This window comes from Klebsiella sp. RCJ4 (assembly GCF_009025755.1).
Classification (GTDB): domain Bacteria; phylum Pseudomonadota; class Gammaproteobacteria; order Enterobacterales; family Enterobacteriaceae; genus Klebsiella; species Klebsiella michiganensis.
On record NZ_WCIN01000033.1, the window covers coordinates 112417 to 226426 of the forward strand.

General features: G+C 56.3%; 108 protein-coding genes (1 of these 108 cut by a window edge). 53 read left to right on the forward strand and 55 right to left on the reverse strand.

The genetic code is table 11. From position 1 onward, the window contains the following. On the reverse strand, window positions 1–967 hold the 5' portion of the coding sequence (gene rstB, locus F8562_RS11700) for a two-component system sensor histidine kinase RstB (protein ID WP_014229576.1). Its footprint begins 335 nt before the window's first position; only the first 967 of its 1302 coding nucleotides appear in the window; the start codon lies at window positions 965–967; its stop codon lies off the left edge, out of view. A 318-nt stretch (window positions 968–1285) separates the two neighbouring features. Between rstB and F8562_RS11710 the strand changes: the two genes are divergently transcribed. Further along, entirely contained in the window at window positions 1286–1975 is a 690-nt protein-coding gene (locus tag F8562_RS11710) for a VIT family protein (protein WP_014229575.1), read from the forward strand. A 176-nt stretch (window positions 1976–2151) separates the two neighbouring features. On the opposite strand, the gene F8562_RS11715 is transcribed toward F8562_RS11710, so the two are convergent. The 4 genes from F8562_RS11715 to iraM all read right to left on the reverse strand — a co-directional run bounded on the left by F8562_RS11715 (window position 2152) and on the right by iraM (window position 6217). Beyond that, on the reverse strand, window positions 2152–2634 hold the full coding sequence (locus F8562_RS11715) for a glutathione peroxidase (RefSeq protein ID WP_014838651.1): 483 nt from the start codon (window positions 2632–2634) through the stop codon (window positions 2152–2154). 88 nt (window positions 2635–2722) lie between these two features. Next, window positions 2723–4495: an EAL domain-containing protein gene (locus tag F8562_RS11720; RefSeq protein WP_014838650.1), complete on the reverse strand. Its 1773-nt coding sequence runs from the start codon at window positions 4493–4495 to the stop codon at window positions 2723–2725. Between the two features lie 309 nt (window positions 4496–4804). Then, a complete protein-coding gene (gene rstA / locus F8562_RS11725) occupies window positions 4805–5521 on the reverse strand; it encodes a two-component system response regulator RstA (protein WP_004851385.1) in 717 nt (238 codons plus the stop codon). Between the two features lie 348 nt (window positions 5522–5869). Next, window positions 5870–6217 (reverse strand): anti-adapter protein IraM, encoded by a 348-nt coding sequence (gene iraM / locus F8562_RS11735; protein WP_014229571.1) that lies wholly within the window; start codon window positions 6215–6217, stop codon window positions 5870–5872. A gap of 1029 nt (window positions 6218–7246) precedes the next feature. Between iraM and F8562_RS11740 the strand changes: the two genes are divergently transcribed. Then, window positions 7247–7582, forward strand: coding sequence for a GlpM family protein (locus F8562_RS11740; protein WP_014229570.1), 336 nt, complete (start codon window positions 7247–7249; stop codon window positions 7580–7582). Here the strand turns inward: F8562_RS11740 and folM are convergent. From folM to ydgH, 3 genes are all read right to left on the reverse strand, one after another. Next, window positions 7579–8304, reverse strand: a complete 726-nt coding sequence (gene folM, locus F8562_RS11745) for a dihydromonapterin reductase (protein WP_014838648.1) — start codon at window positions 8302–8304, stop codon at window positions 7579–7581. The two genes, F8562_RS11740 and folM, sit on opposite strands and share 4 nt — an antisense overlap. A gap of 36 nt (window positions 8305–8340) precedes the next feature. Beyond that, window positions 8341–9723, reverse strand: coding sequence for an amino acid permease (locus F8562_RS11750; protein ID WP_014229568.1), 1383 nt, complete (start codon window positions 9721–9723; stop codon window positions 8341–8343). A 179-nt stretch (window positions 9724–9902) separates the two neighbouring features. Beyond that, the gene (gene ydgH / locus F8562_RS11755) at window positions 9903–10853 is read right to left on the reverse strand and encodes a DUF1471 family protein YdgH (RefSeq protein WP_014229567.1); all 951 of its coding nucleotides are present in this window, start codon (window positions 10851–10853) and stop codon (window positions 9903–9905) included. Between the two features lie 522 nt (window positions 10854–11375). Between ydgH and pntA the strand changes: the two genes are divergently transcribed. The 3 genes from pntA to F8562_RS11775 all read left to right on the forward strand — a co-directional run bounded on the left by pntA (window position 11376) and on the right by F8562_RS11775 (window position 14637). Next, window positions 11376–12905 (forward strand): Re/Si-specific NAD(P)(+) transhydrogenase subunit alpha, encoded by a 1530-nt coding sequence (gene pntA, locus F8562_RS11765; protein ID WP_014229566.1) that lies wholly within the window; start codon window positions 11376–11378, stop codon window positions 12903–12905. Window positions 12906–12915: 10 nt separating this feature from the next. Beyond that, window positions 12916–14304 (forward strand): Re/Si-specific NAD(P)(+) transhydrogenase subunit beta, encoded by a 1389-nt coding sequence (gene pntB / locus F8562_RS11770; protein ID WP_004851370.1) that lies wholly within the window; start codon window positions 12916–12918, stop codon window positions 14302–14304. 144 nt (window positions 14305–14448) lie between these two features. Further along, the gene (locus F8562_RS11775) at window positions 14449–14637 is read left to right on the forward strand and encodes a YdiH family protein (protein WP_004102581.1); all 189 of its coding nucleotides are present in this window, start codon (window positions 14449–14451) and stop codon (window positions 14635–14637) included. Between the two features lie 128 nt (window positions 14638–14765). On the opposite strand, the gene uspE is transcribed toward F8562_RS11775, so the two are convergent. The 6 genes from uspE to F8562_RS11805 all read right to left on the reverse strand — a co-directional run bounded on the left by uspE (window position 14766) and on the right by F8562_RS11805 (window position 22165). Then, complete coding sequence (gene uspE, locus F8562_RS11780; protein WP_004851366.1) at window positions 14766–15716, reverse strand: universal stress protein UspE; 951 nt, start codon at window positions 15714–15716, stop codon at window positions 14766–14768. Window positions 15717–15853: 137 nt separating this feature from the next. After that, the gene (gene fnr, locus F8562_RS11785) at window positions 15854–16606 is read right to left on the reverse strand and encodes a fumarate/nitrate reduction transcriptional regulator Fnr (protein ID WP_004851364.1); all 753 of its coding nucleotides are present in this window, start codon (window positions 16604–16606) and stop codon (window positions 15854–15856) included. Between the two features lie 194 nt (window positions 16607–16800). Next, window positions 16801–17316 carry a methylated-DNA--[protein]-cysteine S-methyltransferase gene (ogt, locus tag F8562_RS11790; protein ID WP_014229564.1) on the reverse strand — a complete coding sequence of 172 codons (516 nt, stop codon included), beginning with the start codon at window positions 17314–17316 and terminating at the stop codon, window positions 16801–16803. 454 nt (window positions 17317–17770) lie between these two features. Continuing rightward, window positions 17771–19297 carry a p-aminobenzoyl-glutamate transporter gene (gene abgT / locus F8562_RS11795; protein WP_014838645.1) on the reverse strand — a complete coding sequence of 509 codons (1527 nt, stop codon included), beginning with the start codon at window positions 19295–19297 and terminating at the stop codon, window positions 17771–17773. A gap of 112 nt (window positions 19298–19409) precedes the next feature. After that, complete coding sequence (locus F8562_RS11800; RefSeq protein ID WP_014838644.1) at window positions 19410–20855, reverse strand: M20 family metallopeptidase; 1446 nt, start codon at window positions 20853–20855, stop codon at window positions 19410–19412. Then, window positions 20855–22165 carry a M20 family metallo-hydrolase gene (locus F8562_RS11805; protein ID WP_014229561.1) on the reverse strand — a complete coding sequence of 437 codons (1311 nt, stop codon included), beginning with the start codon at window positions 22163–22165 and terminating at the stop codon, window positions 20855–20857. Before F8562_RS11805 ends, F8562_RS11800 begins: the two co-directional genes overlap by 1 nt. Before the next feature lie 166 nt (window positions 22166–22331). Between F8562_RS11805 and F8562_RS11810 the strand changes: the two genes are divergently transcribed. After that, a complete protein-coding gene (locus F8562_RS11810; protein ID WP_014229560.1) occupies window positions 22332–23240 on the forward strand; it encodes a LysR family transcriptional regulator in 909 nt (302 codons plus the stop codon). Window positions 23241–23322: 82 nt separating this feature from the next. Next, window positions 23323–23886, forward strand: a complete 564-nt coding sequence (gene smrA / locus F8562_RS11815) for a DNA endonuclease SmrA (RefSeq protein ID WP_014229559.1) — start codon at window positions 23323–23325, stop codon at window positions 23884–23886. On the opposite strand, the gene F8562_RS11820 is transcribed toward smrA, so the two are convergent. Next, complete coding sequence (locus F8562_RS11820) at window positions 23883–24689, reverse strand: IclR family transcriptional regulator C-terminal domain-containing protein (protein WP_004851343.1); 807 nt, start codon at window positions 24687–24689, stop codon at window positions 23883–23885. The two genes, smrA and F8562_RS11820, sit on opposite strands and share 4 nt — an antisense overlap. A gap of 167 nt (window positions 24690–24856) precedes the next feature. Between F8562_RS11820 and F8562_RS11825 the strand changes: the two genes are divergently transcribed. Genes F8562_RS11825 through pcaC form a run of 6 tightly spaced genes read left to right on the forward strand, consistent with a single transcriptional unit; the run spans window position 24857 to window position 29915 of the window. Continuing rightward, the gene (locus tag F8562_RS11825; RefSeq protein WP_014229558.1) at window positions 24857–25543 is read left to right on the forward strand and encodes a 3-oxoacid CoA-transferase subunit A; all 687 of its coding nucleotides are present in this window, start codon (window positions 24857–24859) and stop codon (window positions 25541–25543) included. A gap of 10 nt (window positions 25544–25553) precedes the next feature. Then, on the forward strand, window positions 25554–26210 hold the full coding sequence (locus F8562_RS11830; RefSeq protein ID WP_014838643.1) for a 3-oxoacid CoA-transferase subunit B: 657 nt from the start codon (window positions 25554–25556) through the stop codon (window positions 26208–26210). 10 nt (window positions 26211–26220) lie between these two features. Next, on the forward strand, window positions 26221–27423 hold the full coding sequence (gene pcaF / locus F8562_RS11835) for a 3-oxoadipyl-CoA thiolase (protein WP_014838642.1): 1203 nt from the start codon (window positions 26221–26223) through the stop codon (window positions 27421–27423). A gap of 9 nt (window positions 27424–27432) precedes the next feature. Further along, window positions 27433–28785, forward strand: a complete 1353-nt coding sequence (locus tag F8562_RS11840) for a 3-carboxy-cis,cis-muconate cycloisomerase (RefSeq protein WP_094909305.1) — start codon at window positions 27433–27435, stop codon at window positions 28783–28785. Next, the gene (gene pcaD / locus F8562_RS11845) at window positions 28775–29542 is read left to right on the forward strand and encodes a 3-oxoadipate enol-lactonase (RefSeq protein ID WP_014229554.1); all 768 of its coding nucleotides are present in this window, start codon (window positions 28775–28777) and stop codon (window positions 29540–29542) included. The genes F8562_RS11840 and pcaD overlap by 11 nt, the downstream gene beginning before the upstream one ends. Continuing rightward, window positions 29532–29915 carry a 4-carboxymuconolactone decarboxylase gene (gene pcaC / locus F8562_RS11850; protein ID WP_014838640.1) on the forward strand — a complete coding sequence of 128 codons (384 nt, stop codon included), beginning with the start codon at window positions 29532–29534 and terminating at the stop codon, window positions 29913–29915. The genes pcaD and pcaC overlap by 11 nt, the downstream gene beginning before the upstream one ends. A gap of 83 nt (window positions 29916–29998) precedes the next feature. Here pcaC and fumA read toward each other — a convergent pair whose 3' ends face one another. After that, window positions 29999–31654 (reverse strand): class I fumarate hydratase FumA, encoded by a 1656-nt coding sequence (fumA, locus tag F8562_RS11855; RefSeq protein WP_089046367.1) that lies wholly within the window; start codon window positions 31652–31654, stop codon window positions 29999–30001. 52 nt (window positions 31655–31706) lie between these two features. Further along, on the reverse strand, window positions 31707–33212 hold the full coding sequence (locus F8562_RS11860) for an anion permease (RefSeq protein WP_004851326.1): 1506 nt from the start codon (window positions 33210–33212) through the stop codon (window positions 31707–31709). A 627-nt stretch (window positions 33213–33839) separates the two neighbouring features. Here F8562_RS11860 and F8562_RS11865 point away from each other — a divergent pair. Beyond that, window positions 33840–36617 carry a flavocytochrome c gene (locus F8562_RS11865; RefSeq protein WP_014838639.1) on the forward strand — a complete coding sequence of 926 codons (2778 nt, stop codon included), beginning with the start codon at window positions 33840–33842 and terminating at the stop codon, window positions 36615–36617. Between the two features lie 67 nt (window positions 36618–36684). Then, window positions 36685–37635 carry an FAD:protein FMN transferase gene (locus F8562_RS11870; protein ID WP_014838638.1) on the forward strand — a complete coding sequence of 317 codons (951 nt, stop codon included), beginning with the start codon at window positions 36685–36687 and terminating at the stop codon, window positions 37633–37635. Here F8562_RS11870 and dcuR read toward each other — a convergent pair. The 3 genes from dcuR to F8562_RS11885 form a co-directional block, all read right to left on the reverse strand. Continuing rightward, complete coding sequence (gene dcuR, locus F8562_RS11875; protein WP_004851320.1) at window positions 37616–38335, reverse strand: two-component system response regulator DcuR; 720 nt, start codon at window positions 38333–38335, stop codon at window positions 37616–37618. The two genes, F8562_RS11870 and dcuR, sit on opposite strands and share 20 nt — an antisense overlap. Beyond that, window positions 38332–39945: a sensor histidine kinase gene (locus F8562_RS11880; protein WP_004851318.1), complete on the reverse strand. Its 1614-nt coding sequence runs from the start codon at window positions 39943–39945 to the stop codon at window positions 38332–38334. Before F8562_RS11880 ends, dcuR begins: the two co-directional genes overlap by 4 nt. Window positions 39946–40025: 80 nt before the next feature. Then, window positions 40026–40949, reverse strand: a complete 924-nt coding sequence (locus F8562_RS11885) for a LysR family transcriptional regulator (RefSeq protein ID WP_014229549.1) — start codon at window positions 40947–40949, stop codon at window positions 40026–40028. 106 nt (window positions 40950–41055) lie between these two features. Between F8562_RS11885 and F8562_RS11890 the strand changes: the two genes are divergently transcribed. The 4 genes from F8562_RS11890 (at window position 41056) to F8562_RS11905 (ending at window position 46031) form a co-directional block, all read left to right on the forward strand. Then, window positions 41056–41796 (forward strand): SDR family oxidoreductase, encoded by a 741-nt coding sequence (locus F8562_RS11890; RefSeq protein WP_014838637.1) that lies wholly within the window; start codon window positions 41056–41058, stop codon window positions 41794–41796. Window positions 41797–42027: 231 nt separating this feature from the next. Further along, window positions 42028–42933: an N-acetylmuramic acid 6-phosphate etherase gene (locus F8562_RS11895; RefSeq protein ID WP_014838636.1), complete on the forward strand. Its 906-nt coding sequence runs from the start codon at window positions 42028–42030 to the stop codon at window positions 42931–42933. A gap of 300 nt (window positions 42934–43233) precedes the next feature. After that, window positions 43234–44889: a malate dehydrogenase (quinone) gene (mqo, locus tag F8562_RS11900; RefSeq protein WP_014229546.1), complete on the forward strand. Its 1656-nt coding sequence runs from the start codon at window positions 43234–43236 to the stop codon at window positions 44887–44889. 215 nt (window positions 44890–45104) lie between these two features. Further along, window positions 45105–46031 (forward strand): LysR substrate-binding domain-containing protein, encoded by a 927-nt coding sequence (locus F8562_RS11905; RefSeq protein WP_014838635.1) that lies wholly within the window; start codon window positions 45105–45107, stop codon window positions 46029–46031. On the opposite strand, the gene mdcH is transcribed toward F8562_RS11905, so the two are convergent. From mdcH to F8562_RS11950, 9 genes are all read right to left on the reverse strand, one after another. Continuing rightward, a complete protein-coding gene (gene mdcH / locus F8562_RS11910) occupies window positions 46021–46923 on the reverse strand; it encodes a malonate decarboxylase subunit epsilon (RefSeq protein WP_014838634.1) in 903 nt (300 codons plus the stop codon). The genes F8562_RS11905 and mdcH overlap by 11 nt on opposite strands. After that, window positions 46920–47540: a malonate decarboxylase holo-ACP synthase gene (locus F8562_RS11915; protein WP_014838633.1), complete on the reverse strand. Its 621-nt coding sequence runs from the start codon at window positions 47538–47540 to the stop codon at window positions 46920–46922. Before F8562_RS11915 ends, mdcH begins: the two co-directional genes overlap by 4 nt. Before the next feature lie 2 nt (window positions 47541–47542). Then, complete coding sequence (locus F8562_RS11920) at window positions 47543–48502, reverse strand: AEC family transporter (RefSeq protein WP_004851304.1); 960 nt, start codon at window positions 48500–48502, stop codon at window positions 47543–47545. Window positions 48503–48631: 129 nt separating this feature from the next. Beyond that, on the reverse strand, window positions 48632–49432 hold the full coding sequence (gene mdcE, locus F8562_RS11925) for a biotin-independent malonate decarboxylase subunit gamma (protein WP_014838632.1): 801 nt from the start codon (window positions 49430–49432) through the stop codon (window positions 48632–48634). Continuing rightward, window positions 49432–50265 carry a biotin-independent malonate decarboxylase subunit beta gene (locus F8562_RS11930; protein ID WP_004851300.1) on the reverse strand — a complete coding sequence of 278 codons (834 nt, stop codon included), beginning with the start codon at window positions 50263–50265 and terminating at the stop codon, window positions 49432–49434. The genes mdcE and F8562_RS11930 overlap by 1 nt, the downstream gene beginning before the upstream one ends. After that, window positions 50258–50557, reverse strand: coding sequence for a malonate decarboxylase acyl carrier protein (gene mdcC, locus F8562_RS11935; protein ID WP_014838631.1), 300 nt, complete (start codon window positions 50555–50557; stop codon window positions 50258–50260). The genes F8562_RS11930 and mdcC overlap by 8 nt, the downstream gene beginning before the upstream one ends. A 17-nt stretch (window positions 50558–50574) precedes the next feature. Further along, a complete protein-coding gene (locus F8562_RS11940) occupies window positions 50575–51417 on the reverse strand; it encodes a triphosphoribosyl-dephospho-CoA synthase (protein ID WP_014838630.1) in 843 nt (280 codons plus the stop codon). Continuing rightward, the gene (mdcA, locus tag F8562_RS11945) at window positions 51417–53072 is read right to left on the reverse strand and encodes a malonate decarboxylase subunit alpha (protein WP_004851289.1); all 1656 of its coding nucleotides are present in this window, start codon (window positions 53070–53072) and stop codon (window positions 51417–51419) included. The genes F8562_RS11940 and mdcA overlap by 1 nt, the downstream gene beginning before the upstream one ends. Before the next feature lie 436 nt (window positions 53073–53508). Beyond that, window positions 53509–54543, reverse strand: coding sequence for an AI-2E family transporter (locus F8562_RS11950; protein WP_004119683.1), 1035 nt, complete (start codon window positions 54541–54543; stop codon window positions 53509–53511). Window positions 54544–55068: 525 nt separating this feature from the next. Here F8562_RS11950 and mdtJ point away from each other — a divergent pair. The 3 genes from mdtJ (at window position 55069) to F8562_RS11970 (ending at window position 58009) form a co-directional block, all read left to right on the forward strand. Next, the gene (gene mdtJ / locus F8562_RS11960) at window positions 55069–55431 is read left to right on the forward strand and encodes a multidrug/spermidine efflux SMR transporter subunit MdtJ (RefSeq protein ID WP_004851286.1); all 363 of its coding nucleotides are present in this window, start codon (window positions 55069–55071) and stop codon (window positions 55429–55431) included. Beyond that, window positions 55418–55747 carry a multidrug/spermidine efflux SMR transporter subunit MdtI gene (gene mdtI, locus F8562_RS11965; RefSeq protein WP_004851284.1) on the forward strand — a complete coding sequence of 110 codons (330 nt, stop codon included), beginning with the start codon at window positions 55418–55420 and terminating at the stop codon, window positions 55745–55747. Before mdtJ ends, mdtI begins: the two co-directional genes overlap by 14 nt. Before the next feature lie 105 nt (window positions 55748–55852). Further along, window positions 55853–58009 carry a putative bifunctional diguanylate cyclase/phosphodiesterase gene (locus F8562_RS11970; protein ID WP_014838629.1) on the forward strand — a complete coding sequence of 719 codons (2157 nt, stop codon included), beginning with the start codon at window positions 55853–55855 and terminating at the stop codon, window positions 58007–58009. Between the two features lie 4 nt (window positions 58010–58013). On the opposite strand, the gene F8562_RS11975 is transcribed toward F8562_RS11970, so the two are convergent. Beyond that, window positions 58014–58826, reverse strand: a complete 813-nt coding sequence (locus F8562_RS11975; protein ID WP_014229539.1) for a trypsin-like serine peptidase — start codon at window positions 58824–58826, stop codon at window positions 58014–58016. An 802-nt stretch (window positions 58827–59628) separates the two neighbouring features. Between F8562_RS11975 and F8562_RS11980 the strand changes: the two genes are divergently transcribed. Further along, on the forward strand, window positions 59629–59925 hold the full coding sequence (locus tag F8562_RS11980; protein ID WP_177951964.1) for a hypothetical protein: 297 nt from the start codon (window positions 59629–59631) through the stop codon (window positions 59923–59925). A gap of 112 nt (window positions 59926–60037) precedes the next feature. Here the strand turns inward: F8562_RS11980 and asr are convergent, their stop codons facing one another. Together asr and F8562_RS11995 are read right to left on the reverse strand one after the other, a co-directional pair. Beyond that, entirely contained in the window at window positions 60038–60463 is a 426-nt protein-coding gene (gene asr / locus F8562_RS11990) for an acid resistance repetitive basic protein Asr (protein WP_009654716.1), read from the reverse strand. Window positions 60464–60637: 174 nt separating this feature from the next. Then, entirely contained in the window at window positions 60638–62125 is a 1488-nt protein-coding gene (locus F8562_RS11995) for a carboxypeptidase M32 (protein WP_014838623.1), read from the reverse strand. 300 nt (window positions 62126–62425) lie between these two features. On the opposite strand from F8562_RS11995, the gene F8562_RS29455 reads away from it, so the two are divergent. Then, on the forward strand, window positions 62426–62518 hold the full coding sequence (locus tag F8562_RS29455; RefSeq protein WP_004851273.1) for a KPN_01571 family protein: 93 nt from the start codon (window positions 62426–62428) through the stop codon (window positions 62516–62518). 35 nt (window positions 62519–62553) lie between these two features. Here F8562_RS29455 and F8562_RS12000 read toward each other — a convergent pair whose 3' ends face one another. Further along, window positions 62554–63804, reverse strand: a complete 1251-nt coding sequence (locus tag F8562_RS12000) for an MFS transporter (RefSeq protein WP_014229535.1) — start codon at window positions 63802–63804, stop codon at window positions 62554–62556. A gap of 118 nt (window positions 63805–63922) precedes the next feature. Here F8562_RS12000 and F8562_RS12005 point away from each other — a divergent pair, with 118 nt between their 5' ends. The 3 genes from F8562_RS12005 (at window position 63923) to bioD (ending at window position 66993) form a co-directional block, all read left to right on the forward strand. Then, complete coding sequence (locus F8562_RS12005; RefSeq protein ID WP_014229534.1) at window positions 63923–64816, forward strand: LysR family transcriptional regulator; 894 nt, start codon at window positions 63923–63925, stop codon at window positions 64814–64816. Between the two features lie 133 nt (window positions 64817–64949). Further along, complete coding sequence (gene mlc / locus F8562_RS12010) at window positions 64950–66170, forward strand: sugar metabolism global transcriptional regulator Mlc (RefSeq protein ID WP_014229533.1); 1221 nt, start codon at window positions 64950–64952, stop codon at window positions 66168–66170. Between the two features lie 127 nt (window positions 66171–66297). Further along, window positions 66298–66993: a dethiobiotin synthase gene (bioD, locus tag F8562_RS12015; RefSeq protein ID WP_004851267.1), complete on the forward strand. Its 696-nt coding sequence runs from the start codon at window positions 66298–66300 to the stop codon at window positions 66991–66993. On the opposite strand, the gene clcB is transcribed toward bioD, so the two are convergent. The 6 genes from clcB to F8562_RS12045 all read right to left on the reverse strand — a co-directional run bounded on the left by clcB (window position 66946) and on the right by F8562_RS12045 (window position 73354). Beyond that, entirely contained in the window at window positions 66946–68241 is a 1296-nt protein-coding gene (clcB, locus tag F8562_RS12020; RefSeq protein WP_014838621.1) for a voltage-gated ClC-type chloride channel ClcB, read from the reverse strand. The two genes, bioD and clcB, sit on opposite strands and share 48 nt — an antisense overlap. A gap of 141 nt (window positions 68242–68382) precedes the next feature. Next, window positions 68383–68991: a Tat proofreading chaperone DmsD gene (gene dmsD / locus F8562_RS12025; RefSeq protein ID WP_014838620.1), complete on the reverse strand. Its 609-nt coding sequence runs from the start codon at window positions 68989–68991 to the stop codon at window positions 68383–68385. 40 nt (window positions 68992–69031) lie between these two features. After that, complete coding sequence (locus F8562_RS12030) at window positions 69032–69889, reverse strand: DmsC/YnfH family molybdoenzyme membrane anchor subunit (protein WP_014229530.1); 858 nt, start codon at window positions 69887–69889, stop codon at window positions 69032–69034. A 1-nt stretch (window position 69890) separates the two neighbouring features. Then, complete coding sequence (locus F8562_RS12035) at window positions 69891–70484, reverse strand: DMSO/selenate family reductase complex B subunit (protein WP_224376372.1); 594 nt, start codon at window positions 70482–70484, stop codon at window positions 69891–69893. 34 nt (window positions 70485–70518) lie between these two features. Then, window positions 70519–72954 (reverse strand): selenate/tellurate reductase subunit YnfE, encoded by a 2436-nt coding sequence (gene ynfE, locus F8562_RS12040; protein ID WP_032719194.1) that lies wholly within the window; start codon window positions 72952–72954, stop codon window positions 70519–70521. 148 nt (window positions 72955–73102) lie between these two features. After that, complete coding sequence (locus F8562_RS12045) at window positions 73103–73354, reverse strand: DUF1161 domain-containing protein (RefSeq protein WP_014838619.1); 252 nt, start codon at window positions 73352–73354, stop codon at window positions 73103–73105. 102 nt (window positions 73355–73456) lie between these two features. Here F8562_RS12045 and F8562_RS12050 point away from each other — a divergent pair, with 102 nt between their 5' ends. Then, window positions 73457–74167, forward strand: a complete 711-nt coding sequence (locus tag F8562_RS12050; RefSeq protein ID WP_014229527.1) for a YnfC family lipoprotein — start codon at window positions 73457–73459, stop codon at window positions 74165–74167. On the opposite strand, the gene speG is transcribed toward F8562_RS12050, so the two are convergent. Further along, window positions 74161–74721 (reverse strand): spermidine N1-acetyltransferase, encoded by a 561-nt coding sequence (speG, locus tag F8562_RS12055; protein WP_004102449.1) that lies wholly within the window; start codon window positions 74719–74721, stop codon window positions 74161–74163. The two genes, F8562_RS12050 and speG, sit on opposite strands and share 7 nt — an antisense overlap. A 62-nt stretch (window positions 74722–74783) precedes the next feature. Beyond that, on the reverse strand, window positions 74784–75125 hold the full coding sequence (locus F8562_RS12060) for a DUF1283 family protein (RefSeq protein WP_004851259.1): 342 nt from the start codon (window positions 75123–75125) through the stop codon (window positions 74784–74786). Between the two features lie 136 nt (window positions 75126–75261). On the opposite strand from F8562_RS12060, the gene F8562_RS12065 reads away from it, so the two are divergent. From F8562_RS12065 to F8562_RS12090, 6 genes are all read left to right on the forward strand, one after another. Continuing rightward, window positions 75262–75588 carry a YnfA family protein gene (locus F8562_RS12065; RefSeq protein ID WP_014229526.1) on the forward strand — a complete coding sequence of 109 codons (327 nt, stop codon included), beginning with the start codon at window positions 75262–75264 and terminating at the stop codon, window positions 75586–75588. A 205-nt stretch (window positions 75589–75793) separates the two neighbouring features. Beyond that, window positions 75794–77008, forward strand: a complete 1215-nt coding sequence (gene rspA, locus F8562_RS12070; protein WP_004851257.1) for a starvation-sensing protein RspA — start codon at window positions 75794–75796, stop codon at window positions 77006–77008. Between the two features lie 14 nt (window positions 77009–77022). After that, entirely contained in the window at window positions 77023–78042 is a 1020-nt protein-coding gene (locus F8562_RS12075) for a Zn-dependent oxidoreductase (protein ID WP_014838618.1), read from the forward strand. 43 nt (window positions 78043–78085) lie between these two features. Then, window positions 78086–79462, forward strand: a complete 1377-nt coding sequence (locus F8562_RS12080; RefSeq protein WP_029946863.1) for an MFS transporter — start codon at window positions 78086–78088, stop codon at window positions 79460–79462. Window positions 79463–79696: 234 nt separating this feature from the next. Then, a complete protein-coding gene (locus tag F8562_RS12085; protein WP_094909324.1) occupies window positions 79697–81160 on the forward strand; it encodes a mannitol dehydrogenase family protein in 1464 nt (487 codons plus the stop codon). A 277-nt stretch (window positions 81161–81437) separates the two neighbouring features. After that, a complete protein-coding gene (locus F8562_RS12090; RefSeq protein ID WP_014838615.1) occupies window positions 81438–81869 on the forward strand; it encodes a universal stress protein in 432 nt (143 codons plus the stop codon). 51 nt (window positions 81870–81920) lie between these two features. On the opposite strand, the gene F8562_RS12095 is transcribed toward F8562_RS12090, so the two are convergent. Together F8562_RS12095 and ydfG are read right to left on the reverse strand one after the other, a co-directional pair. Further along, window positions 81921–82607, reverse strand: a complete 687-nt coding sequence (locus tag F8562_RS12095; RefSeq protein WP_014229523.1) for a GntR family transcriptional regulator — start codon at window positions 82605–82607, stop codon at window positions 81921–81923. A gap of 90 nt (window positions 82608–82697) precedes the next feature. Further along, a complete protein-coding gene (gene ydfG, locus F8562_RS12100; protein WP_004851244.1) occupies window positions 82698–83447 on the reverse strand; it encodes a bifunctional NADP-dependent 3-hydroxy acid dehydrogenase/3-hydroxypropionate dehydrogenase YdfG in 750 nt (249 codons plus the stop codon). A 171-nt stretch (window positions 83448–83618) separates the two neighbouring features. Here ydfG and dcp point away from each other — a divergent pair, with 171 nt between their 5' ends. Further along, window positions 83619–85661: a peptidyl-dipeptidase Dcp gene (gene dcp / locus F8562_RS12105; RefSeq protein WP_014838613.1), complete on the forward strand. Its 2043-nt coding sequence runs from the start codon at window positions 83619–83621 to the stop codon at window positions 85659–85661. Window positions 85662–86026: 365 nt separating this feature from the next. Beyond that, complete coding sequence (locus F8562_RS29770) at window positions 86027–86158, forward strand: small membrane protein (RefSeq protein ID WP_014229520.1); 132 nt, start codon at window positions 86027–86029, stop codon at window positions 86156–86158. Here the strand turns inward: F8562_RS29770 and F8562_RS12115 are convergent. Further along, window positions 86151–86780: a helix-turn-helix transcriptional regulator gene (locus F8562_RS12115; protein ID WP_032719188.1), complete on the reverse strand. Its 630-nt coding sequence runs from the start codon at window positions 86778–86780 to the stop codon at window positions 86151–86153. The genes F8562_RS29770 and F8562_RS12115 overlap by 8 nt on opposite strands. Before the next feature lie 269 nt (window positions 86781–87049). Here F8562_RS12115 and F8562_RS29275 point away from each other — a divergent pair, with 269 nt between their 5' ends. Further along, on the forward strand, window positions 87050–87466 hold the full coding sequence (locus tag F8562_RS29275) for a hypothetical protein (protein WP_157698321.1): 417 nt from the start codon (window positions 87050–87052) through the stop codon (window positions 87464–87466). Window positions 87467–88084: 618 nt separating this feature from the next. Here F8562_RS29275 and F8562_RS12125 read toward each other — a convergent pair. The 3 genes from F8562_RS12125 to F8562_RS12135 all read right to left on the reverse strand — a co-directional run bounded on the left by F8562_RS12125 (window position 88085) and on the right by F8562_RS12135 (window position 90409). Next, a complete protein-coding gene (locus F8562_RS12125) occupies window positions 88085–88705 on the reverse strand; it encodes a hypothetical protein (protein WP_014838609.1) in 621 nt (206 codons plus the stop codon). A 573-nt stretch (window positions 88706–89278) separates the two neighbouring features. After that, window positions 89279–89755, reverse strand: a complete 477-nt coding sequence (locus F8562_RS12130) for a cold-shock protein (protein WP_004851238.1) — start codon at window positions 89753–89755, stop codon at window positions 89279–89281. Window positions 89756–89869: 114 nt separating this feature from the next. Then, a complete protein-coding gene (locus F8562_RS12135) occupies window positions 89870–90409 on the reverse strand; it encodes a DUF2058 domain-containing protein (RefSeq protein ID WP_014229516.1) in 540 nt (179 codons plus the stop codon). Between the two features lie 163 nt (window positions 90410–90572). On the opposite strand from F8562_RS12135, the gene F8562_RS12140 reads away from it, so the two are divergent. Continuing rightward, window positions 90573–90884, forward strand: a complete 312-nt coding sequence (locus tag F8562_RS12140; RefSeq protein WP_014229515.1) for a hypothetical protein — start codon at window positions 90573–90575, stop codon at window positions 90882–90884. Between the two features lie 63 nt (window positions 90885–90947). Here F8562_RS12140 and F8562_RS12145 read toward each other — a convergent pair whose 3' ends face one another. After that, window positions 90948–91220, reverse strand: a complete 273-nt coding sequence (locus F8562_RS12145) for a DUF883 family protein (protein WP_004851233.1) — start codon at window positions 91218–91220, stop codon at window positions 90948–90950. A 382-nt stretch (window positions 91221–91602) separates the two neighbouring features. On the opposite strand from F8562_RS12145, the gene F8562_RS12150 reads away from it, so the two are divergent. The 3 genes from F8562_RS12150 to F8562_RS12160 all read left to right on the forward strand — a co-directional run bounded on the left by F8562_RS12150 (window position 91603) and on the right by F8562_RS12160 (window position 93337). Further along, on the forward strand, window positions 91603–91857 hold the full coding sequence (locus F8562_RS12150) for a hypothetical protein (protein ID WP_014229514.1): 255 nt from the start codon (window positions 91603–91605) through the stop codon (window positions 91855–91857). A gap of 28 nt (window positions 91858–91885) precedes the next feature. Further along, on the forward strand, window positions 91886–92146 hold the full coding sequence (locus F8562_RS12155) for a hypothetical protein (protein ID WP_014229513.1): 261 nt from the start codon (window positions 91886–91888) through the stop codon (window positions 92144–92146). 102 nt (window positions 92147–92248) lie between these two features. Beyond that, window positions 92249–93337: an AAA family ATPase gene (locus tag F8562_RS12160; protein ID WP_014838607.1), complete on the forward strand. Its 1089-nt coding sequence runs from the start codon at window positions 92249–92251 to the stop codon at window positions 93335–93337. Window positions 93338–93410: 73 nt separating this feature from the next. Here the strand turns inward: F8562_RS12160 and F8562_RS12165 are convergent, their stop codons facing one another. Then, the gene (locus F8562_RS12165; protein WP_014229511.1) at window positions 93411–94661 is read right to left on the reverse strand and encodes an MFS transporter; all 1251 of its coding nucleotides are present in this window, start codon (window positions 94659–94661) and stop codon (window positions 93411–93413) included. A 55-nt stretch (window positions 94662–94716) separates the two neighbouring features. Further along, window positions 94717–97824, reverse strand: a complete 3108-nt coding sequence (locus F8562_RS12170) for a beta-galactosidase (RefSeq protein WP_014838606.1) — start codon at window positions 97822–97824, stop codon at window positions 94717–94719. A gap of 207 nt (window positions 97825–98031) precedes the next feature. On the opposite strand from F8562_RS12170, the gene F8562_RS12175 reads away from it, so the two are divergent. From F8562_RS12175 to F8562_RS12185, 3 genes are all read left to right on the forward strand, one after another. Further along, window positions 98032–99102: a LacI family DNA-binding transcriptional regulator gene (locus F8562_RS12175; protein ID WP_014838605.1), complete on the forward strand. Its 1071-nt coding sequence runs from the start codon at window positions 98032–98034 to the stop codon at window positions 99100–99102. Window positions 99103–99487: 385 nt separating this feature from the next. Further along, window positions 99488–99922, forward strand: a complete 435-nt coding sequence (locus tag F8562_RS12180) for a GNAT family N-acetyltransferase (RefSeq protein ID WP_025105765.1) — start codon at window positions 99488–99490, stop codon at window positions 99920–99922. Between the two features lie 237 nt (window positions 99923–100159). Beyond that, a complete protein-coding gene (locus tag F8562_RS12185; RefSeq protein WP_042934102.1) occupies window positions 100160–101368 on the forward strand; it encodes a diguanylate phosphodiesterase in 1209 nt (402 codons plus the stop codon). 188 nt (window positions 101369–101556) lie between these two features. On the opposite strand, the gene iraP is transcribed toward F8562_RS12185, so the two are convergent. Together iraP and F8562_RS12195 are read right to left on the reverse strand one after the other, a co-directional pair. Then, window positions 101557–101868 carry an anti-adapter protein IraP gene (gene iraP, locus F8562_RS12190; RefSeq protein WP_004851215.1) on the reverse strand — a complete coding sequence of 104 codons (312 nt, stop codon included), beginning with the start codon at window positions 101866–101868 and terminating at the stop codon, window positions 101557–101559. 127 nt (window positions 101869–101995) lie between these two features. Beyond that, a complete protein-coding gene (locus tag F8562_RS12195) occupies window positions 101996–102277 on the reverse strand; it encodes a hypothetical protein (RefSeq protein ID WP_042934101.1) in 282 nt (93 codons plus the stop codon). Window positions 102278–102458: 181 nt separating this feature from the next. Between F8562_RS12195 and F8562_RS12200 the strand changes: the two genes are divergently transcribed. Both F8562_RS12200 and F8562_RS12205 read left to right on the forward strand, forming a co-directional pair. Continuing rightward, complete coding sequence (locus F8562_RS12200; RefSeq protein ID WP_014838601.1) at window positions 102459–103436, forward strand: DUF1852 domain-containing protein; 978 nt, start codon at window positions 102459–102461, stop codon at window positions 103434–103436. Window positions 103437–103463: 27 nt separating this feature from the next. Then, complete coding sequence (locus F8562_RS12205; RefSeq protein ID WP_014838600.1) at window positions 103464–104495, forward strand: methionine synthase; 1032 nt, start codon at window positions 103464–103466, stop codon at window positions 104493–104495. 142 nt (window positions 104496–104637) lie between these two features. On the opposite strand, the gene F8562_RS12210 is transcribed toward F8562_RS12205, so the two are convergent. The 3 genes from F8562_RS12210 to ftrA form a co-directional block, all read right to left on the reverse strand. Beyond that, the gene (locus F8562_RS12210) at window positions 104638–104916 is read right to left on the reverse strand and encodes a hypothetical protein (RefSeq protein ID WP_014838599.1); all 279 of its coding nucleotides are present in this window, start codon (window positions 104914–104916) and stop codon (window positions 104638–104640) included. 218 nt (window positions 104917–105134) lie between these two features. Next, window positions 105135–105230: a protein MgtS gene (gene mgtS, locus F8562_RS12215; protein ID WP_004102377.1), complete on the reverse strand. Its 96-nt coding sequence runs from the start codon at window positions 105228–105230 to the stop codon at window positions 105135–105137. 135 nt (window positions 105231–105365) lie between these two features. Further along, complete coding sequence (gene ftrA / locus F8562_RS12220) at window positions 105366–106376, reverse strand: transcriptional regulator FtrA (RefSeq protein ID WP_042945251.1); 1011 nt, start codon at window positions 106374–106376, stop codon at window positions 105366–105368. A 66-nt stretch (window positions 106377–106442) separates the two neighbouring features. On the opposite strand from ftrA, the gene F8562_RS12225 reads away from it, so the two are divergent. The 7 genes from F8562_RS12225 to urtE all read left to right on the forward strand — a co-directional run bounded on the left by F8562_RS12225 (window position 106443) and on the right by urtE (window position 113774). After that, the gene (locus F8562_RS12225) at window positions 106443–106835 is read left to right on the forward strand and encodes a rhodanese-like domain-containing protein (protein ID WP_004851202.1); all 393 of its coding nucleotides are present in this window, start codon (window positions 106443–106445) and stop codon (window positions 106833–106835) included. A gap of 149 nt (window positions 106836–106984) precedes the next feature. Then, the gene (locus tag F8562_RS12230) at window positions 106985–108088 is read left to right on the forward strand and encodes a cobalamin-independent methionine synthase II family protein (protein ID WP_014838597.1); all 1104 of its coding nucleotides are present in this window, start codon (window positions 106985–106987) and stop codon (window positions 108086–108088) included. Between the two features lie 177 nt (window positions 108089–108265). Beyond that, complete coding sequence (gene urtA, locus F8562_RS12235) at window positions 108266–109537, forward strand: urea ABC transporter substrate-binding protein (RefSeq protein ID WP_014229499.1); 1272 nt, start codon at window positions 108266–108268, stop codon at window positions 109535–109537. An 84-nt stretch (window positions 109538–109621) separates the two neighbouring features. Further along, window positions 109622–111196: an urea ABC transporter permease subunit UrtB gene (gene urtB / locus F8562_RS12240; protein ID WP_014229498.1), complete on the forward strand. Its 1575-nt coding sequence runs from the start codon at window positions 109622–109624 to the stop codon at window positions 111194–111196. Then, window positions 111196–112269 carry an urea ABC transporter permease subunit UrtC gene (gene urtC / locus F8562_RS12245; protein WP_014229497.1) on the forward strand — a complete coding sequence of 358 codons (1074 nt, stop codon included), beginning with the start codon at window positions 111196–111198 and terminating at the stop codon, window positions 112267–112269. The genes urtB and urtC overlap by 1 nt, the downstream gene beginning before the upstream one ends. Then, on the forward strand, window positions 112269–113066 hold the full coding sequence (gene urtD, locus F8562_RS12250; RefSeq protein ID WP_014229496.1) for an urea ABC transporter ATP-binding protein UrtD: 798 nt from the start codon (window positions 112269–112271) through the stop codon (window positions 113064–113066). Before urtC ends, urtD begins: the two co-directional genes overlap by 1 nt. Before the next feature lie 9 nt (window positions 113067–113075). Continuing rightward, window positions 113076–113774: an urea ABC transporter ATP-binding subunit UrtE gene (gene urtE, locus F8562_RS12255; protein WP_014838596.1), complete on the forward strand. Its 699-nt coding sequence runs from the start codon at window positions 113076–113078 to the stop codon at window positions 113772–113774. The last annotated feature ends 236 nt before the right edge of the window (window positions 113775–114010 follow it).

Genomic DNA, 114010 nt, shown 5'->3' on the forward strand with positions numbered 1-114010 from the left:
CCCGTTCCATTAAGCGCATATCCAGCGCGCCGTAACTCCCGGCCACGACGTCGGTTAGCGCAATCTCGCGCTGGGGATTAACCGTCTGAATATCTTCAACGTGATCGCGGATCCACGCCGGGAAATTGGGGGTCGTTAGCTTCAGTTCGTTCTGCGGGCGGTCAAGCCGGGCGTAGGTCAGAAGTTCTTCAATCAGCGCCTCCAACTGCCCGATATCGCGGTTCAACGCCTGCGATTCGGCTTCGGTGAGGTTCTCACTCATTTCCAGGCGATAGCGCAGGCGCACCAGCGGGGTCCGCAGTTCATGGGCGATGCCATCGATCAGCTGTTTTTTGCTGGCGATAAGCGCGTTGATGTTATCGGCCATCTGATTAAACGCCACCCCCAGCCGCGCGAAGCTGGACATGCTGTCGAAATGAATGCGTTCAGTAAGATGTCCGTCGCCGAAGCGCTGGGCGGCGGTCTCAATACGCAGCATCTCCTGCCAGTGAGGACGCATCCAGATAAAGACCGGAAAGGCCAGCGAGATGGCGATAAAAGCCATCAGGGCCAGATCGAGCAGGCGCATCTCATGCAAAAAATAGAGATACGGCACCGGACCGACGGAGAGCACGTAGTGGCTGCGCGGGATCCGCTGGATAAAAGTGTACTGATCGTCGAGGGCGACGATATCCCCGGCGCGCAGATGCTGCATCGAGTTTTCCGAGAGCTTGAATTTGCTGATGGGCTCGATATGCAGATCGAAAGAGAGATTGAGGTCCAGCTCTTTGAGCGTTTTGCTCCAGTCGCGCGGCGGGATCTCCCGCAGCTCGCTGCGCATCAGATACAGCGAACTTTTCATCAGGTCGTCCAGCGACTGACGCCCTGCGCGTTCGGCGGTGAATTTGTACACCAGGCCCACCATCATGGTCATGACCAGGAAGCAGACGAACAGCAGGAGGTAAAACTGCACAAACAGCTTTTTCATTAAATATCACTCAAAATCAAAAGGTTAAATTCCTGCTTTTACCTGCAGGGGCACTGCGGGGGCATTTATCCAGGCGCAATCTACGTGAAAAACCCTTGTTGCGTTTTATGCCCATTTGATTTGCTATGAAAGCAGGGTTCGCTGCGGCTGACAACATCCGGCACGCATAAGTATGATGGTGTGGGTTGAAGCCAAATCAGAGAAGAATGTAATGTACCTCGGTCGGCGCCGATGTGCGAAGCGTTCTCTGTTTTAATCCGTTTTATTCCACCCTCATTCCGCCAGGCTGAACAGGCGTACTTAAAGGAGAATAAAAGCATGCATCTTGAACGACACAGCATTGAACGCGTCGGATGGTTAAGGGCTGCTGTACTCGGGGCTAACGATGGTATTGTTTCGACAGCGAGCCTTGTTCTTGGCGTTGCGTCTGCTAATACGGGCTCTTCCGGGGTTTTACTGGCGGGCATTGCCGGGCTGGTCGCGGGGGCGATGTCGATGGCCGCGGGGGAATATGTTTCCGTCTCATCTCAGGCCGACACGGAAAACGCGGTTCTCGCTCAGGAAAAGAGGGAACTGGAAACAGATTATCAGGGAGAAGTACGCGAGCTGACTTTACTTTATGTGCAACGCGGACTCGAGCCAGAGCTTGCCCAAAAGGTTGCCGAACAACTCATGGTGAAAGATGCTCTGGACACGCATGCCCGCGAGGAGCTGGGACTGACGGATACCAATTCTGCGCGCCCCCTGCAGGCTGCCGTTTTCTCGGCGCTGAGTTTTTCCGCTGGCGCAACGTTGCCTTTAGTCGTTGCATGGCTTTCTCCAGCAACGCTGGTTTTTCTCTTTGTTATTCTCTCCTCCCTTTTTTCACTGGCTGCTCTTGGCTATATATCTTCAATTGTCAGCAGAGCCTCTCCTGTCAGGGCGATCGGCAGAATTACTTTCTGGAGCACCCTGGCGATGTTTTCGTCGATGGGAATAGGTCATCTTGCCGGGCAGGTATTGTTTTAATAGATGGCTTAACTCGCAGAAAAGAGAAATATCTGGCGTGTGGTGGGCTGAAAAATGAGTGATTTGTATCGCGTGCGCGGGACTTATTCATAACCCATTGTCATTTTTTCAGGCGCACTTCCGGCGCGGAGCGAACGTTCACTCGCGCACAGGCAGTGGTCAGGGAGGCAAAAGATTTAAATCTTTAGTGCGGCAAGGATGGCGGCCTCCATTTTCTCCGGGGTGGTGAACGGCGCGAAACGCGTGAGAGGGGTGCCGTCGCGACCGATCAAGAACTTCGTGAAGTTCCATTTGATCCGCCCGCCCAGCACGCCGGGTAACTCATCTTTCAGGTAACGAAACAGCGGGTGCGCGCCGGCGCCGTTGACCTCTACTTTCTCGAACATCGGGAAGCTCACACCGTAATTGACCCTACAGGTCTGCTCGATGTCATCGACGCCGCCGGGCTCCTGCTTACCAAACTGGTTGCAGGGGAAACCAAGCACTATCAGCCCATGGGCAGCGTATTTCGCGTAGAGCGCTTCCAGCCCTGCATATTGTGGCGTGAAGCCACAGTGGCTGGCGGTATTGACTACCAGAACGAGCTTGCCAGCATAGTCAGCCATTGAGATGGGCTGGCCGTACAGGCTGGTGGCAGTCAATTGGTAAAAGGTAGTCATATCGTGTTCCTCAGTGCAGCGCCCGTTGCGCGTCTTTATCGCTGGATTGGTTCATATACTGAAAGAACATTGAAAAGAGTCGTTCGTCTCAGGATTGCTTTACCAGGTCTGCCTTTCTGGCGCGATACCATGCGGCAAAATCAACGGAGACCATCGGCCGGGCATAAAAATATCCCTGAACCTCATCGCAGCCCAGGCTGCGTAAAATCTCAACCGTTTCGAGATCCTCGACGCCTTCGGCAAGGACGACGTAATCGAGCTGCTTGAGGAGCCTGATAACGTTGTGCACAATAATGCGGCTGGCTTTCTCATGGACTATATGCCTCACAATAGACCGGTCGAGTTTGATGATGTCCAGCGGGATTTGCCGCAGGTAATTAATGTTGCTGTATCCCGATCCAAAGTCATCCAGAGAAATTTTAAACCCGCGTTTTTTGAGCATGTCCAGTCCGTTCAGCGCGGCCGGACTTTCAAGCATCTTCTCAGTCTCCAGACACTCCACCCCCAGCAGGGCTGGGTCAAGACACGCCGCCCGCAGTTTCTGCTCAAGCTCCTCAGCGAAATCGGGTCGAGAAAAATCGCTGGCGGCGAGATTAATTGAGACGGGAAGAGAAAGCCCCCGATCCCGCCAGTCACTCAGCTGCGCGATAGTATGATCGATAACCCAGGCCGAGAGTTCGCGCATCAGGCTAGTCTTTTCGACCAGCGGAATAAATTCACCCGGCAGCACTTCACCATTGATAGGATGCTTCCATCTTATCAAGGCTTCAGCGCCCGTCACGTCACCCGTCGTCAGCGAAATTTTTGGCTGAAAGACCAGATATAACCCCTGGTTTCCCTGCAGCGTTTGCCTGAGTTCGGTCAGCAGGCTGAAATCTCGCTTCTTGCGGATGTCCAGTGCGTCATTATAGATCGTAAAACGGTGCCCCTGGCTTATCGCTTCATGCAGTGCGCTCACCGCGCGCCGCAGAATTTCATTTGGCGTCAGGGAGCTATCGCAAATACCGGAGTCACCCATGTGAATATTCAAATCCAGGGGAACGTCCGGGCCGATCCTGGCCTGGGTTCCCTGAAGCCGTAGTGCGATACCCTCCAATGACAGCGCCATGGGTTCCGGGGTGAAAAAGGCAAAGCGTCCCACCGCTACGGCGTAAAGTTTGCTCGCCATGGGCAGGCGCGCCTGCAGCGCGACGGTCATGTCACGAAGCAAATTCTCTACCGCCAGCATCCCCAATGAGCGGGCCATCTCGTAGGCAAATGGCATATCAATGCAGTCAATAATGACCAGCCTGAAAGTACCCTCCGCCGACACCTCAATGTCCTTGAGCAGGCGCTGCCGATTGGGTAAAAGCGTGACGACGTCGATATACCCCACTGAGTGCCAGGAGGCTAAGAAATCCGATATCAGCTCGGCCAGAGTCTTAAAAATAGCGATCTGCTCATCTGAAAGTGTCCTGGGTTGCGTATCTAAGATACTCAAGGTACCCACGGTCACTCCGTCGCGGGTTTTCAGCGGGCATCCTGCATAAAAGCGAATGAATGGCGCTTCTCTGACCGCCCGATCGCGATGAAAGATCGGGTGCTGATGCGTATCAGGACAAAGGAAAGTCTCACCCTGTTTCAGGGTCTGTTCGCAAAATGCTCCGCCCAGGCTGGTGTCCGTGGGGGCGATATTCTGAGCAGATTTGATGTACTGCTTTTCATCGTCAAGGATTGACACAAAACTCATTGGCATTTTTAGCAACTGGCAGACCAGATGAGTGTATTTTTTTAACGCTTCGTCTCGCCCTTCGTCCGCGTTTTTTAACAGGTCAATCGCCGCGCGTCTTTTGCTTTCATCGCTGCTGAGATCGTTCAACATATAGGTGCTCCCGTGCAGTAGATATTCCGGTCATCCCAGCCCACTGAAGGTGTGAATCTCTATACTCACGACGGGTGTCGATACTGGCCAGGCGCCAGCGCTATCACTCCACAGTAGAATGTTTTCCGTTGATTGTCTGCAAAGAGTATCACCCGCCCGGCAAGTCGTGAGGCGCGCCGCGCGGTGAAGCGCGGGTTTTGCGTGGGAAAAGCAATTTCACCCCCTGTTTTAAAAATAATTAACAGGAGGTTGAATTGGCTCTGACGGCTAACTCCGCACAAACAGCTATTCCATCGCCACATGCCTGAATTAGTTGTCCCAGGCGTGCGGGGCGAACAGGTAACCTTTATTGCGTACCGTTTTGATACGATATGGCTCAGTCGCATTATCGAGAAGCTTTTTACGCAGCCGCGAGATGGCGACATCGACGCTGCGGTCCATACCATCGTAGCTGACGCCGCGCAGATTTTTTAATAACGCGTCCCGATCCATAATTTGTCCAGCATGGGTCGCTAACTCCCACAGGAGATCGAAATCCGCAGTGGATAAGGCGACGCTTTCGCCGCCGAGCATCACCTGTCTATTCACCGGGTCGATACTCAGGGAGCCAAAAGCGATCGCTTTATGCGGGGTGAGCGAGGAGGGGACGCTGCCGTCCGGCACGGCGATATGCTGGCGCAAATGCAGGCGCAGGCGAGCTAACAGCACCGCGGGCGGCGTGGTTTTCAGGATATAATCGCTGGCGCCCATTTCGAGTGAGAGAATATGGTTCATATCGCTGTCCAGTGAAGTGAGCAATACGATTGGCCCCTGCCACTGGCCGCGTAAATCGCGGCACAGCGTCATACCGTCTTTACCCGGCAGCATGATATCCAGCAGCACCAGGTCCGGCTTTTCGCGCGCGATAACCTCTTCCGCCCGATCGCCGCGCGGTTCTACCACCACGTCCATATCGTGTTTGCCAAGGTAGGCCGCAATCAGTGCGCCGACCTCGGCATCATCCTCAACGAAAACAATTTTATTCATATTGTGTATGCTTGCACTCATCTTTTAATCGCTTGAATCTCTGTACCTGAATCGCGGCTTAGGTGGCGCATTCAGTATCTGAAGTCAGGTGCCTATTCATTCGCTACCGCCATTGTAAACCATCCGGACATTAATATGAGCTATATATTAGCCATGAAATTCGCTATGATTCCCGGAGCTGCGGTTCAGGACTATTTTTTGCGGAGCCAGACAATGATTCAGATACGAGCAGAAGCATTGCGCATTAAGGGAACAGGATGCGGCACAATGTGGGCACGGGCTGTCAGGACAGCACGTGCCCACATAGAAAATAAGTACCGGTACGCTAGCGCGAATGAGGGGGAAGCCTTATTGCGGCCTCTTTTGCCTGGCGCCGTAGGGGCACAAGGCGAACTTGCAGAGGCTTCTTCGATTGCAGATGAGCAGCATAGGGTTCTGATTACCGGGGCATTCAATATTCTTTGAAAATGTTGACCACAAATTTTCCGTATAGGGGAATGCATGAATAACCTGTAAATCGCCGGGCACACCATTAATGAAAACTTCATTTTGTGTGATGTTAATAACCGAACCAATGCTCAAAAAATAATCTCCACTATACCAAATAATTAATTTCAGATTTTTGGCACTTGCCGCAACTGAAAAACCTGTTCCTGTTACAGGACATACAAGGCTATTTTCAATATTCCACTGCATGCTTGACGCTCTCCGGTAATTTACGAGCATTTTCGCGTTGATGAATATATTTTGATGAAGTTCATGGCCATTTTTACTTTGCGTGAAGCAGGTCCGAACATGGAGATTCCTTTAACTGGTTCTGATGCTGATTAATATAAAATAATAACAATCAGATGAGTGTCTAATACTAGTAATGATAATAGCAACAAGTAAAAGATTCGAAAAACTGGCATGAGCTGAACTAAATGGCTGCGTTGAGGATTGTGAACAGAATAAAATTCTGTTGCGGATATCAGGAACAGATCGAAAGATTGTAAAATCATATAATTACGATCATATCTACTACCGTGCCTGTTATTAACGGCAAAGTATGCTTCCTTGTGAAATCGGTTTTATATTGATGTAAATCAAAATAATTGGTTTTATTTAGCCATTTTGCTAAAAAATGGCTATGTGCGCTTATTCAGGATTTGCGCAAAAAGAATAATTTCAAAATAACCCCTTATGATAAAAATCAACCATATCAATTAACAACTTTTAAGCTATTTCGCCAGTATTGATTTGAATCATTTAGTGCAGATCACTAGCTGCACTGAAGCGGTGCAGTTATTGAGTTGGATATTTTGTAAATGCCCGTCAGTAAAGCGCTTCAGGTTTTAAAATCTGTGTAAATACGTGAGGGGGAGATGAGCCGAAAATAGGCTAATTTGATTTGTATCTAAAAATACGAAAAATAATATGTTATACGTATAACTCAACAATCAGAAAAAATATTCTCTTTTCGGTTTAATGTGTGTATTTAGCCGAAGGGTTTTTAAGGCAGCGAAAACGGTCTTCGAATAACGTGCTCGCTTGCCAGGGATATCATCCTTGCGTACGTTTAATACCAGCTGCGGATATTCGGCATAGGGGCTGGCGTCAGTGATGAGACCGCTAAAAAATAGGTCTTTTGCTTCTACACGGTATCGGCCGCTCTTGCGCGTTTATAATTGTCGGCGCTTCCGTTATGCTGCGGGGTCTTGTTGTTTAAATGTTAAGGCAAAAGGTATGGGGTTGTTGATAAAAGCGCTGCTCGGCGCGCTGGTCGTTGTCCTGATTGGCGTGCTGTCTAAAACGAAGAACTACTATATCGCCGGGTTGATTCCGCTCTTTCCGACTTTCGCCCTGATCGCGAATTATATCGTTGCCAGCGAGCGGGGGATCGAAGCGCTGCGAACCACCATCGTATTCGGGATGTGGTCGATCATTCCGTACTTTATCTATTTGCTCTCGCTATGGTATTTCACCGGCGTTATGCGCCTGCCGTTCGCTCTGGCAGGCGCAGTGGGGTGCTGGAGCCTCTGCGCGTGGCTGTTAATTATCGGCTGGAGCCGCTTCCACTAGCGCAGATGGCGGCCGCCGTCGACGGCAAATGAGCGACCGGTCACGTAGCGGCTGCTGAACAGGTATTCGATCAGGTCGCTGATCTCTTTTTCACCTGGCGCGATTTTCATCAGCGATTTATCAAGCGCCTGCTTGCGGTATTCCGCGTCATCGCCTTCGTTAAATAAAATCAGCGAAGGGGCGATAGCATTGACCTTAATTTCCGGCGCCAGCTTGCGGGCGAACGAGCGGCTCATATTATCCAGCGCCGCTTTGCTGGCGGCGTAGGCAATGTGTTTGTCGCTGCCGCGCTCCACAACGTAGTCGGTGATATGGATAATGTCGCTGGCCGCATGGCCGTGGCCGCGCAGCAGGCTCTCCAGAGCATGGTTGAGCAAGTAGGGGGCGTTGACGTGAATTTGCATCATGCTGGCGAGCACCGTGGTTAACGGCACCCCGGGCTTTTCCGCCATCCAGCCGCTGGCGTTATGGATGATGGCGCGCAGACCGCTGCCGGCGTGCGCCTTCACCTCTTCGGCGAACGCCAGAATGCTATCGTCAGTGCTGAAATCCGCGTGCAGACAAACGGCGCCCGCTTCACGCAGCGCGTCGATGGCGGGATACCAGGTGCGGTAGCTGATAATAACGGGCTGCTGCCGGGCCAGAAAATGGCGGGCCAGGGCGAGGCCGATACGACGGCCCCCGCCGGTAATCAGGATTGGACGAGGCTGGATATCAGCCATGGGTATCTCCTTTGAGTTCAGCGGCAGGGTAACCGCTTACCCTACCAACATCCACGTTGCCGGTACGGCGGCAACCAGCAAAAAACCAATTAATGCCAGGTCACGGCGTTTGAGCGGGCGATCGTGCTGGTGTGTACGACGGGCATACAGGAAAACCAGAAGACCCGGAGCGTAAAGTATCACTGACAACAATAAATGCACAGGGCCGGACGCATATAATAACCATAAGCCATAAATACAGGCACCGACACCGACGGCCTTGTGCAGCGGGCGCTCAGCAATCTTCAGCAAAAATGCGCCGACGAGAAAGTAGGGCACCAGGATCATCTCAGAGGCGATGGTCAGCAGCGTGTTGTAATCTGAGCCGGTAAGCCAAATCAATACCAGCGAAGCCTGTACGCTGACGTTGGTGAGCCACAGCGAAGCCGACGGGGCATTGTTTTTATTGGTCCGGGCAAACAGGCGCGGAAAGGCTTTATGCGTTGCTGCCAGATAGGGCACCTCCGCCGCCATAATGGTCCAGCTCAGATACGCGCCGCAGACGGAAATAATCAGCCCGGCGGCAATAACAATCTCCCCCCATGAGCCCATCATGTTGACCATCAGCCCGGCCATTGAGGGGTTGCGTATTTCCGCCAGCTCGCTACGCGGCACGACGCCTAACGAGAGAAGCGTCACCAGCAGATAGACCGCCAGCGCGGAGAGTACTGCCAGCAGCGTCGCGCGGCCAACATCCTGTTTATTACGCGCGCGTGCGGAAACCACGACCGCGCCTTCGACGCCGATAAAAACCCACAGGGTGATCAGCATGGTGTTTTTCACCTGCTCCCATACCGGTACGCCCAGCGCCAGGCCGCTGAAATCCAGGCGGAATGTCTCCATACGAAACGCGATGGCGGCCAGCGCGATAAACGCGCCGAGGGGCAGCAGTTTGGCCAGCGTCGCGGCCAGGTTGATACCCGCGGCCGTTTGTACACCGCGCAGCACGAGGAAATGGACAATCCACAGCAGGACGGAGGCGCCGACGATGGATTGCCAGGTGTTGCCGTCGCCAAACAGGCGCAGCTCGGGGGTATCGGTAAAGAAGCTTAGCGCAGAGAAGACGATAACCAGATAGGAGACATTGGCAACAACCGCGCACAGCCAGTAGCCCCAGGCGGAGCAGAAGCCTATCAACTCGCCAAAGCCTTCCCGGGCGTAGGTAAAAATACCGCCGTCGAGTTCGGGGCGAATGCGGGTGAGCAGCAGCATGGCAAAGGCGAGGAACAGGATCCCCACGCCGGTGATACCCCAGCCGATAAGCAGTGCGGAAGGGCTGGCGACGGCTGCCATATTTTGCGGCAGGCTGAATACGCCTGCACCCAGCATTGAGCTGAGAACCAGCGCGGTCAGGGCGCTAAGGCCCAGTTTCTTTTCCATTGCATTCCCGAGGTGACAATCATCAAACTAAGAATATTTATTTGGCGAAATCGCATAAAAATGGAGGATTGCGCTAAGGCGCGGGATTTTACGGAGTGTTTTGTATGCATGCAATGGCGAGAAATGAAAAAAAGAAAAAAGGCGGCAGATCGCCGCCTTTTTGTTCAGCTCAGACGCCGTTACTTATACAGGTCGGCGCTGATGGTGATGTTGCCACCGCGCTCCTGCCACTGGCGGGTAATGTGGTAGTACTTCGCGCCTTTCTTCGCCGCGCGCTTAGCCGTCTGGTAGGAGATTTCCGTCATGTTACCGTAGTTACCGGTGAACTTGATGCTGTCGTATGGCACCATCTGCGCGGCGGTGATTTTGTTCACTTCCTCGACTTTGGTACCGTCCGGCAGAGTGACGGTGTAACGCCCGCCTTTAGATGATTGCGTTTCAAAGAAGCGGCCTACGCCGGTGCCGGAACCGACCGCTGCGGTGGTCGCTACGCCCGGGATCTCCACTTTCTTCGCGGCTTCTCCGCCTTCCGCCAGCGCAGCGCGACCGGCTTCTGAATCTGCCGGGATAGCGTCCGGGCTTTGCAGAACGCGTTTTTTGGCATCGGCTTTGTAGATATAGGCGGTGATTCGCTGGTTGCCGCCCTGGTTGGCATCAACCTGGCGCACGATAAAGAAGGAGGCGGCGCCCTTGGCCTTAGCGGCTTTGGTGATGGCGTCGTTAACTTCCGGCTGGCTGCGGTAGAAGCCCTGTACGGTGACGGTATCAAACGGCTCCAGCTCGACGGCCTGGTCCTTCGGTAATTCCATTACGCCGTTAATCACACGATTTTTCGGCGCGTCGGCCTGCGGGGCATTTTCTTTATAAAAATCGGCCGTTACGCGCAGGTTGCCGCCGCTGCCAAAATCAGACGTGTCGACAACATAAAAGGATGCTGCGCCTTCTTTGTCCGCTTTACGGGAAACGGCCTGCACCGCGTCGCCAATGGCGTTAAAACGGCCGGTAACCACTACGCGATCGTAGGGCTTCAGCGCTGCCGCCTGCTCCGGAGTCAGCTCGGTCGCTGCATGGGCAGACAACGCGGTTGTAGCCAGAAGAGCAGACGCCAGGAGTGAGTTCTTAAGCTTCATAAAAATAATCCTTTGCCTTGCGCAAACCATGTACTGGTATTGTTGTTGACTGAAAACATTTGATTATTGCATTTATCGTGAGTGACTGTCTGCGTCAATTTTCAGTTGTCGCCCTAAACGTATACTGCAGAAATATAACATTTTTCGATATGTTGAAAAAACAGCCGATTGACCAGCAAAATCGATAATCGATATCACTTTCATAAGTTAACGTAATGTTAATACGATGTTCAAGACGGCGATAAATGGTGAATTAACCCCTCTGCCAAGCGGATTATCAGGCGCTGGCATAAAAATAAGGTAAATATTGCTGCCTGGCACGGTTAGCCGTGCGTTTTACCAATAAAATCAAAATTTCTGTTTTATTGCTGTAGATCACAATCGGTATTTTCAGTAGGTTATAAAAAGTTTGTTACTGTTTTATTTTTTCAGACATATGTTGGAAGGCACGTTCATCCGCCTTCGCGACGGTCGTTTGTAAGAAAAGTAAACCATCATCAAAAACCGATGGAAGGGAAAACTATGCGTATTGGTGTACCAAAAGAGAGACTAGCCCTGGAAACCCGGGCCGCCGCCACGCCGAAAACGGTGGAGCAGCTGCTGAAACTCGGGTTCAGCGTCGCGGTAGAAAGCGGCGCAGGTAAGCTGGCCAGTTTCGACGACGAGGCCTTCGTTCAGGCTGGAGCGGAGATCGTTAGCGATGATGACGTCTGGCAGTCCGACGTCATTCTGAAAGTGAACGCGCCCGATGACGAAGAGCTCCTGCTGCTTAATCCCGGCACGACGCTCATCAGCTTCATCTGGCCGGCGCAAAACCCGCAGCTGATGGAAAAACTGGCGGCGCGCAACATCAACGTGATGGCGATGGATTCAGTGCCGCGTATTTCGCGCGCTCAGTCGCTGGATGCGTTAAGTTCGATGGCTAACATCGCCGGCTATCGCGCAATCGTTGAAGCCGCCCACGAGTTTGGCCGCTTCTTCACCGGGCAGATCACCGCGGCAGGTAAGGTTCCTCCCGCGAAGGTGATGGTTATCGGAGCCGGGGTTGCCGGTCTGGCGGCCATCGGCGCGGCTAACAGCCTCGGCGCAATCGTCCGCGCGTTTGATACCCGTCCGGAAGTGAAAGAACAGGTGCAGAGTATGGGCGCCGAGTTCCTTGAGCTGGATTTTAAAGAGGAAGCGGGCAGCGGCGACGGCTATGCCAAAGTCATGTCTGAAGCCTTTATCAAAGCCGAGATGGCGCTCTTTGCCGCCCAGGCCAAAGATGTCGACATCATCGTTACCACCGCGCTGATTCCGGGTAAACCGGCGCCGAAGCTGATTACCCGCGAGATGGTTGACTCCATGAAGTCCGGCAGCGTGGTGGTTGACCTGGCGTCGCAAAACGGCGGCAACTGTGAATACACCGTGCCGGGCCAGGTGGTTACCACCGCCAACGGCGTGAAGATTATCGGTTATACCGATCTCCCTGGTCGTCTGCCGACGCAGTCCTCACAGCTGTATGGCACCAACCTGGTTAACCTGCTTAAGCTGCTGTGCAAAGAGAAAGACGGCAATGTCGTTATCGATTTTGATGATGTCGTTATCCGCGGCGTTACCGTGGTTCGCGAGGGTGAAATCACCTGGCCCGCTCCACCCATTCAGGTATCTGCTCAGCCGCAGGCGGCAGCGAAAAAGGTTGAAGCGCCAAAAGCAGAGGCGAAACCGAGCTCGCCGCTGCGCAAGTATGCGCTGATGGCGCTGGCGATTATTCTGTTTGGCTGGCTGGCAAGCGTGGCGCCGAAAGAGTTCCTCGGCCACTTTACCGTTTTCGCGCTCTCCTGCGTGGTCGGTTACTACGTCGTATGGAACGTCTCCCATGCGCTGCATACGCCGCTGATGTCGGTCACTAACGCGATTTCCGGCATTATCGTGGTAGGGGCATTGTTACAGATAGGCCACGGCGGCTGGGTCAGCTTCCTGAGCTTTATCGCGGTGCTGATCGCCAGCATTAATATTTTTGGTGGTTTCACCGTCACTCAGCGCATGCTGAAAATGTTCCGCAAAGGATAAGGGGTAACAAATGTCTGGTGGATTAGTTACAGCTGCATACATTGTTGCCGCGATTCTGTTTATTTTTAGCCTGGCGGGGCTTTCCAAACACGAAACCTCCCAGCAGGGGAACTACTACGGCATTGCCGGGATGGCGATTGCGCTGGTGGCGACCATTCTGGGGCCGGATAGCAGCAACGTCGCGTGGATCCTGCTGGCGATGGTTATCGGCGGCGCGATCGGTATTCGCCTGGCGAAGAAAGTTGAAATGACCGAGATGCCGGAGCTGGTGGCGATTCTGCACAGCTTCGTGGGCCTGGCGGCGGTACTGGTTGGCTTTAACAGCTATCTGCAGCATGAAACCGGTATGGAACAGATTCTGGTCAATATTCATCTGACCGAAGTGTTCCTCGGTATCTTCATCGGCGCGGTGACCTTTACGGGTTCCGTTGTGGCGTTTGGCAAGCTGTGCGGCAAGATGTCTTCTAAGCCGCTGATGCTGCCGAACCGTCATAAGCTAAACCTGGCGGCGCTGGTCATTTCTTTCCTGCTGCTGATCGTTTTCGTGCGTACCGACAGCATCGGCATGCAGGTACTGTGCCTGCTGGTGATGACCGTGATTGCCCTGGCGTTTGGCTGGCACCTGGTGGCCTCCATCGGCGGCGCTGATATGCCGGTCGTGGTATCAATGCTGAACTCCTACTCCGGCTGGGCGGCAGCGGCGGCGGGCTTTATGCTCAGCAACGACCTGCTGATCGTAACCGGTGCGCTGGTAGGTTCTTCCGGTGCAATTCTGTCCTACATCATGTGTAAGGCGATGAACCGTTCGTTCTTCAGCGTGATTGCTGGCGGTTTTGGTTCTGACGGCACGGCGTCCACAGGTGATGAAGAAGTGGGCGAGCACCGTGAAATCAGCGCCGAAGAAACCGCTGAGATGCTGAAAGGTTCTCAGTCGGTCATCATCACCCCGGGCTACGGCATGGCGGTTGCGCAGGCCCAGTATCCGGTCGCGGAAATCACTGAAAGACTGCGCGCGCGCGGAATCAAAGTGCGTTTCGGTATTCATCCGGTTGCCGGGCGTCTGCCGGGCCATATGAACGTCCTGCTGGCGGAAGCTAAAGTCCCGTATGACATCGTGCTGGAAATGGATGAGATCAACGATGATTTCTCCGATACCGACACCGTACTGGTCATCGGCGCTAACGACACGGTGAACCCGGCCGCGCAGGACGATCCGGGCAGCCCGATCGCCGGTATGCCGGTGCTGGAAGTGTGGAAAGCGCAGAACGTCATTGTATTTAAACGTTCAATGAACACCGGCTACGCTGGCGTACAAAACCCGCTGTTCTTTAAAGAGAACACCCACATGCTGTTTGGCGATGCCAAAGCCAGCGTCGATGCGATTCTGAAAGCGTTGTAAGGCCTGGTCGTTTAAAACCAGTGCTTCTTAAGCCGTCTCTTCTGAGACGGCTTTTTTATATAGGCAACGAAGGGGTTATTTGCTCATAAAATAATCAGGCGAAGGTGTTACAATAGGCCGTTTTTCACCCAAACTGAGGATATTATGGATACCGAGTTAACCCCCACGCAACTGGCCATCGAATTTCTGCGCCGTGACCCCGCTGCTTTAACCCCCGCGCAGTATCTGAAAAAGCTGAAATTGCTGGAACTTGAGTTCGCCGATTTAATGGCGCTTTCGTCCATGGAGCTTAAAGAAGAGATCGATCACGCCTGGCGCTTAGGTATCCACTAACGTTTTCGTTACCCACAAAGCTGTTGAAATCGGGGCCAAATGGCCCTTTATTTTTGTTAATGGGATGCAAAAAAATCCCCCGCGCGGGCGGGGGATGACGTCTTATTACCACGAATGAAGTCAACGGACTAATCGTCTTCTTCGTCGTCCAGCTCAACCGGCGTCTGGTACTGGTCCGGCTTCAGAGCCAGCAGGTCGCAGCGCAGGTGGTCAATAACCTGTTCAGCGGTATTGCCGAGGAAGGCTGCCGAGAGTCCGGTTCGACCAATCGTACCCAGTACCACGATCCCCGCCTGAAGATGCTCTGAAAGGTCGGGAATGACCTCCTCAGGTAACCCTTTTTCAACGTGGGTGCGGCCTTCATCGATACCGAATTTTTGCCGCAGCGCTTTCATGGCCAGCAGATGCTGACCGCGAATGGCGTCGTTATAGACGCTGGGGTCAAAATCAGGGAGCTCAATCGCGATATTGATGGGCGTGACGGGATAGGCGCCCACCAGGTGAACCTCTGTATGGTTAACCTGTTCCGCCAGCTCAATGGTTTCTCTGACCAGTTTTTCATTGAGCGCGTTGTGGTAGTTCTCTTCACTGGCGAGATTGACCGCCACCAGCGCTTTACCGCCTTCCGGCCACGGCTGATCTTTGACCATCCAGACCGGACATGGGCATTTACGCAGCAGGTGCCAGTCCGTTGGGGTGAAAATCACCGCTTCCAGCTTGTCGTGCTGGTGCGCCATCTTCAGCACTAAATCATGCTTGTCGCTGATGATTTCCTGAATAATGGCTTCGAAGGGACGATTGTGCCACACCACTTTAATATCAATGGGCACGCCGGACTCTATATAGAATTTTGCCTGCTCGCGGATCCAGGCGGTACGCTGCCCGATGACGCCCTGGCGCATGGCCGTGCGTTCGTCGGGGGAGAGCAGGGTGGTCATTTCATAAGAAAAATCATAGATCGGCAAAAAGGCTTTGATGCGGCCACCAATCCGTTGGTGCAGATACACCGCGCGCCGCAATGCAGGCTGGTCGTCCTGATTGGGGTCGATTACTACCAGCATGTTCTGATACTTCGCCATACAGGGTCTCCTTACAACTGTAACTACAGTCTGTATTAAAAAGATAACCTATATGGATGAAATGAAACAGGGGATGAGCCTGGCCAGATCAACAAATTAGAAAAAAATTCGCGATCCGGCCGGATACGGGAGGACTATCAGGCGACGTTGCGGGCCTGGCCAGCAAGCTGCGCCAGCAGGTCGCTGTTTTCGATGGTGATATATTTGCCTTTAACCGCCAGCATACCGCTCTTCTGGAAACGTCCCAGCAGGCGGCTGATGGTTTCAACCGTCAGGCCCAGATAGTTGCCGATATCGCCACGTGTCATGGTGAGGCGGAACTCACGCGGCGAGAAGCCGCGCTGCGCGAAACGGCGGGACAGATTGTAGATAAAGGCCGCCAGGCGCTCCTCTGCGTTCTTTTTAGAAAGCAGCAGGATCATATCCTGATCGCCTTTGATCTCGCCGCTCATCAGACGCATCATCTGCTGACGCAGGTTCGGCATCTTACCGGAGAGGTCGTCCAGCGTTTCAAACGGAATCTCGCAGACCATTGAGGTTTCCAGCGCCTGGGCAAAGCTCGGGTGGTGGGCGGTGCCGATAGCGTCAAAGCCGACCAAATCGCCGGCCAGATGAAAACCGGTGATCTGCTCATCGCCCTGTTCGGTGATGGTGTAGCTTTTAATGGTGCCAGAACGAATTGCATACAGCGATTTCAGCTCATCACCGGCTTTGAACAAGGTCTGTCCTTTCTGGATAGGCTTTTTCCGCTCGATGATGTTATCAAGCTGGTCAAGCTCATGCTCGTTCAGAGTAAAAGGGATGCAAAGCTGGCTAATGCTGCAATCCTGGCAATGGATTGCACAACCGCCAGACTGAATGCGTCGTATAATTCGCTTTTCCGGGATCATAAGTCTGCTCAGGCTTTAATTGATATTGGTCAATTTTAACATCTTTTTGGTGAGCAGGTAAGTCTCGAACCCCTGAAACACGTAATATTAAAAGGGTAAATCAGTTACCCATTTTATCTCATTGATTATGAATAAGTTATCTGGCGATGTTGGATTGTAAAATTACCGGAAGATTCCAGAAAAGGCACTTACGGTCAAAGGAGCAGATAGCCTTCGTGACGCAATAGCCACTCTTTTCGCTGCACGCCGCCGGCGTAACCCGTCATGGTGCCGTTACGCCCGATCACCCGGTGGCAGGGCACCACAATACTGACAGGATTTGAACCGTTGGCGGCACCCACGGCGCGCGCCGCGCCCGGACGTCCCAGCGCCTCCGCGAGCTGACCGTAGTGCATGACCTGGCCGCAGGGGATGGTGCGCAGCGTTTGCCAGACTTCCCGCTGAAACGGCGTCCCGCCGGTGGCGGTAGGTAAGGTGTCGATAACGGCGAGATCGCCCGCGAAGTAATCGCTAAGCTTACGGCTCAGGTTACCGGGATTACGCGAATCAACGCGTTGGTAGCCTTCACGGCGATAATGCACATCCAGCAGTTGTTCCATGCGGTCGCGGTGCTGATCCCACTCAACGGCCCGCAGGTTAAACTGCTCATCGCAAATCACCCACAGCGGCCCCAGCGGGGTGTCAATTTTATCTTGCAACAGCGTGAGCATCGGTCCTCCTTCAGCGAGGTTATTTTGGCAGGGCATCACCATAGCACGACGCGATGCGGGCAAACCATACTCCGAAAAGGTCAACAAACAGGGTCAGCATGGGCTATTAATTATGAGGTGAGGAAAGCGATGTTTATTTTTACATTCACTCGCAGACGCGTTGGCAAGGCGATTTTGCTACCTTTATCCGGCGGCGAATTCACCGGCAACCATCCGGCGCGGCAGATAAACAGACTGGCTTTCCTAGAGTCCATGATTTCCCGGCGTTTCTGCGCGGGTTTTTACCAACAAAGGTGGTGATATGCAATATATGATGACTGGCGTTGTAATTGTGATTATCAGCGGCTTAGTAATTCATCTGATCGCTTTGGCGATTGAAGGACTGTATAAAGTCATCAGTAACCGCACGACCTGGCGTTAACGTTTTTGTGGCCTTCCCTGGCCTGTCGCGACGTTAAGGTAATCGCGGATAAATACCCGGTCCGATGGGCAGCCCCACGAGGTACCAGCCAACCAGCAGCAGTAGCCAGACGGCAAGGAATATTAATGGATAAGGCAAGACCAGCGAGTAGTAGGTTCCAAGCTTAGCGTCGGGCCGGTAGCGCTGTAAGAAGCCGAGAAATAGCGGCACAAACGGCGATACCGGCGCCAGCGGCAGCACCGATGAGTCGGCGATGCGAAACAGAATCTGCGCGAATGCCGGGTGAAAGCCCAGCAGCATAAACATCGGCACGAAAATCGGCGCCAGAATCGACCAGATTGCCGAACCGCTGGCGATAAACATACACAAAAAGGCGGATAGCAGCGCCAGGCCGACAAACGCCGGTACGCCGTTCATTCCCGCGCTCTCCAGCAGATCCGTCAAGCCGACGGCCATAAATTTCCCCATATTGCTCCAGTTGAACATGGCGACGAACTGGGCCAGCGGGAAGACCATCACGATAAAACCTGCCATCTCTTTCATCGGCTCAATCATCAGCTGAGGCAGATCGGCCTGGCGGCGAATTTTGCCGGTGGCGATGCCGTAGGCCAGTGAAACGACGAAGAAGAAAAAGATAATGAGCGGGACGATCCCTTTTATAAACGGCGAAGGCATCACGGTATGCTTGATGGGATCGCGCAGGATACCGTTTTCCGGCACGACCATCAGCGCGATCGCCGCCACGAATAACAGCGCGGCCACGCCGGCCACGCGCAGGCCGAAGCGCTGTTCCGCCGTCAACGTCTGCAGCGTTTCATCGCTGTTGCCTTGCCATTGCCCTAACCGCGGTTCCACCAGTTTATCGGTAATCAATCCGCCAACCAGCGTGAGAACGATCACTGAGGTTGCCATAAAATACCAGTTATCAATCACGCTGACGTGGAGCGAGGCGTCAAGGGTTTTTGCCGCTTCGGTGCTGATGCCAGAGAGCAGGACATCGGTGGTGACGATGAGCAGATTGGCCGTGAAGCCGCAGCCGACGCCGGCGATGGCCGCCAGCAGCCCGGCAACAGGGTGGCGGCCGACGGCGAGGAACATCAGGGCGCCCAGCGGCGGCATAATCACCAGCGCGGCATCGGAAGAGATGTGGCTAAAGAAGGCGATAAACAGCACCATATAGCTGGCGTAACGGGCGCTAACGTGGGATGACATTTTCACCATCAGCGAAGGCAGCAGGCCCACTCGTTCCGCAAAACCGGCCCCCAGCACCAGAGCCAGAATGGCCCCCAGCGGCGCGAAACCGCTGAAGTTCTTAATGACGTTCGGTAAAAACCAGTGCAATCCTTCAATGCTAAGCAAATTTTTCACCACCACTCGCGAGCCGTCGGTGGGGTTCTGTACCCCGACGTTCAGCGCCGACAGGATGGCGGTGGCGACCATTAACGCCACAATCAGATAGATAAACAGTAAAAACGGATGCGGGACCTTGTTACCTATTTTTTCAACCCAGCCATAAAGCTTACCGGTGGGGGAAGGCGACGGTATGGATGACATACTCATGGGCGTTCCTCAGTTGTCGTTGTTGTGTTGGTTGTCTCTTTACCCCTGGGCGTGTCAGCCGTTGTTTTTTTGGCGATTACCGCGTTGCCGTACTCCATCCACGGGGCTTTTATTATTTTAAAATCGAAGGCTTGACCTCCTGTGGAATGGGGCACCGGTAGGGCCTTTCGGCTAAGACCTGCGCCAGTTCCTGCTGGCTGGCGGTCAGTAACGCCCTGTCGCTGAACAGACGAATGGCCGTCGCGCCCAGCACTTTCCCCGCCAGCAGCATCCCTTTGTGGGCGATGGAGGTTCTGCCCTGGCTCACCAGTTGCCAGGAGTGCAGCGGCGTCCCGACGGCAAAACAGGGGCTGAAGCACTGGGCCACGGGGGCCTTCCAGCTCACGTCGCCGACGTCGGTAGAGCCCGCAAGGATGTTGTCCGTTGCCGCCCACGGCGCCACTTCATCGATCAGGCGCGTTTCGCGGTGGCGGCGGGCGAACGCTTTCCCGTCCTCGCCGCCGGTGTCGGCAATGTTTTTCAGGCTGTTATTGATATCGTTCGCGCTCAAGGTTGCGCGAATTTCGGCGGCGAATGCGCGCTCTTCCGTGCTCCAGGGCGGCGTGCCGTAATGGCAAACCGCCTGATACATCGCCGCTTCCAGCGTGCGGTTGGGCAGATAGCTGGAACAGGCTTTTTCGAAGCGACAGCTGACGCGGGTCTCGGTCATCAACGCCGCGCCCTGGGCGATTTTCTCGATCCGGGCGAAGATTTGCTGCGCGTCGGCCATTTCCGGCGCGCGAATGAGATACAGCACCTCCGCCTGCGCCTGAACAACGTTGGGGGAGACGCCGCCGGTATCGGTGATGGCGTAGTGCACCCGCGCTTTTTCGATAATATGTTCGTTAAGGAAGTTGCTGCCGGTGGTCATCAGCGTCACGGCATCCAGCGCGCTGCGGCCCAAATGCGGCGAGTTTGCCGCGTGCGCCGCGGTGCCGGTAAACCGCCATGCCGCCTGAATGTTGGCAAGGGTACGGGTGCTGAACATCCCGGCCCAGGCTTCCGGATGCCAGGTCAGGGCGGCATCGATGTCATCGAATAACCCCTCGCGGACCATGAAGGTTTTCCCCGAGCCGCCTTCCTCGCCGGGACAGCCATAGAAGCGAAGCGTGCCGGCGCCGCCCTGTTGCTGCAGCCAGTTCCTGGCGGCGAGCGCGGCGGCGAACGCCGCCGTACCAAGCAGATTATGCCCGCACCCGTGGCCGTTTTCTCCCGGCGTCGAAGACGCGGGTTCCGCGCAGTGGGCCCGCTGGCTGAGCCCCGCCAGGGCGTCAAATTCGCCGAGGAGGGCAATCACCGGTTGGCCCGCGCCGAAGCTGGCGATAAAGGCGTTGGGGATCCCGCCGGCATTGCGGGTCAATTGAAAGCCTTCCGCTTCCAGCGCATCGGCCAAACGCGCAGCGGACCAGAACTCCTGAAAGCGGGTTTCCGGATGGTCCCAGATATCATCGGCAATGGCGCAAAAATCGTTGCGCCGCCCCTCAATAACGTCATCGACAAATTGATAAACGTGTTCCATTACACACCTCGCTGCCAGGGAAAGTTCAGGGCGACGCGTGCTAACGTTTCGACGGCCAGGGTCATCACGTTCTCGTCGAAATCGAATTTTTCATTGTGGTGACCGGCGCTCAGTTCCGTGCCGAATATCATGTATGAGGCGAGACCGCCGCGCTCCTGGACCCGGGCCATCATCAGGGTGGCATCCTCGGAACCCGCCGGGGCAGCGATACGATCGACAGCCTGTTTAACGCCGGGGACCTGGGCCGTCTGCTGGCGCAGATAGTCCACCCACGCCGGCGACGGGGCGCTGGAGGTGGCCGCGCCCATCAGCTGCAGCTGGTAACTGGCTTCATACATGGTCGCCGCGCCGGCGATCGCCTGTTTAGCCCGCTCAAAGACGTACTGGTTAATGGCATCGGTTTCGCCACGGGTTTCGACTTTTAATAGTGCGGAGGAGGGAACCACGTTACGTCCGGTACCGGCCTGCATGACGCCGACGTTAACCCTTGACGCCCCGGCGCTGTGCGGCGCGATGGCGTGCAGGGCAAGGGCGGCCTGGGCCGCCGCCAGTAGCGCGTTACGGCCATCTTCCGGTTTACCGCCAGCGTGGGCGGCGACGCCGCTGAACTGCACATCGAATTTGGTGGTGGCCATAAAGTTATCGCCGCCGCAGACGACGGTGCCGGCAGGGACGCCGGTACCGATATGAATGGCGGTAAAGTAATCCACCTCATCAAGTACGCCCGCCGCGACCATGGCGCGCGCGCCGCGGGTACCTTCTTCCGCCGGCTGGAAAATCAGCTTGATCGTCCCGTTGAGCTGCGCGGCATACTCCTTCAGCACGTGCGCCAGACCCAGCCCGATTGCGGTGTGACCGTCGTGGCCGCAGGCATGCATCATACCGTCGTTGCAGGAGGCAAAACGATCGCGATGCGGGCGGTGACTATCGTCATGCTGCTCGTTGAGATCGAGCGCATCCATGTCGACGCGAAACGCCAGCGTCGGCCCCGGCCGCCCGGTATCGAGGGTCGCCACCACTCCGGCGAAGCCGCCCTCAAACGCCGGTAGCCAGCGTTCAGGCGCACCCTGCGCGCGGGCGCGCTGGAACGCCTGTGCCAGGGTCTCTTCATCAGGCAGGCCCATACGGCTATCGGCATCGATAACGTCGCGCCCCAGCGCCAGCTGATAACCCAGACCGTCTAATACTTCCGCCACTTTGCTGGCGGTGCGGAACTCCAGCCAGCCGGATTCCGCATGCAGGTGAAAATCGCGACGCCATTCGGTCATTTTTGGCGCCAGCTGGTTGATGAAATCATAAAGTTGCGGCATAACCTTTCCCGTTATAAGCAAAAACTGTGATAGTGTTCACGAAGTGATAGCCTTTACTTATCACTCATCACTTTCATGCACTCTCATCCTTAACCTGCCACAGCACGATCGATTACAGTAGATGTCATTTTCTTCTGTCTGATAAACACTGGTTATCGCTCACAACATGTCATTTCAGATTAAATTTCACCACATTCGCGCCTTCGTTGAGGTCGCGCGCGAAGGAAGTATTCGCGGCGCCAGCCGGGCGTTGGCGATTTCGCAGCCGGCGTTGACCAAAGCGATTAAAGAGCTGGAAGAGGGGCTCTCCGCGCAGCTGTTTGTCCGTCGTAGCCAGGGGGTGGCGCTGACCGAAAATGGCGAAAGCTTTTATCAACATGCGAGCCTGATCCTGGAAGAGCTGCGGGTGGCGCAGGATGAATTGCTGCAACGTCAGGGCGAGCAGGCCGGGCAGATTAATATCGGCCTTGGCGCCAGCGTAGCGCGTTCGCTGATGCCTTCGGTTATTTGCCGCTTTCATCAGCAGCATCCGCTGGTGAAGGTGCGGATTATGGAAGGACAGCTGCTGGCGATGATTAATGAACTGCGTCAGGGTGAGCTGGATTTCACCATCAATACTTACTATCCCGGCCCCTACGATCATGAATTCAGCTTTGAGAAGCTATTTGAGAAACCCTTCGCGGTATTCGCCCGCGCCGGTCACCCGGCGGCACACGTCACTTCATTGACCGAGCTGCTCGATCACCACTGGACGATGCCGACGCCGCGCGGCAGCTACTTCAAACAGCTGCAGGAGATGTTTAACCAGGCCGGACTGGCGCCAAAGGTGGATATCGTTTGTGAGACTTTCTCCTCGTGCATTAGCCTGGTGGTGAAAAGCGATTTTCTCAGCATTCTGCCGGTCGAACTTGGCAACGACCCGATGATGGCGGATAAGCTGGTGATGATCCCCATCCGCGAAGCGTTACCCAAAGCCACCTATTTTCTGATTCAGCGCCGCGATACGCGGCAAACGCCCTTAACCGCGTCATTAATCACGCTGTTTCGTCGTCAGAGCCGACAACTGTTTCCATAATCGCGCGGAGGTGGTTAAACGCGTTGAGGAGGCGCCGCGAGACGGCTATAGTAACCACCCGGTAGTAGCTGGAGGAGCGCGCATGAACCTTGACGACAAATCCCTATTTCTTGGCGCCATGGAGGACGTTCAGCCTCTGAAACATAATCACGACGTCCACTGGCACCCCGTGCGCAATACCCGCGCCGCGCAGCGGATTGATCCCCTGCAGCTGGATAACTTTCTGACCACCGGCTATCTCGATATTGTGCCGCTGGCAACCGCCCTTGAGTTTAAGCGGGAAGGTCTGCAAAGCGGCGTACTGGATAAGCTCCGGCGCGGCAAATACGGCCAGCAGGCAAGCCTCAATCTGCTGCGCCAGCCGGTGGAGAAGTGCCGACAGAATCTGTTTGCTTTTGTGGTCCAGGCGCAAAAAGAGGGGCTGCGTAATGTGCTGATCGTGCATGGCAAAGGGCGCGACGATAACGCGCACGCCAATATTATTCGCAGCTACCTGGCGCGCTGGCTGGTGGAACTCCCGGAAGTCCAGGCGTTCTGCGCGGCGTTACCGCACCACGGCGGCAGCGGCGCCTGCTACGTGGCCCTGCGAAAATCGGCGGAGGCAAAGCAGGAAAACTGGGAGCGCCACGCCAAGCATAGCCGCTAGCGCATCAGCAGCGTCAGTTCCCGGGCTGCTTTCTGTAGCTCGGGTAACACCCGCTCCAGCATCTCGTGCGTGGAGACCTGCCCGGCGTGTACGCCGACGTTCAGCGCCGCCTGAATCTGCCCCTGAGGGTTAAACAGCGGCACCGCCAGCGAGCGCAGCCCCATCTCGAGCTCCTGATCGTTAAGCGCGTAGCCCTGCTGGTGCACGCGCTTAAGTTCGGTACGCAGCTTTGCAACCGAATCAACGGTTTGCGGGGTATAGCGAATCATGGTGACCCGGCCCAGCATATCGTTCAGCTTCTCTTCCGGCTGATAGCTCAGCAGCACGCGTCCCATGGAGGTCGCCCAGGCGGGCAGGCGGCTGCCGATGTCGAGATCGATGGTCATAATGCGCGAACTCGACGCGCGAGCGATATAAAGAATGTCGTCGCCGTCGAGAGTGGCGATGGAGCAGGACTCATTGAGCATTTCGCTTAAATGCTTCAGCACCGGCTGCGCCGAACGCGCCAGCGGCGTGGAGGCAAGCCAGGCGTGGCCCAGCGCCAGAATTTTCGGTCGCAGCTGGAAATTTTTACCATCTTCGGCGTAAACAAAGCCCAGTTTGCTCAGCGTATACAGGCAGCGGCGCACCGCCGCGCGCGGAATGCCGGTCTTTTGGCTGATCTGCGAAATTGAGAGCAGCGGGCGCTGCGGAGTAAACGCCTGGATCACCTCCAGCCCGCGCGCCAGCGAAGCCATAAAGTTCGGATCGCCCTTAAACGGATCGCTATCGCCCGTCAGTAAATCATCTGGATGCTTCTCCATTTTCTTCTCCGTATTTGCCGTCGATCACATTCTTTCGCTAAACATACACGATGTTCGATTATCGCACCATATTTCGATTATCGCCCTTGACCAGCATCGTTAAGCGGGTCACATTTTGTGCGAACAACGAATAAAAGTGCGATTACCGCACATACAGGAGCGACCTGATGATTGATAAAAGCGTGTCGACGCTACGTGATGCCATCGCCGGGATCCACGACGGGGCGACCATAATGATTGGCGGTTTTGGCCCCGCCGGGCAGCCGACGTACCTGATAGATGCTCTGATAGAACAGGGGGCCCGTGATTTAACCATTATCAACAACAATGCGGGCAACGGCGAAGTCGGCCTGGCGGCGCTGCTGAAGGCCGGTCGGGTGCGAAAGATGATCTGTTCATTCCCACGTCAGGTTGATTCGCAGATTTTCGATGACCTTTATCGCCGCGGCAAAGTTGAGCTGGAGCTGGTACCGCAGGGCAACCTCGCGGCGCGGATCCAGGCGGCAGGCGCGGGCCTCGGCGCGGTGTTTACCCCCACCGGCTACGGTACGCCGCTGGCGGAGGGGAAAGAGACCCGCGAAATCGACGGGCGTCATTACGTGCTCGAATACCCCATCAGGGCCGACTTCGCGTTGATCAAAGCCCACCAGGGCGACCGCTGGGGAAACCTGGTTTATCGCAAAGCGGCGCGCAATTTTGGCCCGATTATGGCGACCGCCGCGAAAACCACCATTGTAGAAGTTTCGCAGCTGGTGCCCTTGGGCGATCTCGACCCGGAAAGCATCATTACCCCGGGCATTTTTGTGCAGCGCGTCTACTCCCTGGAAAACCTGATTGCCGCTAAAAGCGCCTGAGGAACTCTTAATGCAAAAACTGACTCGCGATGAGATGGCCCAGCGCGTGGCCCGCGATATTCCCGAAGGCGCTTACGTCAATCTGGGGATCGGCTTGCCCACCCGCATCGCCAACTATCTTCCTGCCGATAAAGAAATCTTTCTGCACAGCGAAAACGGCCTGCTGGGGATGGGGCCGAAACCGCTGCCGGGGGAAGAGGATCCGGAGCTGATTAACGCCGGGAAAGAGTATGTGACTCTGCTCAACGGCGGCTGCTACTTTCACCACGGCGACTCCTTCGCCATGATGCGCGGCGGGCACCTCGATATCTGCGTGCTTGGCGCTTACCAGGTTTCCGCCAGAGGCGATCTGGCGAACTGGAGTACCGGCGCGCCCGACGCCATTCCTGCCGTCGGCGGAGCGATGGATCTGGCCATTGGCGCTCGTCAGGTCTTCGTGATGATGGATCACCTGACCCGCGACGGGGAGTGCAAGCTGGTAGAGCACTGCACCTATCCGCTGACCGGCGTCGGCTGCGTCAGCCGTATCTACACCGACCTGGCGGTCATCGATATCAGCGAAAGCGGCCCGGTGGTGCGGGAAATCTTTAACGGCCTCTCTTTTGAGGAACTGCAGCGCATCACGCCGGTGGCGCTGACTTTTGCACAACTGGCGGAAAGCGCGTAAGGAACCTATGATGAATCAGGCATTTATCTGTGATGCGGTGCGGACGCCGTTCGGCCGCTTTGGCGGTACCCTGGCCACCCTGCGCGCCGACGATCTGGCGGCGCTGCCGCTGAAAGCGCTGCTGGAGCGCAACCCGGGACTCGATCCGGCGCGTATTGACGATGTGATTTACGGCTGCGCTAACCAGGCGGGGGAAGATAACCGCAACGTCGCGCGCATGGCGCTGCTGCTGGCCGGTCTGCCGGAAAGCGTACCGGGCAGTACCGTAAACCGCCTGTGCGGTTCCAGCCTTGATGCGATCGGTATCGCAGCGCGCGCGATTAAAAGCGACGAAACTCAGCTGATGATCGCCGGCGGCGTGGAGAGCATGTCGCGCGCGCCGTTTGTGATGGGCAAGGCCGAAAGCGCCTTTAGCCGCACGATGCGGATGGAAGATACCACCATCGGCTGGCGCTTCATTAACCCGCAGATGAAAGCGCTGTACGGCGTGGATTCGATGCCGGAAACGGCGGAAAACGTGGCGGACGATTTCGCCATTTCGCGGGAGGATCAGGATGCGTTTGCGCTGCGTAGCCAGCTGCGTACGGCGGCGGCGCAGGAGGCCGGACGCTTTGCCAACGAACTGATCGCCGTCTCGGTGCCGCAGCGTAAGGGCGAACCGCTACTCTTTAGCCGCGATGAGCACCCGCGCAGCACCACGGCGGAGGCGCTGGCCAGGCTGCGCGGCGTGGTGCGCGCCGACGGTACGGTGACGGCAGGTAACGCTTCCGGAGTCAACGACGGCGCCTGCGCGCTGCTGCTTGCCAGCGAGCAGGCGCTGGCCGCCAATGATTTACAGCCGCTCGCCCGCGTGGTGGGCGTCGCGACGGCAGGGGTGGCGCCGCGTATTATGGGATTTGGCCCGGCGCCGGCGGTACGTAAGGTGCTGGCGCAAACCGGGCTAACGCTTGGGCAGATGGACGTCATTGAACTGAATGAGGCCTTTGCCGCTCAGGCGCTGGCGGTCACGCGCGATCTGGGTCTGCCCGACGATGCGGCGCACGTCAACCCTAACGGCGGCGCGATAGCCCTCGGACATCCGCTGGGCGCCTCCGGCGGCCGTCTGGCAATGACCGCGGCGTACCAGCTGCGCCGTACCGGCGGGCGCTATGCGCTGTGCACCATGTGTATCGGCGTCGGTCAGGGGATCGCGCTGATTATAGAACGCGTTTAAGGAGCCATAATGAGTTTGTTGACCCCGATGATGCGCACCAGTCCGCTGACCGCCTGGTTCAGCGATGCGCAGCGGGTACAGGGGATGCTGGATTTTGAAGCCGCGCTGGCTCGCGCTCAGGTCGAATGCGGCCTCGTGCCGCAGGCGGCGCTTAATCCCATTATTGAGAGTTGCCGGCACGAACACATCGACTTCTCCGCGCTGGGGCAGGCCGCCGCCAGCGCCGGGAATCTGGCGATCCCGCTGGTCAAACAGCTGACCGCGCGGGTTAAACAACGGGATGACGCGGCGGCGCGCTACGTACACTGGGGGGCGACCAGCCAGGATGCTATCGACACCGGCTTTATCCTGCAACTGCGCGGCGCGCTGGCGGAAACGGACTCCCTGCTGCAGCAACTGCTCGACGCGTTAGCCCATCAGGCGGCGCGCTATCAGGATACGGTGATGCCCGGGCGTACCTGGATGCAGCATGCGCTGCCGGTCACCTTTGGTCTGAAACTGGCCGGGACGCTGGATGCGCTGCTGCGCTGGCAGGTGCGTCTGCGAGAGATGCGCTCAAGGGTGCTGGCGCTGCAGTTTGGCGGCGCGGCGGGCACCCTCGATTCCCTTAAAACGCAGGCGCCGCGGATCGCTGGCGCGCTGGCGAAAACTCTCGACCTGCAGCTTCCGGACGCGCCGTGGCACAGCCAGCGTGACCGGCTGCTGGAGGTGGGGGCATGGTACGCGGGCGTCTGCGGCACGCTGGGTAAATTCGCCAATGATTTTTCTCTGCTGATGCAAACCGAGGTTGCAGAGGTGGGTGAACCGGTCGCCGAAGGACGCGGCGGATCGTCTACCATGCCGCACAAACGCAATCCCATCTCCTGCGCCGCTATTTTGACCGCCGCCCAGCGTACGCCCGGGCTGGTGGCAACGCTCTATGCCGGGCAGATCCAGCAGCACGAGCGGGCGCTGGGCGGCTGGCAGGCGGAGTGGGAAACGCTGCCGGAGCTGATAACCCTCGTCGGCGGCGCGCTGGCGCAGAGCGAAGCGCTGGTCCGCGACATGCAGGTCTTCCCGCATAAGATGCGCGCCGACCTCGATATCACCCATGGCCTGATTATGGCCGAGGCCGTCACTCTGGCGCTGGCGGAGTTTGTCGGCAAAGCCGAGGCTCATCACCGGGTTGAGGCGCTGTGTCGCCAGGCGCTGGATGCGTCACGTTCGCTGTTAAGCGTGCTGGAAACCGATCCGCTGGTCAGCGAGCATCTCTCCGCCAGCCGCTTAACTCAACTGCTGGACCCGACAACGGCGACCGGCAGCTCAGCACTCTTCGTGCGCCAGGTTGTGGCGCGCTATAAGGAGCAACGTTATGAATGTTGATTATCAGATAGACGGGCCGCAAGACGCGCCGGTCATCGTTCTCTCTAACTCGCTGGGCACTACCCGGGCGATGTGGCAGCCGCAGCTTGAGGCGTTAACGCAGCATTTTCGCGTGCTGCGCTACGATACCCACGGCCATGGCGCCACCCGTAAAAACGGTAAAGTGACGCTGGCGCAGCTCGGCGAAGATGTGATTGCGCTGCTCGATCATCTTAATATCGCTAAAGCCTGGTTCTGCGGGATTTCAATGGGTGGCCTGACCGGTCTGTGGCTGGGGCGCTTTGCCCCTGAACGTTTTCAGGGGCTGGTCGTTGCCAACACCGCTGCGCGTATTGGCGACCAGGCCGGCTGGCTGTCGCGCGCCCGCACGGTGCGTCAGGAAGGGATGGAAGTGGTCGCCGCAGGCGCCGCGGACCGCTGGTTTACCCACGCATTTCGCCAGAAGACGCCGGAAGTGGTGGAAGCACTGTGTCACCAGCTGACCCATATCGATGCTGAAGGCTATGCGGCCTGCTGCGAAGCGCTGGCCGCCGCCGATCTGCGTGGAGAGGTCGCGCAGATCGCGATTCCGGTGCTGATCGTCGCCGGAGAAAGTGACCCTGTCACAACGGTGGCGGACGCCAACTTCCTGCATCAGCAGATCCCGGTCTCAGAAGTCGTCGTGCTGGCGGCTTCGCATTTATCGAATATCGAAGCGCCGGGGGCGTTCAGCTCGGCGCTGCTGGGTTTTGTTCAGGGGGAAAAGCATGGACGATAAACAGCGGTATCAGCGGGGAATGGAGGTCCGGCGGAAGGTGCTCGGCGATGCTCACGTCGATAAGACGCTGCAAAAGCTGACGCCGCTGAATGAAGCGTTCCAGGATTTTATTACCCGCTACGCCTGGGGAGAGACATGGACCCGGCCGGGGCTCGATCATCATACCCGCAGCATGATCACCATCGCCATGCTGATTGCCCTGAACCGCGAAGCTGAGCTGAAAATGCATCTGCGCGCGGCGTTTAATAACGGCGTCACCCGCGATGAGCTGAAAGAGCTGATTATGCACTCCGCGCTCTACTGCGGCCTGCCCGCCGCCAACGCCACGATGCATCTGGCGCAGCAGGTATTTGACGATCTGGATGCCGTTTAGCCGCCACCCGGCAGGTTTGTCGCACATCTCAGGCCGTCATGCGACGGCCTTCGACGGTTACCCGCCGCCAGGGGCGGGTAATATCATCCTCTTTGCTGCGAACAGCCTGCGCACTGCTTATTCTGGATCTGCTGGAAGAAGTCATTGCCTTTGTCATCCACCAGAATAAACGCCGGGAAGTTTTCCACTTCGATTTTCCAGATGGCTTCCATCCCCAGTTCAGGATAGGCCACGCACTCCAGGCTCTTGATGCTCTGCTGCGCCAGCACCGCCGCCGGGCCGCCGATGCTGCCGAGGTAAAAACCGCCGTGCTTGTGACAGGCATCGGTGACCTGCTGGCTGCGGTTGCCTTTGGCCAGCATCACCATGCTTGCGCCGTGGGATTGCAGCAGGTCGACGTAAGAGTCCATGCGGCCTGCGGTGGTGGGGCCAAGGGAGCCGGACGCATAGCCTTCCGGGGTTTTCGCCGGGCCGGCGTAGTAGATCGGATGATCTTTGACGTACTGCGGCAGTTCTTCACCGTTATCGATAAGCTCTTTCAGCTTCGCGTGGGCGATATCGCGGGCCACAATAATGGTGCCGTTGAGCGTCAGACGCGTCGAGACCGGATGGGCGGAAAGCTGGGCCAGAATCTCGCTCATCGGCTGATTAAGATCGATGCTGACGACCTTGCCTTCGCCCTGCTGGCGCAGATGTTCGGGAATATACTGACCCGGGTTGCTCTCCAGTTTCTCAATCCAGATCCCCTGGCGGTTGATTTTGGCTTTGATATTGCGATCCGCCGAACAGGAGACGCCCATGCCCACCGGGCAGGAGGCGCCGTGGCGCGGCAGGCGGATGACGCGGATATCGTGGGCGAAGTATTTGCCGCCGAACTGCGCGCCGAGACCGAGGTTTTGCGCCTCCACCAGCAGTTCCTGCTCCAGCTGAATATCGCGGAAGGCCTGGCCGTGTTCGTTGCCTTCGGTCGGCAGTTCGTCGTAATAGTGGGTAGAGGCCAGCTTCACCGTTTTTAGCGTCGCTTCTGCCGAGGTACCGCCAATCACAAAGGCGATATGGTACGGCGGGCAGGCGGCGGTACCGAGCGTGCGCATCTTCTCAACGAGATAGTTTTTCAGCTTCGCCGGAGTGATTAACGCTTTGGTTTCCTGATACAGATAGGTTTTGTTGGCCGAGCCGCCCCCTTTGGCCATACAGAGAAATTTATATTCGTCGCCGTCGACGCTGTAGAGGTCGATTTGCGCAGGCAGGTTAGTCCCGGTGTTGACCTCTTTGTACATATCCAGCGCGGCGTTCTGCGAATAGCGCAGGTTATCCTCGGTATAGGTGTTATAGACGCCGCGGGCGAGGGCCGCTTCATCACCGCCGCCGGTCCACACGCGCTGGCCTTTCTTACCCATAATAATCGCCGTGCCGGTATCCTGGCAGGTGGGCAGCACGCCTTTGGCCGCGATTTCAGAGTTGCGCAGGAACTGCAGCGCCACGTACTTATCGTTATCGCTGGCTTCAGGGTCGAGAAGGATCTGCGCGACCTGTTTTTGGTGGGAAACGCGCAGCATAAACGCCGCATCGTGGAAGGCCTGCTGTGCCAGAAGGGTGAGGGCCTGAGGGGCTACTTTGAGGATCTCCTGGCCTTCAAATTCGGCCACGGACACGTGCTCTTTGCTCAGCAGATAGTATTCAGTCTTATCTTTTGCTAGCGGAAAGGCTTCCTGATAGACAAATGGTTTAGTCGACATTGCTTTGCTCCCTAAGAGTAAAACCGCCGGGGTTCGGCCCGACGGTTATGAATCAGAACATCATGGACATCCACGGATAGCCAATCAGCAGCAGGGCGGCCAGGAAGATGGCGCCGAAAATGGTGCCGAGACGCCAGTAGTCTTTGGTCGGCAGATAGCCGCTGCCGTAGTAGATTGGGCTGGGGCCGGTACCGTAGGGGGTGATAATCCCCATCACGCCGAGCGAGGTCACCATCAGCAGTACGAACACCTGCATATTCATCCCCGGAATCGTGGAGGCGATAGTCAGCATGGCCGGCAGCAGCGCGGTGGTGTGCGCGGTGGTGCTGGCGAACAGATAGTGCAGCAGATAGAACGCCAGCAGCAGGACGACGGTTGCGACGCCCGGGGAGATGCCGCTCATCAGCGCGCCGCCTTCTTTACCCAGCCAGGCGATAAAACCGGTGGAGGAGAGGCCGTCGGCCAGCGCCACCAGGGTCGCGAACCAGGCAAAGGTATTCCACGCCGCTTTGTTGCTGGTGATGTCATTCCACGAAAGTACGCCGGTCCACAGCATCAGCACGATAACCAGCAGGGCGGCCAGCGCCGGTTCAATCCATTCGGCGGCGAAGATCCACATCATCAGCGCAAAGCAGACGAAGACCAGCAGCAGAATTTCATTGCGCGACAGGCGGCCAAGTTTTTCCAGCTCGCGGGCGGCCCACAGCGGCACTTCATCGTTGACTTTCACTTCCGGCGGGTAGAACCAGTAGGCCAGCAGCGGCATTGCCAGAATCAGCAGGATACCCAGCGGCAGGAAGGCGATAAACCAGGTGCCCCAGGAGATATTAATGCCGACGATGCTTTTCACCAGCGCCAGCGCCAGCAGGTTCGGCGCCAGTGCGGAGAGAAACATCGAGCTGGTGATACAGGCGGCGGTAATGGCCACCCACATCAGGTAGGAGCCGATACGGCGCGCGCTCGGGTCGTTGGGCTTAGAGCCGTACAGCGGCGGCAGGTTAGCGATAATCGGGTAGATAGTCCCCCCGCTGCGCGCGGTGTTGGAGGGGGTAAACGGCGCCAGCAGCAGGTCGGCGAAGGTAATGGCGTAGCCCAGCGTCAGGCTGCGGCGGCCGAGATACTTCACCAGGATCAGCGCCAGACGGCGGCCAAACTGGGTCTTATCGTAGCCGGCGGCAAACATAAAGGCGCCGAAGATAAGCCAGACGGTGGAGTTACCGAAACCGCTCACCGCCCATTTAAAGGAGGCGCCGGCAAGCTTGAACCCTGGCGCGGCCAGCTGTTCAGGGCTGAACAGCAGCCACTGGCTGCACAGCGCAATCACCACCACGCCGGTAATACCGATGACCGCGCCGGGCAGCGGTTCGAAGATCAGACCGACGATCACGCCGACAAAAATGGCAAAGTAGTGCCAGGCGTAAGGGGGAAGGCCGTCGGGCACCGGGACGAATAAGAGTAAGACGGCAACGATAATGGGCATCGCCATCATCAGCAGACGTTTATAAGCAGCATTTGTTGCTGCACCGGCAGGCGGTATGGTTGTCTTTTTCTCTTTCATAATGAGTATCTGCAAGTAGTTAAAAATAGGGTTTGGTCATCGCTTAACCGTTCGATTTCTTTAGTTGCAAAAGTTTCTTTAATTATTAATTGTCGATTTTGGTTATTGCGCTGGCCGTTATTTAACGCTCTTCGTTGGGCGTTAAATTAAAATATTGGGTTATTTATATATTGCGCTTTCATGCGCCGTTGCAATTGATTTAGATCAAAAAAAGCGGGTTGTTAGCCACTTTTTTATTATTACGGATAACCCTGTTTAGTGAGGTGTTTATTTGTCTGAAATTTGGCTTAATGTTAAATCACGAATGATTTCATGAACTGATTATTTATTTATATTATTGAATTTTATCATTTTATTTTGGTATCTTCCTGGCGATGCATGTTAAAAATGGTTTCAGATTTGTTATTGGTTATATCCACTATGTGAACGAATTATATTTAATTAATAATACAAAGGAGGTATCGATGTTATTGTTGGTATTAAATAGTTTTTTAACTAACGTAATTATTTTGGTAACTAAAAAAAGCGCTATATTATTGGCATGACTTAAGGGATTACCAAATACAAACAAAAACAATTCCGTCACCCAATTCTCAATTTTCAATATTTAAAATCTGGAGCGTCATTATGACCAGTCATCCACGAATTTTGCGTCCTTTTACTTTACCGAACGGTACTGAGCTTAAAAACCGCCTGTTAATGGCGCCGATGACCACCTGCACCGGTTATTTTGACGGTACCGTGACCAGCGAACTGGTTGAGTACTACCGCGCTCGCGCAGGCAGTATCGGCACCATTATCGTTGAATGCTGCTTTATTGATGACTACGGTCTGGCGTTCCCCGGGGCCATCGGTATCGATAATGATGAAAAAGTGGCTGGCCTGGCGAAAATTGCCGCCGCTATCAAGGCGGAAGGGTCAAAAGCGATTCTGCAGATCTACCACGGCGGCCGGATGGTCGACCCGCAGCTTATCGGCGGACGCCAGCCGGTGGCCCCGAGCGCGATTGCCGCGCCGCGCGATGGCGCAGCAACCCCCCGCGCGCTGAGCGGCGCTGAAGTCGAGGGCATGATCGCGAAGTTTGGCGAAGGCGTACGCCGCGCCATTCAGGCCGGTTTCGACGGCGTCGAGATTCACGGCGCGAACACCTATCTGATCCAGCAGTTTTATTCGCCAAACTCTAACCAGCGCGACGATGAATGGGGCGGCAGCCGCGATAATCGCGCGAAATTCCCGCTGGCGGTACTGGACATCACCCACAAAATGGCCCGCCAGTACGCCGATGATGCCTTTATTATCGGCTACCGGTTCTCCCCGGAAGAGATGGAAGTCCCCGGTATCCGTTTTGCTGACACCATGTATCTGCTGGAAAAGCTGGCCGCCCGCGGCGTCGACTATCTCCACTTCTCGGTTGGCGCCACGCTGCGCCCGTCGATTGTCGATACCACCGATCCCACGCCGCTGATTGAAAAATATTGCGCCATGCGCTCTGAAACCCTGGCTCAGGTGCCGGTGATGGGCGTGGGCGGGGTAGTGAACGCGGCCGATGCCGAGCAGGGTCTGGAGCACGGCTACGACCTGATGGCGGTGGGCCGCGCCTGTATCGCGTATCCTGACTGGACGGCGCGCATTGCCGCTGGCGAAGATCTGGAGCTGTTTATTGACAGCACCCAGCGCGAAGCGCTGAACATCCCGGAACCGCTGTGGCGCTTCTCGCTGGTGGAGGCGATGATCCGCGATATGAGCATGGGCGACGCCAAATTCAAACCGGGGATGTTCGTCGAAACCGTTCAGGACGACGCTAACGAGCTGGTGATAAACGTCAGCCTGGAAAACGACCGCATTGCCGATATCGCACTGGCGGCAAGCCCGGTACAGACCGTCGAGTTCACCACCAGCTTTGAAGAGATCCGCGAGCGGATCCTCAGCGCCAACACCCCGCACGTGGATGCGATTTCCGGCGCAACCAGCCAGAGCGAAGCGGTGAAAAAGGCGGTTTCCAAAGCGATGCTGAAGTCCAGTAAAGCGCTGGCCGCCGAAGAGGGCGCGGGCGATGCGGCGCCGAAAAGCTACGATGTGGTGGTGGTCGGCAGCGGCGGAGCCGGTCTGGCGGCCGCGATTCAGGCACACGATGAAGGCGCGAGCGTTCTGATCGTTGAAAAAATGCCGACCATCGGCGGTAACACCATTAAAGCTTCTGCCGGGATGAACGCCGCAGAGACCCGCTTCCAGCGCGTGAAAGGTATTGAAGATAGCAAAGAGCTGTTTTACCAGGAAACGCTGAAAGGCGGTAAGAACAAAAACGACCCGCAGCTGCTTCGCCGCTTCGTGGAGAATGCGCCGGAAGCCATTGAGTGGCTGGCGCGTCGCGGCATTATGCTTAACGATATCACCACTACCGGCGGGATGAGCATCGACCGCACCCACCGTCCGCGCGACGGGTCGGCGGTCGGCGGCTACCTGATCAGCGGCCTGGTGCGTAACATCACCAAACGCGGTATCGATGTCCTGCTGGATACATCGGTGGTAGAGATCCTGATGACCGACGATGAGGTGAGCGGCGTGCGCCTGCTCACCGATGAAAACGAATCCGTTGTGGTACAGACGAAGAGCATCGTGGTGGCTACCGGCGGCTTCAGCGCCAACAGCGCGATGGTGGTGAAATACCGCCCGGATCTGGCGGGCTTTGTGACCACCAACCATAAAGGGGCGACCGGCGGCGGTATCGCGCTGCTTGAACGCATCGGCGCGGGCACCGTGGATATGGGTGAAATTCAGATTCACCCGACCGTCGAGCAGCAAACCTCGTACCTGATTTCCGAGTCGATTCGCGGCGGCGGGGCGATACTGGTGAACCCGCAGGGCAACCGCTTCTTCAACGAAATGGAGACCCGCGATAAGGTTTCCGCCGCGATTATCGCGCTGCCTGAGCACTTCGCCTATATCGTCTTTGACGAGCACGTCCGGGCGAAAAACAAAGCCGCCGATGAGTACATCGCTAAAGGTTTCGTCACCAGCGCCAGCTCGCCGCGTCAGCTGGCGGAGAAACTGGGGATGGATTACCATGCTTTTCTCAATACGCTGGAACGCTACAACGGCTTTGTTGAAAAACAGCATGACGATGACTTTGGCCGTACCACCGCGCTGCGTGCGCCGATCAATGAAGGCCCTTACCATGCGATTCGTATCGCTCCGGGGGTACACCACACGATGGGCGGCGTGACCATTAACACCGATACCGCGGTGCTGAATGCCGGTCATCAGGTGATTGCGGGCGCTTTTGCCGCGGGCGAAGTGGTTGGCGGCATTCACGGCGGTAACCGCATCGGCGGTAACGCGGTGGCCGATATCATTATCTTCGGGACTCTCGCGGGCCATCAGGCGGCGAAACGCGCCAGAGGTTAAGCGTCAGCGACACCCGCCGGGCTGGCAAATAGACGGCCCGGCTTCTTATCTCTCTGAGGAGTGCGATATGTCCGACAACCGCGTCTACAGCTACTCCGCCGTACTGATGGGTTCGCCCATTCTCCTCAAGCTCTACGTTCACGATGAACCGCTCGCCTCCCGCGTCTTTCAGCTGATTAAAGGCTATGAAGATCTTTTCACCGTTAACCGCGCGCACTCCCAGGTGATGGATATCAACCATGCCGCCGGGCGGCATCCGGTGACGGTGAGCCGCCCGGTGTATGCGCTGATTAAATGCGCCAAAGCCGCCAGCATGGTGCGGGACAGCGCGTTTAACCTGGCGATCGGCCCGCTGGTGAAGCTGTGGCGCGTTGGTTTTCAGGGCCAGAGCGTGCCCGCCCCGCAGGATATTGCCGCTCGCCTGACGTTAACGCGTGCGCAGGATGTGATCCTCGACGACGCCGCCAGCAGCGTCTACCTTGCGCGGACGGGAATGGAGATCGATCTTGGGGCCATCGCGAAAGGCTATATCGCCGACCGGGTGCGCGACTATTTGCGGCAGCAGGGCGTGAACGCCGCGCTGATTAATCTCGGCGGCAATGTCCATACCCTGGGCGAATGGTCTATCGGGCTGAAAAAACCGTACTCAGCGGCGGATGCGCTGATTGGCAGCATTGCGGTGGCGGGGCAATCGGTGGTGACCTCGGGCATTTACGAACGCTACTTCGAGCAGGACGGCAAACGCTGGCACCATATTCTCGACCCGCGCAGCGGCTACCCGCTGGATAACGAGCTGGAGAGCGTAACGATTATTTCCGCCGACTCGCTGGACGGCGATATCTGGACCACCCTGATCTACGGTCTTGGCGTAGAGAAAGGCTGCGCGGCGCTGCGCCAGCGCGAGGATATCGAAGCGATTTTCGTCACTAAAAATCGCGACGTTATCCTCTCTTCACAGCGTCGTTTCCGCTTTCAGCTGCTGGATGACGGTTACCGGCTTACTGGCTGTACTGCTTAAGCAGGCCGTACTGCTCCGCTATCAGGTGGTAGCGGTACACCGGACGTCCCGTGGCGCCGTAGTGGATACTGGTGTACAAAATATTAATTTGCGCCAGCCAAATCAGGTATTTGCGGCACGAAACCCGGGATATATTTACCGCTGCCGCCAGCTCGTCGGTGGAGAACTCCACGTCCGGATGGGCATCAATCCACTGACAGAGGGTGCGCAGCGTCTGGGGCGTCAGGCCTTTCGGCAACTTGCGGGCGTCAGCGGCTTCCGGTACGCCGCCGTGCAGCAGCCGGTCGACATCCGCTTGTTCATAATAGGGTTGACCGGTCATCAGCTTACGCTTTTCGCGCCAGGCGGTGAGCGCCTCTTCAAACCGTGGAAACTGGAAGGGTTTGATCAGATAGTCCACCACGCCGTAGCGCATCGAGGCCTGAACCGTCGCGGCATCCGCGGCGGAAGTAATCATAATCACGTCGATGGCCCGTCCGGACGCGCGAATGGCGGGCAGCAGATCCAGACCGCTATCCTGCTGCATATAGACATCCAGCAGCACCAGGTCTATCTCCAGATCCTTGTCGTTAATCATCTCCCTGGCTTTACTCAACGTAGACGCCGTGCCGCTGCAGCGGAAGCCGCTGACCCGTCCCACGTACAGGCGGTTCAGTTCGGCAACCATGGCATCATCGTCAACAATTAATACATTTATCACGCACTTTTCCTTTTACTGTCCCACGGGAGATGAACAAAAAATTGAGTAAATACGCCGGGTTCGGATTCCACGGCCAGCGATCCGCCCAGTTCGCGAAGCTGCTGGCTGGCGAGAAACAGCCCGACGCCGCGGTTTTCGCCTTTGGTGGAGAAGCCTTTATTAAAAATATCATCGATAAACGCTTCCGGGATACCGGGACCATCATCGCTGACTTCGCCGCTTAACCAGCCGTTCTGGTAATGCAGCAGCAGGCCGACTTCGCCTTCGGCCTGGCCGCTCATAGCATCCAGCGCGTTTTCGATTAAATTACCCAGCACCGTAACCAGTACGGTGACCTGTTTTTCATTCGGGCAGTCCGGCACCAGGCTCTCTTCGGCGAGAGTGAGGGTAAAACCCCGCTCCTTAGCGCGCTGAATTTTACCGATCAAAAAGCCTGCCACTACCGGTGATTTAATCCGGTGCTGGATTTCGCCGATATCCGCCTGATAGGTGTGGGCGGTCTGCAGCACGTACTCTTCCAGCTTATCGTAGCTTTTCATATTCAACAGGCCGAGGATCACGTGCAGCTTATTCATAAATTCATGGGATGTGGTACGCAGGGCGTCCACATAGTTCACCATCCCGTCAAGCCGCTGCAGCAGCTGGCTGACTTCGGTTTTGTCACGGAAGGTGCTGATGGCGCCGACCACGTCATCCTCGTCGCGGACGGGGACCGTGTTGCTGATCAGCAGCAGACCGTTACAGCCCAGCTCCCGATCGTAAATCGGCTCGCCGGTTTGCAGCACTTCCTGCAAATCCGCCAGCAGCGGCGTTTGCGCGATATCGTTCCCGGGGCCGTTAAACAGAATGTCGCGCGCGGCGGGGTTAATCAGCGTCACCTTGCCGTCCGTATCCACCGCCACGACGCCCTCTTTTAATGAGTGCAGCATCGCCTGGCGCTGCTGGAACTGCGTTGAGATCTCCTGCGGCTCAAGGCCCAGCAGGACGCGCTTCAGGCCGCGAACCAGACTCCATGTACCGACGGCGCACACGAGCGCGCTGAACAGCACGGTCAGAATCACATCCCAGCGGCTGGCGGCGATCTGCGTATCGACTTTGCTCAGCGAAATGCCAATCGCCACCACGCCGATTTGCCGGCGGCTATCGTCAAACACCGGGGTGAAGACGCGCAGCGCCGGAGCCAGCACGCCGTGGTTAACGGCAACGTTCTCTTTGCCCGCCAGCGTGGGCCGGATGTCATCGCCGATAAAAGGTTTGCCGATAATCTGGCTATTGGGATGCGAGTAGCGAATGCCGTCCATATTGGTGACGACGGCAAACAGCAGGCCATTGCGCCGGGTGACGGCCAACGCTAGCGGCTGAATAATGCCGCTGTCCGGCGGCAGCGTCAGGCCGCGCTTGACTTCCGGGGTATCGGCCAGCGTCCGCGCCACCGCCAGCGCCGTATCTTTCACGCCGTCGCGGGTGGCGCCGCTAATCTGCATAAACCACAGGGCATAGACCAGAATCAGTACTGAACCGATGACGCTGCCGATCATTAAGGTCACGGCGGTGCTCAGCTTCATGCTCATTGCGCGTTTACGCGCGGGCTGCTGCGCGAATTCATTCATACCGACCCCAGGAGAAAACGGATAGAGGCGTATTATCGCTGAATGCGCGGTTTACATAAAGCCGCGTAATAAAAGCAAAATCAGCCAGACGGCAATTCTGGCGGACGCGATTTGCCGCCGACGGTCAGCAGATAGTCAATAAACGCCCGCAGCGGCGATGCCATCTGCTTACGGCTGGGGTAGTAAACGTAAAACCCGGGAAAAGCCGGGGTCCACTCTTTCAATAGCTGGACTAGCTGGCCTGTCTCCAGCCAGGGATCGACCTGATGGGCAAACTGATAGGCGATACCGGTGCCCTTGAGGGCTAACGGCGTCAGCATGGCCGGTTCATCGACGACGATCGGCCCTTTGACCGCAATCTCGTAGCGTTCGCCGTCGCGCTGAAACTCCCAACGATAAACGCTGCCGTCGCTGGGCCTGCGATAAGTCAGACAGGGGTGCTGCAGCAAATCCTGCGGCTTTCGCGGCTGCGGCGCTTGCGCCAGATAGTGCGGCGAGGCGACGACTTTCATTTCAAGGTCGCCGCTCAGCCTGACGGCAACCATATCCTGATGGAGCTTTTCACCGAGACGAATTCCGGCGTCAAAACCGGAAGAAACGATATCGACTAAAGCATCGTCGGTAACAATATCCAGCTCAATGTTGGGATAGCGTTGCATAAATCCGCCCAGCAGCGGCGCCAGATAATGAATCGCGGCGATGCGCGACACATTGAGGCGCAGGCGGCCCGCGGGCGCGCTGGCCGTCCGGGCATCGGTAACCGCGTCTTCCAGCGCCGCCAGCGCAGGAGCCAGCCGCTGCATCATGCGCTTGCCGGCCTCGCTCGGCGCGACGCTGCGCGTTGTCCGGTGTAATAAACGTACGCCGATGCGCTCCTCGAGACGCCGGATGGTTGCGCTTAAGGTGGAGGTCGTGACGCCGAGATGCGCCGCCGCCCGGGTAAAACTGCCTTGCTCAACGACCATCGCGAAGGCTCTTAATTCCGCAAAATCACTTCCGCGCATTATGGCTATTACCCCAAACAGTCTTATTGATAGTACTGGTATTATCAAACAGTTCTTCGCTGGTTACCATCCTGATAAATGTGATTACGCAGAGAGGGCAATGACCATGGCGAGATTTAGCGCAAAAAGAGTTCTTATCACCGGTGCGACAAGCGGAATCGGGCTTGCCGGGGCAAAGCGCATCGATAGCGAAGGCGGTTGGGTGATCGCCACCGGGCGCGATCCCGGACGGCTGGCGTCTCTTCGCCGGCAGCTCTCGGATCGGGCGCGGGTCATTGACAATGATGCCAGCGATCCGCTGACCGGCGCGGCGCTGGCCGAGGCGATCGATTCATCCGGCGGACTTGATGGCCTCTGGCTCAACGCCGGATACGCAGCGGTTGGGGAGCTGTCGCAGGTGGATGCCGCGGCCTTTGATCGCATGATGGCGACCAACGTGCGCGGGCCGGTTCTCCAGATGGCGGCGCTCGCCGGAAAGCTTAATGCGGGAGCCTCGGTGGTGGTGACGGCGTCCACTTCCGCTTATGAAGGGGCCGCGGCGGCAAGCCTCTATACGGCGACTAAAGGCGCGCTGATTTCGTTAACCCGCTGCTGGGCCTCGGCGTTAGGGGAACGAAATATTCGCGTTAACGCGCTGATTCCCGGCCCGATTGACACCCCATTTCGCCATTTTATGCGCGACGAGGTGCGCCGCGAATTTGAAGCCTCGGTGGTGAGCCGCCTGGCGCTTCACCGCCAGGGGACAGCGGCTGAAGCGGCTGATGTGGCGCTGTTTCTGCTTTCCGACGCGGCGTCCTTCGTGAGCGGTAGCCAGTATGTCGTGGATGGCGGGCTGACGTTGCGCTAATAGCGCATTGGCCTCGCCTCGCAACCTCGGCGCGCCGAACGCGCCGCTGGTTGGATAACGACCAATCGGCAGCTGAATGGCTTCAGGGGGATGAAAACTGTGACTCCGGTGGCGGTAAAGCGCGTCGCTTAAGCCTTACACTGCCATTAATAGCCATGGTCAATGAAAGGGTTTGCCTCAGGCCTGCGCTTTCGTCCCGGAAGGTTCTTTCGCGTTTAAATGGAGGTTTTTATGAGCAGTAAGCCAACCGCTTCAATGATGGAACGACGCCACCCTGAAACCACCCATATTGATAGTCTTGCCACCCTCGATATGCTGACGCTGCTGCATAAGGATGATAAGCGGATTGCCGATGCCGTTGAGGCCTGTTTGCCGGCGATCGCGCGCCTGATGGATAACGCGACGGCGACGCTCAGCCGGGGAGGGCGGCTGGTGATTGTGGGGGCCGGGGCATCGGGTCAAGCCGCCGCACAGGCGGTGAATGAATTTACCCCGGAGGGAAAACATTCGCTGGTCGCCCTTATCGCCGGAGGAGCGACCGCCGCGCGGCAGGAGATGGAAACCGCCGCGAGTCATTACGATCTTGGGGCTTTCGAACTTGAGGCTCTGCGATTCAGCAACCAGGATATGCTGCTGGCGCTGACGGTTAGCGGCAAAACGCCGTGGGTCTGGGGCGCGATGCGCCACGCCTGGTCGCTGGGGGCGCCGATTGCGGTTGTGACGCAGCAGCCCGCCAGTGAAGCCGCGCAGCTGGCGGATATCATTATCGCCCCGCAAACCGGGCCAGAAGCGGTGGCGGGTTTCGGGAATCCGAAAGCGCGCATCGCGCAGCGGCAGATCCTGACGATGCTGACCACCGGGCTGGCGATTCGCGAAGGACGGGTTTATGAAAACCTGCGCGTCGATCTGCAGGCCAATACGCCGCACGAGGCCGAGCGGCAGATAGCGATCGTGATGGCGGCGACGGGGGGCTCGCGCAGCGAGGCCAAAGCCGCGCTGGCCAGCTGCAATCAGCACTGCCGGACGGCAATACTCATGCTCCTCAGCGGGCTCGATGCCTGGCAGGCGCGCGAGCTGCTGGCAGAGCATAACGATCATCTGCGGATTGCGCTACGCGCGGCGCAGACGGTTGCCTGAACTTAACCCGACGGCGCGTATTTCCACAATACGCGCCGGATAACGCAAAATAATCTGGTCATCAACAGCATCGTTATTCCATACTCTTCATCCGCTTACCCGGGTTTAATTCCCCGTTTGAAAATGGCCATCGCAAGGCGTATTTATTGCTGCTGGCGAGGCTTTTACTTTTTTAAGTTAAAAAACCAGGTTAACAATAATTAGCTATGTGTGCGGATGTGTAAATGATATTTTAAAATAAAGTAAAAGTGCGTTAATATGCACGCTCTTATTACACTTGTGCTATGTGATATTTCTATTATGCCTGCAATTAAAAATACGATTATATCTATGACCGCATTAGCGATGTTCGTCAGCTCGGCGACCTTCGCAAATGACGATACCTCGAAAAAAACCGATTTCCTGCTGATTGGCGGCGGTATTATGAGCGCGTCGCTGGGGACCTGGCTGCAGGAATTACAGCCGGACTGGAAACAGGTGATGGTTGAGAAGCTGGATGGCGTCGCGCTGGAGTCCTCTAACGGCTGGAACAACGCCGGTACCGGGCACTCCGCGAATATGGAGCTGAACTATACGCCGGAACGCCCGGACGGCACCATCGACGTCAGCAAAGCGCTGGATATTAACGAACAGTTTATGATCTCCCGCCAGTTCTGGACGGCGCAGGTCAAACGCGGCATTTTGCACGATCCGCACTCTTTTATTAACTCCACGCCGCACATGAGTTTCGTCTGGGGAGATAACGTTGATTATCTGCAAAAACGCTACGCCGCGCTGCAGCAAACGACCTTATTCCAGGGGATGAAATTCTCTACCGATCACGCGCAAATAAAACAGTGGGCGCCGCTGGTGATGGAAGGGCGCGATCCGCAGCAGCGCGTTGCGGCAACCTGGACTCCGGTGGGTACCGACGTTAACTATGGGGAAATAACCCGCCAGCTGATCGGTAGCCTGAAGAAAAATAATAACTTCACGCTGCAGACCTCTTCTGAAGTCACCGATTTTAAACGCAATGCCGATAATTCCTGGCACGTGACGATTAAAAACGTTAATAGCGGTGAAGAGCAGGCGATCGATGCGAAATACGTATTTATCGGCGCCGGCGGCGGCGCGCTGAAATTACTGCAAAAAACCGGTATTCCGGAAGCGGATAACTATGCGGGTTTCCCGGTAGGCGGCTCTTTCCTGATGACCGAAAACCCGGCGGTGACCAATGCGCACCAGCAAAAAGTTTACGGTCAGGCCTCTGTAGGCGCACCGCCGATGTCGGTCCCGCATCTTGATGCCCGTTTCCTCGACGGCAAGCGCGTGGTGCTGTTTGGGCCATTCGCCACCTTCTCGACGAAATTCCTGAAAAACGGTTCGTTCTTCGACCTGCTGAGCACCACCACCACCGATAACGTCCTGCCGATGACCCACGTAGGTCTGGACAACTTCGATCTGGTGAAATACCTCATCAGCCAGGTGATGCTGAGCGACGACGACCGTTTTGCGGCGCTGAAAGAGTATTACCCTGGCGCGCGTAAAGAGGACTGGAAGCTGATCCAGGCCGGTCAGCGCGTGCAGATCATCAAAAAAGATGCAGAGAAGGGCGGCATACTGAAGCTGGGTACCGAAGTGGTGGTTGACCAGCAGAAAACCCTCTCCGCGCTGCTGGGCGCTTCGCCGGGGGCTTCTACCGCCGCGCCGATTACCCTGAACGTTCTTAAGCAGATGTTCCCTGAGCAGTTTCATTCAGCGGAATGGCAGCGCCGTATTCACGATATCGTCCCGAGCTACGGCCAGAAGCTGAACGGCAACGTCGCGCTGACCCAGCAGGTTTGGGATGATACCGCGGCGGCGCTGCAGCTGACCAAACCGCCGGTGATTGAGATGAACGCCTCCGCGCCGGTGATGACCGCCAAACCGGCGGAGCCGAAGGCGGAAACGTCGCCGCAGCACGATATGGCGCTGTAAGCCCACGTCGTTGACATTGCCCGGTGGCGGCTGACGCCTCACCGGGCCTACTGGCCTCTCTTCGCTGCCCCGGCGAAAACGTGACATTGCTCTAATCTCTCCCCCCGCGCTGATATCCCCCTTCCGGCTAATCCTTCATTCATTAATTGTGGTTATACTGTCTTGAAATCACGAAAGAAAATGCTAATGAAGACCGAAACGCGGAGCCCAGGGCAATGAAAGACGACATTAATCAGGACATCACTTTCCGCAAGCTGTCGGTATTTATGATGTTTATGGCGAAAGGGAACATCGCCAGAACCGCTGAGGCCATGCAGCTGAGCGGCGTCAGCGTCCACCGGGCGCTGCATACGCTGGAAGAGGGCGTCGGCTGCCCGCTGTTTATTCATAAAGGGCGCAACCTGCTGCCGCTCCCGGCGGCGTGGACGCTGCTGGAGTACTGCCAGGACGTCATGAGCCTGATGACCCGCGGCCTGGAAGCGACGCGTAAAGTAGCCGGCGTCGGGCAGGGCCGGCTGCGCATCGGCACGCTTTATTCCCTGACCCTTGAAACCGTGCCGCGCATTATTATGGGCATGAAGCTGCGTCGGCCGGAGCTGGAGCTGGATCTCACCATGGGCTCCAATCAGATGCTGCTGGATATGCTGGAAGATGACGCGCTTGATGCGATCCTGATCGCCACCAACGAAGGTGAATTCAATAATTCGGCTTTTGATGTGGTCCCGCTGTTTGAGGACGATATCTTCCTCGCCGCCCCGGCGACGGAACAGCTGGAAACCACCGCTCCCGCCGAGCTGCGCGATTACGCCAGGCGCAAGTTTGTTTCGCTGGCGGAAGGGTTTGCCACCTATGCCGGATTTCAGGACGCCTTCCAGGTGGCCGGATTCGAGCCTGAAATCGTCACCCGGGTTAACGATATCTTTTCGATGATTAGCCTGGTGCAGGCGGGCGTAGGCTTTGCGCTGCTGCCGGGACGAATGAAAAAGGTGTATGAAAACGACGTACAGCTGCTGAAGCTGGCGGAGCCGTATCAGATGCGCCAGCTGATCTCCATTGTCTACTCACACCATCGCGAGCGCGACGCCGACCTGCTGGCGCTGGCGGCAGAAGGGCGGATGTACGCCCGCAGCCTCAGCCGTTAAGCCGGTTCGCCAGGTGACGGGCAACGTCTATACCGCTGCGCTCCAGCGCAATACACTCCCCCTGCCAGCCCGCCTGGCGGGTGAGACAGGTCAGTACGCCGCCGGGCGGCATCTCGATCGCCAGCCGCGCGTCCCGTTCATCAGCGGCGATCATCGCTTCCTGCCAGCGCACGGTTCGCGCCATATTCCGCGCTAAATCGTCGGCAATGCTTAACGGGTCCCATAAAACACGCGCCGTGGAGCCGCTCAGATAGGCGCAGCGCGGGCGCTGCAGCGTGACGTCAGTGAATGCCTTTGCCAGCTTAGCCGCCGGTTCATCCAGCAGCGCGCAGTGGGAAGGTACGCTGACCTCCAGCTGCTGTGCTTTACCGGCGCCAGCCGCCAGCGCCAGCCGGGCTACGCGGGCCATCTCGTCGTCGCGTCCGGCAATGACAATCTGCGTTTCCGCGTTCAGGTTGGCAATATAGAGGTCGCTGCCGGCAATCAGCTTTTCCACGCGGTCGAGCGTCAGGCCCATAATCGCCGTCAGCCCGTAACCGTGAGGATACGCCTGCTCCATTAAATCGCCGCGCAGCGCCACCAGCCGCAGGGCGTCGGTGAAATCCAGCGCGCCGGCCATCACCGCCGCCGGGAAAGCCCCTATCGACAGGCCGCTGACCATGTCCGGATTTACTCCCTGACGCTGCAGCTCCCGCGCCCAGGCTGTGCCTGCGATCAGCAGGCACAGCTGCACCGCACGGGTATGTTTTAACGCGGCGGCGGTATCTAAATGGTCTACTTCATCGCCAAGCACGGTTCGCGCTTCAGCGAGGATATTCTGGCGGTCGGGAAGCGCGGCGAGCATATCCGGCCGCTGGTTTCCCTGACCGGGAAAGGTAAAGATAATTTTCATGCTTCCTCCCTGTTCCACGGCGCAGCGGTCAGGCGCGCGCCGCGGGACGTTTTCAGCAGGGCGCGGCCATCGCGCAGCCACTCATTTAGCGCGAAAGCCCCTGCGGGCGTTTCGACCTGGGTATCCGCCCGGCAGGGCAGCTGCGCGACGCGGGACTGCCAGGCGAGCAGCGCTTCGCGAGCGATCGGCTGCGGCGCGCGGATCAGCAGATCGAGATCGCTGGCGGCGTGAAGCACCGGAATCTCGGTGGCCAGCGCGTAGCCGGTGCTGCCGGTAATGCCCCAGCGCCACGGCCAGGGGTGTAAGGTCAGTGATATCGCCGCCTGTACCGGCGGCTGGGAGACAAACGGCGAGCGCAGGAGCTGTTGGCGATCGGCGAGGGTTTCCGGGCTGACGGTACGGACGATATTTTCCCTCTGTACCCAGCCTGCGGCCCGTTGCTCGCGCTTCATACCCCGTACGCCCACCGGAATGCGGGCGTTAGCATCAACGTCGCGTCGTACCACCACCGGCAGGCTAATACGCCAGTACTGTGCGACCCAGGACTCCTCAATCGCCTCCAGCGCGGCGGCATTATTCAACCAGACTAAATCATGAGGACGCGGCGTTGATGACATCGTTAGATTCCTGACGTTAAGGTGATAAACAGCGGCAGCGACAGAATACACAGAACCGAGCTTAACAGCAGCACCGCTTCCGCATCCGGCGACTGCACGCCAAAGCGGTTGCCGAAGACCACGCCAAAGAAACCGGCCGCCAGCGCAATCATCAGAATGGCGGTAATGGCGATAGAGCCGTGCAGCCCCAGCAGCATCACCAGACCCCAGGCGATAAACGGCTGCACCAGCAGTTTGACAATAGTGGAAGTGGCAATCAGCGCATTGAGCTGCAGCTTACGCGCCGACAGAATCACCCCGGTCAGGAACAGCGCGGCGGCGGTCGCCGCCAGGCCCAGCGGTTTGATAGAGGCCAGCAGCAGATCCGGCATTTTGATACCGATGGCCGAAAGCACGACCCCCAGCAGCGGACCCCAGACAATCGGTTTTTTCACCGAACGCCACATCAGAACCGGCAGCATTGCCAGCGTCGAGCCGCTGTTCTCTCCGGCGGCGAGCGCTTTTTCACGTTCCAGAATCAGCAGGCAGAACGGCGTCATCAGTACCGATCCGCAGGCGATGGAAACGGCGACGGAGAGGGAGGTGGAGGCGCCTTCGCCGAGCACGCTGCCCAGAATCGGCAGGCCAAGCGCGGCGTAGTTAGGCAGCGCGACGGTCAGGGTCAGCACGGCGGCATCCTGCGGCGAGCGCTTGAAGACGCGGGTCGCGAGGAAGTAGATGGCCGCATAGGTAATCCACATCGCCCCGGTCAGCACAAGCACCAGCGGCGATTGCGCGACAATACCGCTCCACGGCGTTTGCACCGTGGCGCTGAACAGCGTGGCGGGCAGGGCGAAGTCCATCACGAAGATGTTGAGTAAAGAGACGTTTTTGTTATCGACCATTTTGGCCTTGCCGGCCCAGAAGCCCAGCAGCATGATGACAAAAATCGGCGCGAGGGCATGAATAATCACATAAGTCATAAATCACCTGTAAATGAAAATAGAGTACTGGCGCGATTGTTATAATTTCTAAAAGCGGTTCCTTCCCGGAGCGCGCGATGGCGCCCCGGGCGGCCGCTTCCGGCAGGTTTTCTTCTACTTAGGGACTGACTACCAGCTGGCGCGCATGCGATCGCGCACCTGTTGGGAACTACGGCGGTTCTCCGCGCCAAGGCGGCACTTCAGCGAGACATCCCGGCGGGCGTCAGCGATGGCGTCGCGCAGGGTGTCGGTGACCAGCGTCAGATCGCGGGCGTCCGGCGCGTCAGGATTGCTGATATCCAGCAGGGCGGAGAGCAGGCCGAGCGTTGCGTAGTTGCTGACGTCATAGGCCATCGGCGGAATGGTTGCTGCCAGTTTCTCCAGCGCCTCAACGGTACGTAGCGTGATACGCGCGGCGGACGCTTTGCCCATCGCGTGCACCAGCACGCCGGCGTCGTTAAAGGCGATCAGACGATTGGCCTGGTAGCCGTGGGCGAGAAACGCCCCGGACATCGCTTTGCCGACGATCAGACCAATCACCGGATGTCCGGCAAGCCGCGCCTTGGCGTAGGCGCCCGCGGCGCCCGCCAGCGCCTGATGAATACCGAACGCTTCTTCGCGACGGCCATAGGCCTGGCTGGGGACATCGATAACCGCGATAATCGGGCGCTTCACCGCGTTATCGGCATCGGCGTCGATGGTTTCGTTGACCACTTTGGCCAGCGTCCAGCCTTCGAGCAGGCCGACTTCACCCTGAGCGGCGCGTGGATAATGGTTATTAGCATCCGGCACCACGGCGATAAAACGGGCGGTTTCACCGTTAAAATCGGCATCGGCAACCTGCACCGAGGGGCACAGACCGGTCATTAGCGGGGCGTTCGGCGCCAGCTGGTTTAGCCACAGCGCGGCGCGATTTGTGAACTGGCTCATTATTTCTCCTCCCGGGCGAATAGCTGTTTGATCTGCGCGGTATCCGCCTGCTGGCGGGTATCGAAATGGGTCAAACGGGTCAGGAAATCTTCATATTTGTCGCTGCGATGCTGCGCGGGCACGCCTTTGGCAATGGCTTCGTTCATCGCGCTTTTCACCGCGTTGATGCCATCGCCCACCAGGGCATCCACCAGCCCGCTGGCGTAGCGAATTTCGCCGCCGGTCATGCTCCAGATAAACGGACGGTCGCGGGAGTCGTACTCTTCAATCCCCGCTTCCTGTTCAATAACCTGCGGTCCGTTGAGGCCCAGACGCGCTTCACGGGTGACAATCAGGTAGCTGCACAGCGCCGCGGCGATGGACATCCCGCCGAAGCAGCCGACGGTACCGGCAACGATGCCGATTACCGGGGTGTAGCGGCGCAGGTCGACAATCGCGGCGTGAATATCGGCGATGGCGGCAAGGCCCAGATTGGCTTCCTGCAGGCGCACGCCGCCGGTTTCCAGGCACAGAACCGCCTGGGTAGGAATGCCGTTGCGGTTATCTTCCGCCGCCAGCTCAAGGGCGGCGGCCATTTTCGCGCCGGAGACTTCGCCCATGCTGCCGCCCTGGAAGGTACCTTCGATGGCAATGACTACCGCCGGCTGGCCGTTAATGGTGCCTTTTGCGACGACCATGCCGTCGTCGGACTGCGGGACGATGCCCTGCGCGCCGAGCCACGGGGACATAATGCCGTCAAAGGGATCCAGCAGTTCGCGATAGCTGCCGTCATCCAGCAGGGTGCGGGCGCGTTCACGGGCGCGGAGTTCAATAAAGCTGCGATCGTTACGCATGAGCCACCTCCTCAAAAACCTGTTCAATACGGATCCGCGCGACGCCGGGCGTGGCGCCGAAATCGTGGATGATCAGCTGTCCGCCGGGCAGGCCGTTAATCAGGCTCAGTCGTTCGAACAGCGCGTTCCAGCGCGCCTGGCTGTTGTCCACGGAGGTGGTGATTTCTACGTTGAGCATATCGCTCTGTCCGGCGGTATAGAGCACTTCCATATCGCCGGAGCCGACAACGCCTGCCAGCGCTTTGCCGCTGAGGGCGCGGTTGGCAGGGAATGACAATTTAATCTGTTCCATAACATCCTCTGAATGCGTTAAGCGGAAACCCGGTCGAGAAACAGGGTGGCGGCAAGAAGATCCGCCGCGCCACCCGGCGAGGCGTTCTGCGCCAGCATCTGCACGTCGAGACGCGCCAGCGCGGCGCGCCCCCTGGCTGTCGCACATCCTCCTGCCGCCAGCACCTCGCCTGCGCCTTGCCGCATCGCCTCAAGGCCCGCCATTCCGGCGCGGGAGAGCACGCAGGTATCGCTAAGCGAGGTCATAATCGCCATCAGCGCGTCAAGCCGGGCCTGATCCTCGCTGGCTCCCGCGGCCCGGCTGCGCAATAGCTGCGGCAGCGCCAGGGTGGTGATGTGCGGAAAAGCGCGCTGCGCTTCTTCCCGCGCGCCCGGAACCTGCCAGCGGCGGCTGGCGCGCAGACCTTTACTGAAGGTCTTTGGCGCGCAGGCGTCCGGCAGACGGGCCAGGGCGGCGGCGGTTTCCGTAATTCTCTGTGCCTGACCCTCCCCCCCGAGCATCGCCGTCGCGCTGACCAGCAGGCCCAGCGCCCAGATAGCGCCGCGATGGGTATTGACCCCGGCGGTCGCCTGCATCATCCGCGCTTCGCCTTCGCGGCCAAGCCGGCCAACGGTTTCGCGCAGGGCAACGTCGGCCGGACGCCGCCAGCTCTGCTGAGCCAGCGCGTGAAACGTCGGTTGCAGGCTGTGGGCCGAACGCTCCATCAGGGCCAGGTTCAGGTCCTGATGCGCGCCGTTGCCGCGGCTATCCACCAGGCCCGGCTTGGGGCTGAGTCGCGCTTCGTCAACCAGGCAGGCGCTGGCGGTCTGGGCCAGCCAGCGGGCCCGGGTTTCAGCAACGTGGGGAGAGAGTTTTTTCATTACCAGCTCCGGAATTTTGCCGGTGGGTTGTACAGACCGTCGGACCACTCCACCAGATCGGCTACGCTGCCGGCGGCGAGCAGAGAGCGGGTGGCGTCGCTGCGGCGGATACCGATATCTTCCGGATAGACGACTTTGCCGCTTTGGCGCAGTGCGGCCACGCGTTTGGCGTCAACGCCGAGCCCGATATCGGTGATCCCGGCCACGGCCGCCACCATTGCCCGACGCTCTTCCAGGCTTTCCGCCCGATAGAGATAGGCGATGCCTTCTTCGGTCAGCACGTGGGTGACGTCATCGCCGTAAATCATCACCGGCGCCAGCGGCATTCCGGAGGTTTTGGCGACCTCAACGGCGTCGAGTTTTTCCACGAAGGTCGGTTTCACGCCCGCCTGGAAGGTTTCCACCATCTGAACGACCAGCTTTTTACCGCGCTGCATCGGATCCGGTTCGGTGATCATGTTGAGCCATGCCGGCGTAGCGTGGCGGCGACCGTGCGGGTCGTGGCCCATATTCGGCGCGCCGCCGAAGCCGGAGAGGCGGCCGCGGGTCACCGTCGAGGAGTTGGCGTAGCCGTCAACCTGTAAGGTCGAGCCGATAAACATATCTACCGCATACTGTCCCGCCAGCTGGCAGAACGCGCGGTTGGAGCGCATGGAGCCGTCGGCGCCGGTGAAGAAGATATCCGGACGCGCGCGAATGTACTCTTCCATTCCCAGCTCTCCGCCGAAGCAGTGCACGCTCTCGACCCAACCGCTTTCAATTGCCGGAATAAGGGTGGGGTGCGGGTTCAGCGTCCAGTGTTTACAGATTTTGCCCTTCAGGCCGAGCTGTTCGCCGTAGGTCGGCAGCAGCAGTTCGATGGCGGCGGTGTTAAAGCCGATCCCGTGGTTCAGGGATTGCACCTGATGCTCGGCGTAGATGCCTTTAATCGCCATCATCGCCATCAGGATATGTTCCTGCTTAATCAGGCGCGGATCGCGGGTAAACAGCGGCTCGATAAAGAACGGTTTATCCGCGACGACCACGTAGTCAATCCACGAACCGGGTATATCCACGCGCGGCAGATCGCACTCGTCATCGACCAGTTCGTTAACCTGCGCAATAACGATGCCGTCATGGAACGCGGCGGCTTCCACCAGCGCCGGGGTATCTTCGGTGCTCGGCCCGGTGTAAAGGTTGCCCTTGCGGTCGGCTTTGTAACCGGCGATCAGCGCGACGTTTGGCGACAGGTCGACGTACAGGCGAGAGTAAAGCTCGATGTAGGTGTGGATAGCGCCGATTTCCAGCAGGCCATCTTCCAGCAGCTGCGAAATACGCAGGCTTTGGGTACCGGAGAAGGAGAAATCAAGCTTGCGGGCGATACCTTTTTCGAAGAGGTCCAGATGCTCGCTGCGCCCGACGCTCGGCATAATCATATGCAGGTCGTGAATTTTTTGTGGGTTAACTTCCGCCAGCATCCGCGAGAGGAAATCAGCCTGTTTCTGGTTGTTGCCTTCCAGCACCACCCGGTCGCCGGGGGCCAGCAGCTGCTCAAGAACGGCGACCAGCTGGTCGGTGGGGATCACTTTGCCCGAGACCTTCGCCTCGGTCAGTCGCCGCTGTTTTTCCGTACGGCGACGGTTCCAGACGCGTCCCGTCGTTTGTTCGGCACTCATTATTAACCTCCTGATTCGACGAATCGTTTTGATTGTCCTGGTGTGGAAGTAAGTGTGCGTCGCGAGGTGGCGGGCATCAATTAAGGCCGATGGCGAATCGTTAGCGTAAGAGTAATGATTGACGGGGCAGAGATGTGATGACGATCAATAATGATTGCGAATGATTGGTCTACGAGCAGGGGACGTACCGGGTTGAGGTATTGGCGCGGCTTCCCGGCTCGCACTGCGTTTAGCCGGGCTACAGGTTAAGGGCGTCTGCGGGCCGGTAGCCTGGACAGATGCGCCGCATCGCCTCCGGGGAAGTTCATCAGCTCCGCGCTCTGCTCCCGGGGGCGGCGCAAAGCGCCTGCCCGGGCTACAGGTTAAGGGTCGTCTGCGATCCGGTAGCCCGGACAGATGCGCCAGCATCGCCTCCGGGGAAGCATACGCAATGGCGTTAGTTTTTACTCAAATCACTCAGCAGAAAGGCAATACTTTGCCCGGCCACCGTCTGTTCGAGGGCGATTTTGACGATAATCGTCAACGGTACCGAGAGGAGCATACCCACCGGGCCCAGCAGCCAGCCCCAGAAGATCAATGACAGGAAGACCACCAGCGTCGACAGCCCCAGCCCGCGGCCCATAATGCGCGGTTCAAGAATATTGCCGAACACCAGGTTAATCACCAGATAGCCTGCCAGGACCACCAGCGCTTCGTACAGACCGCCAAACACCAGCACCTGCAGGATCGGCGGGATCGCCGCGAGCACCGAACCAATGTTGGGAATGTAGTTGAGCGCAAAGGCCAGCAGTCCCCACATAAAAGCAAAGCGGACGTCCAGCAGCACCAGCATTCCCCAGACCACCAGGCCGGTCACCAGGCTGATGGCGGTTTTTAACACCAGGTAGTGGGAGACGCTATCCAGTGCGCGCTGAATCGCGCCCATTCCCTCCACCGGCCGCGACATCAGCTGCTGCAGCTTCGCGGGAAGCTGCGGCACTTCCAGCAGCATAAAGACCACCGTCAGCAGCAGCAGGAAGATAGAGGACATCGCGTTGGAAAGCTGGGTGAGCAGGCCGGTCACCAGCGTCATCACCGCGTTGGGGTCAATATACTTATTCAGCTCCACCACCGACACGGTAAAGCCGAAGCGCTGTAGCCAGGGCGCAACGGTCTGCATCGGTTCATAGAGATAATTACGGTACTGCGGCAGGGTGCGCGCAAGCTCGTTAAGCGACGTGCCGAGCGAGGCCAGCAGCACAACGGCCAGCAGGACAATCACGCCGACCAGGAGCGAAATAGCCAGCACCCGCGGTACCCGGCAGCGCACCATGAGCTGAACCAGCGGGTTTATCACCACCGCCAGAAAGATCGCCAGAACAAAAGGAACGATAATATCCGCCGCGAAGCGAATGCCTGTCAGGATGATAACCAGCATGCCGAGCATGATGACTATTTTTAAGCCGTTAAGCGTGATGATGGGTTTGGCCATACCGCTCCCTGCGAGAGAAAAAATGGGGTCTAATGTGAGTCATTGTAGACGTTGGCAAAGTCGGCGTCTCAGCGCGTCGCGTCCGCTAAAATGAAAAAAAACGACCAATTAATCAATAATGGCCGGAACGATATCATAATGGTGATTGCGATCGGAAAAAACTAATCCAAATCAAATACCAGAGGTAAAGAACTGCAAAGACTTTGAGTTAAATGTGGCGTTATGGTACAAATCTGCGTGTGTATAACTACAGAGGACAATTTTGATCCGCAAATGACGAGAAGCAATACCGCGGATAATTGTAATTTTATGGACAATCAGTTCAGGATGTATATTTCTTTTCACCCTGCAGTATCCCTCTCTCACTCCCGCTTTCTCGGCGAGCAGCACTGGCGCTCGGCGCTTTAGTCTTTTTCTCTCTGCCTGAGCTGGCGCGCTGCGCACGGCTAATTTAACGTCAGAATTTTTCCGGTTTACTTCTCTGTAAGCCGCCATGGATTATATTCTCAAGCAGGAGAAGGGATCATGTTTTATTGGATTTTATTAGCTTTAGCTATCGTTGCTGAAATTACCGGCACGTTGTCGATGAAATGGGCAAGCGTAAGCGGCGGACATACTGGTTTTATTTTAATGCTGGTCATGATCGCGCTTTCTTATATTTTTCTGGCTTTCGCGGTGAAAAAAATCGCCCTCGGCGTGGCCTATGCCCTCTGGGAGGGGATCGGCATTTTACTGATCACTATCTTCAGCGTCCTGCTGTTTGATGAGACGCTGTCGACGATAAAAATCGCCGGCCTGGTGACCCTGGTCGCCGGGATTGTCTTGATTAAATCGGGGACGCAGAAAGCGGTGAAGCCGGGCAAGGAGAAAGCGCATGCAACAGTTTGAGTGGGTCCACGCCGCCTGGCTGGCGCTGGCGATTGCGCTGGAAATTTTGGCCAACGTTTTTCTGAAATTTTCCGACGGCTTTCGACGTAAATTCTACGGCATTATGTCGCTGGCGGCGGTCCTGGGCGCCTTTAGCGCGCTTTCGCAGGCGGTCAAAGGAATTGACCTGTCGGTGGCCTATGCGCTGTGGGGCGGTTTCGGTATCGCGGCGACCATTGCCGCCGGCTGGGTGCTGTTTGGCCAGCGGCTGAATCATAAAGGCTGGGCCGGTCTGCTTCTGCTGGTGGTCGGCATGGTGTTAATTAAACTCGCCTGATATGATGCCGCCTGTGAATGCGGGCGGCAAATTCTGCTCTCTGTATTACGCTTAAAAAAGAGCCAGTTCGGCGTATTTTGCTGCCGGCCGATATGAGGGCAGAACATGATTCATTTGCCAGGCTGGCGCAATATTCCCTCCGCCAGAACGCTGTCCATCATGATTGTCCTCGCCGGGATCGGCTTAATCGTGTCCATTGTTTCGCTCCTTTATCTCACCCAACACCTGATCGGCCTGAAAGCAAACGAAATTGATAAACATCGTTCCGTGCTATCGGTGGACGGGGCGGTGCAGACCTCGGTGAACCGCGTGCTGTCGCTGGTGATGGATAACGCTATCTGGGATGATGCGGTGCATCAGACCTATACCGATAGGCTCGATCCGCAATGGCTCTACAACTCATGGGGATCGGGTTTTAAAATCAATAATCTCTATGACGGCACTTTCGTACTCGACCAGCACTATCGGGTGCTGTGGGGATCGTTTCGCAGTGAGAGCTTTACCGAGCAGGATACCCAATTCCTCGGCAACGGTTTTCGTTCGCTTATCTCGCAGCATGCCGCCGCGCTGCGCAGCGGTAAAAGCGCTTATGCCGGCATCACGCGAACCCGCGCCGGTATTGCGTTTATTGGTATTGGCCTGATTCGCCCGACGGCAGGGCGGCTACAGGTGCATGATGATACGCGTCGCTATCTGGTGATCACCCGCCATATCAACTCGCAAATGCTTGAGCGCCTGGGCGACACGTTTCAGATTCGCAACCTGCACGTCACGCCAGGCGGCGGAGAATACAGTATTCCGCTGCGCACCCAGGCCGGGGAGATCGTGGGTTACCTGAGCTGGCAGCCGGGGCTTCCCGGCGCGGAAGCCGCGCGGGCGGCCTCCGACAGTATGCGGCTGATTGCCGCCGTGGCGGCTGGGCTGATCCTGCTGTTTATTCTCTTCAGCTACCTCGGGCTTTACAAGCTGGCGCGCGGCGAAAAGCTGGCGCGCGACAGTGCCATGTCCGACTGGCTGAGCCGCCTGCCAAACCGACGGGCGCTGATCGAACGCCTTAACCAGGTGTGCGATACCTCCCAATACCAAATGCAAAGCGTGGTATTTATCGATCTCGACGGCTTTAAGGATGTTAATGATAACTACGGCCATGACGTTGGCGATGCGCTGATTATTCATATCGCTAAAGAACTTCGGGAGCGCGTTCCGCCTGAAGGAATGCTGGCGCGTATGGGCGGCGATGAGTTCGCGATGACGGTAAGCGGCGAACAGGCGGTAAATCAGGCGCTGGCTTTTGCCTGGGCGGTACTGGAACTGTTAAAAGCGCCCGTTATCCTCAACGAGCGAAAAATTTATATCAGCGCCAGTATCGGTATCGCCAGTGGCCTCCCGGCAAGCTGCTCCAGCACCGAGCTTTTTCGCCGCGCCGATATTGCCATGTACCACTCGAAAAAAACCGGCAAAGGGCGCACGACCTGGTATGACGAAGCGCTCAGCGACGCGCGGCAGTATCAGCTGAATATCGAAAATGGCATTCGTCAGGGACTGGAGAACGAAGAGTTTGATGTCTGGTATCAGCCGATCGTCAACGCCGATACGCTGGTTATGGAAGGCGTGGAAGCGCTGCTGCGCTGGCCTCGGCGTCCTCAGGGGGCGCTGCCGCCGGATGCGTTTATCGGTATCGCCGAAAGTAGCGGTTTGATCTACGCGCTTGGCCAGTTTGTGCTTGAACGCGCCTGTAGCGAACTGCAGCCACTGGACGATCTGCTGCTGTCGGTGAATATCTCCCCGGCGCAGTTCCGCGATCCGGAGTTTGAGTCGCGGGTGGTGCAGGCGCTGGGCCGCTGTCATTTCCCGGCCCGTCGGTTACAGCTCGAAGTCACGGAGAGCTACGTGCTGGAGAATCCCGAGCGGGCGAAGTCGGCCATTGAGAACTTAAGGGCGCTTGGCATCGCGGTGGCGCTCGATGATTTTGGCACCGGCTATTCCAGCATCGGCTATTTACGCAGCTTCAGCTTCGACAGTCTTAAAATCGACAAATCCCTGGCCGGGCTGGTGGATGTGGATACCCAGGCGGCGGAGCTGGTGCGCGGGACCGTCCGTATTGCCGGAGCGTTAGGCATCACGGTGGTGGCGGAGGGCGTTGAGAATCAGCAACAGCTGGCGCTGCTGCGGCGGGCGGGATGCGACAGATTGCAGGGTTTCTTCTTCAGCGAGCCGATGCCCGTCGCGTCGTTATTGCAGCTGCGCCAGCAGCAAGGCTGACCGCTTACTGGGCAGCCAGCGCTTCAAGCTTATCGCGAAAGCCGGTGACGGAGATGGCGCGGTTGTCCGCCCGCCAGCGATCTTTTGGTCCAGGCGCCGAACTCTGCACCGCAATCACCTGCCAGCCGTCGTCGGTTTTCAGCAGCAGCGGCGAGCCGCTATCCCCCGGCAGCGTATCGCACTGATGAGAGAGCACCGATGTCTGCGCCCAGCCGGTGACTACGCAATCCTGGTGGGTATAGAGATTATCCAGATGATCTTCCGGATAGCCAGACTGAGTCACTTTTCGTTCTGCGGTTTTTAGCGCGGCGGTCAGATCGGCTTTGCTGCCGCTAAAAATCGGCACCGGCGTAATGCCGGAAGGGGCGTAGCGCAGCACGATAAGGCCAAAATCCCACGGCGCCGCGGCGCTGGGAACTATCCAGCCATCGCCGTCCGCCTTAAGCCGTTTCCCCAGCGAAGGGTCTACGCGGCCTTCAATACCGTGAATTTCGTACACCCAGCCGCCTTTACGCGAGATAAAACGCAGCGCGACGGGTTTATCCGGTTTGCCTTTGGGCGGCGTGAGCAGGCAGTGCCCGGCGGTGAGCGCCAGATTGGGGGCGATAAGCGTGGCGGTACAGAGATTACCGCTGGCGGTTTCCAGTTGCCCAATCGCATCCCAGGGATCGTCCGTGGGGTTGCTGACCGGTTTTCGGTCGTCATGACCAAAAAACAGCGTCTTAATATCTTTTGCACTCATACCATCATCGTCGGCCTGGACCAGCGCTGGAAACAGGGAAATTGAACACAGTAATAACAGGACGTCTCTACGCATATCACTCTCTGGGGAGATAATTATGTATATTGAAAGTAGCAGCAGATTTAAGTTTATGAAAGTTAAGAATAATTTTAATTAAGCCAGGCGGCAGGCGAAATCAGCAAAAAACGCCAGTCGCTTACGGATGAATGGCGTGAATTCAATATGTTAACGCCATTTTCCTGCGGCGTTATTTCCGCAGAAAAGGGCAACGGAAGCAACATAAATCGTGTATCCGAACGTACAACCGGCGGGGGGCGAATAAAGGATTTTCGGTTCAGCTTTTTCTCAAGGCAGTTAATGGCGAAAACGGCCAATATCACGCAAAAAAAGAGATATCTTCACAGGAAAATCGGACTTCTTTACCTGTTTATCAATTACTTTCAAAGCGAAACATTTTCTCACCGAAAACGTTGTTATTGCTATCACCTTGTTGAGCAAACAGAGATGTTATCCCGGCGATGATATCTGCAATGTCAAACACCCGATATACGGGAGGATTTATGTCTAAACAAGGTATTCGCGCATTGGTTTACGTTTCGCTGGTATCAGCAATGATTTGGGGCGCGACGGGCTATCTGCTGGTGACGGCGGTTCACGTTCTTTAATCCGCGGCCTCATCGTGGCGGAACCAGGCAGGTTTAAGCGGCGGGCTGAGCGCGCTTTGCGGCCAGCGCCGCCCGTTCCGGCGTTTGATTGATAGATAAATCCCCGGGCAGGCCGCCGGTGTTCTCGTCAGCAAAATCTCCGTCCCTTACTTTTTCTCTTCCGGGCGCTAACGCTGCCGGCAATATTGCGTGAAGGTGCCGTTGCGCAGCAGGTGGCAACAAAGCGTAGCGGGGTGATGGCAGGTTTGGCGACCGCATTAAGCGACCCCAACGATATTCTCTTTTTTCCGCAGTGTATTCATATCGCCGACGGTATCGGCTGCTGTCTGGGGCTGTTGACGGCGGTGTGGGTGCGTATCGACCGGAGCGTGCTTTCGCTTGATATTCTGGCGGTTCGTCGTTGGCTAACGGCGCGTTACGTCAAACGTTTGACGACGGTCTCGGCGACAACCTGTGGCAGCAATAGGTTTAGTAAAGAAAAAAACGGCTGGCGACCAGCGCGCAGATAATCAGCAGGATCAGGATGAGCTCAAAACGATAGCGCCGCAGCATGGTGCTCTCCAGAAAAAAACGGCGCTGAAGCCAGCGCCGATATCATATCACATCGCTTAACCCGGGAGATTAAGCAGCCGGTTGTGCAGCTGGTTTAGCGGTATGATGTTTGGTGGTTTTGTGGTGTTTTTTCGCTGCCTGTGCTTTCTGAGCTACCGGTTTAGCAGCGGCTTTTTTGTGTTTCTTAGCGGCCTGAGCTTTCTGGGTGGCAGCCGGTTTAGCTTCTGCTTTTTTGTGCTTTTTAGCGGCCTGCGCTTTCTGGGTGGCAGCGGGTTTAGCGGCTGCTTTTTTGTGCTTTTTCGCAGCCTGCGCTTTCTGCTCAGCAGCTGGTTTCGCAGCGGCGGTATGGTGTTTCTTATGGTGGGTCGCTTTAGCGGTGGTGCTGTGAGTTGCAGCAGCCGGCGCCGGAGTCGTGGTGGTGGCAGCATCGGCAGCGAAAGCAACAGAAGACAGACCCATTGCAGCGGCAACGACCAGAGCTAATACTTTTTTCATTCTGATATCCTCGAAAAGGTTTCTTGTTTCAACCCCACTGCGGGGCCGTTGAAAGAACTATATGCCTGTCTTATCGAGGTTTCCGTGAGTGTTTGGTATCGGCGTGTAACCATATGTACAACGCGCTGCTACAACGATGGGACACGGCGTCGGGCGCGGCCCGACGCCGGTGATTTACAGATAACGCGAGGTAAGGTGCTGGCGGAAATAGTCGCTGTTAAGGTCTTCTCCGGTTGCATGCTGAATCAGCTGCGAGGTGGTAAAACGGCTACCGTGCTGCCAGATATTTTGCCGCAGCCAGTCAAACAGGGCGCTGAAGTTACCGTTGGCGATATCGCTTTCCAGCTGCGGTAGCGCCCGTCTGGCGGAAGCCATCAGCTGAGCGGCGTACATCGCGCCAAGCGTGTAGGAAGGGAAATAGCCAAAACCGCCGTCGGTCCAGTGGATATCCTGCATACAGCCGTCGCGATAGTTGCCGAGGGTGGAAAGTCCCAGCCAGTGCTGCATTTTTTCATCCCACAGCGCCGGAATATCCTCGACCTCAATATCGCCATCAATCAGCGCGCGTTCAATTTCGTAGCGCAGAATAACGTGTGCCGGATAGCTCACTTCGTCAGCGTCGACGCGGATAAAGCCCGGTTTGACGCGCTGGTTCCAGGCGATGAAGTTTTCGCGGCTAAAGGCCGGCTGTTCACCAAAGTACTGGTGTACCGTTGGCAGCAGGCGCTGCAGGAAGGCGTCGCTACGGCCAAGCTGCATCTCGAAAAACAGGCTTTGCGATTCATGGATCGCCGTGGAGCGGGCGAGGGCAATGGGCTGATCGAGCCAGTTGCGCGGCAGGTTTTGTTCATAGCGCGCGTGGCCGGTTTCGTGAATGACGCCAAACAGCGCGCTGAGCAGGTCGTTTTCGTTGTAGCGCGTGGTGATACGGACGTCCTGGGGCACGCCGCCACAGAACGGGTGGGCGCTGATATCCAGGCGTCCGCCGTCAAAATCAAATCCCAGCACGCGCATCGCCTCCAGCCCCAGCTCGCGCTGGTCGGCAATCGGAAACGGCCCTTGAGGTTCGATGAGCGGCGTTTGCGCCTGCTTCTCAACCACCTTCTCCAGCAGCGAAGGAAGCCAGGATTTCAGGTCCGCGAACAGTACGTCAAGACGGGCGCTGGTCATATCGGGTTCAAAAATATCCAGCAGCGCGTCGTAGCGGGAACCGCCTTTTGCCGCAGCCCGAATCTGCGCCTCTTCGCGACTCAGTTTGACGACGTTACGCAGGTTCTCGGCAAAACCCTGCCAGTCGTTCGCCGGACGCTGGCTGCGCCAGGCGTGCTCGCAGCGGCTACCCGCCAGCGATTTCGCTTCCACCAGGCTTTCCGGCAGCAGCGCCGCCTGTTCGTACTGACGGGTCATTTCGCGCAGGTTGGCCTGTTCCACATCATTTAGCTCTTCCTGAAGCGCATTCTGCAGCCATTCACCCACTTTTTTATCGGTCAGGATCTGATGCTGCAAAACGCCAAGCTCGGCCAGCGCTTCGCCGCGGGCCGCGCTGCCGCCGGGGGGCATCATGGCGAACATATCCCAGCCGGCGATGGCGGAAAGATGCGAGAAGCGGGAGAGTCGCTGGAAGGTGCGGGTAAGCTGATGATAATTTTTATTTTCGGTCATGTTTACACTCTGACGGTGGCAAGTGAACAAAAGCTTTTTCGTGGGCCTACACTATCGCGATCCGCCGGTGGGGTCGAGGGATGCGGGCGCTTTCGACATAAATCACCCCGACGTTAATGGGAAATTGCCCACAGCGTCGGCTCGCCCGCTCGACGCAAGCATCAGCATAATGTAGTGATTAATCGATTGCGTATTTTATGTTTGGCTCGAAATAATCCAGATGTGCGTAAAGTAGCAGACGCTTTCTCTGAACTACGGCTAAACTTAATGCAGGCACGGGCCGCCGATGCGAGGTGGATTATGAATCCGTTTACCTGGCTGTTTATAGCACTGCTTTCCGTCGATGCCGTTAGAGAACTGTTGGGAATGTCGTCGGTACTGGGGATGTGGTGAAGAGCGTGGCCCGTTTCAGGCCACGTTAATCTGCGTTATTTCAGTCGCTTGTGTAAACACGCGCCGGTGAGCAGCGCCGCCAGCAGCATCAGCGCGATAAACCCACCTACGCCGTTCCAGCCGTAGTTATGCCAGAATACGCCGCCTAACGTCCCCGCCATACTGGAACCCAGATAGTAGCTGAATAAATAGAGCGATGACGCCTGGCCGCGGGCACGACGCGCGCGCGGGCCAATCCAGCTGCTGGCCACCGAGTGGGCCGCGAAGAAACCCGCGGAAAACAGCAGCATGCCGATAAAAATCAGCCACAGCGACGAGAACAGGGTCAGCAGCAGGCCACCGAGCATCACCGCAGTCGAGAACAGCAGCACCGGGCCGCGACCGTAGCGAACGGTCATGGCCCCGGCTTTCGGCGAACTCCAGGTACCGGTCAAATAGGCCACCGATAGCAGGCCAACGACCGCCTGGCTGAGGGACCACGGCGAAAGCATCAGGCGGTAGCCGATATAGTTAAACAGCGTCACGAATGACCCCATTAACAAGAAACCCTCAAGAAACAGCAGCGGCAGCCCGCGATCGCGCCAGTGCAGGCGGAAGTTGATCAGCAGCGATTTTGGCCGCAGCGAGGTTGGACGGAAGTGGCGCGATTCCGGCAGGATGCGCCAGAACATCAGCGCGGCCGCCAGCGCGAAGCCGCTAATGACCGCCAGCGCTATCCGCCAGCCGAAGAAATCGGTAAATACCCCCGTCAGCAGACGGCCGCTCATGCCGCCAATGGAGTTTCCGCTGATATAAAGACCCATTGAGAACGCCACCACGCTGGGGTGAATCTCTTCGCTCAGATAGGTCATGCCGACCGCCGCCACGCCGCTCAGCGACAGGCCGATCAGGGCGCGCATCATCAGGATCCCATGCCAGCTGGACATCATCGTCGACAGCAGTGAGCAGCAGGAGGCCAGCACCAGCGCGGTAACCATCACCTGTTTGCGGCCAATGGCGTCGGACAGCGGACCGGTAAACAGCAGGCCGACCGCCAGCATCGCCGTGGAAATCGACAGCGAGATACTGCTGCTGGCCGGCGAGACGCCGAATTCACTGGAAAGCACCGGGAGGATCGGCTGGACGCAATAAAGCAGCGCGAACGTCGCCAGTCCGGCAGAAAAGAGGGCGAGAGTGACGCGAATAAATTGCGGAGTACCGCGTTTGATAAACTGGTTTGGCTGAGGAGCGATGATGTCGCTGACGTCGTTTGCCGGGGCGGTGTCAACGGTAGTTGTACGACTCACGGAAAAATCCTTGCTGATATACAGAGAGTTAAGTGACCGCAATGGCCACTTATTCAGGGTATGAAAATGTAAATATTCTGTCTAATATATTAATAATCTCAAATAAGACGTTTTAAATATGAATATTGAACTGCGCCATCTGCGCTATTTTATTGCCGTGGCGGAAGAGCTCCATTTTGGCCATGCGGCGGCGCGGTTAAATATCTCTCAGCCGCCGCTTAGCCAGCAGATTCAAATCCTTGAACAGCAAATTGGCGCGCGTCTGTTTGCTCGTACTAATCGCAGCGTCAGCCTGACCGAAGCCGGAAGGCAGTTTCTCGCCGATAGCCGGCAGATCCTCTCGCAGGTCGATGATGCTGCCGCGCGCGCGGCTCGGCTTCACCACGGCGAAACCGGCGAGCTGCGCATTGGCTTTACCTCATCGGCCCCCTTTATCAAGGCGGTTTCCGACACGCTGTCGACCTTTCGCCGCCGCTATCCCGATGTGCATATTCAGACGCGGGAAACCAACACGCGCGAGCAGATTGTGCCGCTGAACGAAGGCGCGCTGGATCTGGGACTGATGCGTAATACCCAGCTGCCGGATACCCTGGCCTGGGAAAGAGTGCTGCGCGAACCGCTGCTGGCGATGGTACCCCGCGATCATCCGCTGGCCAGCCAGCCGCGCGTAAGCCTGCGGGAACTGGCGCGGGAGCCGTTCGTGTTTTTCGATCCCCATGTGGGTACCGGGCTGTATGACGACATTCTGGGCTTGATGCGCCGCTACGACCTGACGCCAGCCATCACCCAGGAGGTGGGGGAGGCAATGACGATTATCGGCCTGGTGGCCGCCGGTCTTGGCGTGTCGATTTTACCGGCGTCCTTCAGGCGGGTCCAGCTGTTGGAAATGTGCTGGCTGCCGATCGAAGAGCAGGACGCGGTGTCGGAAATGTGGCTGGTGTGGTCGAAGCATCACGAACAGGGGCAAGCGGCCCGGCGTTTTCGTGAATCGCTGCTTGCCAGCGCCACATGAGACATTTAGGACAAATAACGGCTAAAAATGTGCGGTAAATCACAAGGCTAAGCAAAAATTTGACGAGTACCGTTGAAGTGCTTCACCATAGCCATCAGTTTATTTCGAAGCGCGAAAATAAAGGGAGTCAACGGTGGTAGCGGACAGTCAGCCAGGCCATATCGATCAAATTAAGCAGACCAACGCGGGCGCGGTTTATCGCCTGATTGATCAGCTTGGCCCGGTGTCGCGCATCGACCTCTCGCGCTTCGCGCAGCTGGCCCCTGCCAGCATCACCAAAATCGTCCGCGAAATGCTGGAAGCGCATCTGGTCCAGGAGACGGAGATCCAGGAGCCAGGGAGCCGGGGAAGGCCTGCCGTTGGCTTGATGGTGGAAACCGAAGCCTGGCACTACCTCTCTATCCGCATCAGCCGCGGCGAGATCCACCTCGCGCTACGGGATTTAAGCAGCGCGCTGGTGGTGGAAGAGCAGCTGGAACTGGCGTTACAGCACGTTCAGCCCTTCGCGAGCCGGCTGCTCGATCAGGTTGACCAGTTCTTTATTCGTCACCAAAAGAAGCTGGAGCGTTTAACCGCCATCGCCGTCACCATGCCGGGGATCATCGATACCGAGCACGGAATCATCCACCGGATGCCGTTTTATGAAGACGTTAAAGACATGCCGCTGGGCGAAATCTTAGCCAATCATACCGGCGTATCGGTTTATATTCAGCACGATATCAGCGCCTGGACCATGGCCGAATCGCTGTTTGGCGCCTCCCGGGGAGCGCGAGATGTGATTCAGGTGGTGATCGACCATAACGTTGGCGCGGGCGTGATCACCGACGGTCGTCTGCTGCACGCGGGCAGCAGCAGTCTGGTCGAAATCGGCCACACCCAGGTCGACCCGTATGGTAAACGCTGCTATTGCGGTAACCATGGCTGTCTGGAAACCATTGCCAGCGTGGAGAGTGTGCTGGAACTGGCGCAGATCCGCATGGCGAAGTCGATGAGCTCAATGCTGCATCAGCAGCCGCTGAGCGTTGAATGGCTATGTCAGGCCGCGCTGCAGGGGGATTTACTGGCGCGGGACATTATCAGCGGCGTCGGGAACCACGTTGGACGGATTCTGGCGATTATGGTTAACCTCTTTAACCCGCAGAAAATCCTTATCGGCTCTCCCTTCAATCTTGCCGCGGATATCCTGTTTCCGGCAATATCTGATTGTATTCGACAACAATCGTTACCAGCCTATAGCCGACATATTGCCGTGGAAAGCACCCAGTTTTCTAACCGGGGAACGATGGCTGGCGCGGCCCTGGTAAAGGATGCCCTCTATAACGGATCGCTGCTGATACGACTGTTACAGGGTTAACATTTTTTCATATTCACACCAAAAATTGCGCTATCTCAAGCTGGCTTCCGGCAGCATCGCGTAGACTTTTTCCACAGTTGATTATTTCTCTCCCGTATATTTCATCAACATAACTGTGGGGTTAGTGATGTTTAAGCGTTTCTTCATAACAGGTACTGACACCGCTGTCGGCAAGACGGTGGTTTCCCGTGCGCTGTTGCAGGCACTGGCTGCCAGCGGCAAAAGCGTCGCCGGGTACAAGCCTGTGGCGAAGGGCAGTAAAGAGACGCCGGACGGACTGCGGAACAAAGATGCGCTGGTCTTACAGAGCGTGTCATCGCTGGTGTTACCGTATGAAGCTGTCAATCCCATCGCGTTAAGCGAAGATGAAAGCAGCGTGGCGCACAGTTGCCCGATCAACTACGGACTGCTGTCGGATGGTCTCCAGCGCCTCAGCGGCCAGGTTGAACATGTGGTGGTTGAAGGTACCGGCGGCTGGCGCAGCCTGATGAACGATCTGCGTCCGCTTTCGGAATGGGTGGTGCAGGAACAGCTGCCGGTGTTAATGGTCGTCGGCATTCAGGAAGGCTGTATCAATCATGCTCTGCTGACCGCGCAGGCGATTGCCAACGACGGCCTGCCGCTGATCGGCTGGGTGGCCAACCGGATTAACCCAGGCCTGGCGCATTATGCTGAAATCATCGAGGTGCTGAGCAAAAAGCTGCCGGCGCCGCTGATCGGTGAACTGCCTTACTTACCGCGCGCGGAGCAGCGTGAACTGAGCCAGTATATCGACTTATCGATACTCGGCGAGGTGATGGCGGTAGATAGAATCCCGGCGTAACGTCCGCGACAGCACCGACGCCAGTACGCTGGCAATCAGTAAACCGGGCAGTAAAACGTATTGTCCGGTCATTTCACAAATCATCAGCGTGGACATAATCGGCGCGTGGGTGGTGGCTGCCAGAAACGCCGCCATGCCGGTTAAGCCAACCACTATCGCGATAGCCTGGTAATCAGGTAGCCATAGTCCGGTCAGGCTGGCGAACAGCATGCCAATCCCCAGCCCAACAAACAGCGTTGGGGTAAAAACGCCGCCCGGCGCGCCGGAACCGCTGCTGGCCAGCACGGCGAGCAGCTTGCAGACAAACACCACAATCATGGCGCTGAAGAGCGGTGGCGAAAGAAGATAGCTTTGCACAACGCTATAGCCATTTCCCCAGACGGCCGGCGCGAGCAGCGACAGCAGACCGACGATAAGTCCGCCTAGCGCCAGCTGCCACGGAGGCGACAGGCGCAGCCGGACAAAGCACCGGTGGCTATAGCTCATCAGCCAGATAAACAGCGGCCCGCAAAGCCCGGCCAGCAGCGCCGTCGCCAGCATCAGCGCATAGTGCGTCGCGCTCAGGGTTTCGTGGAATTCAACGTGATACAGCGGAGCCGAATCGCCGTTCAGCAGATTGGTCAGCAGCAGGGCCACCACCGCGGCAATCACCACCGGGCCAAGCGACGCCAGCATCAGGGTACCGAATAAGATCTCGGCGATAAACAGGCTCCCGGCCAGCGGAGCGTGGTAAGCGCTGGCCATCCCGGCGGCGGCGCCGCAGGCTACCCATAGCTTCCACTCTTCTTTTGGCGTAAAGCGGCGGGCGAACAGCGACGCGGCCAGCGCCGCCAGCAGGATCATCGCCCCCTCGCGACCAATGGCGCTGCCGGTCGTCACCACCAGCAGAGAGGCCAGCGATTTTACCAGGCTGGCTGGCGTATCAAACACGCCGTCGCCGGTCTCGAGCGCTTCCATATAGTCGGTTGGCGCACGGGGCCGCGCAAGGGTGCGGCGCTGCCAGAGCCAGAGCAGGGCGCCAGCCGCAAGGCCGCCAAGCGCGGGCGTCAGCAACCGACGCCATGGTGGCAACGACTCGGCGGCGTTCACCAGGCTTCCACTGTCATTGCTCAGAAACAGGCTTTCCAGACCGGTCATCGCATGGCGAAACAGGGCAACCGCGAGCGCGGCGAGGACGCCGACCAGCATGGCGATAATCATGCGGCGAAACATAACCTGAACATCAGGATAAGCGTGAAGACGATGCATCAGCGAATTCGGTTAACGGGGAATGGGGCTTATTTTTACCGGGAATAAGCATAGACGCAAAAGCGATAAGTGCGAAAGAGGCTAAAGGTGACGTTGTCACGAAATGCGTTATGCCCGGCGGGCGGGCATAACGTCAGGGCATTAGCGGTAGAGCGGCTTATCCGCGACCGCGCAGGGCAGCCGCGCCTGCCATCGCGTCAGCGTTTCTTGCGCCAGCTGACCAAGAGCCTGATAAAAAGGGTTTCCCGCCCCGGCAATAAACACGCTCAGAAAACGGCCCGACCACGGGAGAAGATGCCAGGCCAGAAGCTGGTTAAATGCCTCATCCTGACCGGATTCACAAAGCCAGGCCGCCAGCAGCAGCAGCGTACCGAAGTGGTCTTCCGGTTCAGCGCGTTGCTCAGACAAACCGATGCCGTTAGCCCGCATCCACTCGCGCAGCGCCAGCGTAGAGTCGCCAAACAGCACGCTTTCTTTATCCAGCCAGACGGAGCCCCACGGCGGCGCAGGCAGCGCCCACGGGCCGATGAACAGCCGCTGCCAGGCGTCCGCCAGCGGTTCATCGTCTTCGAGAGCGAACTGCGCCGCCAGGCCGTTCGCGACCGGCCAGGGCCACTGACTTTGCCAGCTGCCGTCGCGCAGGGCGGCAACCAGCGGAGTAGCCTGCTCGCTGCCCGGAGCATAAGAGAACAACGCCCCCAGCGTACGGGCGCTGAGTGCGACGGCATCGCGGTCTTGCGATTGCATCATATCTATTCCTTACTGCAGAGGGTACCGCGGCACCCATTCATTAACCGGCAATCGCCGTACCGACGGTCATATGTAGGCCATAAAACAGGCCTCGACCGATAAACTCGCCGAGTAATACCAGTATCAGTCCGAGCAGCAGGCTGGCGATGCGCGGGTTTTTCTTTCTTGCCAGCGGGCAGATCCAGCAGCCAAGGCCCAGCGTCAAAAATGCTAAACGCAGGATTTGTAGCCAGCCGTAGTTTGGCAGCAGGGCGCTGGCCTGCTGCACGGAACTGCGGATCTCCGCCAGTTCGCTGTTCTGCAAAATGACCACGGCCAGGCTTGCCAGCAGCGCGAGGACGCTCATCGACGCGAAGACCGTGCCGTTAAAAGGCACGTTGGCTACCCGCAGCAACAGGGCGGCGAAAAGCGGCCCGCACAGCACCATCGTCAGGAAGAAGGCGGCGGTGGTGTAGGCATTATACCAGGTCGGCACGGTATTAATTTGATAGACCAGGGTCATCTCGAGGACGAACAGGCAGCCGAGCAGCATGGTGAGCAGAAGCCAGGCCTTGGCCAGGATTGCCGGCATTTTGCCGAGAAACGTCAGCAGCCACCAGACTCCTCCGACGGCGAAAAACAGCGCGCCGCTGGCGATTTCATTACTTAACGCCGATGCGCCGACCCGGGTAAGAGAGTTAAATGCCCGCAGCGGCGAGCCGAGGTGGATAATCGACGCCAGAAAGCCAATCCCCATGACCAGCCAGATAAAAAACATGCAGCGCACCAGGCGCTGCCGGGCTTCGGAGTTATTATTCAGCGAAAGCCAGCCGAGCCCGCTGACGATAATCGCCCCTGCGACGCTTTGCCCCAGCACCGTAAACAGCACCAGCGGCCATTCATGCCATCCATTTCCCATTTTACACCTCCTTCGGATTGGCCAGATAGCCGGTGGTATCGCCGCACGGACGCGCGTTGGCGTTCGGTTTGATCGCGATACTCGGCCTGGTGAAGTGCGCAGAAGGCAGCGGGGCGACGGCGGCAAGCTGACCGTGCTTTTCACGCAGTTCTTCGATGGGGCCAAAGTCGAGCGCCCGCAGCGGGCAGGACTCGACGCAAATCGGCTTTTTACCCTCGGCGACCCGGTCATAGCAGCCGTCGCATTTGGTCATATGGCCCTTTGCCGCGTTGTACTGCGGCGCGCCGTACGGGCAGGCCATGTGGCAGTAACGACAGCCGATGCACACCGCTTCATTCACCACCACAAAGCCGTCATCGCGCTTGTGCATGGCGCCGCTGGGGCACACTTTTGTGCAGGCCGGGTCTTCGCAGTGGTTGCAGGCGATGGACAGGTAATAGGCGAAGACGTTTTGCTGCCACACGCCGTTGTCCTCCTGCCAGTCGCCGCCCGCGTATTCGTAGATGCGGCGAAAGCTCACGTCAGGCGTGAGGTTTTTATAATCCTTGCAGGCCAGCTCGCAGGTTTTACAGCCGGTGCAGCGGGCGGAATCGATAAAAAATCCTTACTGAGCGCTCATGGTTTACTCCTTAAACCTTCTCGATTTCGACCAGATTGGTGTGCTGCGGATTGCCTTTAGCCAGCGGCGAAGGGCGGTGCGTCGTCAGCGTATTAATACAGGATCCGCGATCGATACGATCGCCATTCATGTTGGCGTCATGCCAGGCGCCCTGGCCCATTGCCGACACGCCGGGCATGATGCGCGGGGTCACCTTAGCCGGAATGCGCAGCTCGCCGCGGGCGTTGAATACGCGCACCATATCGCCGTTCTTAATCCCGCGCTTTTCGGCGTCCAGCGGATTTAGCCACACCTCCTGACGACAGGCCGCCTGCAGGACATCCACATTGCCGTAGCTGGAGTGGGTACGCGCTTTATAGTGGAAGCCGAACATTTGCAGCGGGAATTTCTCGCGCAGAGGATCGTCCCAGCCTTCGAAAGTAGAAGCATATACCGGTAATGGACTGATGGTTTCGTCTTTTTCCAGCTGCCATTTGGCGGCGATATCCGCCAGACGGCTGGAGTAGATCTCGATTTTACCCGACGGGGTTTTTAGCGGGTTGGCGACCGGGTCTTTGCGGAAGTCGCGGTAGGCCACAAAGTGTCCGTTGGGGTCTTTACGCTTGTAAATCCCCATCTTTTTCAGTTCATCGTAGCTCGGGAGCGCCGGGTCTTTCGCCAGCATTTTCGCGTACAAATGCTGCAGCCACTGCTCCTGGGTACGGCCTTCGGTAAACTTCTGGTGGACATCCTCGCCAAGCCGTTTTGCCACTTCGCTGAGGATCCAGTAGATAGGTTTGCGCTCGAATTTAGCGGAGGTGACCGGCTGAATAAAGATGAGATAGCCCATATTGCCGGCGTAGTCGTTGGGAATAATGTCTTCCTGCTCGACGGTCATCAGATCCGGCAGCAGGATATCGGCGTATTTGGCCGAGGAGGTCATAAAGTTTTCGATAACCACGATCGTCTCGCACTTGCTTTCGTCCTGCAGGATCTCGTGGGTCTTATTGATATCGGAGTGCTGGTTAATGATGGTATTGCCGGCGTAGTTCCAGATGAATTTAATCGGTACGTCCAGCTTCTCTTTGCCACGCACGCCGTCGCGGGTGGCGGTCATTTCCGCGCCGCGATCGATGGCGTCGGTCCAGCTAAAGCAGGAGATCTGGGTTTTCACCGGGTTTTCCGGCAGCGGCATGCGTTCGATGGTGATAGTGTAAGTTGACTCGCGAGCGCCGCTGTTGCCGCCGTTGATGCCGACGTTGCCGGTCAAAATAGGCAGCATGGCGATCGCCCGGGAGGTCAGTTCGCCGTTAGCCTGGCGCTGCGGACCCCATCCCTGGCAAATGTAAGCCGGCCTGGTGCTGCCGATTTCCCTGGCCAGCTTGATGATGCGGTCGACGGGAATGCCGGTGATCCGCGAGGCCCATTGCGGCGTTTTCGCCACGCCGTCATCGCCCTGTCCGAGAATATACGCTTTGTAATGCCCGTTCTTCGGGGCATCTGCCGGCAGCGTTTTTTCATCGTAGCCGACGCAGTACGTATCGAGGAACGCCTGATCGACCAGATTTTCATTAATCAGCACCCAGGCGATGCCCGCCACCAGCGCGGCGTCGGTGCCGGGGCGAATCGGGATCCACTCATCCTCCCGCCCGGCGGCGGTGTCCGTGTAGCGCGGGTCTATAACGATCATTCGCGCGTTAGAGCGCTCTCGCGCCTGTTCTAAATAGTAAGTGATCCCGCCGCCGCTCATGCGGGTTTCCGCCGGGTTATTGCCGAACATCACCACCAGCTTGCTGTTTTCGATATCGGAGGTGCTGTTGCCGTCGTTGCTGCCGTAGGTATAGGGCATCGCGCAGGAAATCTGCGCGGTACTGTAGGTACCGTAGTGGCTTAAAAAACCGCCGTAGCAGTTCATCAGACGCGCGACCAGCGAGGCGTAAGGGGAGGAGCGGGTGATATTGCCGCCGACAATCCCGGAGGAGTAGTTAATATAAACCGCTTCGTTGCCATACTCTTTGACGATGCGTTTGAGATTGTCGGCGATCGTATCCAGCGCCTCCTCCCAGCTAATGCGGACAAACTTGCCTTCGCCGCGTTTGCCGACGCGCTTCATGGGATAGTTAAGGCGGTCGGGATGATTAATGCGGCGGCGGATGGATCGGCCGCGCAGGCAGGCGCGCACCTGATGATCGCCATAAATATCCGCGCCGGTATTGTCGGTTTCGACCCAGACGACTTCATCGTCACGCACGTGTGAACGCAGGGCGCAGCGGCTGCCGCAGTTGACCGAACAGGCGCCCCAGACGATACGCTCCTCGCCGCGAGCGGCGTCTTGCACCGCGGCAGCGGCGTGACTCAGGCTGAAAGGCAGCGATAAACCGCCGGCGGCGAGAGCCAGCGAGCCAAGGGCGGTTGATTTGATTAGCGTTCGACGGGTAAGGCCGTCGGTATGTTCCTGGTTAGACATTGCTCACTCCATGATTTTGTTATAATGGCGTAATGCCAACGCCTTCGTAAGGTCGGCGTGGAGAGTGAGGAATGATACTTAAAATGGAGTAGAGAGATCTTATCCCTGGTCAACCGAGGGATAAGACTTCTCCAGACATTCGGCGAGGTTACTGCGCACCGCTGTCGCGGGTATAGATGATTTTAAAGGTGTCGTTGGCGCAGTGGCCGACAACCTGTGCGCCGGGCCGATCGGGCTGGTCGTTCGGGACTATCGTCAGGCTGAAGCCCGATTCCGGGACGCCGTTGTTGATGATTTTTTGCTGAATATCGCTTTTTACCCGCTCGCAGGAATCCGGCGCCGCGAAAGCAGCGGTCGAACCCAGAAGCAGAGCCGCACATAGCCAGGGTGATAGTTTCATCATAAACTCCTTATTAACGTTATCCAGACTTAAGCATAGCAGAAGTGGTGTAAACAATTGTATTTGCTAATATGATTGAACTATGCACAAAAGGAATCGCGCGTGAAAAAACGGTTGTTGCTGTTACTGGCTGTCGGGGCGCTTAGCGCCTGCGATGAAAAGGGCGCGCCGCAGGCCTTCACCCCGGAAATGGCCAGCTTTTCTAACGAATTTGAGTTCGATCCGCTGCGCGGGCCGGTGAAAGCGTTTAGCCAGACGCTGTATGACGAACACGATCAGGTGGTGAAGTGGGTTAAAGGGCGTTTATCCAGCGAAGGGTGTTTTGACCTGCTGGCATTTGAGGATCGGGAGAATAAAACCGGCGCGGCGTTGGTGCTGGACGCTAACTACTACCTGGATGCGCAAAGCCACGAAAAGCGCCTGCGTTTACAAGGCAAATGTCAGCTGGCGGAAATGCCCTCGGCGGGGGTCTCCTGGGAAACCGATGATAACGGGTTTGTCGTCACCGCTCGCGGCAAGGAGAGTACAGCGACGTACCGCTACGATAGAGAAGGCTATCCGCTGGGCAAAACCACCATAGCCAAAGGTGAACAATTTACGGTGGCCTCAACGCCGTCATCCGATCCGCGCAAAAAAATGGACTACACCGCAGTGAGCACCTTCAATGACCGCGCGCTGGGCAACGTAAGCCAGACCTGCGATTACGACAGTCACGACAACCCGGTAAGCTGCGAGCTTAAGGTTGTCGACGACAGCGTGCAGCCTGCGTTAACCCGCCACTACACCATCAAAAGCACTATTGACTATTACTGAGCCGTCGGTTTCAGCAGCGTCTGGCCCTGCGGTTTATGCTCGGCCAGATACTGGTGCTGGAACAGGCACATGCGGATGGTATTGCGGTATTCGCCGTTAATAAAGAATTCATGAATCAGCTCGCCTTCCACCATAAATCCGAGCTTGCGGTAGATGTGGATCGCTTTTTCATTTTCTTTATCGACGATGAGGTAGAGCTTATACAGGTTGAGCACCATAAAGCCGTAGTCCATCGCGAGCTTAGCGGCGCGGGTGGCCAGACCTTTTCCCTGATAATCGGGAGAGATAATGATCTGAAACTCGGCGCGGCGGTGCACGTGGTTGATTTCAACCAGCTCAACCAGTCCGGCCTTTTCGCCGTCGCATTCAATGACAAAGCGGCGTTCGCTCTGATCGTGAATGTGTTTGTCGTACAGGTCGGAAAGCTCAACAAAGGCTTCATAGGGCTCTTCAAACCAGTAGCGCATAACGCTGGCGTTGTTGTCGAGCTGGTGGACAAAGCGAAGATCTTCGCGCTCAAGCGGGCGGAGTTTGACGTGATAAGCGTCAGTCATGGGAGTACCTGTGTGTTATAGCGAAGTTTTGGTGATTGTGGCGCCCGTGCGGGCGCCATTCATTACGGGGTAATGGTGCGACCGGTGCGGCGGTCAAGGCAGCGCAGGGTGTTGGGCTCCCAGTACGCGTTGACGTTCGCGCTCTTCTGGCAGTTGTCCTGGGCGTCAAAAGCCACGTCGGCTTTATCCCACTCTTTTTCGGCGCGCTTGTTGACCTTCTGGCGTAAAGTGCGGGTGTCATTCCACTGCTCTTTTTCCATGGCGGCCTGCTGGCGGCTCTGAGCGCTGTCGCCGGATTCGATGACCAGCTTGTCCGTTTTGGCGAATGACGATGCGGTAAAGACCACCGCGCTCAGCGCCAGCAGGGCAGTCAGGCACCAGCGTTTGTTCAGTGTTGTGTTCATCACGATTTCCTTTAAGCGATTCCCTTGGATTGAGTTTACTACATCTCCTTTCGACGGCATACCCGACAAAACAGAGTAAACGACGGCCATTATTGCGTAGAATGCGTTAACGCTTGTTCAACTTACGACGCTTTGCATGTTAAAAACCACGCTGCTTTTCTTTGCTACCGCCCTGTGCGAAATCATTGGCTGCTATTTACCCTGGCTCTGGTTAAAACGCGGGGCGACGCCCTGGCTGCTGATGCCGACGGCCCTGGCGCTGGCGCTTTTTGTCTGGCTTCTGACGCTGCACCCCGAGGCAAGCGGACGGGTTTATGCCGCTTACGGTGGGGTGTACGTGTGTACTGCGCTGCTGTGGCTGCGCTTTATCGATGGCGTCAGACTCAGCCACTATGATTGGGCTGGCGCGCTGGTTGCGCTGTGCGGCATGCTGATTATTGTGGCCGGCTGGGGACGCGCATAGCCTCTTTTACTGAGTGAGCCGGGCCAGGTGATGCTGTCCCGGCCCATCTCTTCCTGCCTTCTCGCTCGCTTTCTCTGTTCACGCCGCTTTTATCCCCGATGAGATACTGTGATCTGCCGCGTCTTTTTTGATCGTTATACTTGTATGGTAGTAGGTCTGATGGTTTACTTTTACCCACTAACCGCACAGAAGTAAGGAATGAGAAATGAAGATCGTTGCCGCTGAAGTTTTCGTCACCTGTCCGGGGCGCAACTTCGTCACCCTTAAAGTCACCACTGATGACGGGATCGTCGGGTTAGGTGACGCGACGCTAAACGGTCGCGAGCTGTCCGTTGCGTCCTATCTGCGGGATCATCTCTGTCCGCAGCTGATTGGCCGCGACGCGCATCGCATCGAAGATATCTGGCAGTTTTTCTACAAGGGCGCCTACTGGCGTCGTGGTCCGGTCACGATGTCGGCGATTTCCGCTATCGATATGGCGCTCTGGGATATCAAGGCGAAAGCCGCAGGCATGCCGCTCTACCAGCTGCTGGGCGGGGCTTCGCGCGAAGGCGTGATGGTCTACTGCCACACCACGGGTCACTCCATCGATGAAGTGCTGGATGACTACGCGCGCCACAAAGAGATGGGGTTTAAAGCGATTCGCGTGCAGTGCGGCGTGCCGGGGATGAAAACCACCTACGGAATGGCGAAAGGTAAAGGGCAGGCCTACGAGCCGGCAACCAAAGGCCAATGGCCGGAAGAGCAGCTGTGGTCTACCGAGAAGTATCTCGATTTTACGCCACAGCTGTTTGCCGCGGTACGCGAAAAATTTGGCTTTAACGAGCATCTGCTGCACGACATGCATCATCGCCTGACGCCGATTGAAGCGGCGCGTTTTGGTAAGAGTATTGAAGATTACCGCCTGTTCTGGATGGAGGATCCGACCCCGGCGGAGAATCAGGCGTGTTTCCGTTTAATTCGTCAGCATACCGTCACGCCGATTGCCGTCGGAGAAGTCTTCAACAGCATCTGGGATTGTAAACAGCTGATCGAAGAGCAGCTGATTGACTATATCCGCACCACCATTACCCACGCAGGCGGGATTACGGGGATGCGTCGGATCGCCGATTTTGCCTCGCTTTATCAGGTACGCACCGGTTCACACGGGCCGTCCGATCTTTCTCCGGTCTGCATGGCGGCCGCGCTGCACTTCGACCTGTGGGTGCCGAATTTTGGCGTCCAGGAATATATGGGCTATTCCGAACAGATGCTGGAAGTCTTCCCGCACAGCTGGACGTTTGATAACGGCTATATGCATCCGGGTGAAAAACCGGGGCTGGGAATTGAGTTCGATGAAAAACTGGCCGCGAAATACCCCTATGAACCGGCCTATTTGCCTGTAGCGCGTCTGGAAGACGGCACGTTGTGGAACTGGTAAAGAAGGAAGTCAAAATGAAAAGTATCGTGATTCGCCAGCCCAACGAACTGGTGATTGAAGAGCGTCCGATCCCGCAGCCTGCCGCGGGCGAGGTGCGGGTAAAAATTAAGCTGGCGGGGATATGCGGTTCCGATAGCCATATTTATCGCGGCCACAATCCGTTTGCCAAATACCCGCGCGTTATTGGCCATGAATTTTTTGGCGTTATCGACGCCATCGGAGAAGGGGTTACCGACAAAGCCATCGGCCAGCGGGTCAGCGTTGATCCGGTCATCAGCTGCGGCCATTGCTATCCTTGCTCGGTGGGCAAACCAAACGTCTGCACCTCTTTGGTGGTGCTCGGCGTGCATCGGGATGGCGGTTTTAGCGAGTACGCGGTGGTGCCGGCGAAAAATGCCTGGCAGGTTCCGAACAACGTGACGGACAGACATGCGGTGATGATTGAGCCCTTCACTATCGCGGCCAACGTTACCGGGCACGTTTCGCCAACCGACCAGGATATCGCGCTGGTCTACGGCGCCGGGCCAATGGGCCTGACGACCATTCAGGTGCTGAAGCGGGTGTATCGCGTTAAGCAGGTCATCGTGGTCGATCGCATTGATGAACGCCTTGAGATGGCCCAGCGTAACGGCGCGGATTGGGTGATTAATAACAGCGTCGTGCCTCTGGCGGATACGCTGAAGGCGGAGGGGGTACTACCGACGCTGATTATCGATGCGGCCTGTCATCCCTCGATTCTACAAGAGGCGGTCACCCTGGCTTCTCCGGCGGCGAGAATTGTTTTAATGGGATTCTCGACGGAGCCTTCGCAGGTTGCACAGCAGGGTATTACCGGCAAGGAGCTCTCTATTTTCTCGTCGCGTCTTAACGCCAATAAATTCCCGGTGGTCATAAAGTGGCTGGAACAAGGCTTAATTAACCCGGAGGAGCTGATTACTCATCAATTTGCTTATCAACATGTTATCGATGCACTGGAGCTTTTTGAAAATGACAGGAAACGTTGCTGTAAGGTTTTATTAACCTTCAGCCAATAACAACAGGTGCGGACTCTGTATTCTACAATTAGAGATAATCATTATGACTACCGTAAAAAATGAGAGAACCACTTCCGATCTCATTCGTGCAGCCGTATCTGGTTGGTTAGGCACGGCACTGGAGTTTATGGATTTCCAACTCTATTCCCTTGGCGCAGCGCTGGTTTTCCATGAGATTTTTTTCCCGGAGCAATCCGCCGCCATGGCGCTGATTCTGGCAATGGGAACCTACGGCGCGGGCTATATTGCGCGGATCGTCGGCGCCTTTATTTTTGGTAAAATGGGCGACAGTATTGGGCGCAAGAAGGTTCTGTTTATTACCATCACCATGATGGGGATCTGTACCACGCTTATTGGCGTGCTGCCAACCTATGCCCAGGTCGGTATTTTAGCGCCGGTGTTGCTTGTGACTTTACGTATTATTCAGGGGTTGGGTGCCGGGGCCGAAATATCAGGTGCGGGTACCATGCTGGCGGAATATGCGCCGAAAGGTAAGCGTGGAATTATCTCTTCGCTGGTGGCTATGGGCACCAACTGCGGTACGCTAAGCGCCACGGCTATCTGGGCGGTGATGTTCTTCGTGCTGGACCGTGAACAGCTCGTCGCGTGGGGATGGCGTGTGCCGTTCCTGGCAAGCGTAGTGGTGATGATCTTTGCCATCTGGCTGCGTCTCAATCTGAAAGAGAGCCCAGTTTTTGAGAAAGTGAGCGAAGACAGCGTCCTGCAGAAAGAGATAGCGACCCAGGAAGGAACCTTTAGCGCCATGCTGAAAAGTAAGTCCTTCTGGCTGGCGACGGGTCTGCGCTTCGGACAGGCGGGAAATTCAGGATTGTTGCAAACTTTCCTCGCGGGCTATCTGGTTCAAACATTACTGTTTGATAAAGCTATCCCTACCGATGCGTTAATGATTAGCTCTGTTATCGGCTTTATTACCATCCCATTCCTTGGGTGGCTGTCAGATAAAGTGGGGCGTCGCTTACCCTATATTATCATTAATATTTCAGCCATTATTCTGGCGTATCCCATGCTGTCGATTATTGTGGATAAGAGCTATAGCGCGAGCACCATCATGGCGTCACTGATCGTCATTCATAATATCGCGGTATTGGGTCTGTTTGCGCTGGAAAATATCACCATGGCGGAAATGTTCGGCTCACGTAACCGCTTTACCCGCATGGCAATTTCAAAAGAGGCGGGGGGATTAGTCGCCGTAGGCTTTGGCCCGGTGCTGGCCGGTATTTTCTGCAATATGACCGGTTCCTGGATGCCCATTGTTGTGATGTTGGTGTGCTACTCCATCATTGGCTTAATTTCCGCCATTCTGATGCCTGAAGTGCGTGACCGCGATCTGAGCTTGCTGAATGACGCCGCAGACTGCGCGCCGCAGAATAAAGCGGTGGGTAACGGGCAATATATTTAAAAAACACAAACTCCGCACCGAATGATGATCGCCGTAAATAACATTCTGCCGGGCCATTAGCCCGGCATTTTCACTCTTTTATTCTCAGAAATACCGAAAGTATAACTCGCCCGTCTTCTTGTATGGTAGTTGATAAAAGTCAAAGATATCGTACCAATTGCATGAGATGGTTTATTTCACCAGCCGGTTCCCACTTACCGTGGGGATCCAGAAATCATAAATATGAGAGCCACCATGGAACATATGCTATTAACAGCGAACGCCACGCTGCCAGCTTACGATCGCAACCGTCTTATTCCACGCATCGTTCATTTGGGCTTTGGCGCATTTCATCGCGCTCACCAGGCGGTATATGCCGATATTCTGGCGACAGAACACGGCAGCGACTGGGGCTATACCGAAGTGAACCTGATCGGTGGCGAGCAGCAAATCGCCGATCTGCAACAGCAGGATTTACTTTACACCGTCGCCGAAATGTCGGCGGATGCCTGGACCGCCCGCATTGTTGGCGTGGTCAAAGAGGCGATGCATGCCCACGTCGATGGTCTGGAAAGCGTGCTGGCAAAAATGTGCGAGCCTCAGGTCGCTATTGTGTCATTGACCATTACCGAAAAAGGCTACTGCCACTCGCCGGCCAGCGGTGAACTGCAGTTAGATCACCCGTTGATTGTTGCCGATTTGCAAAACCCTCATCAACCGAAATCCGCGCCGGGCGTGGTGGTAGAAGCGCTGGCACGCCGTAAGGCGGCAGGTCTGCCGGCCTTCAGCGTGATGTCCTGCGACAATATGCCGGAAAACGGTCACGTCATGCGTAATGTCGTCTGCGCCTATGCCCGCGCCGTGGATGCCGAATTAGCCGAGTGGATTGCGCGCAGTGTCACTTTCCCTTCTACTATGGTTGACCGCATCGTACCGGCGGTGACTGCCGAAACGCTGGAGAAAATTGAACAGCTCACCGGCGTTCGCGACCCGGCCGGCGTCGCCTGCGAACCGTTTCGTCAGTGGGTCATTGAAGACAACTTTGTCGCCGGTCGTCCGCAGTGGGAAAAAGCCGGCGCTGAGCTGGTGTCGGACGTGCTGCCCTTTGAAGAGATGAAGCTGCGCATGCTGAACGGCAGCCACTCGTTTCTTGCCTGGCTGGGCTATCTGGCGGGATACCAGCATATTAATGACTGTATGCAGGACGAAAACTACCGTCGCGCCGCGCGTGCGCTGATGCTGGAGGAGCAGGCGCCGACGCTGAACGTGCAGGGTGTGGATCTGGCACGCTATGCCGGTCTGCTGATCGAGCGCTATAGCAACCCGGCGCTGAAGCACCGCACCTGGCAGATAGCGATGGACGGCAGTCAGAAACTGCCGCAGCGGATGCTGGATTCGATTCGCTGGCACTTGGCGCATGGCGGCGACTTTACGCTGTTGGCAATGGGCGTCGCGGCCTGGATGCGCTATGTCAGCGGGGTGGATGACCAGGGGCAGGCGATTGAAATCTCCGATCCTTTACTGCCGGTGATTGCGCAAACCGTACAGAATAGCGCAGACGGCGAAGAACGCGTGCGCGCACTGCTGGGTATTGAGGCTATTTTCGGTGCCAGTCTGCCCCAGGAGAGCCGTTTCGTGAACGCGGTGGTTCGCGCTTATTTATCCCTGCAGCAGCACGGCGCAAAAGCGACCGTAGCGGCCTGGGCTCAGGCAAACTAATTTATTTCACCCGCGTGCCGCCGGTCCCGGCGGCATTGCCCTCATGCTGTATCCCTGAACGCTTTTCCCGCCAGAAATATATTTCCCGTCAGGCGCAATCTTTGATCCAGATCGTTGAATATACATAACTTTATCTAACAACAGTTAAGTATAAATAACTGATGTTTATTTTAATGAATTAAAAATTTATCTGGATGATTATTCATTCTCCTGGTGAAGTAAATATGGCATGATGAGTTAACTTACTAAGTTTCCTCAGAAAAAAGGAGAACGGACTATGTACAAAAAAATTTTGCTGCCCGTAGACGTTTTTGAAATGGATTTAAGTGACAAAGCGGTTCGCCATGCTGAGTTTTTAGCATCAGCGGATGAAGGGGAGATTACGCTGCTCAACGTTCTGCCGAACAGCAGCAGCTCAATTTTACGCGGTTTTGCGGCCGATATACGTAAGTTTGAGGCCTATATGCGTGAGGAATCTGAGAAAAAGATGAAGACGATATCCCGTCTTTTCTCCATTCCCGCCGGGCGGATTCATTCCCGAGTGGCCTTTGGCAACGTGCGCGATGAAATTCTGGCGGTGAGCGGCAATGAGGATTTTGACGTCATCGTTATTGGTTCCCGCAAGCCGGGTATATCCACTCATCTTCTTGGTTCAAACGCTGAGTCGATTTTACGTCACGCTAAAATACCGGTTCTGGTTGTCAGGTAAGAGTCATCATCAATCTCTCGCGGCAGATAACCTGTTCTGCCGCAACTCGTTTTATTCCTCGCTGAACCAGTCGCTGTTTTCCTGACGAACAAGCAGCACGGACTCGCTAATTTCTTGCAGATGCAGGCGCATGGCTTTTTCAACCGCATCCGGATTGCGGGCGACCAGCGGCTGGAAAATATCATAGTGCTGACGCAGCATCATATCGGGCGGGGTCACATGATCGAGGCTCATATAGCGCACCCGGTCAATGGTGGCTTTAATATTCTCGACGGTATCCCAGGCGAGCTGGCAGTCGGCGATTTGCGAGAGCTTCTGATGAAATTCGTCATCCAGCTGGAAAAAATCCGTTAACTGCTGCCGCTCCACCGCCGTACGCTGCTGATTGAGATTTTGCTCAAGCTGGTAGAGCTGTTCATCATTCACCATTCCTGCGGCGCGTCGCACCACGGCGCATTCGATGGCCTGGCGGACAAAACAGCCGTTACGCACCTGCGAGAGCGAGATTTTATTCACATAGCTGCCGCGCTGCGGACGGATCTGAATTAAGCCATTTTCAGCCAGTTTGATAAAAGCTTCGCGTACCGGTTGCCGGGAAACGTCAAAGCGCACGGAGACTTCTTTTTCCGAAAGAGGGGTGCCTGGCGGGATCAGACAATGGACGATATCCCGACGCAGGATACGATAAATTTGCTGATTAACGGGCTGTGTCGGATTCAGGTGTGCTTCTGCGGCCATGGATGATTACTTTTATATGAGGTATTTGCGCTATTTTACGCGTTTTTTGTCTTCCAGCCCAGACCCGGCCCGCGGGCCGGGTTACAGAGCTTAGCCCTGGCGGTGCACGTTCAGTCCGGCAAAACTTTGGCTGACCGGCATGATTTCCAGGGTATTAATGTTGACATGTTTTGGCAGGGTTGCGACCCACCAGACCGCTTCGGTGACGTCTTCCGGAGTCAGGGCCTGAGTATTTTCGTAAGCTTTCTCGGCTTTAGCATCATCACCTTTAAAGCGCACGTTAGAGAATTCGGTGCCGCCGACCAGACCGGGCTCAATATCGGTCACGCGAAGGGCGGTACCGTGAAGGTCGGTACGAAGATTGAGGCTGAACTGACGCACAAACGCTTTGGTCGCGCCGTAGACGTTACCGCCAGCATAAGGCCAGGCGCCGGCGACCGAACCGATATTGATTACGTGGCCGCGATTACGCTCAACCATACCCGGCAGAACGGCGCGGGTCATATACACCAGCCCTTTGTTATTGGTGTCAATCATGTCTTCCCAGTCTTCAATGTTGGCTTTATGCGCGGGCTCCAGTCCCAGTGCCAGCCCGGCATTATTGACGAGAACATCAATCGCCTGCCAGTCTGCCGGCAGTCCGGCAATCAGCTCTTCAATGGCTGCACGGTTGCGCACGTCCAGCTGGGCGGTATAAAGGTTCTCGCCCAGCTCATCTTTAAGCGTTTTCAGGCGTTCTTCGCGACGCCCGGTGGCAATCACTTTGTGACCGTTAGCGATAAAACGGCGAGTAATGCTTTCACCAAAACCCGCTGTTGCTCCGGTAACCAGGATAATCATCTTACTGTTCCTCAACGATTTTTGTGTCTTCATACCATAGCACGCGATCCCGGCGACGGGTAATGGAAATCACCAGACCTTCCCGCCGAACGCGGCGGTGAACAGAGTAATCATTGCGGTCAATCAATGAGTTGCCTAATCTTACAGAATAATCGTGTTCAGGAGATGAAGATGTCGGAGAACAATCCTTTTTTTAGCGTCAGTCTGCTGCCTTATCAGGCGCCGCGTTTCGATTTGATTGACGTGAGTCATTACCGTCCGGCCTTCGACGAGGGCGTTCGTCGCCAGCGCGCAGAGATTGCCGCCATCGTGAATAACCCGCAGCCGGCTGATTTTGCCAACACGCTGGAAGCCCTGGAACAGAGCGGCCAGCTGCTGGCTCGGGTAACCAACGTCTTCTTCGCGATGGCGGGCGCGGAGACCAATCCGGCCATTCAGGCGCTTGATGAGCAGTTTTCCTCTGAGCTGGCGGAACTGGCGAATGATATCTGGCTCAACGATGCCCTTTTTCAGCGCGTGAAGCAGGTGTGGGAGCGGCGAGAGTCGCTCTCCCTTGACGCCGAATCCCGACGTCTGCTGGAGGTGACCTGGCAACGCTTTACCCTTGCGGGAGCCACGCTTGCGGACGATCAAAAAGCGGCGCTTCGCGCGTTGAATACCGAAGCGGCAGCGCTGCAAAGCCAGTTTCAGCAGCGCCTGCTGGCGGCGGTAAAATCTGGCGGTCTGGTGGTGGATTACGCTCATCAGCTCGCGGGGCTTAGCGACGATGAAATAAGCGCAGCGGCAGAAGCCGCGCAGGAGAAGGGATTAGGTGGGCGCTGGCTGCTGCCTTTACTCAATACAACCCAGCAGCCCGCGCTGGTTTCGCTGCAGGACCGGCAGACGCGAGAGAATCTGTTTGCAGCAGGCTGGACGCGAAATCAGAAGGGCGATGCGAATGACACTCGCGAGCTGGTACTGCGGCTAGCGGAGCTCCGCGCGCGCAAAGCGCAGCTGCTGGGCGCTGATGACTTCGCCAGCTGGTCAATGGCCGATCAGATGGCGGGCGATCCGGCAGAGGCGTTTGCCTTTATGCGGCGAATCGCTCCGGCGGCGAAGGCGCGGGCCGAGCAGGAGCTGGCGGATATTCAGCAAGTTATTGATAATGAAGGCGGTGATTTCCGCGCGGCGGCGTGGGACTGGCTCTATTACGCCGAGCAGGTGCGCAGGGCGAAATTTGCCATCGATGAAGCGCAGCTCAAGCCCTATTTTGCCCTCGACCGCGTCCTGCGCGACGGCGTGTTCTGGACGGCGACACAGCTGTTCGGTATTCGCTTTGTCGAGCGATTCGATATTCCGGTTTATCATCCGGACGTGCAGGTATGGGAAATTATCGACGCTAACGGAGAGGGAATTGCGCTGTTCTACGGCGACTACTTCTCGCGGGACAGCAAAAGCGGCGGGGCGTGGATGGGCGTATTTGTTGAACAATCCACCCTGCGTGCGCAGCATCCGGTAATTTATAACGTCTGTAACTACCAGAAACCCAAAGCCGGACATAGCGCGCTGCTTTCCTGGGATGAGGTCATCACCTTATTTCACGAATTTGGGCATACCCTGCACGGCCTGTTTGCCAGCCAGAAGTATGCCAGCCTGTCGGGAACCAATACGCCCCGCGATTTTGTTGAGTTTCCTTCACAGATTTATGAACACTGGGCCAGCGAGCCGCAGGTATTTGCCCACTATGCGCGGCATCATCAAACCGGGGAAATCATGCCGGCCGCGCTGCGCGACAGCATGTTCCGCGCGGCGAAGTTTAATAAAGGCTACGACATGAGCGAACTGCTCGCAGCGGCGCTGCTGGATATGCACTGGCATAGCGTGAGGGAGGATAAACTCCCGGACGATGTCGATGCGTTTGAAGCCGCGTCCCTGCGTGCGGAGAATATGGATCTGGCCGCCGTGCCGCCGCGCTATCGTAGCAGCTACTTTTCGCATATTTTCGGCGGCGGCTACGCCGCGGGTTATTACGCCTATCTGTGGACGCAGATGCTGGCGGATGACGGCTATCAGTGGTTCGTTGAGCAGGGTGGTTTAACCCGCGAAAACGGCCAGCGCTTCCGCGAAGCGATTTTGTCTCGCGGCAATAGCACTGATTTAGCTGAACTTTATCGCCAGTGGCGCGGACACGATCCGCAGATTGAGCCGATGCTGGAAAACCGCGGGCTGAGTTAGTCGAGCGTTTTGACGAGCAGAAGAAGACCGGGCGCAGCGCCCGGTTTTTTATCCAATTTTTCTTTCCCCAAACTCTGCAAAACGTCTCCGCCCAATTTAGCGCCCTCGGAATGGTTTGTCCTGTTATGGTAATCCCGTGCATCGACGCGCTGGCCACTTTTGCATAAAAACATGAAGCCCGGCATAAAGTGTTTTTTAGCGAAAAATAATATTAATATATTAAATATAGCTTCCTTGTAATATTAAGAGTTTACTTACATTGTTGCATGGATTTCTTAAATTTAATAAGCGAACTTGCTCTGCGAATGTTCTTCACTCTATCATCTGTCTTATCTCTTGCATATCTTTTATTGAACGGATTAAGTATGGCTAATATATTGCTTCTGGTATTCGCGGTTTTTTTATTGCTGGTTTCACTGATTTCTGGATTTTCGTATTTTAAAGACAGAAAAAAGCAAAAGTTGAGTTTTAAAAGCAAGCGTATGAAATTCAATTAAAATAGAGAGATGTTCTTCTCATAACGATGGAAGAGAATCTGATAAGCTCCTGGTTGTTTTCTAACTGGAATTTCTTCATTATTCGCAATTTATGGGAGTATACGGTTCTGTGATCGATGCCCAGGTTTTTTGCTGTTTCATTATTGTTAAGGCCAAGATTTATGGCATTAATGATTTTTAGTTGCGAACGACTCAATGACTGATGCGGGCATTTTAAACAGCGATTCTTCTCTATCGTTATACGTTTCTTATCGCCCGCGATAAATTCATCAAAGAGAATAGACAGGTTTTTTTTGATTGTTTCAAGGCTGTTTTTATGAAATAAAATGACAGCATTTTGAACGCATAAAGGCAGCAGGCAAGGATTAAACGTTATTTCTTTTTTGGTGAAAATTACCACCGCTGGACACTCTGATTTGTATTTTTTCATTTCCTGGCATAATAAATACTCGCCAACCTCCATCTCAGTAAAAATTATGTCTGGTTTTGTGAGGTGATCTTGTATGTTGTTTCTTTGGAAACAAAGGTCGCTTATGCCTTTGGTGCTGGAAATTTCTTGGGTAAGTTCCTCTATGGCCTTTTCTAAATAAATGTTTTTGGTAATGATGGCGATTTTTAGCATGATTTTCTTATTTTTAAAAAGACGGTGGGAAAAATTTCGACCGCCGTATGATGTTTTATTTAAGTAACGCCTGATGACATTAGGATATTTCTTATTTAATATAATGGCAATAGGTTTAAAGAAAGAGTGGCTTTACTTTTTAATAAAAATTCGCAGCCAAATCAGTACTTTGTGTAGGTGGTTTGTTTGTTTTTCAGCATTTTTAATCGCACTAAATGCCAAGATTTGTTATGCCACTATTAATTTGCATTCACGGTTTTTATTAATTAATGGCAATCATTCAGAAAATCATTATGAATATAGCATCCAAAGCTAATCTTTATCGGCGTCCATTGAATCATAGGGCGAGACGCTATTCGTCATTTAACGGCATGCATGCCGTTGATTTGATACTTCCACCGCGTAGCTATCCGGGACGCGTTGAGCAGGGCGGTTTAACCCACGAACAGGGCCAGCGCTTCCGCGAGGCCATTTTGTCTCGCGCCACGGGTTTTGATTTAACTGCGCTTTATTGCCAGTGGCGCGAGCGCGCTGTTAAGAGTGAACTGATGCTGGAAAACCGCGGTGTCAGGGCATGGCTAAAATGCATTCGCATTCGATTTGACCTTAGCGATAAACCTTTCTGTAAGGGACAAGCCTTCGATGATTTCCTTATCGACTACGGTAATTCCGTATTGGGCAATTAACTCCAGCAGTCCGTCATAGGTCTGTATGAGCTCCAGAAGGCTGTAGATTGTTTTGCGATCGGAAACGGAGGGCATCTCAGAGTTTGCTGAAGATTGATTAACAATCCACTCAAGATTGGCTTTGATTTTTTCTATATCAAGGTAACTATACATATTTCATGGGCTTAAATCCTCATTTCAAGATTTTTTTGAGAAAACGCGTTTCTGACTTCACAGGAAAAAGCTATTGAATAACATCCAAAAACTCTGTTCTGAGAGATGTCGATGATCAAGCCGGATGGGGGCTAGCTGCAGAAGCGGTCATGTCCAAAAGCGCTGCTACTGGCGTATCCCCTAAAGAAGGGCGCGATGTGCGTAGACTTCATTATGGAACGGATCGCCGATATATCAAGAAATCAGCGGATAAAATGTGAATAAGTAAATTTTACTGCGGATAAGGCTGCTCACCTGCAAACCGTATGCAAGAGCTGCAGGTGAGCAATGTGCTATGGAGGCAGTACCATAGCGGCAAAATTTTAGCCTCGCGCTGTGGGCAAAACCAACAAAGCGTTTACCGCCGGGAACATTTTAGGACTTACCTCACTCATCACCGTGCGCAAGGCAAATGAAAACAGGGTATCAACGGGGCTCAATATGATGTCTGCCCCAGGTTCCGCGAAAATTACGATAATGGCCAAAAGAGGCGGTGAGACAAAGCATATAGCCAAATGATTCGCAGCCTTCTTCGACGACATTTTTTACCACTCTGACATATCCATCATTGAGAATTGCATGCCATAAGCCCTGCATGCCGAAGAGCCGAGAGAAGACCAGAATAGCCAACAGGCCGCTGATTAATACGCCGTACCAGGGTGTACGGGTATATTGCGCCAGCTGTGCCAGGGTTTGACGATAATGGATAAGTGGATAAATTAAGGCTAACAGGGCTGCAGTCAGCGCAAACCACAGCCAACTGCCGTGAGAAATAAGATCAAAAAGGGCGTCCAGCTCACGAATGAGCATGGCAAGGAAAAAGCCGCCAACAAGAATATGACAGTAGCGCATGGCGCTATACTGCTTCGCAAGCCGAAAATGAATAAAAACGATGGCCGTTAAAACCAGCTCCTGTACAATTTCGGTGAGTGATAATTCAGAAATATTATAATCCCAAAAGTGGATATCGACCCAAAGGCACAATACCACGAATGCGCAGGCAGAAGCCGCGCCAAGAAAGAAGAGCAAGCTTTTAAATACAGTCATTAATATCACCCATTTTGTTTACGGCTAACAGGATAAATGACGATGATGTAAATGCTGTTCACTTTGTGCGGTATATACCCGTTATACTTCAAGTTGCCTGTGCGTTGGCTTTGTTACTCGGCCTGCGGCTTCGCCCCTTGGGGCCAGCGTAAGCGCTGTTCAAGGCACGAGTACCTTGTCCTGCAACTCGAATTATTTAGGGTAATAATAACCTTTTTAACAGCTAATGCGGATTAGCGTATTTTGCGTCATGTTTTACGGGCATAACGCGAGCGCGACTGGAATAAACCGAGAGGCAGGTGGATATTGGCTGAGGGAGGGAAAATTATCTGGTTAATAAAGGACGCAGATCCCGGCGTCCCATTGCGGATAAAGAACAGAACGGCTGGAATTACCCAACGGTGCTTCGCTTGCACGAGTCCAAAGAAATTGCGCGGCAGGTTGTGACTCTGGTATTGGCAGGCCGGGTAAGGCGTCAGCCGCCACCCGGTGAAGATCCGGGGAAGATGTTTAAACAGGTTTGTCATCACTCCCAAACCGGGCGCAGAGCCCGGTTTGTTGAGCCATACGCTTTCACACCTTAAGCAGTTTTACCGTGGCCTCAATGTCTATCTCATCTTCCGAAAAGATGAGGGTGGTTCCCTGGAAGGTGGTAATGGCCAGCTTTTTCACCGAGCGCATTTCGCCAGGCTTAGCGGTGGATTTTGGCCTGATGTTTCCCATCAACAGGCCTACGGAAAGGACCGCATTCTCTTTGTCGATGCGGGCATCGGCGGGCTCTTCCTCGCTGTACACCAGGAAAGATTTGATCGATGTAAGCTTAATCCGCTCGCCTGCAATATAGATATATTTGCTTTCCGGCAGGACTTTTACCGCATAGGCTGACAAACCCTTGTTATTGGTGGTGGGTTCGAAAGTGACTGCTGCATCTTTTTTAATGAGTTCAGGGTTGGCAACCTTAATCACATGAAAATAGCGATTATCGCCGTTTTCATCTTTGATAAATCCAAAACCTTTATCTTTAAACCACGTTGTGATCGTTCCGTTCATCGCCGTTACCGCCTGGTTAATCGTTTATCTACTCAATTTTTGCCGCGCGCAGTGTAAAGCACAACGCCTGCGCAGACCAGGCCTGAATCGCCGGTCTGCGCAGGCCCGCATTGCTTACCACATTAAATCATCGGGAACTTTAAAATCAGCATACGGATCGTCTTCGTCCTGCTCTTCCGCACTTAGCGCGCTGTTTAAGACAATGCTGCTGGCGTCGCGCTGGGCGATTTTATCGGCGACGCTTGCCGGGATAATCGCGTATTTGCTCTCGCCGTCGTTATCGCCGGCCAGACGCGCAATGGCGAGACGGCCGCTAATCAGCTGTGCCTGGGTGGGTTTATCCACGGCGATTTTTTTAATGAAGTTGTTATCCGTGAAGTTAAAATCAATATTGCCTTTTGAAATATCGATTTTATTCATTTCAATAAGCTGCTTAACCTGCGCTTTATACTCTTTCGAGAGCGCCGCCTGCTTTTGCTGCTCGCTAAGCTGCTTATCTCGCTCAAGCTGCGCTTTTTTATTCTCTTCCACTGCTTCTCTGGCTTCGCGAGCCTGAACGCGGGACTTTTTCGCCGTTCTCTGAACTTTGGCCATTTTTTTGCTGGTCACTAACCCGGCTTTAAGCATTTGTTCTTGTAAGGTGAGTTTTGTCATCTTCGTGTCTGAATCCGCTGAATAATGAGTGAGATTATACCTGCAAATGTCCGGGATGTACCAGGCGGTATGATGCGCATAAAGCAATTGCATAAAAAATCACTATTATCGCCATTTGTTTGCTATAAATGCATCTTTATTGATTTTTTTATGAGGTGTAGAGATGATTGTCAGAACCTGGCATGGTTGTGTTCCCGTTGAGTTTGGCGATGCGTTTGCGGTTCATTTGCAGGCGACAGGCGTACAGCATTCCCAGGGCATCAGCGGCAACGCGGGGGCGTTTGTCAGACGGGAAACGCAGGGGGAGTGGGAACACTTCTTCCTGGCAACGTACTGGCACAATCTGGATGCGGTCATCGCCTTTGCCGGTGAAGCGTATCATGTCGCAGTGACCTATGCGGATGATGAGCAATTCCACCTGTTGTCCGACCCTTACGTTTTTCAGTTTGACGTAGCTGAAGTCGTGGCGATTTGAGTCAGCGTTAGCATAAGCGCGCCGCAGGCAAAAAAATTAAGGCCCAAAGGGCCTTAGAATGGGTTATTTCCGTCCCGCCAGTAAACCAATCACCAGCCCGATAGCGCCGGCCGCCAGCAGCCCGGTCAGCGGATTTTCCCTTACGCGCTCGGAGACCTCTGAGACGGCATCCGACGCCTGAGCGGCGTACTTACGGGCCGCGCCTTTTAGCTGATGTTTAGGCGAATCAACCGCATCACCAAATTGCTGCTGGGCTTCCCCGGCGAATTCATTGACTTTGTTGCTCACTTTGTCCGCCAGATTCTGCGCGTCGTTTTCATACTCTTGTGATGACATGGGAGTCTCCTTTCGTTTGACTTATTTAAGTCTAGTGGCTAACAAGCGAAGTACAAATGCTCAGCCGTCGGCGAGCCTCACTCCAGGAATTTTCCACAACGTCCGGGATATAAACCAGGCTGCAGTTTCTGCCACAAAAGTGCTACACTCTGGCGAAAAAAAAACGTCACCAGAATGGGGGGATTGCCGTCATTTCAATTGATTAAGGTAATTCTTAGATATAAGATCCGTCGGGCGCGGGGGCAGGAAAGGCAGCAATTCATAAATAAGAACTATTGATGTTCACAATTCCTCTTTTTTCCTTCATCATTTGTCAGCTTTTACTCCTAATAATCAGCGCTTAGCTCAGCATAAGAAAGAAATTTTTTTACTCAAGGCCGGTATGAACTATAAGAAAGTACTGAAGAACACGTTGCTGCTTGCTCCCGTGGCGATCCTGAGTCTGCAAACCCCAGTCTGGAGCGCAGAGGCCACGAAAACGGCGACCTGCCAGAAGGCGTCGCCTGCGGTGGACAAAGAAGGCGTGCCGTTACCGCCCGTTGTTGGTAAAGAGGGCGCTCAGCCGGCCTCCGCTAAAGACAAGTCCGGCCACGGTGGCGCAACGGCCAACTGTCAGCCTGCGGCCATCGAAAATTAATCATTGACCTCAACCCGGGAGGGACATGGTGCACCCGTTAATTAAGGTGATGCTGGTTGGAGGGAAGGGCGACGGCCTGATGGTTAGCGTTGCCGATAACGCGACGGAGATTTCCGTGACGCCTGCGCAGTACGGCGCGAAATCCGGCCAGCCGCTGAGCTACAGAATCGTATCGCAGACTATCGACGATGAACGCTATTTTTTCGGCGTTTTCAACGAGAGCCATGAGGATACGGACAAACTCAAAAGAGTCGCGCTGACCCGCGGCATGAAAAAACTCTTCAGCTAAGCCGGAGCCGGGCGGCAAGCTGTCGTCCGGTCCGCGCCTGTTTTGTTTTCCTTTCGCCTCCGATACAGTAGCGCCAAACGCTTTTATCAGTTTCGGGAATCTATGATTAACCATATCCGGATAAAAAATTTCAGATCGGTCAGGGATATTGAGCTGGAACTCGGTGCGCTGAATATCGTTTTTGGCCCCAACGGCTGCGGTAAATCCAATATCTATAAAGCCATCCACCTGTTAACCGCCTGCGCCGACGGGAAGTTTTCCGGCTATATCAGCGATGAGGGCGGGCTGGAAAACATTATGTGGTCCGGGCCAGGCGCGCCGACCGACCGCTTTCCGCGGCGGCTGCAGATTGGCTGTCTGACCGACGAGTTTGACTACCAGCTGCAGGTGGGTTTTCCGGAAAAGCTGCCTTACCCTACCCAGTTTCAGCTGGATCCGATCGTTAAAGAGGAGTCGATCTGGCTGGCGGGATTTTCCCGACGACCTTCATCGCGCGTGCTGGAGCGTAAAAACCAGGCGGCGTTCCTGGTGGATGTGAATGGCGAAAAGAGTACCTTTACCGACGCCATTTACGAGAATGAATCGATTTTTGGCCAACTGGGCGAGCCGCACCGTTTTCCTGAGGTCTCGCGGGTCAGGGAAACCATGCGCCACTGGCGCTTTTATCACGAATTCAATATTGGCAGACTCTCACCGCTGCGACACCCGACGGTAGGCTACCGCTCGCCGGTGCTCGACAGCGATGGGCACAACCTCGCCGCCGCCTTTCAGACCATCGTGGAAATCGGCGCCGAAGAGCTGCTGCATGAGATCCTCGGCGAAGCGTTCCCGGCGTGTACCTTTTATTGTGAAAACGAAAACTCGCGTTTCTCGATGAAGATGCGCCGTAACGGCGTCTGGCGGCCTTTACTGGCGGCGGAAATGTCCGACGGCACGCTGCGCTTCCTGTGCCTGGCGGTGGCGCTATTAAGCCCGCGCCCTCCGGCATTTCTGGCCATTAACGAGCCGGAAAACAGCCTGCATCGCCAGATGTTCCCGGCGCTGGCCCGGCTGATTGTCGAAGCGTCCCGCTATAGCCAAATCTGGTTAACCAGCCACTCCGCCGAGCTGGCTGAGCTGATTTCATCGATGGCGGAAGCGCGCCTTTACGGGCTGGAAAATAGCGACGGGGAAACGCGGATCGCCGGCTAGCGGCAACTGCCTTACCCGGCGTCTTAACGGTGTATTGCCGACGCGCCGCCGGAGGGTTTCCGGCGGCCTGGCGTTATGCTGCCGCCGGGAGCAGGGTTTTGCTGCCTTTCAGGGTAAACAGCGAAATGACGGTAAAGCTCAGGGTAATACAGCCCAGGATCAGATAAGCCTGATGGAAGCCGACGGTATCATACATCCGTCCTACCCACGCCGAGAGCACAACGCCCGACAGCTGTTTCGATAAATTAAAGCCGATCAGGAATAGCGTCGCCGAAAGTTTTGGGTTAAATGCCGACGAGATATATTTAAAGGTGCCAACCAGCAGGAAAGGGATCTCAAACATATGCAGCATTTTTAATATAATCACTTCCACCGCCGAGGTCGCGAAAGAGGAGCCTAAAATTCGGACTGACATAATTACCCCGGCTATTAACAGGGCATTCTTGGCGCCAATTCGGTTAATAATTGCCGGCGCGCAGAACATGATCAGCGCATTGAGTAATTCCCCACCGGTGGTCACGAAGCCAAACACTTCGGTGCCGCGCTGCGGGCTGGCGAAGAAGCCTTTAAAAAAGTTGGCGAACTGCTGGTCGAAAACGTCATAGACGCTGGCGACGCCAACGACATAAATAATAAAGCCCCAGAAGCGCGGCATCCGCAAGAGCTCGGCAGCGGTGCGCATGGAGAAAGCCTGACGGTTGGCGCCCAGGGCGTCGATAACCTCGGCGCTATTGCTGCTTTCCGGCTTCGAGACCCACAGCAGCACGCCGAGGATCAGCGCGAAGCCGGAGGCGATCCAGAAGGTAATATTGGGGTCGATACTAAACAGAATGCCGGTGATCGAGGCGCACAGCGCCCAGCCGACGCAGCCGGAGACGCGCACTTTACCGTATTCAAAACGGTTGGCGCGGCTGACGCGTTCAATATAGGCTTCTACCGCCCCGGAGCCGCTGGAGAAGACGATCCCCAGATAGATCCCGCCCACCAGCGCGCCCGCGATGATATTCATCTGCAGCAGCGGAGAGAAAACAAAAATAAAAAACGGGGCAAACAGGATTAATAAAATCGTAATCGTCCACAGCAGATGTTTGCGCAGGCCGAGCTTATCGGAAATCAGGCCAAACACCGGCTGGAAAATTATCGCGAATAGCGAAATGGAGGAGAAGACGATCCCCGTTTCGGTTTTGGTTAAATGGTTTACTTCCGCCAGCCACACTGGGAAAAAGGGGAAGTAGGCTGACATAATGAAATAGTAGAAGAAAAAGAACAGCATGAAATATATAAAATTATGCCGTTCTCGTGGCGCGAGTTCAGAGAGTTTCATTGTGAATATTCCATATTATTATGCCTGTAAGGTTGGGGGCTGGCGCCCCCGATTATTATTGGAAATGAATCGTTAACTGATATTGCCATTGTGTCTCAAGCAGCAGCCATTGCTGTAGTACGCTGGGTGTCCAGGAGTCATCGCCGCCGATGCCCATGTGTTGAGCATCGAGCGCGATCCAGACGCCGTTTTCCGGCTTCATCCTGTGCCAGTGATCGGTCTCCATTAACTGCTCGGTGCTGTAGGGCTGTACGGAGAAGTGGAAATCGCCCGCGACGTGCCAGCGCCCCCAGTCCAGCGCTTTGTTATCGCAGCGCAGGCCGTTTTCCGTCGGGAAAATGTACGGTGTGGTCATCTCTTCCAGCGGCAGCTGCCAGCGGGAGAAACAGGCGCTGGTGCGGCGGTCCGGATAGTTTTCATGCGGGCCGTAGCCGAGCCAGGAAACCGGTTGATGCTGGTCCGGAACCTGGAAATTCAGCCCGATGCGCGGCAGCGGCGGCAGGGTGCCGGCGCGTTCGCCATTGACCGCCAGATGCAGCTTGCCTTCGCCATCAAACGTCATCCGCCAGTGGCTGACAATCACCACTTCGTCGCCGCGCAGATAGTGCCAGCGGCTATCGATAACCACTTCATGGGCCAGGCGCTGGGCGTCGCACTGTACGCAGCGGGCGCTGAGGCCGTAGAGCCCGGCGCTCTTCCAGCGTTCAACCCAGGCGTTGGGGTCGATGCGCTCCACTTCGCTGACGCCGATATCGTTATCCAGCGGGGCGCGCACAAACTGGTCGCGCAGCGGCGTCAGCAGCTGTTCCACACCCTCTACCTGCCAGTGGGTCAGCAGGCCGCTCTCCCGGTCGATAGTCCATTGCTGCGAGCCGCTGCGTACGGTCCAGGCCGCGTCGCTGCTCTCCAGCGCTGGCGCCGTGCCGACGGGGGAAGGCCGGCGCAGCGCCAGCGGGGCGGCGAGCGGGAACTGCTGCCAGGCGACGCGATGCCCGGCGTCGGACCAGGCGGTGGCCTGTGGCTGGACAACCTCCAGCGTCAGCCACACCGCTTCGGCGCCCACGGGCAGCGTCAGCGCATCGCACAGCGTCAGCTCGCTCTGGCCTTCAGGGCTCAGCTCAAGCTTCACTTGACCCTCGGCAAAGGTTTCTCCGGCGGCCTGGACCTGCCAGCGCAGCGCTTCGTTATCGGTGGCGCGGAACAGATATTCGCTGCTGATGCTGATACGCAGCGGGGATTGCGCAAGCAGGGTAAACTGGAAGTACTGCTGCGCGTGTTTCGCTTCAATTAATGAAGGGTGCGGGCGGCGGTCGGGGAAGACCAGGCCGTTCATACAGAACTGGCGATCGTTCGGCGTATCGCCAAAATCACCGCCGTAGGCCCAGCCGACGCTGCCGTCGTCGAAGGTTTTGCTGATGGCCTGATCCGCCCAGTCCCAGATAAACCCGCCCTGCAGGCGCGGATAGTCGCGGAAGGCCTGCCAGTAATCAGCAAAGTTGCCGAGGCTGTTGCCCATCGCGTGGGCGTATTCGCAGAGGATCAGCGGGCGCTGCTCGCCCGGCAGACTGATCCACTTTTTGATCCCCCATTTCGGCACCGTCGGAATCCGCTGATCGCGCTCAACGCGGGCGTACATCGGACAGATAATATCGGTGGTGGCGCTGTCGGCGCCTCCGCCCTCGTACTGCACCGGGCGGGAGGGATCGTTGCGCTTCAGCCAGTGATACATCGCTTCATGGTTGCCGCCGCCGCCGGATTCGTTCCCCAGCGACCAGATAATAATCGACGGGTGGTTGCGATTGCTTTGCAACATCCGGCTGACGCGGGCGCTGAAGGCCGGCAGCCAGGCCGGATCGTCGGAAAGACGATTCATCGGCACCATGCCGTGGGTTTCAATATTGGCTTCGTCAACGACGTACAGGCCATAGCGATTGCACAGCTCGTACCAGCGCGGGGTGTTTGGATAATGCGAGCAGCGCACGGCGTTAAAGTTGTTCTGCTTCATCAGCAGGATGTCCTGCACCATATCCTCTTCGGTCACCACCTGGCCGCGCTGGTGATGGTGCTCGTGACGGTTGACGCCGCGGATCAGCAGCGGTTTGCCGTTTAACAGCAGCAGGCCGTTTTTGATTTCAACCCGGCGAAAGCCGATATCCCAGGCTTCAGCCTCGATCGTTTCATCGCCGCGGCACAGGGACACCACCGCCCGATAGCAGTTTGGCGTTTCCGCGCTCCACAGCGCCGGTCGCTCTACCGGCAGACGAATCGCCGCGCGTTCGGCATAGCTTCCGCGCTCATCGATAATCGGCGAACCCGGCAACTGCTGGTGGCTGGCGACCAGACGATCGTCATCCCACAGTTCGATCTTCACCGTCAGCGCCTCCAGCAGCGCGACCGGCGCGGCGACGCTTAAATTCACCAGCAGCTCGGCATCCCGGTAGAGCGCATCAAGCTGCGGCGTAAGCTGAACATCGCAGAGGTGGAGGGTCGGTTTGTTCAGCAGCCAGACCGAACGGAAGATGCCGCTCATGCGCCACATATCCTGGTCTTCAAGCCAGGTACCCGCGCTCCAGCGCATCACCATCACGCAGATGCGGTTATCGCCCGGCTGAAGGTAGGGCGAGAGATCGAAAGCCGCGGGCAGGCGACTGTCCTGCGAATAACCGACCCATTCGCCGTTGCACCACAGATGGAAAGCCGAATTAACGCCGTCGAAGATAATCTGCGTCTGGCCGTCGGTTCGCCAGCTCTCATCGACGCTGAACGTCAGCGAGTAGCAGCCGGTCGGATTCTCCTCAGGTACGCGCGGCGGCGTAGTGTCGATCGGGTAGCGGACGTTGGTGTAGATCGGAGCGTCGTAGCCTTCCATTTGCCAGTTTGACGGCACCGGCGTACTGCGGCTGTCCGGCAGATCGTCTTCCAGCCAGCGGGCATCCACGTCAAACGGGCTGCGGGCCCAGGAGAACTGCCACTGGCCATCAAGCCGGCGGCGGAACGCCGAGGGCTGGTTTTTCCGCGCCGCGTCGGTATCGCGCCAGCTGGCGAAAGTCGGGTGGGCCGGTAAACGGTTGAGATGGGTAATGGTCTGGTTCTGCCAGTCTTCGCGGGCGAGAATCTGATGGAACGTTGCTGCTGCGGCGGAATGAGAGTCGTGTTGTTGCATACGTATTCCTGACGGATAAGTGATAAAAATGTCATTCGCTAGACAATATGATTTTGTTATCAGTTATTTTCGCTATAGCCGCAATATTGGCGAAAATGAAACCCACTGGCGATCACGAAAAGCTGGAAAAACAGCTGATTTTTGTCGTCTTTTAAACATAAAATGTTAGCGGACGACATTGAGGTTTTAATTCAGAAGGAGTGCACTATGCAGCGTCGCCTGGCAACGCTTGACGATGTGGCCCGCGAGGCCGGCGTGTCTCAGCAGACGGTCTCCCGGGTGCTGAATAATCCGGACGTGGTGTCTGAACGAACCCGCGATAAGGTCATTCGCGCGATGCAGGCGCTGCGCTACGTACCGAACCGTTCCGCTCAGCTGCTGGCGGGGAAATCCGCGCCGTCGATTGGGCTGATCACCGCTTCGCTGACGCTGCACGCGCCTTCACAAATCGCCGCGGCGGTGAAAAGCTACGCCGGTCTGCATCAGCTTGAGGTCTCGATTGCGATGCCGGTGCAGGTCGACTATCCGTCGCTGCAGGCGCGGCTTAATGAGTTTCGCGCCCAGCATATTCGCGGCGCGATTATCAGCCTGCCGCTCGAAAGCAGCCTCGCGGAGCGGCTGGTGGTGGAAAACCCCGATATCGCCTGCATGTTTCTTGATGTTTCGCCGGAGACCGACGTGTGCTGCGTGCGTTTCGATCATCGCGACGGCTGCGGCGCGTGCGTGCGGCATCTCTGGGACGCCGGGCACCGGGAATTCGGCCTGCTGGCCGGGCCGGAGAGCTCGGTCTCCGCGCGCATGCGATTGAGCAGCTGGCGCGAGGCGCTGCATCGGCTGGGCGTCAGTAATGCGGTGACGGTGTTTGGCGACTGGAGCGCCGCCAGCGGCTGGAACAAAACGTTTGAACTCCTGCATCATCATCCGCGCATTAGCGCCATCGTGGTGGCTAACGATCAGATGGCGCTCGGGGTACTGAGCGCGCTGGCGCAGTTGAATCGCACCGGCAGTCAGGCGATCTCGGTCACCGGTTATGACGATACCGCGGACAGCCTCTACTTCCAGCCGCCGCTGACCACCGTCGCCCAGGATTTTAACGTTCTGGGAAAAAGGGCGGTTGAGCTGCTCATCCAGCTAATGGCTGCCCCGCAGATGAAGATCCGCGAGCTGCTGCCGACGCGCCTGATTATCCGCCAATCCACCTGGCCCTGCGCGGGCGCCAGGCAGGAGGAGAAAGAGGGTCTTGTCGCGCAGATCAAAGCGCTGGTGGAAAAGCTGTAAGCAACGGTCCGTTTAGCTTTTATTGATGTTGCGCGTGATAGCTTATCGGACAAGCGTACTCAGGGGGTTATGCCCTGAACGTAAAAATGCAAAACACAATCTATCCATGCAAGCATTCATTCACCGCCAGTCACATGGCGGTTTTTTTTTGCCCGTTTTCGGTCGTTAGAATATGGCGTTATTTTATTTAATTCTGCCTCCTGGTCGATTACTCGCCGCTGTTAAGCATAAATGCGCTGTTTTCACGCCGCGGTGTCAGAAAATTTCCCCGGCTTATACTTTTTTATCCAGCATAAAATGCTGTTGGCCGGGGCGGCAGGGCGCGCTTTTTTTAGCGCCATTCGGCTATGCTGAAAGCCAAAGCAGGCGAGTGAAAGGCAACGTCATGATGATATTAAAAGATAAAGAGCACGTGGACTCGGTTGACTGGCAGACGGTGGCGGAGATTATCGCCGCCGCAGGTCTCAATCAGCGGGACGTCGCGCTGGTGGAGCGCGCGTTTCGCCATAGTACCTTTTGCTGGTTTGGCTATGAAAACGGGCAGCTTATTGCCGTTGCCCGGGCGATTAGCGACCTGACCTGGTGCAGCTATCTGGCGGATGTCGCGGTGCACCCGCGCTGTCAGGGAAAGGGGTACGGGCAGCAGCTGATGCAATCGGTCAGCGATCGGCTGCGGCCGTTCGGCAAAACCTTCATCTACTCGGTGGTGGATAAAGTCGGCTTTTATCGCCGCTTTGGTTTTGAAACGCTGACCACGGGCATGGTCTGCGCCAGCGAAGAGGCGATAGCGCGTATGCGCGAGCAGGGATTTGTTGGCTAGTAAATACCGCTTAAAAAAACGCATTTACCAAACGGTTTAAATGGCTGCTGAATGAATCACTGCCATTACCCGCGCTGCTGAGGATTATTTCGCTGGCCCTTGCCGGTTGCTGCCGTAAATAATCGGATAAATTTAGTCGGCTACAGCCGGTCCAGTTAATTATGACAGATAGCCTGGGTTAAAAGGGTAAACTGTGTTACACAGTTCCATTCTCCTGGCAAACATCTGGATGGGATTATGCTGACAACTCTGATTTACAGAAGTCAGATGCATTTAACACAAGAAACCGATCTCATACTGCTGGTTGAAAAAGCGAATGCTGAGAACGCAGCACGCGGGATTACGGGCATACTTCTTTTAAAAGATAATGTTTACCTTCAGATACTTGAGGGGGATGAGTGCGTGCTTGAGCAGCTATTCAGCACGATCAAGCAAGACGATCGCCACCATCAGGTTGTCGAGCTGATGCGTGATTACGCGCCGCGCCGGCGCTTTGAAAACGTAGGGATGATGTTTTTTGACCTGAATAAACTGCAAAGCGCTGACGTCCTGACAAAGGTTCGCCAGCTTAGCCAACTGAAAGGTTATCTTTCCACCGAAGAGCGCGTCTATAAATTTATCCATACTTTTATCAGTCAAAAAAGCGCTGCCGCGCCGTCACCCTTTTTACGGCCTGACAAATGGTCGCTTCATTCGCGTAAACATGCATTTCATGCGCCGCAAGAATCGTTTTTTGCCGGTCAATGTTGTCAGTTTGCTTTCCAGCCCATTATCGAACCGTTGGCCGGGAATATCACTTCGCTTGAAGCGCTTATACGTGATAAAGACGGCGGTAGTCCCGCCAATTTCTTTGCCTCGATTCCGCCAGAGCAACGTTATGAAGTTGATCTCAAAGCGAAATCAGTTGCCTTTGCCCTGGCGAAAGAAATCAATATTGGCGACCATAAAATATCCATTAATATCCTTCCGATGTCTCTGGTTGTTATTCCTGATGCCATTGAATACCTGCTGCGGGAAATAAAAAAACAGGGTCTTGAACCCGAACAGGTGATCGTGGAGGTGACGGAAGATGAAATGATCTCCGGTTTTAGCCAGTTCAGCAGCGCGATAAAAAAACTGCGCGTCTCTGGTATGGGGCTGGCAATTGATGACTTTGGCGCCGGTTATGCTGGACTCTCGTTGTTGACAAAAATTCAGCCTGATAAAGTTAAAATCGACCGCGAGATTATTACCGATATCCATCAGAGCGGCCCTAAACAAGCGGTGGTAAGATCGATTATCAACTGCTGCCGTGAACTTGAGATTGCGGTGGTTGCTGAAGGCATAGAGCGGATAGAGGAGTGGTGCTGGCTCGAATCTGCGGGTATTAAACGTTTCCAGGGCTTTTTATTTGCCATGCCGAAAGTCAACGGCGTCGGTGACATACGCTGGCCTTGGGAAAAGTGAAGCCTGATTTGCCTTAATGTACCGAGCGGTTTGCCTCCGGCAGCAGCGCAGGCGAGTAGACATTGCGTATTCCGCCTGGAGTATCTCTATTTTCTGAAGCTGAACCGGCCAATAGTTGCTGATGGCCGGTAAGCTCATGACTAACCGCAAGTCCTGCATATTCCCAATCTATAACAGACTGACCCTTGTTAATCATCGAGCCTGTCATGACTGATTTCATCTTCGTGGGTGCTTATCAACTGCGTGAGCGCTATTTGTTCCTGAAACTTGGTCAGAAGCAGTTCTGCGTCCGTCTTCAGAACGTCTTCAGATGATTCCAGTACCGAATTTATCGCTTTCGTTACGCTGCTAACTAATTCCGCGACGCCGCCTTCCTTGCCGATAGCGAGCATCAGCGCGCTAATGAGCAAAGACTGCGCCTCGACCTGGGCAGCAAGCTGCTTACTTTCGGCATCCATGGCGGAAATTTTAGCAATTATGCTGAGAATGACATTATTCATTGTATCCCTCAAATCAATAAGTTAGAGCGGGTTGTTGATGGCTATATTCGCTGTTGATAATCCGAATTAACCATAGAACATAAATATGCCAGAAAAAATATCGGTAGCGTTAGTCAGGTTTTGGACATCACCAAAGTAAAGCATGAAAACGCGCCGGTCCCACTTCCATATTCCTCCAACGATCGCGCCCGACAGAGCGCAAAGGAGCATGAAGAGTGCGGTTGTTGAAAACAAAGACGCCAGGCTTGAGGTCGTGTTTAGCCTGGCCGACCTCTGATGTTTCTTGCTTCAGCATCAACTCATACAGGGGACAGGAAAATGTGCGGATGTTTAACCAGCAGGACAAGCTCGTTGGCAAGAGCGGCTGGCTCTGTTCAACGAGATACAGCATGGGCTGACGCCAGACCATGAATATGGCTCATGTTGTAATGAAATTAACTCGCTTTCACTCATCTAATGGCTCTGGCATAACATGCTGTATTCGATATAGATAATATGAAGATGAAGACTGCTTATGGAAGCCTGCGCCAGCCTGCAACCATCAGAAAGGACTGCAGTTTTTATCTCAGAACTTAGGATACACATCTGCGATGAATCAACAATTTACCTTTACTATTAAACGCACTCTCTTTGATGAAAACTATAACCCCTCAGAAAGTACGCGTATTACAACCAACTTTGCTAATTTAGCAAGAGGGGAAAATCGCCAGGAGAATCTGCGCAATACCTTAGTCATGATTGACAATCGTTTCAATACGCTGGCGCACTGGGATAACCCCAAAGGCGATCGCTATGCCGTTGTGCTGGAAATTATTTCAGCCGAAATGAATATCAGCGCCACCGGCGATACCTTTCCGGTGATTGAAATATTGCAAACCAGCATTATTGATAAAAAGACCGATGAACGTATTGAGGGTATCGTTGGCAATAATTTCTCTTCGTACGTTCGCGACTACGACTTTAGCGTATTGCTGTTAGACCATAATAAAGGACGCGCAGGTTTTAGCCTTCCGGAAGGATTCGGCGATTTGCACGGCAACATATTTAAACATTTCGTCAATTCAGCGGAGTACAAGGCCAATTTCAAAAAATCACCGGTTATTTGCCTTAGCGTCTCCAGCAAAGACACCTATCACCAGACCGGAAATCAACATCCTGTCCTGGGGCTCGAATACCGCCCAGAGGGTTCATCGTTGACTGAGCAATATTTTGGCAAAATGGGCCTGAAGGTTCGCTACTTTATGCCGAAAAACAGCGTTGCGCCTTTGGCCTTTTATTTCTCAGGGGATTTGCTGAGCGATTACACGAGCCTTGAGCTGATTAGCACCATCAGCACGATGGAGACGTTCCAGAAGATATACCGCCCGGAGATCTACAACGCCAACTCTGCCGCAGGACTCTGCTATCAGCCCGATCTGCATCATCAGGACCATTCATTAACCAAAATTGTTTACGATCGTGAAGAGCGCAGCCAGCTGGCGGTAGAGCAGGGGAAGTTTACCGAAGAGCACTTTATTAAACCGTATAAAAATATTCTGCAGCAATGGTCTGCTCATTACGCTCTTTAAGACATCGCATATATAAGGCTATCGATAATGACAAAATTATTACCCACTTCAACAGCCGGCAGCTTACCGAAACCGTCCTGGCTTGCAGAGCCTGAGAAACTGTGGTCCCCATGGAAACTGCAGAATGAAGAGTTAATTGCCGGGAAAAAAGACGCGCTGAGCCTGTCCTTATTTGACCAACTGCGCGCCGGCATCGACATCGTCAGCGATGGCGAGCAAACCCGTCAGCACTTTGTTACTACGTTTATTGAGCACCTCAGCGGCGTCGATTTTGAAAAACGCGAAGTCGTTAAAATCCGTAATCGCTATGATGCGAGCGTTCCGACCGTCGTGGGCGCCGTCGAGCGTCAAAAACCCGTTTTTGTCGAAGATGCGCGTTTTTTACGTCAGCTCACCAGCCAGCCGATTAAGTGGGCGCTGCCGGGTCCCATGACCATGATTGATACGCTCTATGACAATCACTATAAGAGCCGCGAAAAACTGGCCTGGGAATTTGCGAAGATACTTAATCAGGAAGCCAGGGAGCTGGAGGCCGCCGGCGTCGACATTATTCAGTTTGATGAGCCAGCCTTTAATGTGTTTTTTGATGAGGTTAATGATTGGGGCATCGCGGCCTTAGAAAGAGCCGTTGAAGGGCTAAAATGCGAAACTGCGGTACATATCTGCTATGGATACGGCATCAAAGCGAATACCGACTGGAAAAAGACCCTGGGAACAGAGTGGCGACAATATGAAGAAGCGTTTCCTAAGCTGCAAACCTCCAGCATCGATATCATCTCGCTGGAATGCCATAACTCACGTGTTCCCATGGATCTGCTTGAACTGATTCACGGTAAAAAAGTGATGGTTGGAGCCATCGACGTGGCGACCAATGCGATCGAAACGCCGGAGGAAGTCGCCGCGACCTTACGTAAAGCGCTGCAGTTTGTGGATGCCGATAAGCTTTATCCTTCAACCAACTGCGGCATGGCGCCGCTATCGCGTCCAGTGGCGAGCGGCAAGCTCAATGCGCTAAGCGCCGGGGCGGAAATTATCCGCCGGGAGCTGCAGGCTAAATAGAACCCTGGCAAAGGGCTGGAAGCCTCGCCGCAGCTGACGGATGTCCAGCGAATGGTATGTAAGGTATGCGAAATGCTTCTGGCTCAGATTTCATCATTCGCTGACCGGGCATAATCAGTACGTCGTGCCGGGCGCTCGGGCGCTACTTAAAATATTTATCGAGGGGATCGTGGTGGCGGTATTTTCGGAAGAAAAACAGCCAGTAGACACAACCCAGAATAGCGCCCAGCCCGGCAAACTGCAGATAAAGTATTTTACGTCGGGCAAGCAGGTCCATAAATGAATACGCGCCTTTCCACATATCAATAATGCCACCGTTTATCACCAGGTCTGTAAACAGCGCAAGCCCCGGCAGAGCAACCGCGTACGCCGCCATAAGGTATAAAAGCGCCGCAATCCTCATTTTGGTATTGATGTGCATATTCTGCCTCCTTGCTCATGATGACAAAGCATAACATAGCCTATCAACGATCGGCATCGAGTGGGCTGTTGAGGGATGTTCGGACGGAGTTTCTCCTGGTGACTGATACGATAAATTATCGTGTATAAGGTGGTTCATCGATCGGCAAGCCAAAAGCAGAACGCCCCCTGGTGCATTGGCAGCAGGGGGCGTTTACGGGTGGGGATTATCGTCGTTCATCAGTCATCCCATTTGTGGCTCAGGTATGCGGCAAGAAATCCAAAGAACAGAATGGTTCCCAGAACTGCCATAAATACATGCATATTTCCCAGCATGATTAACCTCCATTAGTTTTGCTATGCGCTATGTTGTCCTCATTGAACGGGTTTACGGTTGTTGGATACATCTTAACCCGACTAATCTAAACAAACGCTTAACAAATTGCCCGGCGTGACTATTATCCATGTGAATCACTCCCCCTTTTTACCCGCCAGCGCGCTTTTCCTGTACTGCAACGGGCTAAGGGCAAACTGCTGGCGGAAGTGATGGCGCAGGGTGCTGGCATTTGAGAAACCGCAAAGCTCGGCAATCTGCTCAACGCTCAGCCGGCTGTGGGTCAAGTGCTGCGTGGCGCGCTGAAGGCGCTCGTCAAGCAGCCAGCGGGCGGGGGTTTTGCCGGTGGCGTCTTCGAAACGGCGTAAAAACGTGCGATGCCCCATGCCGGCTCTTTCCGCCAGCGAGGCCACGGTGTGGCCAGCGGCGAGATTCTGGTGCAGGAAATCAAATAATTGCCCCAGCCTCTGGCTCTCCCGCGCTTTGGCCACCGGGCGAACAATCTGCTGCGCCTGCCCGCCGTCGCGATGGGGGGAAACCACTAACCGTCGGGCGACAAGATTCGCCGCTTCGACGCCGAAGTCCTCGCGCACCAGGTGCAAACATAAATCGATACCCGCGGCGCTGCCTGCGGAGGTCATGACGCCTTCGGCGCCGACGTACAGCACGTCATCGATCACCTCAATGCGCGGAAACCGCGCCCGCAGCTGGTCGGTATAGCGCCAGTGGGTGGTCGCCTGGCGGCCGTTCAGCAGCCCGGCCGCGGCCAGAACGAAAACCCCGGAGCAGATAGAAATTATCCGGCAGCCTCGCGCATGGGCGGCGACCAGCGCCTCGCACAGCGCTGGCGGCACGGGGGAGTCAATACCGCGCCAGCCGGGCACCACGATGGTGTCCGCTTCGCCTAACAGCGCCATACCGCCGTCGGTCATGAGCCGAATTCCGCCGGTTGCCCGCAGCTCACCGTCGTCGACGGCGGCTACGGCAAAGCGATACCATCGTTCGCCCATCTCCGGGCGCGGCAGGCCGAAGATCTCTACGGCGACGCCAAATTCAAAGGTACACAGGCCATCGTAGGCGAGGGCAACAACCCGGTGGCGTGACAACGTCACGGATGGGATTGTCAGGATTTCAGCGTTTTCAGTCATGGTTCTCGGCAGATGTCGCACAGGCGGTTAATTAAAGTAGTGGTATCACAGACAAGAGAAGATGCCATGAGTGTTGTAACCGCTATTGCCCCCGCCAGTTCTACCGACGCCGCCGCCTGGTTTCGTCATAAGCTAAGCCTCGAGACCGACTGCGCCGATGTCTACAGCGCGATGCGCGAAGGAGAAGTGGATTTTGTTCTGCTGCACGTCGTCGGCAGTGAGGAAACCTTTGCCCGTCGTCATCTCCCGGGCGCCCTGCATTTACCGCACCGACAAATTGATGAAACCAGAATGGCGCAGTGGCCTGATGACACGCTGTTTGTGGTCTACTGCGCCGGGCCGCACTGCAACGGGGCGGACGTCGCCGCCATGAAGCTGGCTCTGCTGGGGCGCCCGGTAAAAATGATGCTCGGCGGCCTGACCGGCTGGGAAGATGAAGGGTTGCCTTTCGCAAAGTGAATTTATTTCATGTGCCATGAAATATTGTCGTTTGCCGATGAAACCTCTGCATGCCAGTATCTGGACATATAGCCATCCAGAAGTCTATAAATTCAAATAATGAACTATCACGGTGGGTAATTAACTTTGCCCGCCGCTAAGGAGACACCATGCAACGTCATCAGGCCCCGTTCCGCGCAGATATTGTCGGCAGCTTTTTACGTCCGGACGCCATCAAACAGGCCCGTCAGCAGCTGGCCGCCGGCACCATCGACGCGCAGCAGCTGCGGCAGATAGAAAATGAGGCGATTCGCGATCTGGTGCAGCAGCAGTGCGAGTGCGGGCTGCATGTGGTCACCGACGGTGAGTTCCGCCGCGCGTGGTGGCACTTTGATTTCTTTGACGGACTACAGGGCGTTGAGCGCTACGATTCAGAAAAGGGCATTCAGTTCAACGGGGTACAGACCAAAGCGCACGGCGTTCGCGTCACCGGTAAACTGGCCTTTGGCGATCACCCGATGTTGGAAGATTTTCGCTATCTGAAGAGCATCAGCGGCAGCGCTCAGCCGAAGATGACCATTCCCAGCCCGAGCGTGCTGCACTTCCGCGGCGGCCGGAAAGATATCGACGCGACGGTGTATCCGGATCTCGCCGACTATTTCGATGACCTGGCAACCACCTGGCGCGATGCCATTCGCGCCTTCTACGATGCGGGCTGCCGCTATTTACAGCTTGATGACACCGTCTGGGCCTACCTCTGCTCCGATGAGCAGCGACAGCAGGTGCGCGAGCGCGGCGAAGACCCGGATGAGCTGGCGCGCATTTATGCCCGCGTTCTGAATAAGGCCCTGGAAGGGAAGCCTGAGGATCTGACCGTTGGCCTGCACGTGTGTCGCGGTAACTTCCGCTCGACCTGGATCTCCGAGGGCGGCTACGAGCCGGTTGCGGAAGTGCTGTTCGGCGGCGTTAACATCGACGCGTTCTTCCTCGAATATGATAATGACCGTTCCGGCGACTTCGCGCCGCTGCGCTACATTCGCCCCGGCCATCAGCAGGTGGTACTGGGCCTGATCACCACTAAAAACGGGGAGCTGGAAAACCCGGAAGGGGTGAAGGCTCGTCTGCAGGAGGCGGCGCAGTACGTCCCGCTGGCGCAAATTTGCCTCAGCCCGCAGTGCGGTTTTGCTTCCACCGAAGAGGGTAACTCTCTGACCGAAGCCCAGCAGTGGGATAAAGTCCGCCTGGTCACCGGCATCGCCGCACAGGTCTGGTAATCTCTCCATAGCGCAGCGTTGCACTATTTTAAGGCAACGCTGTGCACCCGCCTTTATTTTCCCCGTATTCTGCCGCGCTTTCAGACGCTTTCACAACCTGGCATCGTTTTTGCCTTATCACTTCCGGTGAGTCGTTAATTCATTTTTTTGATTTTGCGCTATTCAGGAGTGACACACATGCAGCGTCGAACACTATTAAAAGCTTTTGCTCTCTCCGCCTCTGTTATTAGCATGGGCTTCTCCTTACAGGTTTATGCCGCCGACACCATTAAAGTCGGCATTATGCACTCGCTTTCCGGGACGATGGCGATTTCTGAAACCCCGCTGAAAGATGTCGCCCTGATGGCTATCGATGACATCAACGCCAAAGGCGGCGTACTGGGTAAAAAACTGGAACCGGTCGTGGTGGATCCGGCATCAAACTGGCCGCTGTTCGCCGAAAAAGCGCGTCAACTGCTGACGCAGGATAAGGTGGCGGCGGTGTTCGGCTGCTGGACCTCCGTATCGCGCAAATCGGTTCTGCCGGTATTTGAAGAGCTGAACGGTTTGCTCTTCTACCCGGTACAGTATGAAGGCGAAGAGATGTCGCCGAACGTCTTCTACACCGGCGCGGCGCCAAACCAGCAGGCGATTCCGGCGGTGGAATACCTGCTGAGCGAAGACGGCGGCGGGGCGAAACGCTTCTTCCTGCTCGGTACCGACTACGTCTACCCGCGCACCACCAACAAAATTCTCCGCGCTTTCCTGCACGCCAAAGGGATTCAGGATAAAGACATCGAAGAGGTCTATACCCCGTTCGGCTATAGCGACTATCAGACTATCGTCGCCAATATCAAGAAGTTCTCCGCCGGCGGTAAAACCGCGGTGGTCTCTACCATCAACGGTGATTCCAACGTTCCGTTCTATAAAGAGCTGGCTAATCAGGGGCTGAAAGCGACGGACGTGCCGGTGGTGGCCTTTTCCGTGGGCGAGGAGGAGCTGCGCGGGATTGATACTAAACCGCTGGTGGGCAACCTCGCGGCGTGGAACTACTTCGAGTCCGTCGATAACCCAACCAATAAACAGTTTGTTGCCGACTATCGCGCTTACGCCAAAGCCCACAAGCTGCCAAACGCCGATACCGTGGTAACCAATGACCCGATGGAAGCGACCTGGGTTGGCCTGCACATGTGGGCGCAGGCGGTGACGAAAGCAGGATCGACCGATGTCGACAAGGTGCGTGATGCCATGGCCGGCCAAACCTTCAAGGCGCCGTCAGGCTTTACCCTGACCATGGATGCCACCAACCATCACCTGCACAAGCCGGTAATGATTGGCGAAATCGAAAGCAACGGCCAGTTTAACGTGGTCTGGCAGACCGAAGAGCCGGTACGCGCCCAGCCGTGGAGCCCGTGGATTGCCGGGAATGATAAAAAGCCGGATCACCCGGTTAAAACCGTCAGCAACTAAGCGTTAGACCCCGGCGCCGCGCCGGGGTGAATGATTCAGTCTTCCGGGCCCGAAGCCCGGATTTCCCCGAAAAGGAGAACGACCATGAACGCATTACGCCTCATGTGTTACTTCGCGCTGCTGATGGTCTTGATACCGTGGCGGGCGCAGGCAGCGGACGCCGACGATTTTGTGGCGGCCAATCGCAGCCAGCAGGCTCAGCTGCTGGAACAGTGGGCCGCCGCGCCCGAAGCGCCGCGTTTACCGCTGCTGCGGGCGCTGAAAAGTGAAACATTGCAATCCGATAGCGGCGGTCATGCGTTCAGCAAACAGGGCGACAGCCTGCTGGCGCTGGGCGCGGTTCCGGCGCCCGTCGGCCCAACAAAACCGGTGCGCCTGACCAACCGCCTGCGTAACCTGGCGGCAGGCGCGCTGGCGACGCATCTCCTGGTTAGTGACAACGTCACGGAAAGGGCCGCGGCGGCGAAAACCCTGCAGCGCGAAGCGACGCCTGAGATGGCGGGGCTGCTACAGCAGCGTCTGACGGCGGAAACCGACGGCGCGGTGAAGTCGCAGCTGGAAATTGCGCTGGCCCGTTTACAGCTTGTCAGTCCTCAGCCCGCACAGCGGCTGGCGGCCATCGAGCTGCTCGGCCACTCCGGTGACCCGGAAACTCAGGCGCTGCTGACGCCGTATACCGATGCCCGGCATGAGCCGGACCCGGCGATTCGCGCGGCGGCCCAGGAGAGCCTGAGTAAAATCCAGCACCGCCTGCTGCTGGGCGATCTTCTCGGCCAGGCTTTTATGGGCCTCTCCCTCGGTTCTGTCCTGCTGCTCGCCGCGCTCGGTCTGGCCATCACCTACGGTCTGCTCGGGGTGATCAATATGGCCCACGGCGAGATGCTGATGATTGGCGCCTACAGCTGCTGGCTGGTTCAGCAGGCGCTGGCGCAGCTGGCGCCGCAGTGGCTGGCCTTCTATCCGCTGATTGCGCTGCCGGTGGCGTTCCTGATCACCGGCGGTATCGGTATGGCGCTGGAACGCACCGTGATCCGTCATCTGTACGGGCGCCCGCTTGAGACGCTGCTCGCCACATGGGGGATCAGCCTGATGCTGATCCAGCTGGTACGGATGCTATTTGGCGCGCAGAACGTTGAGGTCGCCAATCCGGCATGGCTCTCCGGCGGCGTGCAGGTTCTGCCGAATCTCATTCTGCCGTGGAACCGTCTGGCGGTACTGGTTTTCGTGCTGCTGGTGCTGCTGTTTACCTGGCTGACGCTGAACAAGACCCGGCTAGGGATGAACGTGCGGGCGGTAACGCAAAACCGCGCGATGGCGGCCTGCTGCGGCGTGCCGACCGGACGGGTCGATATGCTGGCGTTTGGCCTCGGTTCGGGGATCGCGGGGCTGGGCGGCGTCGCGCTGTCGCAGCTCGGTAACGTCGGGCCGGAGCTGGGCCAGGGCTACATTATCGACTCCTTCCTCGTGGTGGTGCTCGGCGGCGTTGGTCAGCTGGCGGGCAGCGTGGCGGCGGCGTTTGGTCTTGGCATCTTTAACAAAATCCTTGAACCGCAGATGGGAGCCGTGCTGGGTAAGATCCTGATTCTGGTCTTGATTATCCTGTTTATCCAGAAACGTCCCCAGGGACTGTTCGCCCTCAAAGGGAGGGTTATTGACTGATGAGCCAACCTATTACCTTAACGCTGGCGCGCAAAGCGCCGCGCCCGCTGCGCTGGTTCGGCGTGCTGCTACTGCTGGGCCTGCTGAGTATGCCGTTTCTGGCGCTGCTGCCCGCCACGCATCCGCTGGCGGTCTCCACCTGGCTGCTGACGCTGACCGGCAAGATCCTCTGCTACGCCATTGTCGCCGTGGCGCTGGATTTGGTCTGGGGCTATGCCGGGATGCTTTCGCTTGGCCATGGGATCTTTTTTGCCCTCGGCGGCTACGCCATGGGCATGTACCTGATGCGCCAGGCGGCGGGCGACGGATTGCCGGCCTTTATGTCGTTTTTGTCGTGGAGCGAGCTGCCGTGGTTCTGGTGGGGCACCCAGCATTTCGCCTGGGCTATGCTACTGGTGGTGCTGGTGCCCGGCCTGCTGGCGCTGGTTTTCGGCTGGTTTGCCTTCCGCTCGAAAATCAAAGGCGTCTATTTTTCGATTATGACCCAGGCGCTCACCTACGCCGGGATGCTGCTGTTTTTCCGTAACGAAACCGGCTTTGGCGGTAACAACGGTTTTACCGGCTTTACCACGCTGCTCGGTTTCTCCGTCACCGCCATCAGCACGCGGGCGGCGCTGTTTATGGCCACGGTACTGCTGCTGTTGCTCACCCTGTGGATTGGCTATTTGCTGGCGCAAAGCAAATTTGGCCGCGTGCTGACGGCGGTGCGCGATGCTGAAAACCGCCTGATGTTCTGCGGCTACGACCCGCGCGGCTTTAAGCTGCTGGTATGGACCCTTTCAGCCGTACTGTGCGGCCTGGCGGGGGCGCTGTACGTGCCGCAGGTCGGGATCATCAACCCCAGCGAAATGTCGCCGACCAACTCTATCGAAGCGGCCATCTGGGTGGCGCTCGGCGGTCGCGGAACCTTAATCGGCCCGGTGCTCGGCGCGGGGCTGGTCAACGGCGCGAAAAGCTACTTTACCGTGGCGATGCCGGAGTACTGGCAGCTCTTTCTGGGGCTGATTTTTATTATCGTGACGCTGTTTTTACCGCGTGGCGTTATCGGCCTGCTGCGTAAAGGAGATCGCTGATGCCATTGGATGAAGAGCTATTTACCCGCCAGCTGCCGACGGACCGCTTTCGCGAGCAGACCGATCCGGTACTGCAGCTGGAAGAGATTAACGTCAACTTTGACGGTTTTCAGGCGTTGACCAACCTGTCGCTGCAGATTGGCGTGGGCGAGCTACGCTGCGTGATTGGGCCGAACGGCGCCGGTAAAACCACCCTGATGGACGTCATCACCGGCAAAACCCGGCCGCAGAGCGGCAGGGCGCTTTACGATCAGTCGGTGGACTTAACAATCCTCGATCCCATCGCCATCGCCCGCCAGGGCATCGGGCGCAAGTTTCAGAAACCGACGGTCTTTGAGGCGCTGACGGTGGCAGAGAATCTCGAACTGGCAATGAAAGGTGATAAATCGGTGTGGGCCAGCCTACGGGCGCGCCTGAACAGCGAGCAGGCCGACCGAATCAGCGAAACCCTCCGCCTGCTGCGGCTGGAGGGCGAACGCTATCGGCCGGCGGGGCTGCTGTCGCACGGGCAAAAGCAGTTTCTGGAAATCGGCATGCTGCTGGTGCAGGAGCCGCATCTGCTGCTGCTGGACGAACCCGCCGCCGGGATGACCGATGCGGAGACAGAATATACCGCCGAGCTGTTCCGCACCCTTGCCGGGCAGCATTCGCTGATGGTGGTCGAGCATGATATGGGCTTTGTCGAGACCATCGCCGACAGAGTGACGGTGCTGCATCAGGGACAGGTGCTGGCGGAGGGGTCGCTGCGCGAGGTGCAGGCCAACGAACAGGTGATTGAAGTTTATCTCGGACGCTAAGGAGCGCGGATGTTACAGGTTAATCAACTACATCAATATTATGGCGGCAGCCATATCCTGCGTGGAGTGAATTTTGCCGCTCGCCAGGGCGAGATCACCTGCCTGCTCGGGCGCAACGGGGTGGGAAAAACCACCTTGCTGAAGTGCCTGATGGGGCTGATCCCGGCGCGCAGCGGCGAGGTGCTGTGGCAGGAGAAGAATATCACCCACCGTAAACCGCACCAGCGGGTACAGTCGGGGATCGCCTACGTGCCCCAGGGGCGGGAGATTTTTCCGCGCCTGACGGTGGAGGAGAATCTGCTGATGGGGCTGTCCCGCTTTCCCGCCCGCGACGCGCGCGCGGTGCCGGAAGAGATTTATCAGCTGTTTCCGGTGCTGAAAACCATGAAGCAGCGGCGCGGGGGCGATCTTTCCGGCGGGCAACAGCAGCAGCTGGCCATTGGCCGCGCGTTGGCCAGCCGTCCGCAGCTGTTGATTCTTGATGAACCGACGGAGGGCATTCAGCCGTCGGTGATTAAGGAGATTGGCGAGGTGATTCGTCAGCTGGCGAACCGCGGGGATATGGCGATTCTGCTGGTCGAGCAGTTTTATGATTTTGCCGCCGGTCTGGCGGATCGCTATCTGGTGATGTCGCGCGGCGCGATTATCCAGCAGGGCAACGGCGGCGATATGGAAGCCGAAGGCGTCCGGGGGATGGTCACCATTTAACTCGCCCCGGATGGCGGCCTCCCCCCGGCTCGCGCTGCGCTTAGCCGGGCTACAGGTATACAGCAGTCTGCTGGCCCGTAGCCCGGGCAAGGCGCTTTGCGCCGCCCCCGGGGAGATCGCCATAGTCCGCACTAGATATGGTTTCCCGGAGGCGATGCTGCGCATCTGTCCGCGCTACCGCTCGCAGACGGCGATGAACCCGTAGCCCGGGCAAGGCGCTTTGCGCCGCCCCCGGG

Bases quoted from the DNA above. Each gene is read 5' to 3' on its own strand.
- pcaF (WP_014838642.1), top strand. From the start codon at position 26,221: ATGAATCAGGCATTTATCTGTGATGCGGTGCGGACGCCGTTCGGCCGC.
- F8562_RS12115 (WP_032719188.1), bottom strand. From the start codon at position 86,780: ATGCTAAAAATCGCCATCATTACCAAAAACATTTATTTAGAAAAGGCC.
- dcp (WP_014838613.1), top strand. From the start codon at position 83,619: ATGTCGGAGAACAATCCTTTTTTTAGCGTCAGTCTGCTGCCTTATCAG.
- F8562_RS11930 (WP_004851300.1), bottom strand. From the start codon at position 50,265: ATGCGTAACGATCGCAGCTTTATTGAACTCCGCGCCCGTGAACGCGCC.
- F8562_RS12170 (WP_014838606.1), bottom strand. From the start codon at position 97,824: ATGCAACAACACGACTCTCATTCCGCCGCAGCAGCAACGTTCCATCAG.
- F8562_RS11830 (WP_014838643.1), top strand. From the start codon at position 25,554: ATGCAAAAACTGACTCGCGATGAGATGGCCCAGCGCGTGGCCCGCGAT.
- fumA (WP_089046367.1), bottom strand. From the start codon at position 31,654: ATGTCGACTAAACCATTTGTCTATCAGGAAGCCTTTCCGCTAGCAAAA.
- mqo (WP_014229546.1), top strand. From the start codon at position 43,234: ATGCCTGCAATTAAAAATACGATTATATCTATGACCGCATTAGCGATG.
- F8562_RS12150 (WP_014229514.1), top strand. From the start codon at position 91,603: ATGAACTATAAGAAAGTACTGAAGAACACGTTGCTGCTTGCTCCCGTG.
- F8562_RS12200 (WP_014838601.1), top strand. From the start codon at position 102,459: ATGAATCAACAATTTACCTTTACTATTAAACGCACTCTCTTTGATGAA.
- F8562_RS12005 (WP_014229534.1), top strand. From the start codon at position 63,923: ATGAATATTGAACTGCGCCATCTGCGCTATTTTATTGCCGTGGCGGAA.
- F8562_RS12085 (WP_094909324.1), top strand. From the start codon at position 79,697: ATGGAACATATGCTATTAACAGCGAACGCCACGCTGCCAGCTTACGAT.
- smrA (WP_014229559.1), top strand. From the start codon at position 23,323: ATGAACCTTGACGACAAATCCCTATTTCTTGGCGCCATGGAGGACGTT.
- F8562_RS11915 (WP_014838633.1), bottom strand. From the start codon at position 47,540: ATGTCATCAACGCCGCGTCCTCATGATTTAGTCTGGTTGAATAATGCC.
- mdcC (WP_014838631.1), bottom strand. From the start codon at position 50,557: ATGGAACAGATTAAATTGTCATTCCCTGCCAACCGCGCCCTCAGCGGC.
- mdcE (WP_014838632.1), bottom strand. From the start codon at position 49,432: ATGAGCCAGTTCACAAATCGCGCCGCGCTGTGGCTAAACCAGCTGGCG.
- abgT (WP_014838645.1), bottom strand. From the start codon at position 19,297: ATGAGTATGTCATCCATACCGTCGCCTTCCCCCACCGGTAAGCTTTAT.
- F8562_RS11825 (WP_014229558.1), top strand. From the start codon at position 24,857: ATGATTGATAAAAGCGTGTCGACGCTACGTGATGCCATCGCCGGGATC.
- F8562_RS11720 (WP_014838650.1), bottom strand. From the start codon at position 4,495: ATGTTGAACGATCTCAGCAGCGATGAAAGCAAAAGACGCGCGGCGATT.
- urtC (WP_014229497.1), top strand. From the start codon at position 111,196: ATGAGCCAACCTATTACCTTAACGCTGGCGCGCAAAGCGCCGCGCCCG.
- mgtS (WP_004102377.1), bottom strand. From the start codon at position 105,230: ATGCTGGGAAATATGCATGTATTTATGGCAGTTCTGGGAACCATTCTG.
- F8562_RS12145 (WP_004851233.1), bottom strand. From the start codon at position 91,220: ATGTCATCACAAGAGTATGAAAACGACGCGCAGAATCTGGCGGACAAA.
- urtB (WP_014229498.1), top strand. From the start codon at position 109,622: ATGAACGCATTACGCCTCATGTGTTACTTCGCGCTGCTGATGGTCTTG.
- folM (WP_014838648.1), bottom strand. From the start codon at position 8,304: ATGGCTGATATCCAGCCTCGTCCAATCCTGATTACCGGCGGGGGCCGT.
- ynfE (WP_032719194.1), bottom strand. From the start codon at position 72,954: ATGTCTAACCAGGAACATACCGACGGCCTTACCCGTCGAACGCTAATC.
- F8562_RS11905 (WP_014838635.1), top strand. From the start codon at position 45,105: ATGAAAGACGACATTAATCAGGACATCACTTTCCGCAAGCTGTCGGTA.
- F8562_RS11885 (WP_014229549.1), bottom strand. From the start codon at position 40,949: ATGCGCGGAAGTGATTTTGCGGAATTAAGAGCCTTCGCGATGGTCGTT.
- clcB (WP_014838621.1), bottom strand. From the start codon at position 68,241: ATGCATCGTCTTCACGCTTATCCTGATGTTCAGGTTATGTTTCGCCGC.
- F8562_RS12095 (WP_014229523.1), bottom strand. From the start codon at position 82,607: ATGGCCGCAGAAGCACACCTGAATCCGACACAGCCCGTTAATCAGCAA.
- pntB (WP_004851370.1), top strand. From the start codon at position 12,916: ATGTCTGGTGGATTAGTTACAGCTGCATACATTGTTGCCGCGATTCTG.
- ydgH (WP_014229567.1), bottom strand. From the start codon at position 10,853: ATGAAGCTTAAGAACTCACTCCTGGCGTCTGCTCTTCTGGCTACAACC.
- F8562_RS12165 (WP_014229511.1), bottom strand. From the start codon at position 94,661: ATGAAACTCTCTGAACTCGCGCCACGAGAACGGCATAATTTTATATAT.
- F8562_RS11740 (WP_014229570.1), top strand. From the start codon at position 7,247: ATGGGGTTGTTGATAAAAGCGCTGCTCGGCGCGCTGGTCGTTGTCCTG.
- urtA (WP_014229499.1), top strand. From the start codon at position 108,266: ATGCAGCGTCGAACACTATTAAAAGCTTTTGCTCTCTCCGCCTCTGTT.
- pntA (WP_014229566.1), top strand. From the start codon at position 11,376: ATGCGTATTGGTGTACCAAAAGAGAGACTAGCCCTGGAAACCCGGGCC.
- F8562_RS29455 (WP_004851273.1), top strand. From the start codon at position 62,426: ATGAATCCGTTTACCTGGCTGTTTATAGCACTGCTTTCCGTCGATGCC.
- F8562_RS11800 (WP_014838644.1), bottom strand. From the start codon at position 20,855: ATGGAACACGTTTATCAATTTGTCGATGACGTTATTGAGGGGCGGCGC.
- F8562_RS12090 (WP_014838615.1), top strand. From the start codon at position 81,438: ATGTACAAAAAAATTTTGCTGCCCGTAGACGTTTTTGAAATGGATTTA.
- rstA (WP_004851385.1), bottom strand. From the start codon at position 5,521: ATGAATAAAATTGTTTTCGTTGAGGATGATGCCGAGGTCGGCGCACTG.
- F8562_RS12175 (WP_014838605.1), top strand. From the start codon at position 98,032: ATGCAGCGTCGCCTGGCAACGCTTGACGATGTGGCCCGCGAGGCCGGC.
- iraP (WP_004851215.1), bottom strand. From the start codon at position 101,868: ATGAATAATGTCATTCTCAGCATAATTGCTAAAATTTCCGCCATGGAT.
- F8562_RS11940 (WP_014838630.1), bottom strand. From the start codon at position 51,417: ATGAAAAAACTCTCTCCCCACGTTGCTGAAACCCGGGCCCGCTGGCTG.
- F8562_RS11710 (WP_014229575.1), top strand. From the start codon at position 1,286: ATGCATCTTGAACGACACAGCATTGAACGCGTCGGATGGTTAAGGGCT.
- uspE (WP_004851366.1), bottom strand. From the start codon at position 15,716: ATGGCGAAGTATCAGAACATGCTGGTAGTAATCGACCCCAATCAGGAC.
- bioD (WP_004851267.1), top strand. From the start codon at position 66,298: ATGTTTAAGCGTTTCTTCATAACAGGTACTGACACCGCTGTCGGCAAG.
- dmsD (WP_014838620.1), bottom strand. From the start codon at position 68,991: ATGATGCAATCGCAAGACCGCGATGCCGTCGCACTCAGCGCCCGTACG.
- F8562_RS11870 (WP_014838638.1), top strand. From the start codon at position 36,685: ATGTCCGACAACCGCGTCTACAGCTACTCCGCCGTACTGATGGGTTCG.
- fnr (WP_004851364.1), bottom strand. From the start codon at position 16,606: ATGATCCCGGAAAAGCGAATTATACGACGCATTCAGTCTGGCGGTTGT.
- F8562_RS11970 (WP_014838629.1), top strand. From the start codon at position 55,853: ATGATTCATTTGCCAGGCTGGCGCAATATTCCCTCCGCCAGAACGCTG.
- F8562_RS11715 (WP_014838651.1), bottom strand. From the start codon at position 2,634: ATGACTACCTTTTACCAATTGACTGCCACCAGCCTGTACGGCCAGCCC.
- F8562_RS12075 (WP_014838618.1), top strand. From the start codon at position 77,023: ATGAAAAGTATCGTGATTCGCCAGCCCAACGAACTGGTGATTGAAGAG.
- F8562_RS11810 (WP_014229560.1), top strand. From the start codon at position 22,332: ATGTCATTTCAGATTAAATTTCACCACATTCGCGCCTTCGTTGAGGTC.
- F8562_RS11865 (WP_014838639.1), top strand. From the start codon at position 33,840: ATGACCAGTCATCCACGAATTTTGCGTCCTTTTACTTTACCGAACGGT.
- F8562_RS12135 (WP_014229516.1), bottom strand. From the start codon at position 90,409: ATGACAAAACTCACCTTACAAGAACAAATGCTTAAAGCCGGGTTAGTG.
- F8562_RS11860 (WP_004851326.1), bottom strand. From the start codon at position 33,212: ATGAAAGAGAAAAAGACAACCATACCGCCTGCCGGTGCAGCAACAAAT.
- mdcH (WP_014838634.1), bottom strand. From the start codon at position 46,923: ATGAAAATTATCTTTACCTTTCCCGGTCAGGGAAACCAGCGGCCGGAT.
- urtE (WP_014838596.1), top strand. From the start codon at position 113,076: ATGTTACAGGTTAATCAACTACATCAATATTATGGCGGCAGCCATATC.
- mdcA (WP_004851289.1), bottom strand. From the start codon at position 53,072: ATGAGTGCCGAACAAACGACGGGACGCGTCTGGAACCGTCGCCGTACG.
- F8562_RS29770 (WP_014229520.1), top strand. From the start codon at position 86,027: ATGGCTAATATATTGCTTCTGGTATTCGCGGTTTTTTTATTGCTGGTT.
- ogt (WP_014229564.1), bottom strand. From the start codon at position 17,316: ATGCTCACGCTGTTGCAAGATAAAATTGACACCCCGCTGGGGCCGCTG.
- F8562_RS11890 (WP_014838637.1), top strand. From the start codon at position 41,056: ATGGCGAGATTTAGCGCAAAAAGAGTTCTTATCACCGGTGCGACAAGC.
- F8562_RS11920 (WP_004851304.1), bottom strand. From the start codon at position 48,502: ATGACTTATGTGATTATTCATGCCCTCGCGCCGATTTTTGTCATCATG.
- F8562_RS12160 (WP_014838607.1), top strand. From the start codon at position 92,249: ATGATTAACCATATCCGGATAAAAAATTTCAGATCGGTCAGGGATATT.
- pcaC (WP_014838640.1), top strand. From the start codon at position 29,532: ATGGACGATAAACAGCGGTATCAGCGGGGAATGGAGGTCCGGCGGAAG.
- F8562_RS11975 (WP_014229539.1), bottom strand. From the start codon at position 58,826: ATGCGTAGAGACGTCCTGTTATTACTGTGTTCAATTTCCCTGTTTCCA.
- ydfG (WP_004851244.1), bottom strand. From the start codon at position 83,447: ATGATTATCCTGGTTACCGGAGCAACAGCGGGTTTTGGTGAAAGCATT.
- F8562_RS11805 (WP_014229561.1), bottom strand. From the start codon at position 22,165: ATGCCGCAACTTTATGATTTCATCAACCAGCTGGCGCCAAAAATGACC.
- F8562_RS12185 (WP_042934102.1), top strand. From the start codon at position 100,160: ATGCTGACAACTCTGATTTACAGAAGTCAGATGCATTTAACACAAGAA.
- F8562_RS29275 (WP_157698321.1), top strand. From the start codon at position 87,050: ATGGCAATCATTCAGAAAATCATTATGAATATAGCATCCAAAGCTAAT.
- F8562_RS12030 (WP_014229530.1), bottom strand. From the start codon at position 69,889: ATGGGAAATGGATGGCATGAATGGCCGCTGGTGCTGTTTACGGTGCTG.
- urtD (WP_014229496.1), top strand. From the start codon at position 112,269: ATGCCATTGGATGAAGAGCTATTTACCCGCCAGCTGCCGACGGACCGC.
- F8562_RS12080 (WP_029946863.1), top strand. From the start codon at position 78,086: ATGACTACCGTAAAAAATGAGAGAACCACTTCCGATCTCATTCGTGCA.
- F8562_RS12210 (WP_014838599.1), bottom strand. From the start codon at position 104,916: ATGCACATCAATACCAAAATGAGGATTGCGGCGCTTTTATACCTTATG.
- F8562_RS11840 (WP_094909305.1), top strand. From the start codon at position 27,433: ATGAGTTTGTTGACCCCGATGATGCGCACCAGTCCGCTGACCGCCTGG.
- iraM (WP_014229571.1), bottom strand. From the start codon at position 6,217: ATGCAGTGGAATATTGAAAATAGCCTTGTATGTCCTGTAACAGGAACA.
- F8562_RS11995 (WP_014838623.1), bottom strand. From the start codon at position 62,125: ATGACCGAAAATAAAAATTATCATCAGCTTACCCGCACCTTCCAGCGA.
- F8562_RS12230 (WP_014838597.1), top strand. From the start codon at position 106,985: ATGCAACGTCATCAGGCCCCGTTCCGCGCAGATATTGTCGGCAGCTTT.
- F8562_RS12225 (WP_004851202.1), top strand. From the start codon at position 106,443: ATGAGTGTTGTAACCGCTATTGCCCCCGCCAGTTCTACCGACGCCGCC.
- F8562_RS12065 (WP_014229526.1), top strand. From the start codon at position 75,262: ATGTTAAAAACCACGCTGCTTTTCTTTGCTACCGCCCTGTGCGAAATC.
- asr (WP_009654716.1), bottom strand. From the start codon at position 60,463: ATGAAAAAAGTATTAGCTCTGGTCGTTGCCGCTGCAATGGGTCTGTCT.
- F8562_RS12060 (WP_004851259.1), bottom strand. From the start codon at position 75,125: ATGAACACAACACTGAACAAACGCTGGTGCCTGACTGCCCTGCTGGCG.
- F8562_RS12140 (WP_014229515.1), top strand. From the start codon at position 90,573: ATGATTGTCAGAACCTGGCATGGTTGTGTTCCCGTTGAGTTTGGCGAT.
- rspA (WP_004851257.1), top strand. From the start codon at position 75,794: ATGAAGATCGTTGCCGCTGAAGTTTTCGTCACCTGTCCGGGGCGCAAC.
- F8562_RS11750 (WP_014229568.1), bottom strand. From the start codon at position 9,723: ATGGAAAAGAAACTGGGCCTTAGCGCCCTGACCGCGCTGGTTCTCAGC.
- pcaD (WP_014229554.1), top strand. From the start codon at position 28,775: ATGAATGTTGATTATCAGATAGACGGGCCGCAAGACGCGCCGGTCATC.
- F8562_RS12180 (WP_025105765.1), top strand. From the start codon at position 99,488: ATGATGATATTAAAAGATAAAGAGCACGTGGACTCGGTTGACTGGCAG.
- F8562_RS12125 (WP_014838609.1), bottom strand. From the start codon at position 88,705: ATGACTGTATTTAAAAGCTTGCTCTTCTTTCTTGGCGCGGCTTCTGCC.
- F8562_RS11880 (WP_004851318.1), bottom strand. From the start codon at position 39,945: ATGAATGAATTCGCGCAGCAGCCCGCGCGTAAACGCGCAATGAGCATG.
- F8562_RS11895 (WP_014838636.1), top strand. From the start codon at position 42,028: ATGAGCAGTAAGCCAACCGCTTCAATGATGGAACGACGCCACCCTGAA.
- F8562_RS11950 (WP_004119683.1), bottom strand. From the start codon at position 54,543: ATGGCCAAACCCATCATCACGCTTAACGGCTTAAAAATAGTCATCATG.
- ftrA (WP_042945251.1), bottom strand. From the start codon at position 106,376: ATGACTGAAAACGCTGAAATCCTGACAATCCCATCCGTGACGTTGTCA.
- F8562_RS12130 (WP_004851238.1), bottom strand. From the start codon at position 89,755: ATGAACGGAACGATCACAACGTGGTTTAAAGATAAAGGTTTTGGATTT.
- F8562_RS12205 (WP_014838600.1), top strand. From the start codon at position 103,464: ATGACAAAATTATTACCCACTTCAACAGCCGGCAGCTTACCGAAACCG.
- F8562_RS11820 (WP_004851343.1), bottom strand. From the start codon at position 24,689: ATGGAGAAGCATCCAGATGATTTACTGACGGGCGATAGCGATCCGTTT.
- speG (WP_004102449.1), bottom strand. From the start codon at position 74,721: ATGACTGACGCTTATCACGTCAAACTCCGCCCGCTTGAGCGCGAAGAT.
- mdtI (WP_004851284.1), top strand. From the start codon at position 55,418: ATGCAACAGTTTGAGTGGGTCCACGCCGCCTGGCTGGCGCTGGCGATT.
- F8562_RS12195 (WP_042934101.1), bottom strand. From the start codon at position 102,277: ATGGTCTGGCGTCAGCCCATGCTGTATCTCGTTGAACAGAGCCAGCCG.
- F8562_RS11775 (WP_004102581.1), top strand. From the start codon at position 14,449: ATGGATACCGAGTTAACCCCCACGCAACTGGCCATCGAATTTCTGCGC.
- mdtJ (WP_004851286.1), top strand. From the start codon at position 55,069: ATGTTTTATTGGATTTTATTAGCTTTAGCTATCGTTGCTGAAATTACC.
- F8562_RS12045 (WP_014838619.1), bottom strand. From the start codon at position 73,354: ATGAAACTATCACCCTGGCTATGTGCGGCTCTGCTTCTGGGTTCGACC.